Source organism: Roseovarius sp. AK1035 (assembly GCF_003288315.1).
Lineage (GTDB): Bacteria > Pseudomonadota > Alphaproteobacteria > Rhodobacterales > Rhodobacteraceae > Roseovarius > Roseovarius mucosus_A.
Genome location: NZ_CP030099.1, coordinates 2,956,227 through 3,071,569, shown reverse-complemented (window position 1 = coordinate 3,071,569; position 115,343 = coordinate 2,956,227). Strand labels below are relative to the sequence as shown.

At 61.2% G+C, this 115,343-nt stretch carries 105 protein-coding genes, 2 tRNA genes, 1 other RNA gene and 1 pseudogene (2 of these 109 cut by a window edge); 47 read left to right on the top strand and 62 right to left on the bottom strand.

The window, feature by feature from the left end; all coding sequences use genetic code 11:
• Positions 1–2,444 carry the 5' portion of a calcium-binding protein gene (locus RAK1035_RS20660; RefSeq protein ID WP_037297607.1) on the bottom strand. Its footprint begins 469 nt before the window's first position, so 2,444 of the gene's 2,913 nt are visible here — the first part of the coding sequence; it begins with the start codon at positions 2,442–2,444; its stop codon lies beyond the left edge, outside the window.
• A 547-nt stretch (positions 2,445–2,991) separates the two neighbouring features.
• On the opposite strand from RAK1035_RS20660, the gene RAK1035_RS14615 reads away from it, so the two are divergent.
• From RAK1035_RS14615 to RAK1035_RS14585, 7 genes are all read left to right on the top strand, one after another.
• Complete coding sequence (locus RAK1035_RS14615; protein WP_008280883.1) at positions 2,992–3,669, top strand: class I SAM-dependent methyltransferase; 678 nt, start codon at positions 2,992–2,994, stop codon at positions 3,667–3,669.
• Positions 3,670–3,716: 47 nt separating this feature from the next.
• Positions 3,717–5,666 carry an acyltransferase family protein gene (locus tag RAK1035_RS14610; RefSeq protein WP_008280882.1) on the top strand — a complete coding sequence of 650 codons (1,950 nt, stop codon included), beginning with the start codon at positions 3,717–3,719 and terminating at the stop codon, positions 5,664–5,666.
• Positions 5,667–5,768: 102 nt separating this feature from the next.
• The gene (locus RAK1035_RS14605; protein WP_008280881.1) at positions 5,769–6,752 is read left to right on the top strand and encodes a sulfotransferase domain-containing protein; all 984 of its coding nucleotides are present in this window, start codon (positions 5,769–5,771) and stop codon (positions 6,750–6,752) included.
• On the top strand, positions 6,749–7,900 hold the full coding sequence (locus tag RAK1035_RS14600) for a mitochondrial fission ELM1 family protein (protein WP_008280880.1): 1,152 nt from the start codon (positions 6,749–6,751) through the stop codon (positions 7,898–7,900). Before RAK1035_RS14605 ends, RAK1035_RS14600 begins: the two co-directional genes overlap by 4 nt.
• Before the next feature lies 1 nt (position 7,901).
• Entirely contained in the window at positions 7,902–8,888 is a 987-nt protein-coding gene (locus tag RAK1035_RS14595) for a diacylglycerol/lipid kinase family protein (RefSeq protein ID WP_112303099.1), read from the top strand.
• 74 nt (positions 8,889–8,962) lie between these two features.
• A complete protein-coding gene (locus RAK1035_RS14590) occupies positions 8,963–9,910 on the top strand; it encodes a hypothetical protein (RefSeq protein ID WP_008280878.1) in 948 nt (315 codons plus the stop codon).
• A gap of 188 nt (positions 9,911–10,098) precedes the next feature.
• Positions 10,099–11,049, top strand: a complete 951-nt coding sequence (locus tag RAK1035_RS14585; RefSeq protein ID WP_008280877.1) for a hypothetical protein — start codon at positions 10,099–10,101, stop codon at positions 11,047–11,049.
• 12 nt (positions 11,050–11,061) lie between these two features.
• Here RAK1035_RS14585 and RAK1035_RS14580 read toward each other — a convergent pair whose 3' ends face one another.
• Positions 11,062–12,159: a mitochondrial fission ELM1 family protein gene (locus RAK1035_RS14580; RefSeq protein ID WP_112303098.1), complete on the bottom strand. Its 1,098-nt coding sequence runs from the start codon at positions 12,157–12,159 to the stop codon at positions 11,062–11,064.
• Between the two features lie 137 nt (positions 12,160–12,296).
• Here RAK1035_RS14580 and RAK1035_RS14575 point away from each other — a divergent pair, with 137 nt between their 5' ends.
• Complete coding sequence (locus tag RAK1035_RS14575; RefSeq protein WP_112303170.1) at positions 12,297–13,226, top strand: sulfotransferase domain-containing protein; 930 nt, start codon at positions 12,297–12,299, stop codon at positions 13,224–13,226.
• Between the two features lie 228 nt (positions 13,227–13,454).
• On the opposite strand, the gene RAK1035_RS14570 is transcribed toward RAK1035_RS14575, so the two are convergent.
• Together RAK1035_RS14570 and RAK1035_RS14565 are read right to left on the bottom strand one after the other, a co-directional pair.
• Positions 13,455–14,252, bottom strand: coding sequence for a nucleotidyltransferase family protein (locus RAK1035_RS14570; RefSeq protein WP_008280874.1), 798 nt, complete (start codon positions 14,250–14,252; stop codon positions 13,455–13,457).
• Positions 14,253–14,293: 41 nt separating this feature from the next.
• On the bottom strand, positions 14,294–15,445 hold the full coding sequence (locus RAK1035_RS14565; RefSeq protein WP_008280873.1) for a GNAT family N-acetyltransferase: 1,152 nt from the start codon (positions 15,443–15,445) through the stop codon (positions 14,294–14,296).
• A gap of 163 nt (positions 15,446–15,608) precedes the next feature.
• On the opposite strand from RAK1035_RS14565, the gene RAK1035_RS14560 reads away from it, so the two are divergent.
• The 4 genes from RAK1035_RS14560 to RAK1035_RS14545 are packed head-to-tail and all read left to right on the top strand — an operon-like array spanning position 15,609 to position 19,370.
• Positions 15,609–16,577 carry a lysophospholipid acyltransferase family protein gene (locus RAK1035_RS14560; protein ID WP_008280872.1) on the top strand — a complete coding sequence of 323 codons (969 nt, stop codon included), beginning with the start codon at positions 15,609–15,611 and terminating at the stop codon, positions 16,575–16,577.
• 26 nt (positions 16,578–16,603) lie between these two features.
• Complete coding sequence (locus RAK1035_RS14555; protein ID WP_008280871.1) at positions 16,604–17,251, top strand: sterol desaturase family protein; 648 nt, start codon at positions 16,604–16,606, stop codon at positions 17,249–17,251.
• Positions 17,252–17,296: 45 nt separating this feature from the next.
• Positions 17,297–18,250 carry a lysophospholipid acyltransferase family protein gene (locus RAK1035_RS14550; protein ID WP_008280870.1) on the top strand — a complete coding sequence of 318 codons (954 nt, stop codon included), beginning with the start codon at positions 17,297–17,299 and terminating at the stop codon, positions 18,248–18,250.
• Positions 18,243–19,370 (top strand): mitochondrial fission ELM1 family protein, encoded by a 1,128-nt coding sequence (locus tag RAK1035_RS14545; protein ID WP_112303097.1) that lies wholly within the window; start codon positions 18,243–18,245, stop codon positions 19,368–19,370. The genes RAK1035_RS14550 and RAK1035_RS14545 overlap by 8 nt, the downstream gene beginning before the upstream one ends.
• On the opposite strand, the gene RAK1035_RS14540 is transcribed toward RAK1035_RS14545, so the two are convergent.
• The 6 genes from RAK1035_RS14540 to RAK1035_RS14515 all read right to left on the bottom strand — a co-directional run bounded on the left by RAK1035_RS14540 (position 19,367) and on the right by RAK1035_RS14515 (position 26,433).
• On the bottom strand, positions 19,367–21,082 hold the full coding sequence (locus RAK1035_RS14540; RefSeq protein WP_008280867.1) for an ABC transporter ATP-binding protein: 1,716 nt from the start codon (positions 21,080–21,082) through the stop codon (positions 19,367–19,369). The two genes, RAK1035_RS14545 and RAK1035_RS14540, sit on opposite strands and share 4 nt — an antisense overlap.
• Before the next feature lie 108 nt (positions 21,083–21,190).
• Positions 21,191–22,150 carry a metallophosphoesterase family protein gene (locus RAK1035_RS14535; protein ID WP_008280866.1) on the bottom strand — a complete coding sequence of 320 codons (960 nt, stop codon included), beginning with the start codon at positions 22,148–22,150 and terminating at the stop codon, positions 21,191–21,193.
• Between the two features lie 54 nt (positions 22,151–22,204).
• The gene (gene spt, locus RAK1035_RS14530; protein WP_008280865.1) at positions 22,205–23,419 is read right to left on the bottom strand and encodes a serine palmitoyltransferase; all 1,215 of its coding nucleotides are present in this window, start codon (positions 23,417–23,419) and stop codon (positions 22,205–22,207) included.
• Positions 23,416–23,682, bottom strand: coding sequence for an acyl carrier protein (locus RAK1035_RS14525; protein ID WP_008280864.1), 267 nt, complete (start codon positions 23,680–23,682; stop codon positions 23,416–23,418). The genes spt and RAK1035_RS14525 overlap by 4 nt, the downstream gene beginning before the upstream one ends.
• Entirely contained in the window at positions 23,672–24,631 is a 960-nt protein-coding gene (locus tag RAK1035_RS14520; RefSeq protein WP_008280863.1) for an NAD-dependent epimerase/dehydratase family protein, read from the bottom strand. The genes RAK1035_RS14525 and RAK1035_RS14520 overlap by 11 nt, the downstream gene beginning before the upstream one ends.
• A complete protein-coding gene (locus tag RAK1035_RS14515) occupies positions 24,628–26,433 on the bottom strand; it encodes a fatty acyl-AMP ligase (protein ID WP_008280862.1) in 1,806 nt (601 codons plus the stop codon). Before RAK1035_RS14515 ends, RAK1035_RS14520 begins: the two co-directional genes overlap by 4 nt.
• Positions 26,434–27,286: 853 nt before the next feature.
• Here RAK1035_RS14515 and RAK1035_RS14510 point away from each other — a divergent pair.
• The gene (locus tag RAK1035_RS14510; RefSeq protein WP_254683682.1) at positions 27,287–27,982 is read left to right on the top strand and encodes an SGNH/GDSL hydrolase family protein; all 696 of its coding nucleotides are present in this window, start codon (positions 27,287–27,289) and stop codon (positions 27,980–27,982) included.
• A 229-nt stretch (positions 27,983–28,211) separates the two neighbouring features.
• On the opposite strand, the gene RAK1035_RS14505 is transcribed toward RAK1035_RS14510, so the two are convergent.
• On the bottom strand, positions 28,212–28,544 hold the full coding sequence (locus tag RAK1035_RS14505; RefSeq protein WP_008280860.1) for an arsenate reductase family protein: 333 nt from the start codon (positions 28,542–28,544) through the stop codon (positions 28,212–28,214).
• Positions 28,545–28,690: 146 nt separating this feature from the next.
• Between RAK1035_RS14505 and rsgA the strand changes: the two genes are divergently transcribed.
• Positions 28,691–29,761: a ribosome small subunit-dependent GTPase A gene (gene rsgA / locus RAK1035_RS14500; RefSeq protein ID WP_008280859.1), complete on the top strand. Its 1,071-nt coding sequence runs from the start codon at positions 28,691–28,693 to the stop codon at positions 29,759–29,761.
• Positions 29,762–29,918: 157 nt separating this feature from the next.
• Positions 29,919–31,103, top strand: coding sequence for a benzoate/H(+) symporter BenE family transporter (locus tag RAK1035_RS14495; RefSeq protein ID WP_037297602.1), 1,185 nt, complete (start codon positions 29,919–29,921; stop codon positions 31,101–31,103).
• A gap of 72 nt (positions 31,104–31,175) precedes the next feature.
• Here the strand turns inward: RAK1035_RS14495 and RAK1035_RS20735 are convergent.
• Positions 31,176–31,265, bottom strand: a pseudogene (locus tag RAK1035_RS20735) (ArsR family transcriptional regulator); the annotation flags it as partial.
• A gap of 170 nt (positions 31,266–31,435) precedes the next feature.
• Here RAK1035_RS20735 and RAK1035_RS14485 point away from each other — a divergent pair.
• Positions 31,436–31,885 (top strand): RrF2 family transcriptional regulator, encoded by a 450-nt coding sequence (locus RAK1035_RS14485; protein ID WP_008280857.1) that lies wholly within the window; start codon positions 31,436–31,438, stop codon positions 31,883–31,885.
• Between the two features lie 323 nt (positions 31,886–32,208).
• Positions 32,209–32,385 (top strand): hypothetical protein, encoded by a 177-nt coding sequence (locus RAK1035_RS20730; RefSeq protein WP_198133585.1) that lies wholly within the window; start codon positions 32,209–32,211, stop codon positions 32,383–32,385.
• A 31-nt stretch (positions 32,386–32,416) separates the two neighbouring features.
• Here the strand turns inward: RAK1035_RS20730 and RAK1035_RS14475 are convergent, their stop codons facing one another.
• Positions 32,417–34,192 carry an SLC13 family permease gene (locus tag RAK1035_RS14475; protein WP_008280856.1) on the bottom strand — a complete coding sequence of 592 codons (1,776 nt, stop codon included), beginning with the start codon at positions 34,190–34,192 and terminating at the stop codon, positions 32,417–32,419.
• Between the two features lie 133 nt (positions 34,193–34,325).
• Between RAK1035_RS14475 and murJ the strand changes: the two genes are divergently transcribed.
• The 3 genes from murJ (at position 34,326) to RAK1035_RS14460 (ending at position 38,349) form a co-directional block, all read left to right on the top strand.
• On the top strand, positions 34,326–35,834 hold the full coding sequence (murJ, locus tag RAK1035_RS14470) for a murein biosynthesis integral membrane protein MurJ (protein WP_008280855.1): 1,509 nt from the start codon (positions 34,326–34,328) through the stop codon (positions 35,832–35,834).
• Between the two features lie 259 nt (positions 35,835–36,093).
• Positions 36,094–36,417, top strand: coding sequence for a DMT family transporter (locus tag RAK1035_RS14465; RefSeq protein WP_008280854.1), 324 nt, complete (start codon positions 36,094–36,096; stop codon positions 36,415–36,417).
• A 276-nt stretch (positions 36,418–36,693) separates the two neighbouring features.
• Entirely contained in the window at positions 36,694–38,349 is a 1,656-nt protein-coding gene (locus tag RAK1035_RS14460; RefSeq protein WP_008280852.1) for a calcium-binding protein, read from the top strand.
• 328 nt (positions 38,350–38,677) lie between these two features.
• On the opposite strand, the gene RAK1035_RS14455 is transcribed toward RAK1035_RS14460, so the two are convergent.
• Positions 38,678–39,037 (bottom strand): MGMT family protein, encoded by a 360-nt coding sequence (locus RAK1035_RS14455; protein WP_008280851.1) that lies wholly within the window; start codon positions 39,035–39,037, stop codon positions 38,678–38,680.
• A gap of 22 nt (positions 39,038–39,059) precedes the next feature.
• Positions 39,060–39,488 (bottom strand): SRPBCC family protein, encoded by a 429-nt coding sequence (locus RAK1035_RS14450; protein ID WP_008280850.1) that lies wholly within the window; start codon positions 39,486–39,488, stop codon positions 39,060–39,062.
• Between the two features lie 342 nt (positions 39,489–39,830).
• Here RAK1035_RS14450 and RAK1035_RS20265 point away from each other — a divergent pair, with 342 nt between their 5' ends.
• Together RAK1035_RS20265 and RAK1035_RS14445 are read left to right on the top strand one after the other, a co-directional pair.
• Positions 39,831–40,046, top strand: coding sequence for a hypothetical protein (locus RAK1035_RS20265; protein ID WP_151979277.1), 216 nt, complete (start codon positions 39,831–39,833; stop codon positions 40,044–40,046).
• Positions 40,047–40,097: 51 nt separating this feature from the next.
• Positions 40,098–40,550, top strand: coding sequence for a MarR family winged helix-turn-helix transcriptional regulator (locus tag RAK1035_RS14445; protein WP_050775749.1), 453 nt, complete (start codon positions 40,098–40,100; stop codon positions 40,548–40,550).
• Positions 40,551–40,619: 69 nt separating this feature from the next.
• Here the strand turns inward: RAK1035_RS14445 and RAK1035_RS14440 are convergent.
• A tRNA-Ser gene (locus RAK1035_RS14440) sits at positions 40,620–40,709 on the bottom strand.
• Positions 40,710–40,910: 201 nt separating this feature from the next.
• Between RAK1035_RS14440 and RAK1035_RS14435 the strand changes: the two genes are divergently transcribed.
• The 4 genes from RAK1035_RS14435 (at position 40,911) to RAK1035_RS14420 (ending at position 45,891) form a co-directional block, all read left to right on the top strand.
• Positions 40,911–42,521: a GMC family oxidoreductase gene (locus RAK1035_RS14435; RefSeq protein WP_037297701.1), complete on the top strand. Its 1,611-nt coding sequence runs from the start codon at positions 40,911–40,913 to the stop codon at positions 42,519–42,521.
• Positions 42,522–42,719: 198 nt separating this feature from the next.
• Complete coding sequence (locus tag RAK1035_RS14430) at positions 42,720–43,775, top strand: AI-2E family transporter (protein WP_008280846.1); 1,056 nt, start codon at positions 42,720–42,722, stop codon at positions 43,773–43,775.
• Between the two features lie 130 nt (positions 43,776–43,905).
• The gene (gene hisD, locus RAK1035_RS14425) at positions 43,906–45,201 is read left to right on the top strand and encodes a histidinol dehydrogenase (protein ID WP_008280845.1); all 1,296 of its coding nucleotides are present in this window, start codon (positions 43,906–43,908) and stop codon (positions 45,199–45,201) included.
• A gap of 9 nt (positions 45,202–45,210) precedes the next feature.
• A complete protein-coding gene (locus tag RAK1035_RS14420) occupies positions 45,211–45,891 on the top strand; it encodes an aspartate/glutamate racemase family protein (RefSeq protein WP_008280844.1) in 681 nt (226 codons plus the stop codon).
• A gap of 6 nt (positions 45,892–45,897) precedes the next feature.
• Here the strand turns inward: RAK1035_RS14420 and RAK1035_RS14415 are convergent, their stop codons facing one another.
• The 9 genes from RAK1035_RS14415 to RAK1035_RS14375 form a co-directional block, all read right to left on the bottom strand.
• Complete coding sequence (locus tag RAK1035_RS14415; RefSeq protein ID WP_008280843.1) at positions 45,898–46,617, bottom strand: alanyl-tRNA editing protein; 720 nt, start codon at positions 46,615–46,617, stop codon at positions 45,898–45,900.
• The gene (locus RAK1035_RS14410; protein WP_008280842.1) at positions 46,614–49,025 is read right to left on the bottom strand and encodes a DUF3772 domain-containing protein; all 2,412 of its coding nucleotides are present in this window, start codon (positions 49,023–49,025) and stop codon (positions 46,614–46,616) included. Before RAK1035_RS14410 ends, RAK1035_RS14415 begins: the two co-directional genes overlap by 4 nt.
• A 5-nt stretch (positions 49,026–49,030) precedes the next feature.
• Positions 49,031–50,062 (bottom strand): cysteine synthase A, encoded by a 1,032-nt coding sequence (locus RAK1035_RS14405; protein WP_008280841.1) that lies wholly within the window; start codon positions 50,060–50,062, stop codon positions 49,031–49,033.
• A gap of 58 nt (positions 50,063–50,120) precedes the next feature.
• A complete protein-coding gene (locus RAK1035_RS14400; RefSeq protein WP_008280840.1) occupies positions 50,121–51,242 on the bottom strand; it encodes an NUDIX domain-containing protein in 1,122 nt (373 codons plus the stop codon).
• Positions 51,218–51,676: a TrgA family protein gene (locus RAK1035_RS14395; protein WP_008280839.1), complete on the bottom strand. Its 459-nt coding sequence runs from the start codon at positions 51,674–51,676 to the stop codon at positions 51,218–51,220. Before RAK1035_RS14395 ends, RAK1035_RS14400 begins: the two co-directional genes overlap by 25 nt.
• A complete protein-coding gene (locus RAK1035_RS14390) occupies positions 51,677–52,885 on the bottom strand; it encodes an SAM-dependent methyltransferase (protein WP_037297598.1) in 1,209 nt (402 codons plus the stop codon). It abuts the gene before it with no gap.
• A gap of 66 nt (positions 52,886–52,951) precedes the next feature.
• A complete protein-coding gene (locus RAK1035_RS14385; protein ID WP_008280836.1) occupies positions 52,952–54,373 on the bottom strand; it encodes a cryptochrome/photolyase family protein in 1,422 nt (473 codons plus the stop codon).
• Between the two features lie 48 nt (positions 54,374–54,421).
• Entirely contained in the window at positions 54,422–55,642 is a 1,221-nt protein-coding gene (locus RAK1035_RS14380) for an aminotransferase class V-fold PLP-dependent enzyme (protein WP_008280835.1), read from the bottom strand.
• Positions 55,643–55,737: 95 nt separating this feature from the next.
• Entirely contained in the window at positions 55,738–57,447 is a 1,710-nt protein-coding gene (locus RAK1035_RS14375) for a BCCT family transporter (RefSeq protein ID WP_008280834.1), read from the bottom strand.
• 505 nt (positions 57,448–57,952) lie between these two features.
• On the opposite strand from RAK1035_RS14375, the gene RAK1035_RS14370 reads away from it, so the two are divergent.
• Positions 57,953–59,788: a BCCT family transporter gene (locus RAK1035_RS14370; RefSeq protein WP_008280833.1), complete on the top strand. Its 1,836-nt coding sequence runs from the start codon at positions 57,953–57,955 to the stop codon at positions 59,786–59,788.
• Between the two features lie 48 nt (positions 59,789–59,836).
• Here the strand turns inward: RAK1035_RS14370 and RAK1035_RS14365 are convergent, their stop codons facing one another.
• The 9 genes from RAK1035_RS14365 to RAK1035_RS14325 form a co-directional block, all read right to left on the bottom strand.
• Complete coding sequence (locus RAK1035_RS14365; protein ID WP_037297698.1) at positions 59,837–60,070, bottom strand: ribbon-helix-helix domain-containing protein; 234 nt, start codon at positions 60,068–60,070, stop codon at positions 59,837–59,839.
• Positions 60,071–60,155: 85 nt separating this feature from the next.
• On the bottom strand, positions 60,156–60,338 hold the full coding sequence (locus tag RAK1035_RS14360) for a DUF4169 family protein (protein ID WP_008280831.1): 183 nt from the start codon (positions 60,336–60,338) through the stop codon (positions 60,156–60,158).
• Positions 60,335–61,726, bottom strand: coding sequence for a class II fumarate hydratase (fumC, locus tag RAK1035_RS14355; RefSeq protein WP_008280830.1), 1,392 nt, complete (start codon positions 61,724–61,726; stop codon positions 60,335–60,337). The genes RAK1035_RS14360 and fumC overlap by 4 nt, the downstream gene beginning before the upstream one ends.
• Before the next feature lie 107 nt (positions 61,727–61,833).
• Positions 61,834–62,289, bottom strand: a complete 456-nt coding sequence (locus RAK1035_RS14350) for an SspB family protein (protein WP_037297595.1) — start codon at positions 62,287–62,289, stop codon at positions 61,834–61,836.
• A 74-nt stretch (positions 62,290–62,363) separates the two neighbouring features.
• Positions 62,364–63,617, bottom strand: a complete 1,254-nt coding sequence (gene chrA, locus RAK1035_RS14345) for a chromate efflux transporter (protein WP_008280828.1) — start codon at positions 63,615–63,617, stop codon at positions 62,364–62,366.
• A gap of 87 nt (positions 63,618–63,704) precedes the next feature.
• Positions 63,705–64,057, bottom strand: a transfer-messenger RNA (tmRNA) gene (gene ssrA / locus RAK1035_RS14340).
• A gap of 6 nt (positions 64,058–64,063) precedes the next feature.
• Positions 64,064–65,425, bottom strand: a complete 1,362-nt coding sequence (locus RAK1035_RS14335; protein ID WP_008280827.1) for a cytochrome P450 — start codon at positions 65,423–65,425, stop codon at positions 64,064–64,066.
• Positions 65,422–66,624 (bottom strand): hypothetical protein, encoded by a 1,203-nt coding sequence (locus tag RAK1035_RS14330; RefSeq protein WP_008280826.1) that lies wholly within the window; start codon positions 66,622–66,624, stop codon positions 65,422–65,424. The genes RAK1035_RS14335 and RAK1035_RS14330 overlap by 4 nt, the downstream gene beginning before the upstream one ends.
• A 54-nt stretch (positions 66,625–66,678) precedes the next feature.
• On the bottom strand, positions 66,679–67,431 hold the full coding sequence (locus RAK1035_RS14325) for a cytochrome c biogenesis CcdA family protein (protein WP_037297695.1): 753 nt from the start codon (positions 67,429–67,431) through the stop codon (positions 66,679–66,681).
• Positions 67,432–67,524: 93 nt separating this feature from the next.
• Here RAK1035_RS14325 and RAK1035_RS14320 point away from each other — a divergent pair, with 93 nt between their 5' ends.
• Positions 67,525–67,755 (top strand): sulfurtransferase TusA family protein, encoded by a 231-nt coding sequence (locus RAK1035_RS14320; protein WP_008280824.1) that lies wholly within the window; start codon positions 67,525–67,527, stop codon positions 67,753–67,755.
• A 184-nt stretch (positions 67,756–67,939) separates the two neighbouring features.
• Here RAK1035_RS14320 and RAK1035_RS14315 read toward each other — a convergent pair whose 3' ends face one another.
• From RAK1035_RS14315 to purC, 6 genes are all read right to left on the bottom strand, one after another.
• The gene (locus RAK1035_RS14315) at positions 67,940–70,675 is read right to left on the bottom strand and encodes an Rne/Rng family ribonuclease (RefSeq protein WP_112303168.1); all 2,736 of its coding nucleotides are present in this window, start codon (positions 70,673–70,675) and stop codon (positions 67,940–67,942) included.
• Between the two features lie 403 nt (positions 70,676–71,078).
• A complete protein-coding gene (locus tag RAK1035_RS14310; RefSeq protein ID WP_037297593.1) occupies positions 71,079–72,413 on the bottom strand; it encodes a sigma-54-dependent transcriptional regulator in 1,335 nt (444 codons plus the stop codon).
• A gap of 6 nt (positions 72,414–72,419) precedes the next feature.
• Positions 72,420–74,180 (bottom strand): sensor histidine kinase, encoded by a 1,761-nt coding sequence (locus RAK1035_RS14305; RefSeq protein ID WP_008280820.1) that lies wholly within the window; start codon positions 74,178–74,180, stop codon positions 72,420–72,422.
• Positions 74,181–74,225: 45 nt separating this feature from the next.
• The gene (purQ, locus tag RAK1035_RS14300; RefSeq protein ID WP_008280819.1) at positions 74,226–74,894 is read right to left on the bottom strand and encodes a phosphoribosylformylglycinamidine synthase subunit PurQ; all 669 of its coding nucleotides are present in this window, start codon (positions 74,892–74,894) and stop codon (positions 74,226–74,228) included.
• On the bottom strand, positions 74,894–75,133 hold the full coding sequence (gene purS / locus RAK1035_RS14295; RefSeq protein ID WP_008280818.1) for a phosphoribosylformylglycinamidine synthase subunit PurS: 240 nt from the start codon (positions 75,131–75,133) through the stop codon (positions 74,894–74,896). Before purS ends, purQ begins: the two co-directional genes overlap by 1 nt.
• Before the next feature lie 11 nt (positions 75,134–75,144).
• Positions 75,145–75,906 (bottom strand): phosphoribosylaminoimidazolesuccinocarboxamide synthase, encoded by a 762-nt coding sequence (purC, locus tag RAK1035_RS14290; RefSeq protein WP_008280817.1) that lies wholly within the window; start codon positions 75,904–75,906, stop codon positions 75,145–75,147.
• 162 nt (positions 75,907–76,068) lie between these two features.
• Between purC and RAK1035_RS14285 the strand changes: the two genes are divergently transcribed.
• The 3 genes from RAK1035_RS14285 to RAK1035_RS14275 all read left to right on the top strand — a co-directional run bounded on the left by RAK1035_RS14285 (position 76,069) and on the right by RAK1035_RS14275 (position 77,823).
• On the top strand, positions 76,069–76,383 hold the full coding sequence (locus tag RAK1035_RS14285) for a DUF1476 domain-containing protein (RefSeq protein ID WP_008280815.1): 315 nt from the start codon (positions 76,069–76,071) through the stop codon (positions 76,381–76,383).
• Between the two features lie 166 nt (positions 76,384–76,549).
• Positions 76,550–77,560, top strand: a complete 1,011-nt coding sequence (gene bmt, locus RAK1035_RS14280; RefSeq protein WP_008280813.1) for a betaine--homocysteine S-methyltransferase — start codon at positions 76,550–76,552, stop codon at positions 77,558–77,560.
• Between the two features lie 17 nt (positions 77,561–77,577).
• On the top strand, positions 77,578–77,823 hold the full coding sequence (locus RAK1035_RS14275) for a hypothetical protein (RefSeq protein ID WP_008280812.1): 246 nt from the start codon (positions 77,578–77,580) through the stop codon (positions 77,821–77,823).
• Here the strand turns inward: RAK1035_RS14275 and RAK1035_RS14270 are convergent.
• Entirely contained in the window at positions 77,805–78,902 is a 1,098-nt protein-coding gene (locus tag RAK1035_RS14270; protein WP_008280811.1) for a PA0069 family radical SAM protein, read from the bottom strand. The genes RAK1035_RS14275 and RAK1035_RS14270 overlap by 19 nt on opposite strands.
• A 191-nt stretch (positions 78,903–79,093) precedes the next feature.
• On the opposite strand from RAK1035_RS14270, the gene RAK1035_RS14265 reads away from it, so the two are divergent.
• Both RAK1035_RS14265 and RAK1035_RS14260 read left to right on the top strand, forming a co-directional pair.
• Positions 79,094–79,798: a corrinoid protein gene (locus tag RAK1035_RS14265; RefSeq protein WP_008280810.1), complete on the top strand. Its 705-nt coding sequence runs from the start codon at positions 79,094–79,096 to the stop codon at positions 79,796–79,798.
• Positions 79,799–79,862: 64 nt separating this feature from the next.
• On the top strand, positions 79,863–80,504 hold the full coding sequence (locus RAK1035_RS14260) for a DUF1638 domain-containing protein (protein ID WP_008280809.1): 642 nt from the start codon (positions 79,863–79,865) through the stop codon (positions 80,502–80,504).
• 64 nt (positions 80,505–80,568) lie between these two features.
• Here the strand turns inward: RAK1035_RS14260 and RAK1035_RS14255 are convergent, their stop codons facing one another.
• A complete protein-coding gene (locus RAK1035_RS14255; protein WP_008280808.1) occupies positions 80,569–80,979 on the bottom strand; it encodes a SufE family protein in 411 nt (136 codons plus the stop codon).
• A gap of 126 nt (positions 80,980–81,105) precedes the next feature.
• Here RAK1035_RS14255 and RAK1035_RS14250 point away from each other — a divergent pair, with 126 nt between their 5' ends.
• Positions 81,106–81,624 (top strand): hypothetical protein, encoded by a 519-nt coding sequence (locus tag RAK1035_RS14250; protein WP_037297690.1) that lies wholly within the window; start codon positions 81,106–81,108, stop codon positions 81,622–81,624.
• A 41-nt stretch (positions 81,625–81,665) separates the two neighbouring features.
• Here the strand turns inward: RAK1035_RS14250 and rnd are convergent, their stop codons facing one another.
• The 3 genes from rnd to purM form a co-directional block, all read right to left on the bottom strand.
• Positions 81,666–82,826: a ribonuclease D gene (rnd, locus tag RAK1035_RS14245; protein ID WP_008280806.1), complete on the bottom strand. Its 1,161-nt coding sequence runs from the start codon at positions 82,824–82,826 to the stop codon at positions 81,666–81,668.
• A gap of 91 nt (positions 82,827–82,917) precedes the next feature.
• The gene (purN, locus tag RAK1035_RS14240) at positions 82,918–83,511 is read right to left on the bottom strand and encodes a phosphoribosylglycinamide formyltransferase (protein ID WP_008280805.1); all 594 of its coding nucleotides are present in this window, start codon (positions 83,509–83,511) and stop codon (positions 82,918–82,920) included.
• Positions 83,508–84,554, bottom strand: coding sequence for a phosphoribosylformylglycinamidine cyclo-ligase (gene purM / locus RAK1035_RS14235; protein WP_008280804.1), 1,047 nt, complete (start codon positions 84,552–84,554; stop codon positions 83,508–83,510). The genes purN and purM overlap by 4 nt, the downstream gene beginning before the upstream one ends.
• 112 nt (positions 84,555–84,666) lie before the next feature.
• Here purM and RAK1035_RS14230 point away from each other — a divergent pair.
• Both RAK1035_RS14230 and RAK1035_RS14225 read left to right on the top strand, forming a co-directional pair.
• Positions 84,667–84,743, top strand: a tRNA-Ile gene (locus tag RAK1035_RS14230).
• 19 nt (positions 84,744–84,762) lie between these two features.
• Positions 84,763–85,101: a TfoX/Sxy family DNA transformation protein gene (locus RAK1035_RS14225; protein WP_008280803.1), complete on the top strand. Its 339-nt coding sequence runs from the start codon at positions 84,763–84,765 to the stop codon at positions 85,099–85,101.
• Between the two features lie 117 nt (positions 85,102–85,218).
• On the opposite strand, the gene RAK1035_RS14220 is transcribed toward RAK1035_RS14225, so the two are convergent.
• Positions 85,219–86,217 (bottom strand): GlxA family transcriptional regulator, encoded by a 999-nt coding sequence (locus tag RAK1035_RS14220; RefSeq protein ID WP_008280802.1) that lies wholly within the window; start codon positions 86,215–86,217, stop codon positions 85,219–85,221.
• Between the two features lie 146 nt (positions 86,218–86,363).
• Here RAK1035_RS14220 and RAK1035_RS14215 point away from each other — a divergent pair, with 146 nt between their 5' ends.
• Entirely contained in the window at positions 86,364–87,011 is a 648-nt protein-coding gene (locus RAK1035_RS14215) for a helix-turn-helix domain-containing protein (RefSeq protein ID WP_008280801.1), read from the top strand.
• Between the two features lie 125 nt (positions 87,012–87,136).
• Here RAK1035_RS14215 and RAK1035_RS14210 read toward each other — a convergent pair whose 3' ends face one another.
• Genes RAK1035_RS14210 through RAK1035_RS14195 form a run of 4 tightly spaced genes read right to left on the bottom strand, consistent with a single transcriptional unit; the run spans position 87,137 to position 91,010 of the window.
• Positions 87,137–88,204: a heme-dependent oxidative N-demethylase family protein gene (locus RAK1035_RS14210; protein ID WP_008280800.1), complete on the bottom strand. Its 1,068-nt coding sequence runs from the start codon at positions 88,202–88,204 to the stop codon at positions 87,137–87,139.
• A 13-nt stretch (positions 88,205–88,217) separates the two neighbouring features.
• Entirely contained in the window at positions 88,218–89,204 is a 987-nt protein-coding gene (locus tag RAK1035_RS14205) for a PDR/VanB family oxidoreductase (RefSeq protein ID WP_008280799.1), read from the bottom strand.
• Positions 89,201–89,836: a dimethylamine monooxygenase subunit DmmA gene (dmmA, locus tag RAK1035_RS14200; RefSeq protein WP_439525652.1), complete on the bottom strand. Its 636-nt coding sequence runs from the start codon at positions 89,834–89,836 to the stop codon at positions 89,201–89,203. The genes RAK1035_RS14205 and dmmA overlap by 4 nt, the downstream gene beginning before the upstream one ends.
• A gap of 28 nt (positions 89,837–89,864) precedes the next feature.
• Complete coding sequence (locus RAK1035_RS14195; RefSeq protein WP_008280797.1) at positions 89,865–91,010, bottom strand: aminomethyltransferase family protein; 1,146 nt, start codon at positions 91,008–91,010, stop codon at positions 89,865–89,867.
• Between the two features lie 248 nt (positions 91,011–91,258).
• On the opposite strand from RAK1035_RS14195, the gene RAK1035_RS14190 reads away from it, so the two are divergent.
• From RAK1035_RS14190 to glnT, 6 genes are all read left to right on the top strand, one after another.
• A complete protein-coding gene (locus RAK1035_RS14190; protein ID WP_008280796.1) occupies positions 91,259–92,632 on the top strand; it encodes an ammonium transporter in 1,374 nt (457 codons plus the stop codon).
• 11 nt (positions 92,633–92,643) lie between these two features.
• Positions 92,644–92,859 (top strand): hypothetical protein, encoded by a 216-nt coding sequence (locus RAK1035_RS14185; RefSeq protein ID WP_008280795.1) that lies wholly within the window; start codon positions 92,644–92,646, stop codon positions 92,857–92,859.
• Between the two features lie 148 nt (positions 92,860–93,007).
• Positions 93,008–93,904 carry a class II glutamine amidotransferase gene (locus RAK1035_RS14180; protein WP_008280794.1) on the top strand — a complete coding sequence of 299 codons (897 nt, stop codon included), beginning with the start codon at positions 93,008–93,010 and terminating at the stop codon, positions 93,902–93,904.
• A gap of 1 nt (position 93,905) precedes the next feature.
• On the top strand, positions 93,906–94,583 hold the full coding sequence (locus tag RAK1035_RS14175; protein WP_008280793.1) for a GXGXG domain-containing protein: 678 nt from the start codon (positions 93,906–93,908) through the stop codon (positions 94,581–94,583).
• Between the two features lie 11 nt (positions 94,584–94,594).
• Positions 94,595–95,938 (top strand): FMN-binding glutamate synthase family protein, encoded by a 1,344-nt coding sequence (locus RAK1035_RS14170; RefSeq protein ID WP_008280792.1) that lies wholly within the window; start codon positions 94,595–94,597, stop codon positions 95,936–95,938.
• A gap of 73 nt (positions 95,939–96,011) precedes the next feature.
• Positions 96,012–97,340, top strand: coding sequence for a type III glutamate--ammonia ligase (gene glnT, locus RAK1035_RS14165; protein WP_008280791.1), 1,329 nt, complete (start codon positions 96,012–96,014; stop codon positions 97,338–97,340).
• Positions 97,341–97,639: 299 nt separating this feature from the next.
• Here glnT and RAK1035_RS14160 read toward each other — a convergent pair whose 3' ends face one another.
• Both RAK1035_RS14160 and tdm read right to left on the bottom strand, forming a co-directional pair.
• Positions 97,640–98,080, bottom strand: coding sequence for a globin domain-containing protein (locus RAK1035_RS14160; RefSeq protein ID WP_008280790.1), 441 nt, complete (start codon positions 98,078–98,080; stop codon positions 97,640–97,642).
• A gap of 45 nt (positions 98,081–98,125) precedes the next feature.
• Positions 98,126–100,495 (bottom strand): trimethylamine-oxide aldolase Tdm, encoded by a 2,370-nt coding sequence (gene tdm, locus RAK1035_RS14155; protein WP_008280789.1) that lies wholly within the window; start codon positions 100,493–100,495, stop codon positions 98,126–98,128.
• Between the two features lie 145 nt (positions 100,496–100,640).
• On the opposite strand from tdm, the gene RAK1035_RS14150 reads away from it, so the two are divergent.
• Positions 100,641–101,492 carry a DMT family transporter gene (locus RAK1035_RS14150; RefSeq protein WP_008280788.1) on the top strand — a complete coding sequence of 284 codons (852 nt, stop codon included), beginning with the start codon at positions 100,641–100,643 and terminating at the stop codon, positions 101,490–101,492.
• A gap of 37 nt (positions 101,493–101,529) precedes the next feature.
• Here RAK1035_RS14150 and RAK1035_RS14145 read toward each other — a convergent pair whose 3' ends face one another.
• From RAK1035_RS14145 to RAK1035_RS14120, 6 genes are all read right to left on the bottom strand, one after another.
• Complete coding sequence (locus tag RAK1035_RS14145) at positions 101,530–102,141, bottom strand: tetratricopeptide repeat protein (RefSeq protein WP_232279188.1); 612 nt, start codon at positions 102,139–102,141, stop codon at positions 101,530–101,532.
• On the bottom strand, positions 102,092–102,799 hold the full coding sequence (locus RAK1035_RS14140) for an ABC transporter ATP-binding protein (protein ID WP_008280786.1): 708 nt from the start codon (positions 102,797–102,799) through the stop codon (positions 102,092–102,094). Before RAK1035_RS14140 ends, RAK1035_RS14145 begins: the two co-directional genes overlap by 50 nt.
• Positions 102,789–103,556, bottom strand: coding sequence for an ABC transporter ATP-binding protein (locus RAK1035_RS14135; protein ID WP_008280785.1), 768 nt, complete (start codon positions 103,554–103,556; stop codon positions 102,789–102,791). Before RAK1035_RS14135 ends, RAK1035_RS14140 begins: the two co-directional genes overlap by 11 nt.
• On the bottom strand, positions 103,553–104,530 hold the full coding sequence (locus RAK1035_RS14130; protein WP_232279187.1) for a branched-chain amino acid ABC transporter permease: 978 nt from the start codon (positions 104,528–104,530) through the stop codon (positions 103,553–103,555). The genes RAK1035_RS14135 and RAK1035_RS14130 overlap by 4 nt, the downstream gene beginning before the upstream one ends.
• A complete protein-coding gene (locus tag RAK1035_RS14125) occupies positions 104,523–105,392 on the bottom strand; it encodes a branched-chain amino acid ABC transporter permease (protein WP_008280783.1) in 870 nt (289 codons plus the stop codon). Before RAK1035_RS14125 ends, RAK1035_RS14130 begins: the two co-directional genes overlap by 8 nt.
• Positions 105,393–105,460: 68 nt before the next feature.
• A complete protein-coding gene (locus tag RAK1035_RS14120) occupies positions 105,461–106,750 on the bottom strand; it encodes an ABC transporter substrate-binding protein (RefSeq protein WP_008280782.1) in 1,290 nt (429 codons plus the stop codon).
• Between the two features lie 399 nt (positions 106,751–107,149).
• On the opposite strand from RAK1035_RS14120, the gene RAK1035_RS14115 reads away from it, so the two are divergent.
• Positions 107,150–107,872, top strand: a complete 723-nt coding sequence (locus RAK1035_RS14115; protein WP_008280781.1) for a FadR/GntR family transcriptional regulator — start codon at positions 107,150–107,152, stop codon at positions 107,870–107,872.
• Between the two features lie 21 nt (positions 107,873–107,893).
• On the opposite strand, the gene RAK1035_RS14110 is transcribed toward RAK1035_RS14115, so the two are convergent.
• Positions 107,894–109,195, bottom strand: a complete 1,302-nt coding sequence (locus RAK1035_RS14110; RefSeq protein WP_008280780.1) for an ABC transporter substrate-binding protein — start codon at positions 109,193–109,195, stop codon at positions 107,894–107,896.
• A 162-nt stretch (positions 109,196–109,357) separates the two neighbouring features.
• Between RAK1035_RS14110 and RAK1035_RS14105 the strand changes: the two genes are divergently transcribed.
• On the top strand, positions 109,358–110,695 hold the full coding sequence (locus RAK1035_RS14105) for a flavin-containing monooxygenase (RefSeq protein WP_008280779.1): 1,338 nt from the start codon (positions 109,358–109,360) through the stop codon (positions 110,693–110,695).
• Between the two features lie 134 nt (positions 110,696–110,829).
• A complete protein-coding gene (gene mnmH / locus RAK1035_RS14100; RefSeq protein WP_008280778.1) occupies positions 110,830–111,864 on the top strand; it encodes a tRNA 2-selenouridine(34) synthase MnmH in 1,035 nt (344 codons plus the stop codon).
• A gap of 253 nt (positions 111,865–112,117) precedes the next feature.
• On the opposite strand, the gene selD is transcribed toward mnmH, so the two are convergent.
• The 3 genes from selD to RAK1035_RS14085 form a co-directional block, all read right to left on the bottom strand.
• A complete protein-coding gene (selD, locus tag RAK1035_RS14095) occupies positions 112,118–114,289 on the bottom strand; it encodes a selenide, water dikinase SelD (protein ID WP_008280777.1) in 2,172 nt (723 codons plus the stop codon).
• 73 nt (positions 114,290–114,362) lie between these two features.
• Positions 114,363–114,608: a MoaD/ThiS family protein gene (locus RAK1035_RS14090; RefSeq protein ID WP_008280776.1), complete on the bottom strand. Its 246-nt coding sequence runs from the start codon at positions 114,606–114,608 to the stop codon at positions 114,363–114,365.
• Positions 114,608–115,343 carry the final stretch of a xanthine dehydrogenase family protein molybdopterin-binding subunit gene (locus RAK1035_RS14085; protein WP_008280775.1) on the bottom strand. Its footprint extends 1,511 nt past the window's final position, so 736 of the gene's 2,247 nt are visible here — the last part of the coding sequence; the start codon falls outside the window, past its right edge; its stop codon occupies positions 114,608–114,610. The genes RAK1035_RS14090 and RAK1035_RS14085 overlap by 1 nt, the downstream gene beginning before the upstream one ends.

Below are 115,343 nucleotides of genomic sequence, written 5' to 3'. Positions count from 1 at the left end.
GTGCCGCCGCCGATGTCATCCGCGCCATCATTGCCAAAGATCAGATCACTGCCAAAGCTGCCCGATATGCTGTCATTGCCTGCGCCGCCCGAGAGCGTGTCATTGTCGGCACCTCCTGCGACCACGTCATTGCCGTCGCCGCCCAAGATGCTATCCGCCCCAAAGCCGCCGCCAATAATGTCATCGCCCTCGCCGCCGTTGATGGTGTCATTGCCCGGACCACCGCCGATATCATCGTTTCCGGGGCCACCTAGTATGAAATCATTGCCATCAGAGGCGGAAATCCTGTCATTGCCTGCGCCGCCATCGAGACTGTCATTGCCCAAGCCCCCCGAAATTATATCATCGCCGTCGCCGCCGATCAGAGTATCGTCCGAGTCTGTGCCGAACAGCATTTCGCCCGCGTCACCCGCCATAACGAAATCGCCCGGAAACCCGAGCATCGCGACGCGCACCTCAGCCACAGACACTGTCTGATCCGCGAATTCCATCCATTCGACATCTGTCAGGTCGTCAATCCCAAGCGCAGAGACGACGCGCAGCCCACCGGGCGTCAGGCTGAATGCCACCGTATCAAAGGTGACACCTTCAAAAACGGCCACGTCATCCCCGATACCGCCAAGCATCAGGTCATCGCCCAAGCCGCCGATGAGGCGGTCATCGCCAGCCCCGCCATTGAGCGTGTCGTCACCCGCGCCGCCGTTGAGAATGAACCGTGGCCCTTTGACATTGGTATGATGATCCTCTTCGCCCGGCACATCGCCAAGGCTGAGCGGGTCATCACCCACGGTGACAGTCACGGTCCGGCTCGCCTGTCCGGGTTTGGCCGCGACACCATCGGTGACCGCCTCAAGATGCAGATAGACCAGGGACCAAGCCTGCATGGTCACAAGAAAGGATTCCAGATCCTCGGCGGAAATCAGATCGACAAACTCAGTTTCCAGCACGACCTGTGCGGCTTCTTCGTCCTGTCCCCCGGCCCCGCCATCCCATAGCTCGCTATAGGACACGCGATAGAGCGTCGCGGAGGGATCGAGCACGGCACTGAAATCAAGCGTCTTGTCTGTGGCTGTGCCGCTTAGATCAGCCAGGATGAAGAACGACTCTGGGCCGTTCTCGAACCCGTGGATCGTGATGTTATCCGCTTCGAGAAAATCCAGAACCGGGGTCATACCAACGGCTTTGTGCAAGAGGGAATACGATTCTCCTGCGATGGTGAGATGCCCGCGACAAGTGCAGACCAGCGTGACGGAGCGGCTGTTGTTGAAGAGCGAGGGCCAGTAATGCGCGGTGGTCACGTCACGCGTTACCATCTCGTAGAACATGGCGACATCAAGGATTGCGTGTTGCAGGCCGCGATTGTTTGCCTCGTTCACGTCGCCTGTGCGGCTTACGTTCCATTCGGTGATGTAGTAATCGAGTTCCGGCAAGGCCGCGCTGCGGTTGCCCAGATTCACCCGCCAGAATTCAAGCTGGGTAAAGCCGAATTGTTCCTGCGTATCGACGGCCCCCAAACCACCATCGAGGTAATAGTGCTCGCTGATGGCATCGATTGCGTTGGCTGCATCAGACACGTCGATCGAGAAAATTCCGCCATTTGCGGCCTGCACCAACATCGACTCTTGCGCGAAAGCCGAAAGGATCACGGTGTTCTGGGTTTTGGCGTTCCCTTGCGAGGGCACGGCAACCTGCGTGAGCTGTGTGAGCGGCGGCACGCCCGCATCACCAATCTGGGTTGGCTGATACACAAACCGTGTGAGGGGATCGACATACAGCACGCCGCCGCCATTTGGCGAATAGACGCCCGCAGCACTGAGGGTTTGCACCACGATGTCAGGTTGCTTTGCGCGAACAAGGTCCAGATCGAACAACGTTGTCTCAACCGTTTGGGCCACGGCAGCGGCCAAACTGCCGTATTCATGCGCGGTCATACGCCCCGAGCCCCAGAATTCATTGCCAATCTCAAAGGCGTCGATCCGCACACCTGCCGCCGCCGCACTTTGCACCGCCATCGTGACGAAATCGGCCACATCCTGAAGATAGCTCGCGGACACAAGCCGGCCGCCATAGGTGCCCGCCAACAGCGCCTCGCCTGCGGTTTGTGTGAAACCCACCGAGGTGGGAATAACAAAGGTTGTGCTGGTGCCAAGCGTGGCGGTGAAATCGAGAAAATCGGAAAAGGCGATCAGGTCAAGCGCGCCGCTATTCTCGAACGATCCCACCGTGCGCTCGTGGCTGCCGCCTGCAATGTCGGAAATGTCAAAATGGCTTTCGGTGATCGAGCCACCGGGGAACCGCAAATTGGTGATATTCGCCTCTGTGAACCGGTCGATCACCTTGTCCCGCAAGGAAATATTGGTGGTGATTGTGAGGTTGGTGCCGAACATTTCGGGCGTGACCGTGGTGCCCGAATTCCGGTCCGTTTGATCTACAACTCGTATCATTCAATCATCCTCAACGGTCTAAAACACCGGATTACCAATGACACACAACAATGAATACAACCGGTAGTTTATATTTCTCTTTTCGGGAACCTATCCTTATGGGGTGGATCCTCAACAATTGCTGCAAAAATCGTTCCAAATGTGCGGGCTGGATCAGCCAATAAGAGACATTTATTATGTATCTTTTACTTCCGATGAGAGCTCTCGGCGGCGCAATTCAGCGCATAAAGACGCAGCATTTCCGGAACGGGGAAGGCGTGGAGGGTTCTAACAAGTGTCAAGCAGCATGCAAGCCTTTGGTTTTCCTCAGATTTAATCAAAGCCCCTCGCGCAGCTGAAATTTTGCTTAAGGTATATTCCTGATAGATGAATTATGGCGAATGATTGAGAAGCGTAGAAAAACCAGACGAAACTTTGCAAAAAAACACGCGGCCCCACTACTTTTGACGCCCCCGCGACAATTTTAATGTCGAAACGTCGCGCCGTAGCGATTAAGAGAGCGTCAAAATCTCGACGAACCCTCCTTTTGCAAGAACGGACAGACAGCATGACCTCTTACGGACGCGGCAATCCCAGCCCCGAGTATCTCGACATGGTCGCCATGTATGAGAGGCTGCACGAAGAGGGCGAAGCGGCGGCTGGAAAATCCGGCACCCAGACCTTTCCCGGTAAAATGTTGATCCGCCACGCGCCCGGCATCAAAGAGATGATCGACCGAACCGGCGCGGCGGATATTCTGGATTACGGCGCGGGCAAGGCTGTTGGATATGACCTGCGCGATGTGGCGCTGACCAAAGAGCTGACGGTGCCCAGCATTCAGGACTATTGGGGCGTGACCGATATCCGCTGCTATGACCCGGGTCATGAACCGTTCAAGGAATTGCCCGACCGGCAGTATGATGGGGTGATCTGCACCGATGTGCTGGAACATATCACCACGCCCGATGTGCCGTGGATCGTCGAAGAAATGTTTGGCTATGCGCGCAAGTTTCTTTACGCCAATGTCGCCTGCTATCCGGCGGTCAAGGTGCTACCCAATGGGCAGAATGTGCATTGCACGGTCAAATCCCCCGAATGGTGGGCCGGTCTGTTTCACGGGATCGCCATGCGGCATACGGATGTCTCTTACCGGCTGATCACCTCGACCGCGACGGGGCGCAAGAAGAAATTCGGCTTCGCCAAGAACCGCAAGAAAGAATACCAGACCGTCGAGCGGATGGCCTGATCCGCGCCAGTGACTGAAAAGCCCGACGTGTGCCGAGTGCGTTCATCATGAAGTATCGCCCCGAAATCGACGGTTTGCGTGCGATAGCGATCTTGCCGGTCGTATTTTATCACGCGGGCGTTACGTGGTTTCCCGGCGGGTTTGTCGGCGTCGATGTGTTCTTTGTGATCTCCGGCTATCTGATCACATCGATTATCCTGAGCGAGCGTGCCGCGGGCAACTTTACGCTCACCGGATTTTATGGCCGCCGTATCAGGCGCATTTTTCCGGCGCTTTTTGTGATGATGGCGGTTAGCTATCCCATCGCCTGGGCGCTGCTGGACCCTTCGGCGATGGCCGAATTTTCCGGCAGTATCGCCGCCTCAACCGTGTTTTTCGCCAATGTCTATTTCCTTGAGGTCAGCGGCTATTTTGCGACGGCGGCAGAGTTCAAACCGCTTTTACATAATTGGAGCCTGTCGGTCGAGGAACAGTTCTACCTGATCTTCCCCATGGCGGTGCTGCTCACATGGCGGGCGGGGGCAAAATGGCAGGTCCGCATTTTCATGGCCGTGGCACTCCTCAGTCTTGCGCTGGCGCAATGGCAGATTGCACGGGGCAATGAGGCGCGCGCCTTTTTCCTGCTTTATGCGCGGCTGTGGGAATTGTTGGTAGGCGTTCTCATTGCCTATTGGCTGACCACGCCGCAGGGGGCCGCCCTGCGCGATGGCGGGCGGTTTCGGCATGGCGCGCTGTTGGGTCTGGCGCTCATTCTCTGGGCTGTGTTCACCTATGACACCGAAACCGCGTTTCCGGGGCTTGCCGCGCTCTTGCCCTGTGTGGGCGCGGCATTGGTCATCGCCTTTGCCAAAGGGCAGAGCCTGATCGGGCAGGTTTTGGGCTGGCGTCCGGTCGTCTTTGTCGGGCTGGTCAGCTACTCGCTCTATCTTTGGCATGTGCCCGCGCTGGTGTTCACGCGCATCGGCACCGGGCGAGAAGACCTGTGGCTCATGCTGGCCGCCTGCGCGCTGGCCTTTGCGCTGGCCTGCCTGAGTTGGCGCTATGTCGAGCGACCGTTCCGGCGCATGCACGCGCTGCCGCCCCTGCGCCTTTTTGGCACTGCGGCTGCCTGTATGGTGGTTCTGGGCGGTCTGGGCCTTTTGGGGCAGGAAACCGACGGGTTCCGCGCGCATTACCTTGAGCATCGGCTCGATCCCGTCACCCGCGCCAATTACGAGAGGTATAGCCCGACCGCGACCCGCTCGCGCGTGGCCGATGACGGCTGCCGGTTCCGCGATGAAGAGCTGACAGAGGAGTTTGGCGCGCGGTTGCAAGACTGCGCCGCGCGGCATGGGCCGGGGATCTTTATCCTTGGGGATTCTCATGCCGAGAATGTTTACAACGCCCTGCGCAGCACTGAGCGGTTTCCGTTTTTGGTTGGTCTGACGCGTGGCGGCTGTCGCCCCTATCAATACAAGGCCAAATGCTCTTACGAGGCGGCGATCCCCTTTTTGACCACCTATCGCGACTCGGTGGCGCAGGTGGTCTTTCACGTCTCAGGCTCGCATTACATCCTTGATCACCGCAACGAGGGCGACAGTGATGCAGCCTTTGAGCCGGGCACCGAGGGACGGATTGCCGAAGAGAATGTGACCCTGACCTCGGCCTATCTGGCAAAGCTGCCCGAGGGGCTGGATGTGGTCTGGCTTGGCCCCTTTGCCGAGGCACGGGTGGACCTGAGCAATCCCGGAAATTACAGCACCGAGCGGCTACAGTTCAATCCCGTGGCCTTGGCGCATTTCGACCGGCTTGAAGCGCGGCTCAAATCCGAGGCCGAGGGGCAGACTGCGTATCGTTACCTGTCGTTGCTTGACGCGCTCGATTTCGGGCCTGACGCGCTGTTACAGGGCGATTGCCTGACCTTTTGGGATGTGGATCACTTTAGTCCCTGTGGCGAGCGCCTGTTTGGCCCCACCATCGCGGATCTGGTTCTGAGCAAGGCTCCGCTGACGCAGTGATGCTTTTGATATGGCAAATCGGACGTAGAATGGGTATGCGACCCCCAAAACCGGTCATGGTGGCACATCCCCCCGCGACACCGGCAGAAAAGGCCCAAGACCATGCGTGACACCCTCCGCCTTCTCCGCGCCTCCTTTCCCGAGGCCAGCAAGGTTGTCTGGCGCAAGGCCAGCCGCCGCCTGCTCAAGCTCAAGATGGACATGACAGGCGCAGATCAAGACGAGCGTATCCGCGCCGAACGCCACATGCGCGGGCGCGAGCAATTCGCCAGCCTGCAACGCGCCGATGCGGTGGTTGTATCCTTTGGCAAAAGTGGGCGCACATGGCTGAGGGTGATGATTTCCCGGCTCTATCAACAGGTTTATGACCTGCCCGAGGATATTTTGATCGGGTTCGACAATTTTCACAACATGGACCGGCGCGCGCCGCGTCTGTTCTTTACCCATGACAATTACATCGGCGATTTCACCGGAAACACCGACAACAAGGCGGATTTCTACGACAAGAAGGTTCTGTTGATGATGCGCGACCCGCGCGATGTGGCAGTGTCGCAATTCTTTCAATGGCGCTTTCGGATGCCATCGGAGAAAAAGGCGCTGAATGAATACCCGGCCCATGACGATGAAACGCCGATCTATGATTTTGTCCTGCATGAGGGCGGCGGTCTGCCCAAGATCATCGACTTTATGAACCTTTGGGCGCGGGAAATGGACAAGATGCGCGCGCTCTGCCTTATTCGGTATGAGGATATGCGCGCCAATCCCCACTCGGTTCTGACCGAGGTGGCGCAGTTTCTGGACATTCCCACCGATGCCGCCGCCATCCAAGAGGCGGTGGATTATGCCTCGTTCGAGAATATGAAAAAGAAAGAGGCTGACAGCAGTTTCCGCCTGAGTGGCGCGCGCGTGGCCCCCGGCGATAAAAGCAACCCCGACAGCTACAAGACGCGGCGCGCCAAGGTGGGCGGGTATCGCGACTATTTCGACGATGCTCAAGTGGCAGTGATCGACGCGCTGGTCGAGGCACGGCTTGATCCGGTTTATCGCTATGCAGCCACGGCAAACGCGGACAAACCGGCGGAATGAGCCAGCCTGACGCGATGCCCCGCATCTGGCGGGTTCTGGGGGACAAGCGCGGCGACAATGCGCAAGTCGAGATTGTCGCCGAAGCGCTGGCGCGGGAACGCGGCTGGGTGTCGGAACTGCGGCACCTCGAAATGCTGCCGAAATTCGTGGTGGGCAAACCGCGCGTCGGCCCCACGCTTTATCACATTGACCAGAGCCTGAGCGATCCGATCGAGCCGCCTTGGCCAGATGTGATCCTGACGCGCGGGCGGCGCCCAGCCAATGTGGCGCTCTGGATCAAGAAGCAATCAGGCGGGCGCACGCGGATTGTGCTGGTGGGCAAGCCTGCGGGCTGGTTCTCGCATCAGATGGCGCAGTTTGACCTTATCGTGACCAGTGCCGAAACCCTGCCCGCGCCCTTTGAAAACGTGATGCAGATCGACCTACCCTTGATGAAGATCAGCCCCGAACGGTTGGAGGCGGGGCGCAAGGCGTGGCAAGAGCGCTTGGGCGCTTTACCCCGGCCACTGGTGGTGTTTCTCATCGGTGGGCCGACCAGCCCCTTTATCTACAACACCGAGATGGAGGCGCGGCTGCGCGCACGGATGGCACAGGTGCTGTCCGAGGGCGGCACGCCCTATATCGTCGGCTCGCGCCGCACACCCGCAGGGTTTCTGGACCGCGTAACCGCTGGGCTACCCGAGGGCGTGCAACGCTTTGACTGGACCCAACCCGACAGTGAAAACCCGTATACCGGCCTTTTGGCACTGGCAGACCGCTTTGTTGTGACCGGCGACAGTATTTCGATGCTGGTTGAGGTGGCGCGGCTTGGAAAGGCGCTGGAAATCGTGCCCCTACCCTTTGGTCCCTTGGGCAAGCTTGACGATGCCCGCAGGCGCGCAGCGGCGTGGATGTTTCAGGCGCGCCGCAATGCAGGGCCGGCAGAGCGGCTGCGCCTCGCACTGGCGCGTGGGCTTTATCATTTGCGGATGCTGCAACAGACCCGGCACTTCCCCCGGTTTCACCAGATCCTGATTGATCGCGGGCTGGCCACATGGATGGGCGAGGGTCAGGATGCCAGAATGGGCGACCGCCCTGCCCTGTCGGCCACCGATGCCGATGTGGCGCGTATCCTTGCGCGGATTGATCCGCTCTTGTCGGGGCGCTGACATGAGCACGACCCGCATATGCATGATCAGCAACCCCACCAGCGGCAATAACCGGAAATGGCAGGCGCATATCGAGGCGCGGCTCGCGGCCTATCCGCAGGTTGCCCATCACGTGACCCGCTCGCCCCAAGAGGCCGAAGCGCTGGTGCCGCAACTGGCCGCCTTACGGCCCGATGTGGTGGTGATCAATGGCGGCGACGGCACCATTGCCGCCGCTCTGGGCATGATCCTAAGCCATTGGCCGCGGGAGAGCCTGCCGCTGATCGTGCTTTTGCCCGGCGGCACCGCCAATATGACGGCGGGGGATATTGGCACCGCCTCTTCGCATAGGCGGGCGTTGAAGCGGTTTTTTCGCTGGCTTGATCGCGGCGCGCCCCTTTCGGGGGATATTCGCGCGCGCCATATCATGCGGGTAACAGGCGCTGCGGATGGCCATATCCGGCACGGTATGTTTCTGGGCACCGGGGCGATCATGCAGGCCACGCGCTTTGCCCATAAGACCGTGCATTCGCGCGGGCTGGGCGGCGAGATCAGCCTTGGCATCATCTTGATCCGCTCGGTCTGGGGTCTTATTCGCCAAGACCCGAGATTCTATCAGCCGACCCATGTGGCGTTGCGGGTTGAAGATAGCACGCCCACGCCTGTGACCCGCGACGCAGCCCCGATGCTGATCCTTGTGGCCAGCACGCTGGGGCGGCTGTTTCTGGGTATCCGGCCCTTCTGGGCCAAGCAAAAGGCCCCTATTGGCCTGACCGCAATTCGGGGTGGTGCGGCGCGGTTTGCCCGCGCCTTTCCCTCGGTGCTGCGCGGGCATCCCAACCGGCATGTCACCGCAGAGAATGGCTATGAAAGCTTTCGTGGTGCGCGGATCGAATTGCGCTTTGACGGCGAATTGAACCTTGATGGCGAACTGTTTGCCACAGCCGGGGGCGATGTGCCGCTGGTGATCGGCGCAGAAGGGCCGATCCGGTTCCTGCGCCCCAAATAGGCGCGGGCAGTTGGCGCGCGCCTCAAGCGCGTATAGAACGGCGGGCACCACCCGATGCAAGGCAGCACAGATCCATGACCGGCGCGCAGTATCCCACCCCGGACGGCCCGACCTTAGACAGCTCTGCGGAATTGCGCGCGCTGATGACGGCGTTGACCGCACGCTTTGGCGATGGGTTGCAGGCGGTGATCCTGTATGGATCGTGCCTGCGCAGCGCCAATCTGCTGGATGGGCTGGTGGATTTCTACGTGCTGGTCGAGAGCACGCCCAAGGCCGAACCCCGCCTCTGGCTGCGGCTGGGCGGTCGGCTCTTGCCGCCCAATGTCTATTACTTGGAGGCGCCTCTGGGCTCCGACACGGTGCGCTGCAAATATGCGGTCCTCAGTCTGCGGCAGTTTGAACGCGGCACCGGCCCCGGCTGGTTTCAATCCTATCTCTGGGGGCGGTTTGCACAGCCGGTCAAACCAATCTGGTGTCAATCACAGGATGTGGAAACGCGCCTTCACGCCGCATTTTTGCGCGCGGGCGAAACGCTCTTGCGCCGCGCCCTGCCCGCCTTGCCACCCGAGGGATCGGTCGAGGCGCTCTGGCAAGGCGCGCTGGCGCTGAGCTATGCCACGGAATTGCGTGCCGAAAAGCAGGGCCGCGCGGCAGAGTTGGCGGGGCATGGGCGGAGCTTCTTAACGGCGATGACGCAGGCGCTCTTGCCGCGTATGGCGGATGTCTTGCAGCTTGAGCAAGGGGCGGAGGGCGCGCCGAGGTATCGCAGCAACGTATCGCCCCGCGCACGCCGCCTTGCACCCATCCTCTGGGCGCTGCGCCGGGTGCAGGGCAAGGCGCTGTCGGTGGCGCGGCTCATCAAGGGGCTGTTCACCTTTGAAGGCGGCCTTGATTACCTTGCGTGGAAACTCTCGCGCCATTCCGGCCAAGTGGTCGAAATCCCCGACAAAGTGCGCCGCCGCCCCCTGATCCATATCTGGGGCTTTATGCGGCAGCTTTATCGACGGGGTGTGTTCCGCTAACGCTGGCGCGATGGGCGAGAACCCGCGTATCGCGATCAGGTTCAGTTACAAACGTGTAAGATTGGGGCTATTCTCTGATCCAGATCAATACATGACAGTTTTAATTGTGTTTCTGGACATGGCGTCTCTGCAAATTCTGCTGTATAGAGCCGCTCAGAACAAAAAACCGAGGTTGCGGATCACTCATCATGAAACACGCTGTATTCATCCAGACGAACCACAAGCAGATTGTCGGCGCCATCGTCGCGGAACACGCGCTGCGTCGCTACTCCACCAACAATGACAAATTCGAGGTGCATATCGTCAACAGCCGCGATTACCCCTTCTTCCTTGCCCGTGAAGGTCAGGAATATATGCGCGACGGCGTGAAGCGGGTTTGGTTGAACGAGGATCTGCAATCCTTTACCCCCACCCGCTTTATGCCGCCCGAGTTGATGGGCTATGAGGGCCGCGCCGTGGTCATCGACCCCGACGTATTCGCCTGCGCCGATATCTGGGAACTGCTGAACCGCGACATGAAGGGCAAAGCCGTGATGGCGCGTATGCGTTCTGGCACCAAGGGCCTGATCGACAAGGCCTATGCCAGCTCTGTGATGCTGCTCGATTGCGCAAAGCTCAAGCATTGGAAGGTTGAGGAACAGTTCAACGCCATGTTCGATGGCGACCACGACTATTCCCGCTGGATCGGTCTGCGCAACGAGGACCCCACCACGCTGGAGTTCATCGAAAACGAGTGGAACGATTTCGACAAGTTCACCACCGACACCAAAATGCTGCACACCACCCGCCGCAAAACCCAGCCATGGAAAACCGGCCTGCCGGTGGATTGGCGCCCCGCAGAGCGGTTCCGCCTGTTCCCGCCAGCCGCATGGGTGCTGCGCCTGCGCCGCAAGATTTTTGGCGAATACGGCCTGATGGGCAACTACAAAGAGCATCCCGACAAGAACCAAGAGAATTTCTTTTGGGGTCTGGTCAAGGAATGCGTCGAGCAAGGCAAGCTGACGGAAGAGTTCCTGCGTCAGGAAATGAAAGACAACCACGTGCGCCACGATGCGTTGGACGTGATCGCGCGCGTGCCCAGCCTGCCGCCCGCACCGGCGCATCCGCTGAGCACCGGCAATCTGGCCAAGGCCGCCTAAGCGCTTAGGCGTTCAAAACAGCGCGCGGATACGTTCCGCCGCAACATGCGCTCCGACCGATGGGTCGGGGCGCATTTTCTTTGCCCAAGTCTCGCCTGTGGCAATCAACTCTGGCGCGTCCTCTAACCAGCGGGCCTGCCCCGCCTCCACCAGTGCCTGTTGGATGCGCGACACATCGCGGCGCATCCGGCGCGGGGCAAATCGCATGGCAAGCGCGTGGCTCAGCGGTTTTGGACGCAAGTTATGCGCATGCGACCACCATGACCCCGGCGCATCACCCGGATCAAAGATATAGAGCGGGCGACCAAGGCTTGCGGCCTCAGCCAGCATCGACATGCTTTCGCCGGTCACCACAAAGCGATCCGCAAGGCCGAGATAGGCCGAATAGGGATTGGGCGCGGCCTTGTCGCGATTGTGCCACCAATAGCACTGGGCCGGCACATCAAGGGCGGCGCTGATCGCCTCGGCCACAGCGGGCGGGGTGCGGGGGCTGCCGCTGACCAATGCCGTGCCGCCGGTCTGGCGGATCAGGCGATTCACCCCTTGTGCCAAAAGCCGGCCCTTGTCCGGGGTAAAGACAAACGGCCCACTGTCGCCGCCAATCAGAATAGTCGTATAGGGGCGTGGCAGATGGGCCAGTGCCGTGGTCGCCGCCGTCGCGGCTTGATCCACCCCAGCACGGGTGAATTGGTGCAAGGGCAGAGGATTGATCAGGACCGTGGGTCCGGGCGTCAGGAAATACTGCGGCGTGCTGACGATCAGATCATAGCTCTCAACCGGTGCCCAAGGGCGGCCCAGATGCACCAGCTTTGTGCGCCCCCCCGATTGCCGCTTGATCCAACGCGCCACCGGCTCGTTGCGGCGGCCAGCGCTGATCACCAGATCGGGCCAAGGCGCGGTCAGTGGGCTGGATGCATGTTGGTCGATCCCCAAGAGCGTGACCCGCAACAGGAGATGTGGCACAAGTTCCCAACCACGCGCGAGGATCGACTTTTCCTCCATCGGCCAGCCAAGCGCATGGGCCAAGGCCAAGACCTGCGTGTTATCGCCCGCTTTGCGCCCCAAGAGACACCAGACCTTTGGCTCTTGCGATGTGGTGCTGGGCTGCACAGGCCTCTCCCTTGTTGTTGCGCGATGGCGCGGAATCACGCCGGATGCGACACGGGTCAAAATTACCCATACAAAGACCGAGCGATACCCTCTATGAGGACCGCAAGAAACCCCGATCCCTGACCAGAATGCCCAACATGACCAATTTATCCTATCGCGAGATCCGGGACGTGGCCGCGCGTCACCTCATTCTCTCTGCCCTGTTCTTTCTGCCCAAGGGCCAGAAAATCGCGCTGGAACGCCGCCTGCGCGGGCGTCAGGAGAATGCCAAGCTGCGAGAGGCCGATTGGGCGCTGGTGTCTTGGGGCAAAAGTGGGCGCACTTGGTTTCGCGTGATGCTGTCACGGTTCTATCAGCTGCATTACGGGCTTGAGACCGAGTATATGCTGGAATTCGACAATTTCCACGCTCTGAACCCAGCCGCGCCCAAGGTGCTGTTTAGCCACAACAATTATATCCGCGACCATTTCAACCATGGTGACGATCTGGCCCAGTATCGCGGCAAGAAGCTGGTGCTCTTGGTGCGCGATCCGCGCGATGTGGCGGTCTCGCAATATTTCCAGTGGAGCTATCGCATGCGCCCGCGCAAGAAGGCCCTGAACGCCTATCCCGCCCATGGCAGCAAGGTGGCGATCTATGACTTTGTGCGCAATCCCGATTGCGGCATCCCGCGCATTGTCGCGGCGTTCAATGCCTGGGCGCGGTCCTTGCCCAGCTTGGGCGAGGATGTGTTGGTGGTGCGCTACGAGGATTTACGTAGGGATCCGGCCGAGGTGCTGCGACAGGTCGTCAGCTTTACCGGCATTGATCCTGACCCGGCGCATATAGAGGCGGCCAAAGACTATGCTGCCTATGAAAACATGAAAAAGCGTGAGGCGTCGAATGAGGGCATGCGCGGCAGCGGTCAGCGCGTCAAGCCGGGGGATGAGAGCAACCCCGACTCGTTCAAGGTGCGGCGCGGCAAGGTCGGCGGCTATCGCGATTATTTCACGCCCGAAGAGGTGGCGGTGGTCGATGGACTGGTCGAGGGCAAGCTCGATCCTGTGTTTGGGTATAACGAGGTGTGAGAGGGTAGACCCCTCGCGATGAGTCGCGCGGTCGCTGGGCCGGGGACTAGCGAAGCAACGGAAGTGACTGCCACTTTATGCCAGCCTAGTCAGTGCACCCCGTCAGCGATACGCTCGCTATCAAAATCGCTAGGCCGCGGGACGGCCCAGCGATCCGCGCGGCGGCGCGTGCCGCGCCTTGTTCCGCGCGGGACGGTTGGGGCCAACGCCTGAGCTATGAAATCACCCCTACGCCCCGCCGCGCCCCTCGGCGCTATATTGCTGCACCAGCACGTAATCCGACAAGGAATCCACATCGACCGAGGCATGGGCATAGGGCAGGATGACCACACCGATGCGCACGCCCACCCGGCGTGACAGGCGTGCAAGTGCGCGATCCAGCGTGAGCCAGCCCATGCGATAGCTCAAGAGCGACCAGAGCCCCAAGAGCCGGATCACCACCAGCGGCTTTTTGCGGTCTTTCTCGACCTGCCGCCAGAAATCCGCCACCCGGCGCCCGTCCTCGGTCAGAAAGCCAAAGAGATTGCACCCGCAATAGCCACCGTCGCGGAACCGCAGCACCGTCTTTTTCAGCTCTGGGTAGGTCGCGCGCACCAAATCATAGGGGGCCAGACCAATCACCACGTCGCAGCCACTCTTTGCTGCGCCCCGGCAGAAATGATCAACGATTTCACCGGTCAAAAGCGGATGATCGGCAGTCGTGATCATGACCGGCTGAGTGGCGGGAAAGCGGCTGAGCATCTGATGCGCGCTGGTGCTGGGGGATGGGCCAGAGGCAACCCAAGCGACCTCTTTGCGTGCCACCAATCCCGCCAGCCCGGCATCGCTTTGAACACAGGCCTCGGTCGGGCCACTAAGATGGATCGTGCCAATCGACTGCGCAGAGCGCAGCGCGTCAATCACGCGGCGGATCATCGGCGTGCCGCCGATATCGAGCAACGCCTTGCACGCCACACCGGTTTCGTCGCGCAGGGCGTCGCGGTCATCCCGTTCGCCCGCAAGGATTACGGAAGCAAAATCTGTCACGGTCTCACTTTCTCAGTGCCTTGGTCTGGCCTTCGGTCGCGCTACAGGGGTTTCTGATAGACGCGATAGCGCTTGTAGATCGTGCTGCCGATGGCCTCGATGATATGCCGCATGCCATGATTATCCTCGAGTATCCAGCCCATCTCGACCGAAGTGACGTTTCGTTGCTGCATCGCCTTGCGCACCGCGTCGATCACCAAAAACGCCAACGTCGGCCCAAGGCGGGAGTTCTGGTATTCCTTGCGCACCCCCATAAGAGCCACGCGCGCGCTTTTCGGTCCGCGCACCTTGAGCCGCCACAAGAGCTTGGCCCAACCAAAGGGCAAAAGCCGCCCGCGCAGATCGCCGATCAGCTCGTTGAGATTGGGAAAGGCGGTGATAAAGGCCACGAGGCGTCCGTCAATCTCGGCGAACTGGATGTAATCGTCCGAGAGCAGAAACGATAGAACCTTGGCGGTTTCGGCGAATTCTTCGCGCGTAAAGGGCACAAAGCCCCAATTGTCCGACCAGGCATCGTTGAAGATATCGCGCATCGCCTCGTAATCCGCCGCCTTGCCCTTGCTGTTGAGGGGGCGGATGGTGACGGTGCGGCTGGCACGTTGGGCCAGTTTTGTCATCACCTCGGGGGCGACGAAATCGGGGCGCACCTTGTAGGTCAGCAGATCCTTAATCGTCGCAAAACCGCGATCCTCGATCTGTCTTTGGTAATAGGGCCGCGCGTGGCCCATCATCACGAAGGGCGGATCGTCGAAATTCTCAACCAAAAGGCCAAGGTCTTCGTTGATCGAGAGATTATAGGGCCCGCGCAGATGGGCCGCGCCCCTATCGCGCAGCCACGCCTCGGCCGCGCCAAAAAGCGCATCGAACACGGCGCTGTCATCCACCGCTTCAAGCATCCCGAAATAGCCGATCTTGCCCCCCTCTTCGGCCTCGGGTTGAAGCGTATCAAGCTGCGCGGTGATGCGGCCCACGGGCACGCCGTCGCGGTAGGCCACCCAACGGGCAACCTCGCAATGGGCAAAGAGCGGCGCATTCTCGAACACGCGCTGCTTTTGCTCAAAGATCAGTGGGGCCACCCAAGCCGGATCATCGGCATAGATCCGCTCTGGCAGATGCAGGAAATCCCGGACCGCCGCGCCATTTACGGCCTCGACCAGCCGAATGTGAGCGCCCTCAGGCTGTGTTGGCGACATCTTGGGCCTTTCTTGCGATGATACGGGTAAGGCGGCGCGCAGCCCTGCGTGGCGCGCATGCCAGAGCGGCGGAACCAACCATGGAAACTGCTTGCAATTCCGGCACCTTGCCTCAATTAACAGGACAAGTATCCACACTGCATCAGAAGAAGTCGAGTCCTCCTTGGCCAAATTCATTCTCGCCAATGCCCATCGCGACAAGCTGTTCAATAACCGCGTTGCGCGCAATGTGCTGTGGTTCATCGACTATGTGGTCTTGGCCTCGGTCATGTCGCTTTTCCGTTTGATGCCCGTGACATGGGCCTCTGCGCTTGGGGCGCGTCTGGGGCAGATGTTTGGCAGGATCTTTGGCCGGCGCAACCAGCATGTGCGCGCCAATCTTACAATGTCCCTGCCTGACAGGTCGCCGGCTGAGATCGACAATCTGGCCAATCAGGTCTGGGCCAATGCTGGCGCGGTGCTGGGCGAATATCCAAATCTGGCCAAGCTCTGCAATCCAAAGCGCGACACTCTGGAAATCGAAGTGCTTGAGCAGATTCCCGCCTATTCTGATCCGACCAAACCGGCGGTTTTCGTGTCGGCGCATCTGGCAAACTGGGAAATGATGGCCACCGCCATCGCGCGTTTGGGTGTGCGCCCCTGTGCCATGTACGCCCCGCTGACAAACCCGTGGCTTGACCGCACGATGCTGCAATATCGGGGCATGCTGGGCTGCGAATTGGTGTCGCGCAACGAGGGTTTGCGCGCCTTTGTTGATGCGCTGAAGTCCGGGAGGTCGCCAATCATGCTGACGGATCGGCGCGTTGAGGGCGGCAAACCGATTCCGTTTTTCGATGAAGACAAGGAATCCTCGCTCTTGCCCGCGCGGCTGGCGTTGCGGTTTGGCGTGCCTTTGGTTCCCGTGCAGGCCGAACGGCTGCCCGGTGCGCGCTTTCGCGTGCGGTTCTATCCGCCCTTGGTGCCCAGTGACCCCACGATGGACCGCGACAATCAGACCGTTGACCTTGCCCGTCAGATCAACGAGAAGTTCGAACAATGGATAACGGCAAAGCCCGGAGATTGGCTTTGCACGAGCAAAATCTGGCCGTCTTCTATTCTTCGGGCTAAAACCGACATATATGAAGACGCATAAGTCGGCGCAGATCAGGAGTGCCCAAAATGACAAGTCATCAACCCAGTCGCACGCATCGCGTCGACGAGTCGGTTCGCCTGTTCGAGAACCCGCTTCTTGAAAAGTTGAGCCATGTGCATCCCATCGTGCCCTTGCTGGTCTGGGGTCCGGTGGCCATCTGGTTGATTGCCCGCGCTGTGATGGTGCATGGCATCGGCTGGGGCGGCATGGCGATGATCGGGGTTGCGGGCCTTGTGACATGGACGCTGGCGGAATACCTGCTGCATCGCTACCTCTTTCACTTTGAGCCCAAGACCGACATGGGCCGCCGTTTCATCTATCTTTTTCATGGCGTGCATCACGATACGCCACAGGACAAAACGCGCCTGCTGATGCCGCCCGCGGGCGCGCTTCCCATCATCGCCGTGCTCTATCTCATGTTCTACACGGTCCTGCCCTACCCCTGGGCCGAGCCGTTCACTGGGTTCTTCATCATCGGCTATCTGGTCTATGACTATATCCACTATGCCACGCACCATTTCCCGATGCGGCACCCGGCGCTGAAATTCCTTAAGCATTACCATATGCGGCACCACTTTTCGGATGATGCCGGGCGCTACGGTGTCAGCTCTCCGCTGTGGGATCTGATCTTTCGCACCTACCCGACCAAGCCGGAACGGTCCGACCGCACCTAGGCGCGGGTCTTATCCGCGCCACAAGTCCGGGAACGGATATCCGCCATGGCAAAATTTTTCCTCACGCCCAAGGGGCTGATCGCACGGTTTCCGTGGGTTCAGACCCCGGCTTGGATGGTTGAGGCGGGCGTGTTCTATCTGATGCTCGGGTTTGCGCGGCTGCTGCCATTTTCTGTGGCCTCAGGGCTTTTTGCACGCGCTCTGGGGTGGCTGGGCTATCGCAACGCGCAAAAGCGCCGCACGGTCGGGCGCAATCTTTCGCATGTGCTGCCCGAGGCGAGTGACACCACACGCGACGCGGTGATGCGCGATATTTTCCGGTCTACCGGACGTGCGGCTGCGGAACTTTTCCTGCTCGAACGGCTTTGGCAGAACCGCACGCAGCACTTGGAGTTTTTCGTTCATCCCGAGGCAGAGGAAATCATCGCGCGCAAAGAGGCGATTGTCTTTGCCACCGCCCATGTCAGCGCGTGGCAGCTCTGCAACCTGATTGGGCGCGAGCGAGAGTTGACGATTTCGGTGATCTATACGCCCGAGCCAAACCCGTGGCTGCACGGTTTTTTTCTTTCGCTGCGTCGGGCGTTCGGTGGTCCCTTGGTGCCAAGTGCGGGGGGCGCGCGGGAACTCTTGCATGAGTTGGCAGCCGGTCGGTCGGTTGGTGCCGCCTTTGACACCCGCGTTGATCAAGGCGAGATGGTGCCCTTTTTTGGCACGCCCACGCCCACCAGCACCCTGCCTGCCTTGTTGGCACAGCGCGGCTATCCGCTGGTGCCGATACGCGCCGTGCGCCTGCCCAACGCCCGCTTTCGGATCGAGGTTCTGGCCCCCCTTGCCCCAGCCGATCCCGATCTGCCGCGCAAAGAGCGTATCTTTGACATGACACATCGTCTGAACCTGATTTTTGAAGATTGGATCAGGGACTATCCCGGCGAATGGATCTGCATGAAACGTCGTTGGTTCAAGACCCGCGACAGCGCCCCAAAGGCCCCGGATGCCTGAGGCCAACGTGACCCCACGCGTCTGGGTGCTGGATGCCTACCGCTCTGGCGAGAAAACCCAAGTGCGCGCGCTGGCACAGGGGTTGGGCTGGCCTTATGAGATCAAAACCCTGCGCTATCGCAAAAAGGAAATCCGCACCACGCTGTTTCGTGGGCGTGATTTGCGGGGGGTAGACCTGCCCGCCTCTGATCCGCTGAGCGCCCCTTGGCCCGATCTGGTGATTTCCATGGGCATGCGCAACGAGCCTGTCGCGCGCTGGATCAAGGATCAATCGGGCGGGCGCACGCGGCTGGTGTTTTTGGGGCGGCTTTGGGCCGATCCTGCACATTTTGATCTGGTCATCACCACGCCACAATACCGCGTGCCCGACCGACCCAATGTGTTGCGCAACGCCTTGCCCCTTCATCCGCTGACGCCCGAACGGCTGGAGGTGGCGCGCGCGCACTGGGCCCCCAAATTGGCGCATCTGCCCCGGCCTTATCTTACGCTGAATATCGGCGGCCCGAGCGGCCCCTATGCGTTTGGCGCGCGCGCCTCTGCGCGGCTCTTGCGCGATACGATGGCGCTGGCACAGGCGCGGGGCGCATCGCTTCTTATCAGTTCCAGCGCCCGCACGCCGCCTGAGGCCATCGCTGCCTTTGCCGCGCAAACCGATGTGCCGATGCAGCTTTATCGTTTTCGGCCCAATGACCCGGAAAACCCCTATCTTGGGTTTCTGGCCATCGCGGATGAGATCATTGTCACTGCTGACAGTATCTCGATGTTGTCTGAGGCCTATGCGACGGGCAAGCCCGTGCATATGTTCGATCTGGGCGCGGGCACGCTGAGCATGCGGCACGATGCGCTGGTGGCGATCGGAGAGCGTGCGCAGGCACGCGCGCTCGCGCGCCACGATCCTGACCGCCCTGATCTTAGCCTTGGTGCACTGGCCTACCGCGCCTTGATGCGTTGGGGCTGGAAGCATCTGTCGCGCGACATCAGCCAGATGCACCTGCGGCTTGCGCGCTCGGGCCGCATGACATGGCTTGGAGAGCCTGTGCGCCCCGCCTCAGACACGCCCGCGCCCAGTGACATGGCGCGTGCACTGGACCGGATCAACGCCTTGATGGGTCGCAGCTAAGCCTCGTCTGTTGTGCCCTTTGACGCCGCCGCAGGCTCTAGCCGGTGGACGACATCGGCGGCATCCGACAGGCTGCTGTTATGTGTGATGGCAAGAATTGTAAGCTGCTCACGCAGGCCGCGCAGCGTTTCGATGATGGCGGCCTCGCTTTCGGGGTCAAGAGCGCTGGTCGCCTCGTCGAGGATCAGAAGCTGCGGCGCGTTGATCAGCGCGCGGGCAATGGCGACCCGCTGACGCTGACCCCCTGAAAGCCGCCCGCCGCGCTCGCCCACGAGGGTATGGATACCTTCGGGTAGATCCTGCACGAAATCCCAGGCTCCAGCCTGTTTCAACGCCGCCTCTACCCGAGCCTCGGAAATCTGCGGATCCCCCAAGGATACGTTGTGCAAGACGCTGTCATGCAGCAGCACCGTTTCCTGCGGCACATAGCCCACCATGCGACGCCACGCCTTGAGGTCGATTTCCTCGAACGGACGGTCATCAATCGTGATCTGGCCCGTGTCCGGCCGCAACAGACCGATCACCAGATCAATGATCGTCGTTTTGCCCGACCCCGAGGGGCCGACCAGTGTCGTCATCTGATGCGCGGGAATATCAAGATCAAAGCCGGAGAGCACCGTGTTGCCGTCATAGGAAAACGCGATATCGCGCAGGGCGATCCCCTTGGTCAGCGCCGGGGTGGCATGGCCGCCCAGATGCTCTTGTTCTTCTTCGGCGCGGCGATTGGTGTCGATCAGCGACCAATAGGCGCTCTCGCTCTGCATCATTTTCTGATATTGCTTCTGCACCTTGCCCAGAAAGTTATATCCGCGCCCCAGCGTCACTGCCAGCATCAGCACAATGGCGAAATCCATCGAAAGAATGCCGAGCGCCAGATAGACACCAAAGGCGATGACCATGATGAACATCAGATCCTGGCCAGAGTTGAGCGCAGCACTGGCCAGAACCTGACGGCGCAGCGCCTTGTTGAGACGGTTGGTCTCGTGCTTGAGCAGCTCATCCGCCAGATGTTCGCGGGCCATCGCCTTGAGCGGTTTCACCGATTGCAGCGTATCGGTCAGATGCGACATCAGCGAGACCATAAGATCGGTTTGTTTCTGGCCGGCCTTGCGGGTGATCCGCACCAGAAAATGCGAGAGGCCGATGATGACGATCCCGCCGATCAGGCTGAGCAAGGTTGCTTTCCACGAAATCACCACCGCAACCGAGGTATAGACCAGCGCCTGAATGAAAAAGGTCAGCGCCGTTGCGCCATTCATATAGGCATCCGCCGCGCGCTGCGCCTCGGTGGCCAGCGTATTGGCCAGCTTGCCCGCCGGTTGATGCAGGAAGAAATGCCAGCGGCTACGCATCATGTTGCGCAAGATCTGCAGGCGGAGATCGGTCGCAACACGGGCAGCGGTATAGCCCACCTGCCGTTGCGCGATCAAAAGCAGCACCGCCTTGAACGTGGCCGCCACCACGATCAGGGTCAGCAGCGCCCCGAGTGTCACGGGAATTCCGGCCCATGCGAGCACATCAAGCACCATCTGTTCCATCTGCCCCGGCGGCTCTGCCATCGTGCCGGATGGATCGGTGTTGAGCACGATCTTGAGCATTGGCAACATGGCGGACAGGCCCAAGCCTTCGGCCAGACCCGAAAAGAACAGCGCCAGCACCATGAGGAAACTGGCCATCGGATAGGCGCGGAACAGGTTCAGCATCAGGCGCATGGAAGGTCTTTCATGGTCTTGCAGGACAGTTTGCGCCTCTGGTGCGCCGGTCTCTTGTCTTGGCGGCTGCGCCCTTGGCGCGTGCCGCATTTGGTTTCAGCGGTGTCATCACGGCGCGCATGCTGCATGGGCGCGCGCCAGTGTCAACCGGGTGCAGCGCCCGGTCGCCATCTCTTGCTCACGTGTCGCGTGCCGTGCCGTAACGTCAATCTCCCAGCCCGCGGCGGTGGGCCGGATTTGATAGAGGTGATAGGCGGCCGCCTCGGGATAAAGCGATGAGGCCGACGGCACGCCAATAACCGGGGTTGGCCCATCGCGGGTTTCAAGTGTCTGGTGATGGTGGCGGTGGCTATGGCCATGCAGCACCAATTCCACGCCTTCCGCCTGCAGCACGGCACGAAACGCTGCCGCGTCGCGCAGGGCCTTGCGCGCCGATACCGTGCCATCGAGCGGCGGGTGATGGATCATCAGCACCCGGCAGAGGCCCGCACCACGCGCCTTGCGCAACATAGGTGCCAGCCGCGCCAATTGCGCCGGACCGACCGCGCCGCTGGCAAAGGCCGGCGGGGTGGCCACAGCACTTGAAACGCCGATCAGGGCCAGCATCCCCCGCCGCCGCATATATGGAAAGGCGTCGGACACATCCACCGTTACGGGTGCGGCATCGCCCTGCCAATAGGGCAGCCACTGCGCCGCCCCCGCATCCCATGCGCCCCGAATGAGGGCCTCGTGGTTGCCAGGGATGACCATGACGCGCTCCGGCCTTCCTAGGTTTTCAAGCCAGCGACGCGCGGCACGATACTCGCTTTCCAGACCAAGATTGGTCAGATCCCCCGTGACCGCAATTTGGTCAGGGGCATGGGCGCGCATATCGGCGATCAGCATCGCGAGGATTTCTGGCCGGTGATGATGGCGGCGCTTGCGATGCCATGACAAAAGGCTCAGCGCCCGCTTGTTCAGCACGCTATGCCATGGCACCGGCCCCGTCAGCGGCAGATGCGGGTCCGACAGATGCGCCAGCGTGATGCCAGCGCCTGTCTCTGGGTCGGATCGCCCCTGCCCTGTCATGTCTCAGATGTCCGCCCACGGTTGGGCGTGCCGGGAATGACCCGGCCCGCCGATTTACTGCGCTGCCGTGCTCTGGGCGGTGCGGGTGGCCGCCTCGGGTGCCACGGTCTTGAATGCGGCGATGATGGTGTCAATCTGGTCAAAGCTATGGGCCGCACTCAGGCTGCACCGCAAAAGCGCTGCCCCTTCGGGCGCGGCGGGCGGCAGCACGAGGTTGACATAGACACCATGCTCCATCAGCGCATTCCAGATCCGCGCGCCCTCTTCACGTGAGGGCACCCGCACCGCGATGACCGGGGAAACGGGCGCGGCCAATTCATAGCCTGCCGCACTCAGCCCGTCGTGCAGACGGGTGGCATTGGCCCAAAGATTGGCCTTAAGCTCGAGCCGCGTGCGCACTGCCTCTAGGGCTGCGGCGGCGGCACCGATGCTGGCCGGGCTGGGCGAGGCGGTAAAGATATAGGGCCGGCTGCCATAGCGCAGCAATTGCAATTCAGGATGACGGCTTACGCAGAAGCCGCCCAGCGAGGCGAGGCTTTTGGAGAAGGTGCCGGTGATGAAATCCACCTGATCGAGAATGCCCGCCTCTTCGCAGAGGCCCAAACCGCGTTCGCCGTAGACGCCAAAGGAATGCGCCTCATCAACCATGAACCACGCGCCATATTCCTTGGCGATGGCGCAGAGTTCAGCCAACGGGGCGGTATCGCCCAACATGCTGTAGAGCCCTTCGGCGATCACCAGCGCGCCTTTGGCCTCGTCCCCCAGACGCCGCAAACGCTTGCGCAGATCCTCTGGGTCATTGTGGCGGAAGGCAAGGAAATCGGCCCCGCTGATGCGGCACCCGTCATAGATGCAGGCGTGGCTATGGCTATCCAGCACGACCTTGTCACCGGGGCGCAGGATGCCCATCAAGAGGCCCAGATTGGTCTGATAGCCGGTCGAGAACACCATCGCCGAGGGCACGCCGTAAAAATCTGCAAAGGCACGCTCTAATGCGGCATGGCAGGCAAAGCTGCCATTGGCCATGCGCGAGCCGGTGGTGCCGCTGCCCTGCTCATGCAGCGCGGCGCTTGCGGCCTCTAGCACTGCTGGATCAAAGGTCAGCCCGAGATAGTTATTCGTTCCGACAAGGATTGTCGGACGGTTGCCAATCATCGCCTCGGTAGAGGACAGGATGCGCTCCATCACAATGCGTGTCGGGTCGGCCTCTTCGGCATCCAAAGCGTCACGCAGATGCGCCAGTTCGGCAAAACGGTCTGAAATGCTCATGATTTTTTCTCCACAAGCAGTTTGATCTGATCGGCAAGGTTCTGCACCGTATCGACATTGGCCATCATGTTGAGCGGAAAGCTGACGTCAAAGGTGTCCTCAACCTCCATCAGCAATTCCATCATATTGACGGAATCAAGGTTCATATCGGCGACAAGGCTGGTGTCCGCAGACAATGCGCCGGATTTCACCGGGAATTTCGACAGGCGCTCGAACAGCACGTCGAGGATTTCCTGTTCAAGGTCTTGGGTGTCATGTGACATTGGTGATGCCCCTATCAGATTTCAACGGCGTCCCGCGCAAGATCGAGGATAGCCCGTTCTCCAGAGAAATCAGCGGCAGCCATCCGGTGTCGCGGCTGATTTCGGTGTTGTCGCACACCCAGTCAGGGTGGCGCAGTTCGTTGACCTTGCCGGGTGTCAGCATCGGACTGTACCCCAAAAGCCGCGAGGCCAACAGATTGCCCGTGGCCACCGCTCGCAACAGGCCGCCCGGAAGTTTCACGCGCCAGCCGCGCCCGCGCCCCGCAACCTCTTCGACAATGGTCGCGATCTCGTCCCAGCTGTAGCCCGCCCCGTGCCCGTCGTCGAGTTCATAGGTAGCCTCTGCCGCGCTGTCCAGAAGTTTGACAATTGCGCGCGCAAGGTCATCGACATGCAAGAGCGAGGCCCGCGCACCGGCCACACCCGGCAGTGGCACGATGCCCCGCGCCATCGTCTGAAAGAGCGGCACAAGTTCGCGGTCCTCGGGGCCGTAGATCGCGGGCGGGCGCAATATGGCCGATGTGAACCCCGCACCAATGGCCACCTTGGCCAGCCGCTCTTCGCCCGCGCGCTTGCTTGCGGCATAGGGCGAGAGATGCGGCGCACGCGCCGCGAGCGAGGAAATCAGGATCACGCGGCGTACGCCAGATGCCTGCGCGGCCTCTGCAACATGGGTCACACCATCGGCGTTGACCCCCAGAAAATCCGCCAGATCGCGTCCGCGCACCTGCCCCGCCACATGAACGACGGCCTGTGCACCCGCCATCAGCTTGGCAAGTGCGGCCTTGTCCGACAGGCCACCCGTCACGGTTTCGAGCAAGGGATGGGTGATCCCAAGCCCCTGACGGTGCACAAGCGCCCGAACAGGGCGTTCGGCGTCCAGCAATTGTCCGATCAGGGCGCGCCCGACAAAGCCGGAGGCGCCCGTGACGGCCACCGGGCCGGTCATGCGATGTAACGGACCTGCGGCATCGCCTCGTCCATGGGCAGGCTATTGGCCGGTTCCGGCTGATGCTGCATCTTGGCCGCCTGACGCCGCCCGAGATAATCAAGCCGCGCCCGCGCCCGTGCCAGCTTGCCCGAAGACGTGCGGGGCAAGGTGCGGGTCGGCACCAGTTCGACCACAACATCAATCCCGAATTCCGAGCGCACCAGCGACGCGATGGTCTTGACCAGACGCGCACGCTTGATCTCGTCGCGCTCGCGGCATTGCACCACCAGAACGGCGGTTTCCTGTTGATCCACATCCGAAGGCACCGAGAAAGCGGCAGCATCGGTATAGTTGACGCCCGGTTGCGTCTTGGCCAGATATTCCAGATCCTCGGGCCAGATGTTGCGCCCGTGGATGATGATCATATCCTTGCGCCGTCCGGTGACAAAGAGCCGCCCATTGGCCAAGTAGCCGATGTCGCCGGTATCAAGCCAGCCATCTTCGCTCAGGCATTCGCGGGTGATCGCCTCTTCCTGAAAATAGTGGCTCATCACGCTGGGGCCACGCAGGTGGATCACACCAGCCTGACGCTCGGGCAGATCGTTGCCATGCTCATCGCGGATCGCAATCTCGAACGTGGGCAGCAACGCGCCACAATCCACATAGCGCGCGACGCGGCGTTTGGATTTCTGCGCCTCTTCCGGGTCGAGCGGCGTGGCGATGCTGTCTTCTTGCATCTGTTCGGCATCGACATAGTCGATCTGCAACTCTTCATCGAGCCCGGCAAAGCTGATGCCCAGCGAACATTCGGCCATGCCATAGCATGGCAAGAATGCGGTGGATTTGAACCCCGAGGGGGCCAGCGCCTCGGCAAAGCGCTTGAGCGGTTCAGGATTGATCATCTCTGCCCCCACGCAAGCGACGCGCAGCGCGCTCAGATCCCATTGCTCGGCATCGCTTGGGCGCACCCGCATCGCGGCAAGGTCATAGCCAAAGGGCGGGCCAGAAGTGATCGTGGTGCGGTTGCCGGACATCATTTCCAGCCATTTGCGCGGCCGCATCGCAAAATCCTGCGTGCCAAGGAAATCGACCGAGCGTTGGGTCGCCATCGGCATCATGATAAAGGCAACCAGGCCCATATCATGATAGAACGGCAGCCAAGATCCAAAGCGGTCCTGCTCGGTCATCTTGAGGCCATGGGTCGCCATATCGTTGATATTGGCCAGCACCGTGGTGTGGTCGATAACTACGCCGCGCGGAAACCGCGTGCTTCCAGAGGTATACTGGAGATAGGCGATGCTGTCCGGGGCCACTGTTGGCAATGTCGCGGTCGAGGGCGTCAGACGATCAAAATCCTCGGGCGTGCCGACAAAGCTCAGTGTCAGGCCCGTTGTCGCCTCTTCCAGAAAGCTCATCCATTCAACAGGGGCCATGGCCACCGCTGCGCCGCAATTCTCGATCAAGCCGCGCAGTTGCGCGACATATCCTGCATGGCCCCCGATATGCATCGTGGCCGGCAGTGGCACGGGCACCAGCCCGGCATATTGACAGGCCCAGAAGAAGCGCACGAAATGCGGCGAGGTTTCGGCCACAAGGCCCACCCGCGCGCCCGGCTCAAGGCCCAGTCCCAAAAGACGCCGCGCGAGATCGACAACCTCGACCTGCAAATCGGCATAGGTGGAGGTTGCATAAAGCTCGCCGCGCGCGTTGTAGAAATTGACACCCGTGTCGCCCTTGGCGGCATAGTCGAGCGCCTCGATCAACGTCGTGAAGTCGCCGCGCCGCAACGCGAGACTGTGCGAACTGCCTGTCGCCTGCATCCCAATTTTCCTTGTTTCGCTTCCGACTCTGGTCGGTTTGCCCTCTGTCATACCAAGTATATGGCATTTGAGGGTCTGATGGCACAAGCTGGCGTTTCAGGTCAAGGACTTGGCCCGCGGCCAAGGCACCCCCCGAGACACCACTTGGCACAGTCTGCAATGCCAGAGCGTAGCCCGTTCCCGCCCCCTTTACCCAAATCAAACGCCCGGGTTGCGGCATAGTGCAGAGCGGCGTTAGAACAGAGCCCCTATTGTTACGCCTCCACCCGGCAAGCCGATGCAGATCATCAGCTTTTGATAGGTCGCCCTCTACCCTCGCGCGCGTGAGCGATTGATGAATTTTGGGCAGGCAACCTTGAATGGCATTCATCTTTTATCTTTTAATTACTTACACATATCATCCTTTCTTAAACTCGGGGAATTCAGCAGCGCGCCACACGAAGATGCGCCAGAATAGTTCGGTCAAACCGCAGCGGCCCGTTAGATTTGGATCGCCAACCTGGGGCGACTTGATTGATCAGGTGCCGCGCATCGCCCCTCAGCGACTTCGCGGGTTGCGTTATGGAAATCCTATGCGCTACATGAGGACGGCTGAGCCAAGAACCCGGCCAAAAATGCCGACAGAGACAATCGGCAACATGTTGCCCCGATTGTCACATTTGGTTTCCAAGTCGTAACATCTTCACAAGATGCAGGAAAAGGCAGCCCCAAACGCGCCTTTGTGGCCCTTGCCACCAAGGGGCGCATCAGACACCTCAGGCCCCAGACCGCAACGTTGCGCGATGGGAATTAATGTGGGCTGTGACCCTAAAGCGGCGGGACAAGCCGTGCTGATCACCCTAGAATTCACCGGATGCGGTCGACCTGCCTTGAGCATGGGCCTGCGTGGCTTACTTCACCTGTCATGAAATACGTGATCGTTGTGGCCTTAAGCCTTCTTGCCGCCTGTGGACGCGGCATTCCAGAGACTGCGCGCATCGTGGTGGCGGGGGATTCTGTTATGGCGTGGAATCAATCCGCCGGGGCCTCGGTTGCAGATGGTCTGCAAGCACGTCTCGGAGAGCCGGTCGGCGATGTGTCACTTTCACTGGCACAGGTCGCGGGTGGGTGGAGTGCCTGGAATATTCCAACCCAGCTTGAAGGATTGAGGGCCGAATGGGTGGTGCTGAACGGCGGTGCCAACGATCTGAGCACGGGCTGCACCTGCTCAAGCTGCGGGGCTGTGCTGGATCGGCTGATCTCCGACGATGGCAAACGGGGTGCAATCCCAGACCTCGTGGCCAACTTGCGGGCGCGGGGATCAAAGGTGATCTGGGCAGATTACTATACTGCGCCACGCTATGCAGGCACCGCATGTGAAGCGCCCTATCAGGTTCTAGAGCAAAGATTGGGCCGAATGGCGCATGCTGACGCGGGCGTGACGCTGGTAGACTTGGATGACGTGTTTCTTCCTGACGACCTTTCACTTTTTGCCGCGGATCGGCTTCATCCGTCACAGAAAGGATCGGCGCGTATTGCAGGGCAAATCGCTCCGCTATTGGCGAGGTAAGCGTTGCGCAGGGCAAAAGATGCTGGATTTCATTTGCCAAGGTGACATGCGCGAGCGGCTATCATCTCTGCGCGGTGGTCGGCGACATATGATAGTCAGAGCGTTCCGCTGACCCCTCTTGGCCTGTGTGCCAGTCAATCGGTCTTGACCCGATGCTAGGCACGAACGGGCTTAACCTCAGCGTGGCTCATAGGTCTGGTCAGTCGCGGTAATAGCTCAGCTTGAGAAATCAGCGGCCTTCAAGCACCGCGTTCTGCACGGTCTCGTCCCAACCCAAGTAAAACGTGTCCCCGTCCTGAATCACCGGGCGCGCCATGACCTTGGGCTGCGCTGCGATCTGCGCCTCGGCCTCTGAATTCTTCAACCAATCACTAAGCGCGCGGTAATCATTCGATTTGCGATCCACGAGCCGATCCCCGAACTCTACGATCAGCGCCGCTAATTCCGCCTCGCTCAATGGTTCGGCTCGGATATCACGAAAAGAAACATCCAGCCCTTCCGCCTCCAATGCTTTGCGGACCTTCTGACAGAGTGCGCAAGTCTGCAAGCCGTAGATCATCATGTCGCAAACTCCCTTTGCGTCGATCGTGCACCCTTGTCCAACGCCGCGCCAAAGGCAACCATCTGAACGGTTGCCTGTGCTGGCCGACAGCTGCGTTCGACCGGATGTTTCGCAGTGTCATATCTGCGCTTAACCGAAGGATATGCTTGCAACAACGCCATTCCGCCGCCATTCATGCGGATGTGAGCATTTCATCAGATCAGCCCTCAATTTCATTGGCCGCGCTCGGCTGGTTTACGTTCTTTTCCGAGCAGGTAGAGGATGGCGAGGCAGAGCTTGCCCCCATGCGTATTGCGACTGTTCACCGGGACCGTGTCACAGCAATCTCCGAACGTGGCCCAGTGCGGCTGGAGCTTTCCGCGCAGTCCCTTACGACGGATTTTGCCGTGGGCGACTGGGTTTTGGTGAACCCCGAGACCCGCTTGCTGATGCGGCGGCTGGATAGGCGGATGCTGTTACAGCGAAAAACCGAAGGCGGCCGGCCCACACAACTGATTGCCGCGAATGTCGACACGTTGCTGATCGTCACATCCTGCAACGATGATTTCAATCTGGCGCGCCTGGAGCGCTATCTCGCGCTTGCGAATGAGGCTGGGGCGACCCCGGTGATTGTCTTGACGAAGATCGATCAGACGGCAGATGCCGCCCCTTACCTGCAGCAGGCAAAAACGCTTCAACAAGGGTTGGAGGTGGTCCTGTTGAACGCAACCGGGCCAGAGGCCGCCCTGACCTTGGCACCATGGTGCGGCCCCGGACAGACCGTTGCGCTTGTCGGATCGTCTGGGGTGGGCAAATCGACTTTGCTCAATACATTGTCAAACAAATCATCAGAGGACGCACAGCCGACAGGCCCCATTCGCGAGGCCGACGCCAAAGGGCGTCACACAACCACGTCGCGGTCACTTCATGCAATTGCCGGTGGCGGCTGGGTGATTGATACGCCCGGAATGCGAACGCTGCATGTTCGCGATGCTGCGGCCGGTCTCAACACGCTGTTCGCGGAAATTGTCGAGCTTGCCGCTCGGTGTCGTTTTCGGGATTGCACCCATGATCACGAACCCGGTTGCGCCGTTCAAAGCGCGGCAGCCGACGGCACACTCGATCCGGCGCGCCTTGCCCGATGGCGCAAGCTGACGCAGGAAAACCTGACCAATACCCCCGTCCAGTCCGGCCCCCGTGGCAACAAGATCACGAAACCCCAAGGCAAACGACGCTGACGCGGCCCGCCCTATTAGCGCCGCGCAGCATGCCCGAAGGATAGAACGCCCAGCAAACAAAGCTGCCCACGCGCCTGCGTTTTTGCATGACCGCACTGGTAGAAACTGCCGCGTTCGATAATGGTGTTGAAAACCCGAACTAAGGTGGTTCCAGTCCATGTTTCGCGATCTTTCAGTATCAGCCTTTTCAATGGGGGTCCTTGCAGCTTTCGTCGGATACTCGGCCTCATTCGCCATTGTGTTGGCCGGATTGACGGCAATGGGGGCCACGGCGGCGCAGGCGACCACAGGGCTATTTTTTGCGACCGTTGGGATGGGCATTTGCAGCATCTGGCTGCCTGTCGTGACGCGAATTCCCGCTGCGGTGGCCTGGTCCACGCCCGGAGCTGCGTTTCTTGCAGCAACGGTTACCCTGCCCGGCGGTTTTGGTGAGGCTGTCGGCGCGATGATTTTTGCAGCCGGGTTGATTGTGTTGACCGGGTTCATTCCAACCCTTGGCCGGGTCGTTGCCGCCATCCCGAAACCCATCGCCAACGGATTGCTGGCGGGCGTCCTGCTCAAGCTCTGTTTTGCCCCCGCGATTGCGCTTGGGAGCATTCCTCTTTTGGTTCTGCCTGTTCTCGTGGCGTGGCTGGTGGGTTTGACATGGAACAGGCTGGCCGCAATGCCGTTTGCTGTGCTTGCGTTTCTTGCCGTTCTTTACTTCAGCGTCGAGACTTCAACAGACGCTCTGCAGGCCGACACAACATGGCTTCCTGCCTTTACACCGACCATCCCCATTTTCACGGTGCAATCGTTCTTTTCCATCGCTCTGCCCCTTTATCTGGTAACGATGGCAGGGCAAAACATCCCCGGCTTTGCGGTCTTGGAACTGAACGGCTATCGGGTGGAACGCCAACCCCTGATCCGGAAAACCGGCATCGTCAGTCTCGCGTTTGCCCCGTTCGGGTCAATTCCCGTCAATATGTCGGCGATCACCGCTGCGATGATGGCTGGTGAGGATGCTGGCCGAGATCCGGCAAAGCGCTATTGGGCCGCGATCACATCGGGCGTCGTCTATGTCGGGCTGGCATTTGCGGCAGCGCTTGTAACGTCATTGGCCAGCCTTGCGCCGCTCGCCCTTATCACGGCGGTGGCTGGGCTTGCGCTTGTTCCCGCTTTGGTTGGGTCGATGTCAGCGGCATTCAGTGACCGCACCCAATTGGAAGCCCCCGCGCTGACGTTTTTGATAGCAGCGAGCGGCATGACGCTTTTTGGCATCAGCGGGGCGTTCTGGGGCGTTGTCGTTGGGGCGCTTATCTGGTTGGCAAAGGCGTTCGCGCATCGATCCATCGACCCGTAACCCTTCTGCGTCACGGATCACGCCAGCCCCCTCGTGCTTCTCTATGCGTTTCCAACAAGGCGTTTGTGACAGCCCGACCTGCTCGGCGATACGGGCGACCGGCACGGTCGCATCCCGATGCAAATTGTCGTGGATTTTCAGGTCTATCCGGTCGAATGTCATCGCGCCTGCTTTTGTTCCAAGATGGCCGCAGCAAATGAGTCGGTGCGAGCAGGCCACAATTTTTCTCAATGTCGATCCTCCTTATCGTGTTTTGTATTCACGCTCGCTTGTGCTTTAAACTTGATAATCTTGACCTTGTTAGTCGCCGTTTTGAGAGCCATATTCAGCCTATGATCACTCATAAGACCAAATATGCGCTCAAGGCACTCATGGTGCTTGCTGACGAGAAGGCTGGTGAAGGCGTGGCCCTGCGCATCGAAGATATCGCGGCTCGCTCGGGTGCGCCCAAGCGCTTTCTCGAGCATATCTTGCTGGATCTCAAGCGCGCCGGTCTGATCGGCAGTCGCCGAGGTCGCAATGGCGGATACGAGATGATCAAAGAGCCGAGGCGGGTATCGCTTGCCGAGGTTCTGCGTCTGATTGATGGGCCAATGGCCCCCCTGCCCTGCCTGTCGCGCAAAGCTTACCAGCGCTGCGAAGATTGCACGGATGAACAGACCTGCCGGGTGCGCGCCGTCTTCGGTGGGTTTTACGCCACCTACATCCTGATGATCGAATCGCTCACTGTCGCTGATCTTCAGAGGGATGCACGGCCCTTGGAAAGCTTTGGGCTTTCCTAACTCGGCACAGGAGAATGATCTTCTATAATCACGACAAAAAGAGCGTGAGTCTTCCTGTGCAACTCACGATTAACTCTGTCGTATTTAGGTGTCAGGCAGCGCTGGTGGCGCAGACGCACAAGCACGCGCCGTGATCGACGGGCTCAAGGCGACAGTGGTCACAGTGGCGCTTTCGGCTGACAGTGATGCAATTTCCGAGCGCAGGGGCCTCTTCCGGGCGGACTGGCACTCGCGCTTGCCGCAAAATTCCTCGCCCTAGACGTCCACCATCCTCTTTCTTGCGCGTGACGGGAACCCTAAGGGCATCTAAGACCGGAACGACCTTGTCGTCGACGGCGTATAGGTCATCCCCCCAACCCCTCAAGACCTCCGGTGGCACGCGCTGGACTGTCCTCGCCGCTTGGGCCTATGCCGAGCAGAGCGGGCTTGATCCAGCAGAGTTCGTCGGCGCGCTCTATCGCAATGTGCCGTATCGAGTAGGTCGGCAAACCCGCCACTGACTTCGCGCGTGATTTCACGGCCGCCTGACGCTTAGAACGGAAAGAAGATCGGGATGATCAGCACCGCGACCACGGCGAAAATGATGTTGAGCGGCAGGCCCACCTTGATGAAGTCGGTGAATTTATAGCCCCCGGCCCCATAAACAAAGGTGTTGGTCTGGTAGCCGATAGGTGTCGCGAAGCTGGCCGAGGCGGCGAACATCACCGCCATGATGAAGGGGCGCGGGTCAAATCCCAACTCGATGGCCAAGGCAATGACGATCGGGCCAATCAGCACAGCGACCGCGTTGTTCGAGACCATCTCGGTCAGCGCGCTGGTCAAGACATAGACGGCGGCGAGGATGGCGAGAGGGCCAATCCCGCCCACGGCACCCACCACCGCCTCGACGATCACGCGGGCGGTGCCGGTTTCCTCCATCCCCATCGACAGGCCAAGCATCCCGAAGATCAGAAACAGGATACGCCAGTCGATGGCGTCAAAGGCTTCCTCGGGATCGACGCAGCGGGTCATCATCACCACCACCGCCCCGATCACTGCGAGACCGGCGATGGGCATGACGTCGAAGGCCGCAAGCCCCATCACGGCAAGGATCGTCGCAATGGCAATGGGCGCCTTGGAGCGTCGCTGCGGGCGTTCGGTCGGGGTTGACAGGTTGACGATGCCGCCATCCTCCATCATCCGTTGAAGCCCCTCGGGGGGACCTTCCAGCAGCAGCGTGTCAGCGAATTGCAGGCGCAGATCCTGCAATTCCTCGCTAATGTTCTGTTCCTGCCGATGCACGGCCATCAGGTAGACGCCGTATTTGCGGCGCAGCTTCAAATCTTTGATCGGCCGCCCGCGCAGATGCGAGTTCGGGCCGACGCTGGCCTCCATGGTGATCGTCTGGTCGGCGGTCACGGGCTCCACATCGTGGTCGTCCCTGTCCCGGAACGCGATCTGTCCGTCTTCCTTAAGCCCGAGAATCTCACCCGTTCCGGTTTTCAGAACCAGCCGATCACCAACCTCGAGCACGAGGTCGTGCATCGTGCGGCGCATCGAAACTTCTCCGCGAACGACATCGAGGATGCGCGTCTCGGCGGTGTTGAAGGGCAAATCAGACAGCCGCCGCCCCACGTATTTCGATCCGTTGGGGATCAACAGTCGGGCCAGAAAGCGGCGCTTGCCCTCTTGCCCCAGCAACCCAGAAAGCGACGCACGGTCGGGCAGCAGAAAGCGGCCGGCAAAGATCATATAGGCCATGCCCACCCCGGCGAATATCAGACCGGGCAGCGTCATCTCGAACATCGTGATCGAGGGCTGGCCCGCCTCCTGCGCGACGCCGCTCATAAGTATGTTGGTCGAGGTGCCCACCAGCGTCAGCGTGCCACCAAAGATCGCCGCAAAGGACAAGGGGATCAGCATACGCGAGGGGGCCACGCCCACCGAGGCCGCGACCGAGATCATGATTGGCGTCAGCAGGATCACGACAGGCGTGTTGTTCATAAAGGCCGAGGCCCCCATGGTGCCGACCATCATCAAGAGCATCGCCCGCAGGAACGATCCCCGCGCCTGTTGTTTCAGCAGGTCACCCACGATGGTCAGCACGCCAGTGCGTTCAAGCGCTGCGGAAATGATGAACATCATCGCAATGGTGATCGGCGCTGACGAGCTGAACACCGTCAGAAAGTCTCGTGTTTCGATGATTCCCGTGGCCAGCAATGCCGCCGACGCCGCCAAAGCGGTGACCTCGGGCGGGTATACCTCCTTGACAAAGCTCAGGAAAACCACGGCGACAAGCGCAAGAACAAAGATCTGGTCGAGACTCATGGGCGATACTCTCGAAGGCGATGGCATTTTCCAACAATAAACGATAAAGTAACTCGTGTTTTCAATTGTAATCTGCCGAAACTCCCCGAAATCACCGGGAAAAAGCGATGGCTCCAGAGGATCGCCCTACCCCATGCTGCGCAAGCTTGGCACCGTCTCGGGTCTGACATTGGTCAGCCGTCTTCTTGGCTTCCTGCGCGACGTGGTTTTGGCCGCAACGCTGGGTGCAGGGCCGGTGGCAGATGCCTTCATGCTGGCCTTTCGTCTGCCAAACCATTTTCGCGCCCTTCTGGCCGAAGGTGCGTTCAACGCCGCCTTCCTGCCGACATGGGCCGCCGCCGATGCAAGCGGTCGCGACAGCGCGCGCCTTGGCGCAGAGGTTTTGGGTTGGCTCATGCTCGCCAATCTTGTGCTGTTGTCTTTGGCGCTTGGGGCGACCGGCTGGATGCTGGCGGTGCTGGCGCCCGGCCTGTCACCTGCCGACGAGACTTGGCAGCTGGTCGTCACGCTCACGCGGATCACTTTTCCTTACCTGCTCTGCATGTCACTGGTCGCCTTCCTCGCGGCCCTCTTGAATGGGCGCGATCACTTTGCCGCGCCAGCGGCAGCGCCGATCCTTCTCAACCTGTGCATGATCGGCGCATTGCTTATGGCCCAACACTTTCCAAGCACCGCCCATGCCGCCGCCTGGGGCGTCATGGTGTCGGGCGTGGCGCAGGTGATCCTATTGGCCGGTGCCGCAGGGCGCGCGGGCCTGCCCCTGCCGCGCCCCCGGCTGGGCCTGTCGCCCGATACCCGGCTGGTGTTTCGCCGCCTTGGGCCCGCGATCCTCACCTCGGGCGCGCTGCAGGTGGCGATTTTTGCCGACACGATCATCGCCACCTTCCTGCCTAGCGGATCGCTCTCGCATCTTTACTATGCCGACCGGCTCTACCAGCTGCCCATCGGCCTGATCGGTGTTGCACTCGGCACCGTCATCCTGCCCGATATCGGGCGTCGCGCGGGCCTAGGAGACGAGATGGGCATGCGCGCCGTGCTCGACCGGGCGCTGCTAATCTGCTTGGCCGTGGGCGTGCCCGTCGCGGTGATGATGGCGACACTGGGCGATTGGGCTTTGCGCATTCTGTTCGTCCGGGGCGCGTTTGATCTGGCCGCAGCCGAGGCGTCAGCGGCCATCCTTGCGGCTTATGCTCTTGGTCTGGTGCCCGCGCTCGCGCTGCGCTCGCTCGTCGCTGGGTTCCATGGGCGCGGGGATACAAGAACACCACTGCGGCTGCTTGTTGCAGCAACTGTGGTCAATATCGCACTCAAGATCGCGCTCACCCCGTGGCTGGGCGCTGCCGGGCTTGCCGTCGCAACATCGGCTGGGATCGCGCTCTACGCGGCGCTCTTGTTCCAGACAGGCCGCACCCGAGGTTTCCTCACAGGCCCATCTGCACGGTCGAGCGCGATCCTGATCGCATCCGGTGCGGTATCGGCGCTGGCAATCTGGTGGTGGCGGGATGCCATCCTCGACGCTTTGGTCGCAGTGGGACCGGCAGGCGGGTTGCTCACAGCGTTCCTTGTCGTGGTGTCCCTCTCCGGCGCATTTCACGGGGCTGCGACCTTCGTCGCACTGAAGGTTGGCCACACCCGACCATAGCATCAAGCGCGATGCGCTAGCCTACGCCTCACGCTCCTTTTCTACTCGATGACCGGGGGGGGCGTCGCCCTCACGAGGACGGCAAGCTGCCTTTTGACAGTGGCAGGCATAAGGCCCGCTCTGTCGGTCACTAAAATGTCGTCTCAATCCGCACATTGACCACCGCTTGCTTCACTAGTACCTTTGATCGCGCGCGGGACGACCCGTGCCTGACGCATCCATTTCGGGACGACCCGACCTTAACATGAAGGGGTCTCCTTTGGCTTGGATCTATCTTGTTCTCGCTGGCCTGCTTGAAATCATTTGGGCTTTTTCCATGAAGAAATCCATGGGGTTCACGTTGCTGATACCCAGTGCGATCACCATTGGAACCATGATCGCAAGCTTCGCCTTGCTCGCCGTCGCGATGCGGTCGCTCCCGCTCAGCACCGCCTATACTGTTTGGACTGGGATTGGCGCTATTGGCGCTTTCACGGTGGGTGTCTTGGTCCTGGGAGAGTCCGCGTCACCGACGCGACTGATTGCGGCGGCTTTGATCGTTTCAGGCATTGTGCTGATGAAGATCTCGAGCTCGACTGCCTAGCAAACGTCGCTTTAGAACCCGCACTCCGCCGGTCAGCCTCAGGTCTCATTGGCTAGTCCAGTGGCAATCCGATCAGGGATCTGCCGCTGAACGTGATGTTGGTCATCCGACATCGCTTTCAACGCCCGCGGCGGACCTCCTACCTAGACTCGATGTGCCCAAGGGTCTTGACCCGTGCGCAAAGTGACGCCAGCATTACACATACACCCTTATGATTTTAGAATTTTGGTTCAATATTCTGTAGTTAACCCACAAAGCATTCTTGGGAGCGCCTATATGACAACCTATTTTATCGTCCTCCGTGAGCTTGGAATAAACGAAAGCGACAATCTCAGCGGTGCGAATATCGCTCTACCGGACAGCTTTGATGCAACTGTTGACGCGCTGATTGACGGCTTTGGTGCCGTGCCGTTCCGGGTCGCTGCGGAAACTTTGCCCACAGTTTTGGCTGCACGAAACGGCATTGACGGCGTTCTTGTCCCAGAGGAGCTGCTACTGGGCGTCGATCCCATTGATTTTTCCCAACTCAGCGTGGCGACATTCCGAGTTGACGACGGATTCTTCTCAGGCGATGGCGCCTTTGTCTTGATCCCCAGCGAGCTGCCGGTCCCTCCAAACACCGAGACGGGCGAGCCAAACACGAATGAAGAAACCCCAATAGACTCCGAGGGGGGCACGAGCACACGGATCTATCTGCTTTCCCGCGACGGAGCCCTAAGCGACACGAGCGCTATTGCAGGCTTGAAGATTGCCGTAGAGGCGGACGTCGATGACAGTGTCATGACACGCCTCTCCAACCTCGGCGCGATCCCCATCCGCATCGCGGTTGCGGAACATTACCAAGCCCTACAGACCGGCGTGGTTGATGCTGTCGTGCTGACGGAAAGCCGTCTACTTGGTGACATCGGCACGAGCTTGCTCGCAGACTTCGATTTGGACGTGTATTTGGTTGACGACAGTTTCTTTACTGGAATTTTGGCAGGGTCCGTCGCCACAACCGAACTTCCCGGCAACGGAGGCCCGGATACGGGCGGACCCGATGAGCCCAATCCACCTCCACCGGACAGGTTCTTAGAGGGATCAGGTGGCAACGATACGCTCCGTGGGGGTGAGGGAAACGACACGATTGCCGGGGGCGATGGCGATGACAGCATCGAGGCGGGTGGCGGCAACGATAATATTTCCGCTTCGGATGGAAATGACTTTGTAGATGCCGGCGCGGGCAATGACAGTGTCGGCGGTGGTCTGGGCAATGACACGATCTTTGGCACTACTGGGGATGATGTCATGGGTGCCGGTTTTGGCGACGATGTCGTATCGGGAGGCCTTGGCAATGACGTGGTGGCTGGCGGTGCTGGAAACGATACGCTGGAGGGGGGCGACGGCAATGACAGCATGTCTGGCAGCTTTGGCAATGATCTTATCAGCGGTGGGGACGGGGCTGACGACATAGGGGGCGGCACCGGACGTGACACGATTGACGCCGGAGCAGGGAATGACCGCGTCGGAGGCGGCGAGGGAGATGACAGCATTCAGGGCGGTGCTGGCAACGACTTTCTTGCCGGCGGCGGCCGCAACGACACCATCGACGGGGGCAGCGGCGCTGACACGATCAACGGGGGCGCTGGCAATGACCGCATGACAGGGGGTGCGGGCGCCGATCAATTCGTATTCAGCGCCTTCAACGAGGGCGAGACCGATGTCATCACTGATTTCCAAGATGGGATCGATCGTCTTTTCATTCGGATCATCAATCCCGACACTGGTGAGACGAACATCACCAACGGCAACGCGGGGCTTTCTGGCTTTGTGGCGGCCTTGGGCATTCTCGACACAGCAGCCGGTGCGCAACTCAACGTGAACGGCCATCGCGTGCTGATTGAAGGGATGGCAGCAGCGGATCTTACTGTGGATGATTTCCAGTTTCTGTGAAGCGCGAAACGCAGGCCGTTCAATCCCTTAATTTTGGATAGGGGTTTGGATCGGGGGCAAAAATCGCTCTGTTTGAACAAGGCATCGGGCACGTAGAGCTGCGGATCGCGTCTTTACCGGTGATGAGACGTAGTTGGATTTCAGAGGTATCTGCGTCCAAGCCCCCTCGCGTAAGGGCCAGTGCTCGGCTCCAGCCGCATAACCCTAGAATACAACGCAAATCCAGCCGCAGCCGGATCGGGAGAAGAGTTTTTCAGGGTCATGTGGCGGAGCGCGAGGGGCGCGAATCCCACCTTCTTCGCCCTCATCGGGAAGTCGCCCTGTCGGCCTAGGCGGGCTCATCGTCTTCAAGATCGGCCCAGAACGTCGATAGGTGGGTATCCGGCGGCTGCCAGCACGTGACGGACGCCATGTTGAGCCGGTCGCCGTCGACAAACGGTACCCCCTCTGCCTGAAGAAGGCCGATCTGGCGTATCGTGCGCGGGCGTCCCATCTGCGCCTTCGTGAACGCGCCACCTCTCGGGATTACCCTGTGCCACGGCAACAACTCGGCTTCATCATCGCCAAGCCGCGACAGGATATGCGCCACGTGGCGAGCAGGCAGTTTCAGCGCCTCGGCCAGCGTCGCGACCTCCACCACCGAACCGACGGGGATTTCGCCCAAATATCTCAGAAGTGCACGCCTCATGTTGGCGTAGGCGACGGACCTCTCAGGCAAGGTTGAGCCGCGCCCGAGCGCCCTCGATAAACCGCGCTGTCTGGGCCGGAAGTCCGGCCGCGTGCCTGCGACCGACGACACGGCCCCAGACCGGCGCAAGAGGCCCCGTGATCTCGATATCGACGCGGATCCTGGTCCCGAGCCCGTCCGGGATCAGCGTGTGGCGGGTGCGCATGACCGCAAGCGGCATTCGGCAGACATCGGCGTAACGCGACGGCGCTTCGAATTCGCCGATGACGAAGTTCAGTCTCGGGCCGCCTTTCGGTTTGAGGACGAAGGTCACTCCGAGGCCCGGCTCTTCATCGATCTTCAGACACTCGATATTCCGGTCCACCTCGGGCCAGCGGGCGACATCCGCGAGAACGGGCCAGAGGTCTTCGCACGTCAGGGGCGTGTCTTCCTCGTAACGGTAGTGCCACATTGCGTCCTCGCAAAACCTGATTTATCTTGATGATCAAGATTTATGGCTACTATCGAGCCTGTCAAGAGTGGGAGAGAGCTTTCACTCACAAGCTGGCGCAGAACGGGAGCATGACATGAAAATTGAGAACTTACCCCGCTCTTTACGCGTGTCCTATCCACAATCCTTCTGGTTTTATGGCTGATCGCCGCGGCCGTCTTATGGGTGCGCAGCAGCCCGGACGATCCTCTCTAACCTTGGACATGGTGGCCTCTAACCGTCTATGTCATCGGCGTGCTGGCCGCTCTCGTTCACGCCAATCGTCGACCGTCGATCACCCTCGACATCGGGCGACCTGGGCACATGACACTCACCGTGGCGACGCTGTTCCGGCGGCGGACGCGGCGGATCAGACCGGATGATGTCATGGGCATTGCCGTTTCCGAGAGGGAAGATCAGGATGGTGATCCCTACTTCCGCGCAATTGTGTCATTCATGGATGACAGGCAGTGTGTCGTCGCAGACGGGCATCACCGGAACGTGATCGACAGAACCGCCGCGATGGTGAGCGACGCCTAGCGAGCGACCCGAGACGTTAGCTTGGGGTGAGCAACAAGAGAAAGGCCAGCCTTGACAGAACATTCACACCGCGGACGGTCAGACGAACTCCTCGCTGCAACGCGGCGCCTCTACGAAGCCGTGTATCGCTTTGACTCTTGGGCGGCGTCCGAGCTGGGACTGCATGTCACCGACCTTCGCTGCGTGAACGCGCTGGAAAACGGGCCGCTCACGGCAGGTGAGATCGGCGGGCGCCTTGCGCTGACCAGCGGATCGGTGACAGCGTTGATAAACCGCCTTGTGCGTGCGGGGTTCGTGGAACGTATCGAAGATGCCCACGATCGCCGCCGCGCCAAGATCGCACTGACATCAAAGTTCCGTGCCAATGCGGACCGCGTCTATTCCTGCCTCGGCCGCGCGATCAGCGCCGAATTCGCGCAATGCAGCCCTGCCGAGAGCCTCGCTGCAATCAATACGATCGAAAAGCTGGAAGCGGGTTTTTCGGTAACGTTGCACCGAGATTGAACGCAGCAAAGCGAGGGATTCCACACGCCCCCAAGACACGCCCCTGTTTCGATTTGGGTCGAGATTGTGTGGCGGAGCGGGAGGGATTCGAACCCTCGAGACGGTTCCCCGCCTACACACTTTCCAGGCGTGCGCCTTCGACCACTCGGCCACCGCTCCATCGGGCGAGTTCTAGCCGCAGGGGGACGGGGTTTGCAAGGGGGAGAATGCATGCAAGGGCGGGAAAAGAGCAAAGCGCTTGACATCGACCTGCCACAAGGTTCTGTCGGAAAACTGTCAGGCTTGGCGTTTTCCGGCATTCCGGGGCGGGGGCGGATTTGTAACGCTGGCGCGCGAGCAAAAGGCAAAGGCAGGCGAAACGTGACAGACCACGACTATATCATCGTCGGCGCAGGCTCGGCGGGGTCGGTACTGGCCGACCGGCTGAGTGCCAATGGGCGGCACCGTGTGTTGATTCTTGAGGCCGGGGGACGTGGGCGCAGCCCTTGGATCGCCCTGCCCCTGGGCTATGGCAAAACCTTTTTTGACGAGCGTCTGAACTGGAAATACGAGGCCGAACCGGAAGAGGCACTCGATGGGCGGCGCGGTTACTGGCCACGCGGCAAGACGGTGGGCGGATCGGGGGCGATCAACGCGATGGTCTATGCTCGCGGCCTGCCCCACGATTTCGACGATTGGGAGGCGGCGGGTGCCACCGGCTGGGGCTGGAGCACCGTTCGTGCCACCTATGACGCCCTAGAGACGCAGGTCTCGGCCGATGGCACGCGGCGCGGCAGCGGACCGATCACGGTGCAGGATGTCTCGGACCAGATCCACCCGGTCAACCGGCATTACTTTGCCGCGCTCGATGAATTGGGTTTGCCGCGCACTGACGATCTCAACGACCCGAGTGGCGAAGGCGGCACCGTTTACCGCATCAACACTGCGGGCGGATTGCGCAACTCTTCGGCGCGCGCCTGTCTCAAACCCGCGCTGAAACGCCCGAATGTGACGCTGGTCACAGGGGCCTTGGTGGACCGCCTCGAATTTGACGGCAGCCGGGCGGTCGCCGTTCATTACCGTCGCGGCGGGCAAAGCCACGTTGCGCGCGCGGGGCGCGAGATCATCCTGAGTGCGGGTGCCGTTACCTCGCCGCGCCTTTTGCAGCTCTCGGGCATCGGCCCGGCGGAGATGTTGCGCCAGCATGGCATCACGCCATTGCGCGATTGCGCCCATGTGGGCGGCAATCTTCAGGATCATCTTGGAATCAACTATTATTTCCGCGCCACCGAACCGACGCTCAACAACGATCTTGCCCCCTTCATGGGCAAGGTGCGCGCGGCGCTGCGTTTTGCCCTGACGCGACGCGGGCCCCTGTCGCTCTCGGTCAATCAATGTGGTGGTTATTTTCGCTCAAAACCGGGGCAGAACCATCCCGATCAACAGCTCTATTTCAACCCTGTCACCTATACGACCACGCCTGCGGGCACCCGCTCGGTCGTGCGCCCCGATCCGTTTCCGGGGTTCATCATCTCGTTCCAGCCCTCGCGCCCAACCAGCCGAGGCCGCATCGACATCAGCGGCCCCAACCCCGAGGCGCCGCCCCTCATTCAACCCAATTCGCTCGCGACCGAAGAAGACCGCGCGCAGGTGATTGCGGGGGGCCGGCTGTGTCAGCGCATCATGTCCACGGCAGCACTGACCGCCTTGGTCGAAAGTGCCATGTATCAGGACCTGCGGACCATGGACGATGCCACCATTCTGGACGATTTCCGCAAACGCTGCGGCACCGTGTTTCACCCGGTCGGAACCTGCCGTATGGGACGCGATCCGGCGCAGTCCGTGGTCGACCCACAGCTGCGGGTGCATGGGGTCACGGGGCTGCGGGTGGTTGATGCCTCGGTGTTTCCCAATGTCACCTCGGGCAACACCAACGCGCCCACCATGATGCTGGCTTGGCGCGCCGCGGATCTGATCCTTGGGGATGCCTGAGACCCGCTACAAATCAAGGCAGGCGGCGGAAACACCTGATTTTATAGGCGAAAGGCCACGTTCTGCGATTGTCAGCCGACGCGATATTCCCGATACTGCATCCTATCCAAATCAGAAGCAGGCCAGACGGTGACACCAAGAGACCAAGACACGCGCCCTACCGGCCAGAGCACGCCAGAGTTGCAGCGCATCCGCACCGTGGCGCAGATCATCATCGCCTTTGCGGTGGTGCTGTTTCTCTTGGTGCAGGCGCGGTTCTTGCTGATTTCTTTGGCCACGGCGATCATTTTGTTCAGCCTTACCTCGGATGCCATCACCTCGATCGCGCGGGTGCGCCTTGGGCCGGTGCGCGTGCCCAACTGGCTGGCCAGCATCGTAGCGCTCTTGCTGATTTCGGCGGCGTTGCTCAGCCTCTCGGCGGTTATCCTGTCGCAGATCAACACGGTGCTGTCGACCACGCTGGCCTATACCGACCGCGCGCCACAGGCGATATCCGCGATGGTGGCCTGGCTCGGGCCTGATGCCGAAGAGGCGGTATTCAATGCGGTCTCGACCCTTGATGTGGCGGGCTATCTGCGCGCCTTGGCCGGTCAGGCCGGGGGGATCATGCAGGGCACAGTGCTGGTGATCCTTTTTGTTGGCTTTCTTTTTGCCGAGCGGATTTGGTTCACAACCAAACTCGAAAGCCTCTTTGGCGATGCCAAAAAGGCCGAACGGGTGGGCCGCATCATCAGCTCGATCATCCACCGGGTAAATTACTACCTGCTGGTCAAAACGCTGGTCAGTGTCGTGACAGGCCTCATGGTCTATGGCGTGGCGCAGTTTTTCGCGCTCGATCTTGCCGGGGCATTGGGCATCCTGACGTTCGTGCTCAATTATATCCCTTCCATCGGTTCGATTGTGGCCACGGTGCTGGTGGCGCTGGTGGCCTATGTGCAACTGGCGGATGGCACCACGGCGCTGGTGATTTTCCTGATCGTGGGGATCATTCAGTTTATCAATGGCAATATCATTGACCCGATGCTGATGGGCCGCGCGCTGCGCGTCTCCTCGTTTGGCATCATCATCAGCCTTGCGTTCTGGGCGGCGGTCTGGGGAATACCGGGGATGTTTCTGGCCGTGCCGATCATGGTGGCGCTGATGATCGTCTGCAGCCATGTGCCGGGTTTCCGCGCCATCGCCGTCTTGCTGTCGCGGGAAGGGCTGCCAGAAACCGATCAGGATCTTGACGCGCCCAAGCGCAGGCGGGGCTGATCGGCACAGGCCTTTTTCGGAAATCCCGAAACCGGCTTTCAGCCGCTGGAAAAAGCCGATCCTTACATCGGCAAATCCCTTGCCGTTGGCCGCAACGCCCCCCATTCCTTGGGTCAAAGGAGTTGCCACCATGCCGATCACCCCGCTCAAGACCGCCCCCGGAGAGCCGCCGCACACCGCCCATGACGTGGCCGATACCGTCCAGATCATGCTGGCCCGGTTGCGCACAGGCGGCGCACAGGTGGCGCTGGAATATGCACGGCAGCTTGATGGCTGGCAGGGTGGCATCACCGTGACCCACGCCGAGGTTGCCGCCGCCGTATCCCGTGTGCCCGCATCGCTCAAGGCGGATATCCAATGGGCGCATGACAATATCTCGCGCTTTGCCGCCGCACAGCGCGCCACGGCGCAGGACATGGAGATTGAACTGCGCCCCGGCCTGCGCGCCGGGCAACGTCAGATACCCCTTGGGGCGGCGGGCTGTTACGTGCCCGGCGGGCGCTATAGCCATATCGCTTCGGCACTGATGACCATCGCCACCGCGCGCGAGGCGGGCGTGGCTGACATCACCGCCGTCTCGCCCCCCTGCGGCGATCAGGGCATTCCCGATGCCATGCTCTATGCGATGGATCTGGCAGGGGCCACGCGCATCCTGACCATTGGCGGGGTGCAGGGGGTTGCGGCCATGGCCTTTGGCCTCTTTGGCGCACCGCCTGCCGATATTCTGGTCGGACCCGGCAATGCCTATGTCGCCGAGGCCAAGCGCCAACTCTTTGGTCCCATCGGCATTGATATGTTCGCAGGCCCGACCGACAGCCTCATTCTTGCCGATGACACGGCCGATCCCGAAACCGTCGCCGCCGATCTGGTTGGACAGGCGGAGCATGGGGCGAATTCGCCGGTCTGGCTCGCAACCACGCATCGGCCATTGGCCGAGGCCGTGATGGTCCGTGCCCCGGCCCTTATCGCCAGCCTGCCAGAGCCGAACCGCGCCGCCGCCACCGCCGCTTGGCGCGATCTGGCTGAGGTGGTGCTGTGCGATACGCCCGAGGACATGGCGCAATATGCCGATGCCAAAGCGCCCGAACATCTGCATGTGCAGGCGCGCGATCTGCCATGGTGGCGCACACGCTTGCAGGCCTATGGCTCGCTCTTTCTTGGGGAAAACACGACCGTTGCCTTTGGCGACAAGGCGGCAGGCCCCAACCATGTCTTGCCCACCTCTGGGGCTGCGCGCTATACCGGGGGCCTATCGGTGCACAAGTTCCTGAAAACCGTCACCTGGCAAGAGGTAGACGACCGCGCGCTGCCTGATCTTGCGCGCGTGACCGCCAGCCTCAGCCGCGCCGAACGGATGGAGGGGCATGCCCGCAGCGCAGACATCCGCACAGGTCCGATTGACCGCGCGGCAACATCGACAGGATAAGACCGCCAGATGAGAACCGTGGGCATTCTGGGGGGCATGGGCCCCGAAGCGACCGTGCTTTTGATGCAAAAACTGCTGGCCGCCGTGCCCGCGCGTGACGATAGCGATCATATTCCGCTCATCGTGCATCAGAATTCGCAGGTACCCAGCCGGATCAAGGCGCTGATCGAGGGCACCGGCGAAGACCCCGGCCCGGTTCTGGCCCGCATGGCCTGCGATCTACAGGCAGCGGGGGCAGAGGCGCTGGCGATGCCCTGCAACACCGCGCATCACTACGCGCCCGCCGTTGTGGCTGCCACACCCCTGCCCTTTCTCAACATGCTGGATCTGACGGCCCAGTCGCTCGCCCGCCAAGGCGCGCGACGGGTCGGGATGCTGGCCTCACCCGCAACCCGGCTGGCGAATGTTTTTGCCGCGCCCTTCGCCGCCCATGGGCTGACCCCGGTGTTCCTGCCCGATGACAGTGGAATTCTCGCGATCATCCGCGCGGTCAAGGCGGGGGAACCACTGGCAACCCTCAAGCCACAGCTCGCCCAAGAGGCCGAGGCGCTCTTGGCCCATGGGGCCGATCACCTGTTGGTGGCGTGTACGGAACTGTCCTTGATGACAGATGCCCTGCCCGCAACGGCCCCGCATACCGACAGCCTCGATTGCCTCACCCAAGCCATAGCAGACTTTGCAAAGGGCTGAACGCGCTCAATCTTCCAAGTGAAGATAAACCCGGCGGTTGTGGCGGCCTTTCTTTTCGATCTTGCCAAGGCGAAGCCGCCCGATCTCGCCCGTGCGTGCCACATGGGTGCCGCCGCAGGGCTGCAGATCAACCTGATCCGTCCCCTGCCCGATCCGCACCAAACGCACCCGGCCAGACCCCATGGGTGGCGCCACCGACATGGTCTTGACCAGCCCCGGATTGGCGCGCAGCGCGTCATCGGTGATCCACTCTTCGGTCACGGGCAAATCCTGATCCACCAGCTGATTAAGGTAGTCTTCCAGCGTCTCGCGGTCTTCTGGCGCTTCGGGCATGTCGAAATCAAGGCGGCTGCGCGTCTCGGCAACGGCCCCGCCCGAGACCGGCAGCGGGATCACCACCGACAAAAGATGCAGCGCCGTATGCATCCGCATCAGGCGATGCCGCCGGGGCCAGTCAATCGCTTGCCGCAGGGCCGTGCCAATGGGCGGCAAGGCCATAGGTTCTGCCATCACCAGCGCGATCTGTTCCCCCTCGGCCTTGACGGCCGTGGCAATGGGCAGGCTGCGCCCTTGGCACATAAGCCGCCCGCTATCGCCCGGTTGTCCGCCCCCCATGGGATAAAATAGCGTCTGGTCCAGCACGATCCCACCCTCTGGAGTATGCGCCACAACGACGCCGGCCGCCTCGGTTTGATAGGCGTCCAGCCGAAAAAGGGGTGTCGTCATCGCCCGTCACCGTCTCCCTCGCCCTCAACATCGCCCTCTGTCAGGGCGGCGGGGCTTTGGCTCGTCTTGGGTTTGACCGGGGCCTTGGGCTCTTTTGCCTCTGCAGTGGCGTTGCGGAACCACACATCCTGTTGCGGAAAGGGAATTTCGATGCCTTCTTCGGCAAAGCGGCGGGCAATCTCGTGGTTCATGTCTGATTTCACACTGGCCACCCAGTTGACATCGCGCAGGATCGCCCGGATCTCGAAATCAAGCGAACTTGCGCCGAAATTCTGGAACAGCACCGTCGGCGGTGGCTGCATCAGCACCATTGGATGTGCCTCGGCCACGTCGCGCAGGATCTTTTCCACCCGGCGCGTGTCTGTGCCATAGGCCACCCCCACCGGCACAATCACCCGGCCCACGGTATTGCCGCGCGTATAATTCGTGACCGTGCCACTGACAAAATCGGCATTCGGCACGATCACATCCGTGCGGTCAAAGGTCTCGATCCGGGTTGAACGCACCGAGATCGACCGCACATAGCCATGCTGCCCGCCGACCTCGATCCAGTCGCCTTCGGAAATCGGCCGCTCGATCAAAAGGATGATGCCCGACACAAAGTTGGACACGATGTTTTGCAAACCAAACCCGATGCCCACCGACAGCGCACCCGCAACGATGGCCAGTGAACTCAGGTCAATCCCCGCCGCCGTGATCGACACCAACGCCGCAAGGAAAATCCCGACATAGCCCACGCCTGACACGATGGCATTACGCCCGCCCATATCGAGCTTGGTTTTTGGCAGGATCGCATTCTTGAGCGTGCCCTGAATGAGCCGGGTCAGCAGATAGCCAAGGGTAAAGACCACAGCAAGGATCAGAAAGCCGGTGGGCGATAGCGTGATGCCGCCAAAACTGACCCCTTGGGTGAAACTTAGCCACGCCTCTTGCAATTGTGCAGGCCGCGCGCCCCAGATCAGGGCAAAAACCGGCACCGACCCGAGCACGAGGAAAAAGCCCAAAAGCACCGGAAAGAGCGAGTCATCAATGCTCTGCGCGTTGCCACGCAGCATGATATAGACCTCGGACAGCACCCGTTGGACCAGCAGCAGCGCCGCGATCATCATCAACGACAAGAGAGCAGGCAACATCATCGCCTCGGCGGCGGACATATAGCCGATCGCGGACAAAAGCGGCGCAAGCAGCGCCAGCGCCCAGAGGGCACGCGCGAGAATACGCACCAGCTTGCTGCGGAACGTAAGCTCTGTCTCGGGCTCGTTCGCCGCCGCTTTGCTGTGCCGCATCAAGAGCCGCGCAAGCCGCAGCAACAGCAGCGACGCCAGCACCATCAACGGAAAGATCATGACATTGCGGGCCGCTTCGGACCAATCAAACCCATCGGCGAGGTCCTGCACATAGGCAAACCCCGCAACCACCAATCCAAGAGAGCCGCCACTAAGCCGCCCGGTGGCGCGCTCGGACGGGCCAAGCGTGAGCAAGGGCAACTGCCGATCATCGCGGGGAAAGACCCGAAGCGACAACCAACGCGCCAGCAGAAGGATAAAGGCCGCCGCGGGCAGCGACTCGAGCACAAGGTTTCCCTTGGATCCCAAAATCCCGGTCAGAACGCCCGCCACGACAATGGAAATCACCCCAAGATAGGGCAACAACCATTCGCCAAACGAAATTGCAAAAGCCGCAAGACGGCGTCCGGCGGTCGGGGTGTCGCCCAAAACGCGCGCCGCCAGACGCATTGTCCAAACCCGGCCCCGCGTCATCAGCAAAAGGCCGATAAGACCCAGAGCAATCACCCCCGGCAGGTTGCCCTGAAAGCGCGTGCGCCGAAAGCTGCTTTGCCAATTGGTCGCCGTCTCGGCCCGGACGGTATCCACCGCGCGGTACAGTTCCTTGACCGCTGTCGGCCAATGCAGCGGATTGACCGGCGATGGCCCAAGCCGCAACAGCGCTTGGGTCTGCCGGTCACGGATCGCCCCATCTATATTCGTGACCAGCCCATCGGCGCGACTGCGCGCCAGATCGGCCAGCTTCACCGGTGCTTCTAACCGGGCCAGACGCCGGTTAAGTTCCGCACGCTGCGCTGCGATGTCCTCGGCTTCTTCGCCGGTCTCGGGCACAGGCCCCAAAGCGGCGATTTGATCGCGCACAGTTCGGATCGCAGTGGAATTCAAGCCCTGCATCTCAACAAACTGTTGCCGCCAACCGTTGATCTGGGCGCGCATGTTTTCCAGTTGCCCGGTGGAGGCCTCGCCGTTGGCAAGCATCTCGTCGGCATCGGCCGCAAGTTCCTCCCACGTCACATAATCGACCGCGTCAGGCGTATGCTGCCCCTGCGCAAGCGCGGTATCGGGCACAGCAACTGCCGCGCCCAACGCCAGACAGAGGACTAGGCAAAGCAGCCGCAGCATTCTTGTCACCCCGCGAAAACCCCCGGAATCGAGCGCGGAGCCTGATCCAGCCAATCTGGCGTCGGCAGGTTGTTGGCGCGCAGGAATTCGGGATTGAAAAGTTTGGACTGATAGCGTGTTCCGTAATCGCACAGGATCGTCACGATGGTATGGCCCGGCCCCATGTCGCGGGCCATCTGCATAGCGCCAGCGATATTCACACCGGTCGAGGCCCCCATGCACAGCCCCTCATGCTGAAGCAGGTCAAAGACAATCGGCAACGCTTCGGCATCGGGCACCTGACAGGCGAAATCTGGCATGAAGCCTTCAAGATTGGCCGTGATGCGCACCTGCCCGATCCCCTCGGCAATCGACGAGCCTTCGCTCTCCAACTCGCCTTTGGTATACCAAGAAAAAAGCTTTGCGCCCATCGGATCGGCAATACCCACCTTGACGCCCTTGGGTTGCAGCGCCATGCCGACCCCGGCCAAGGTGCCACCCGACCCCACCGCGCAGATGAAGCCATCAACCTTGCCGCCGGTTTGCTCCCAAATCTCGGGGCCGGTTGTTTCGATATGGGCCTGACGGTTGGCGACATTGTCGAACTGATTGGCCCAGATCACACCGTTAGGTTCGGTTTTCGCAAGCTCAGCGGCCAATCTCTCCGAGTATCGGACAAAATTGTTCGGATTTGAATAGGGCGCTGCGGGAACTTGAACCAAATCGGCACCGGCCAGACGCAGCATATCCTTCTTTTCTTGGCTTTGGGTTTCGGGGATGACGATCACCGTCTTGAACCCGAGAGAGGCCCCGACCAGCGCAAGGCCGATGCCGGTATTGCCTGCCGTCCCCTCGACAATCGTACCGCCGGGTTTCAAATCACCGCGCGCGATGGCGTCGCGGATGATAAAAAGCGCGGCACGATCCTTGACCGATTGACCGGGGTTGAGAAACTCGCATTTACCCAAGATGTCACAGCCAGTTTCCTCACTGGCGCGGCGCAAACGAATGAGCGGGGTATTCCCGACAGCGGCAGCCAAATCCTGTGCAATGCGCATCTTTCATGCTCCTGTAGGCAAAGTGTTCCCTTGGGTTTAGGCGCTTGGAGAACGGAACTCAAGCGGATGCACGCAGCCGTGCGCGTTCACGCTCAAGCCATAGAAGGCAGAGGATGAGCGGCCCATTATTGGCCTCTCCACTTTGCACAAGCGCCATTGCCTGCGCGAAATCAATCACATGCGTGCGAATATCCTCATGCTCTGTGGCCAGACCGCCGCGCCCCTGTTCCAGATCAGGCAGGTCGCAAATCCCCAGAAAGAGGTGAAAGAATTCGGTCGAATATCCCGGCGTGCAATAGTGCTGGGAAATCTTCTCGAGCGCGCGCAGCGTCAGCCCCGCCTCTTCCAGACATTCGCGGTGCGCGGCGTGTTCGGGGCTCTCGCCGCCGTCAATCCGCCCGGCGACCGGCTCTAGCATCCACGGGCGCGGATCGCCGCGCCCATAGGGCCCCATGCGGAACTGCTCTACCAAAAGCACCCGGTCGCGCACCGGATCATAGGGCAGCACAAGGGCGGCATCCGTGGCGACAAACACTTCACGCCGCAAGGTATCGCTTGGCGTGCCATCAAAACGGGGATGCCGCAACGTATAGGCGCGGCCAAGGAAGAACCCCGCATGGGTGATCTCGCAGGCGATCTCTTGCACGGTCGCAGCCTCGGTCGCACTGCGCACATCGGCGGGCGCAGGCGTCTGCGCCGCCACCCGGCCCGATGCGCGCGACAAGATCATGGGCAGGCCCGCGCACAGGTCTTGCGCGGCAATACGGCCCCTCAAGCTGAGTATCTCTTGAACTGCATAGCGCAGGATCGGCGCGGCGCGGCGCGACCAGTCTTGGCCATCCCAGTCCATGGGCCCCGGCCGACCAGGAAAGACACGCGCAGCGACGGGGCGGCCGTCTTGACTGACGGTAATGACATCCGAACGCCCCAAGCCAAGCGCCTCGGCGATGAAGGTCACCAACTCCACTGTGTGGGGCTCTGACACCAACCACCCGTCTACGGCCCCTAGCCCCCGGCGCAGTCCCGCCAAAGGCAGGGGCGCGTCATCACAGCAAATCTGCACGCCCTCGGCGCGCGCCTCAGCCGCAACAAGGCCCGGCAAGGCTGCCTGCAAAACGGTGATGTCAGCCAAGGGACCGTACAGAAAGACCGGTGTCACGACCACCGATGCGAGACCCATTCCGAAACGAGGCCCACCACGATCCCGCCGGTGACCAGTGCGCCGATCAATGGCCCGTTGATCATAGTCATGCCATAGTCAACCATCAAGTCGAACATCGCGGTCAGGCCCTTGATCACCCCGTCATAGCGGTTATCAAGCGCACGTTTGAGCATCTCATTCAGGCTCTGAAGAAAGAGCGCCCAAAACACCAGTGCGGCGACGCCGGTCAATCCGGCGCTGAACCCTTCGGCATAGCCATAACCCAGCCGCCTGCCCGTCACGCGCCAGCCGCAAATCGCGCCAAGAACAACATTGACCACGTTGAACCAGCCGAAATTGGTGTCTTCTGGCATAAGCGGGCGAAAGAGCTCTGATCCAAACCATCCCACAATGCTAAGTCCGATCGCCGCGACCAGCCGCGCGGCGGTGGGCATTTGATCTGTAACGGGCATCTATCCAGGCCTTGCGATGGTGATCTGCGTCACATCGCAACTACCCCCTTTGAAGGCCCCCGCGCAAGAGGTCAGATAGAAATTCCACATCCGGCGGAACCGGTCATCAAAGCCCATATCGGCGATTTCGTCCCACTTGTCGTTGAACGCCTGATGCCAGCGGCGCAGGGTTTGGCTATAGCTTTCGCCAAATTCGATAGACCGCGCAACACTCAGCCCCGCGCGCTCGATCTCGGCGCGCAACGCGGTGGGGCTGGGGAGCATACCGCCCGGAAAGATGTATTTCTGGATGAAATCCACATCGGTACGATAGCTTTCCCACCGCCGGTCCTCGACTGTGATGATCTGCAGCGTGGCCAGCGCACCGGGATTAAGCCGCTCGCGCAGACTGTTGAAAAACACCGGCCAATAGCGCTCGCCTACGGCCTCGAACATCTCGATGCTGGCGATGCCATCATAAGTGCCGCGCTCGTCGCGGTAATCCTGCAACTTGAGCGTGACCCGATCAGACAGCCCGGCGCGCGCGATCCGGTCCTGCGCATATTTCAACTGTTCCGCGCTGATCGTGAGGCCCGTCACGCGCAACCCCCGCTCTTTGGCGGCGTATTCGGCAAAGCCTCCCCAACCACAGCCGATTTCCAGCACGTGATCGCCGGGCTTCACCCCCATCTGATCCACCATGCTGGCATATTTGGCGATCTGCGCCTGTTCCAGACTGTTCTGACCGGGCTGAAAAATCGCACTGGAATAGGTCATCGTTTCGTCCAGCCAGAGGCTGTAAAACGCATTGCCCAGATCATAGTGGTAGCTGATGTTGCGCTTGGCTTGGGTCTTGGAATTCCGTTTGAACCAAAAGCGGATGCGCTCGTAAATCTGCGCCAGCCTTTGACCGGGATAGCCGTTGTAAATACCGTCATTGTCGTCGTTGAGAAGGTCCATAAAGGATTGAAGGTCCGGCGTGGACCAGTCCCCATCCAGATACGCCTCGCAAAAGCCCAGATAGCCCTCGCGCACCAGCCGCGCAAACACCTCGGTGTCGTGGATTTCCAGCACCGCGACCGGGCCGGGGCGCGGCCCTTCGGCGCGGAACACACGGCCATCGGGCAGGCGAATATCAAGCCGTCCGGCGTCGATATTGCGCGCCACGCCAAAGCAACGGCTGAAATAGCGCGGCAGGCCCGTCTGGCCGGTGGTGTCGGTCAGGATCATACGTTCGGTCCCTTTTTCCTTTTGCGGCGCGTCAATCGCCGATCTTGCGGTCAGTATGGTCATGTTTCAAAACTCCCGCGCTTCATAGGCGTTGAGCGCTCTTTGCCGCCCCTGTGACAAATCAACAATCCGCCCCGGATAAAGCATCGACGGATCAAGCTGCCAGGCGCGCGGCACCGCCTTGAAATAATCCAAGGCCGTGGCGGGTGGGGTGCGCTGCCCCTCGGCGATCCAGCGCCGGGTATAGGCCCCGCCACGGTCGAACTTGTCCAACTGTGTCTCGGGATTGAACACCCGGAAATACGGCGCTGCGTCGGGCCCACAGCCCGCCGCCCATTGCCAGCCCATCGCATTCGAGGCCGGATCCCAATCGGTCAGACATTCGGCGAACCAGTCCAAGCCAATCTTCCAATGGGTCATCAGATGCTTGGTGAGGTATGAGGCCACGATCATCCGCGCGCGGTTGTGCATCTTGCCGGTCACATACATCTCGCGCATGGCGGCATCGACAAAGGGTTCGCCGGTGCGGCCCTGTTTCCACGCGATGACCTCGGGATGATCCGCATCGGTGGACCATGGAAAGGCATCCCAATCGGTCCGCCAATTGCCGCTCAGAATATGGGGCGTGTGATACATGAGGTGATAGGCAAACTCGCGCCAGACCAGTTCCTTGAGCCATGTCTCTGCGCCTTTGGCCCCGCCATGCAAGGCCCGCTGCCCCGCATGCCAGCACTGGCGCGGCGAGATTTCCCCATAGGTCAGGTTTTCCGACAGCGCAGAAGTTGCATCGACCGCCGGAAAATTCCGGGCGTCCTGATACTCTGCAATCGCCCCATCGGCAAAGGCATGCAACCGCTCCATCGCCGCGGCCTCGCCCACCCGCTGATAGGGCAAGCACACGTCGGCCCCCCGATACATGGCGGCCCCCATCTGCCAATCATCCAGACTGTCAGAGGCGGGCCAAACCTTGGGGGCCGGGATTTGCCCGGGCGCTGTCAGCGGCACCGCCACATCGCGATCCTTCACCGCGCGCCACATTGGGCTGTAAACGCGGTAAAAGCCGCCGGTCTTGGTCTCAACCGTCCAAGGCTCGAACATCACATGGCCCGGGTGGCTTTGTGCGTCCACCCCTGCCTCACGCAGCGCGGATTTAACCGCCTTGTCGCGCGCGATGGACTGCGGATCATAAAGCCGCGACCAGTGCACCGCCCCTGCCCCGGTTTCAGCCACCAGCGCACGCAGCACATCCAGCGCCGCGCCCCGGCGCAGGATCAAGCGGCTGCCGCACGCCGCCAGATCACGCGCAAGCGACGCCAGCGACAGGCCCAGACGCCATTTTGGTGCAGCGCCCAGAGCTTCGACGCTCTCATCATGGATGAAAACAGGAATAACCGCGCCGCCGCCTGCAAGCGCTGCGCAGAGTGCCGGGTGATCGGCCAGACGCAAATCGCGCCGTAGCCATACAATTGATGGTGCTATATCCGTCATCCCCTGCCCCGGTCTTTGATTGCAATACGGGCCGGGGACGCGGGCGGATCAAAGAATATCATCAAGGGCGGTTAAGAGTTTGTCGACCTCGGTGCGGGTCGTGTAATGCACAAAACTCAGACGCAGCACGCCGCGCTCTGGGTCAACGCCCATCGCCGTCAGGGGCCGCACCGCGTAGAAATCGCCGCCTCCCGCCATGATCCCATGCTGCGCCAGTTGCGCCGCCGCCTCGGCCCCCGGCCGATTTAGCGCAACAGCCACGGTCGGCGCTTTTTGTTCAGCCTCGACCGGGCCGATCAGCCGCGCAGAATTGCGATCCTTGAGGAAATCCAAGAGCGGCTGCAAAAGTGCTGTTTCATGCCCGCGCATCAGGTCATGCACCCCGACCGCCCGCGTCACGGCATCGCCCGTGATCCCGTGATGCGCCGCCAGATCGTCGATATAATCCGCCATACCGGCGCTTGCCGCGACCTGTGCATGATCCGGGCCCGCTGGCGTGAACCGTTTATAGAGTGTGCCCGCGTTGAAATAATGCGCCTGATTGGGCAAGAGATTGCCCAATTCCCGCCGGATCACCATGATCCCCTGATGCGGCCCATAGGTTTTATAGGCCGAAAAAAGGTAAATATCCGGCCCCATCCCCCCCACATCCGGCAGGCCATGCGGCGCATAGCTAACCCCATCGACACAGACAAAGGCCCCGGCGGCATGCGCCAGCGCCGTAATCTCGACCACCGGGTTGATCGCCCCCACAACGTTGGAGCAATGCGGAAAACACACCAGCCGTACCCGGTCATCCAGCAGATTTTCAAGATCGGCCGGATCAAGCAAACCGCTCTCGGGGTTGATTTTCCACTCACGCACTTCGAATCCTGCGTCCGCCAACCGCCGCCACGGCCCGGAATTGGCCTCGTGATCCTGATTGGTGACGATGATCGCATCGCCCGGTTCCATCCACTGCCGGAATGCTTGCGCCAGAACATAGGTGTTCTGCGTGGTCGAGGGGCCAAAGCTTAGCTCATCCGTGGCCACCCCCATCATCGCCGCCAGTCGCGCCCGCGCCTCGTCCATCTCGGCCCCGGCCAATTGGCTCGCCTCATAGGGCGCGTAGGGCTGCACCTTGCGTTGCCGATAATACCGCTCCAGCCGCGCAATCACCGGGCCGCAGGTATAAGAGCCACCGGCATTCTCAAAAAACGCTTGTCCCTCAAGGCTTGGCTCGGCAAAGGCCGGAAATTGCGCACGCACGAAATCTGTATCGAGTGTCATCACTGTCCCCATTGTCCCTTTTTGCGGCCACAAAACAGCAAAGCCCCCCGGCGCGCAAGCGCCGGAGGGCCTTGGACCGCATGACCATGGGTCGCTCAGAGGATCTTTCGCTCGCTCTGCAAGCCGCGAAAGATCGCCCAGCACATCACCAACAGCACCAATGTAAACGGCAGGCCGGTTGAAATCACCGCCGATTGCAGCGCTGTCAGGCCCCCGCCGATCAAGAGAACAATCGCGACGGCCCCCTCAAAGATGCACCAGAACACCCGCTGTGGCACGGGCGCGTCAACCTTGCCGCCCGCCGTGATCGTGTCGATCACAAGACTTCCAGAATCCGATGAGGTGACAAAGAACACCACCACAAGAACAATCCCGATGGTCGAGGTGATCGTCGCCAAGGGCAAAGGATCAAGCATCTGGAAGAGTTTAAGCTCCAGAGGGGCATTTTGTGCCGCCTCGTAGCCCCCGGCAATCACCTGATTAAGCGCGGTGCCGCCAAAAACACTCATCCACAGGACACAGACCAGCGACGGAATGAGCAATACGCAGATCACGAATTCCCGCACCGTGCGGCCCCGGCTGACACGCGCAATGAACATGCCCACAAAGGGCGACCAGCTGATCCACCACGCCCAATAGAACGCCGTCCAGCCCTGCATGAAATTGGTGTCTTCGCGCCCAAAGGGATTGGACAGCGCGACAAGGTTTTGCAGATAGGCCCAAAGGCTGTCGAAAAAGAACGTCAGCAGGAAAATCGGGCCACCCACAAAGAACACGAACAGCAGCAACAGCGCCGCCAAGCCCATGTTGATCTCGGACAGCACCTTGACCCCGCCATCAAGGCCACGCACCACCGAGACTAGGGCAATCGCCGTGATGCCTGAAATCAGCAAGACCAAAAGAAGGCTCGAATTTTCAACGCTACTTTCTTCGGTATTGCCATAGGAAATTCCCAGGAATGCGCGCGTGCCCTCTGCTGCGTCGCCCGACCCATAGAGAAAGGTCAGCCCCGACGCCGCCTGCTCTGCCCCAAAGCCCAGCGAGGTGGCCAGACCAAAGAGCGTGGCAAAGACTGCCAGCGTGTCGATCACATGGCCCCACCAGCCCCAGACCCGCTCGCCCAGGATCGGATAAAAGGCCGAGCGCAGTGTGAGCGGCAGACCCTTGTTATAGCTGAAAAGCGCCAGTGCCAGTGCCACCACCGCGTAAATCGCCCAAGGATGCAGACCCCAGTGAAAAATGGTGGCCGCCATGCCAAGGCGTGATGCCGCCTCGGGATCACCGCCAGCCGCCCCAAGCGGGGCCCAATCGCTGCGCGCACCGTCCTCCATCGCCGTGCCACCCAAGGCGCTGGAAAAATGGCTCATCGGCTCTGACACGCCAAAGAACATCAGGCCAATGCCCATTCCGGCCGCAAAAAGCATCGCGAACCAGCCCAGATAGCTGTAATCCGGCGTCGCCTCATCCCCGCCCAGCCGCACGCGACCATAGGGGCTGACGATCAGGAAAAGGCAGAAGATCACGAAGACATTGGCGGCACTCAAAAAGAACCAGTCAAACCCTTGGGTAACTGACGCAAACAGCCAGTCAAACACCGATGCCGCATGACCGGGCAGCGCCAGCGCGTAGAACACAAAGATCACAATGCTAAGGCCCGAGATAAAAAACACCGGGTTGTGAATATCGAGACCAAAAGGCCCCACCTGTGGTTGCACATTGTCCTGCCCGATCTCGTACACTGTCTCGATCAGGTCCGACTGCCCTTCGGGCGCGGGTATGCCTTGATTGGTTGTTTCGTCGGCCATCTGGCCCCCTTTTCTTGTTTTTCTGCTGCCCGTTGCGCCCGTCGCAGGGGACAAAGGCGACGCACCAGTGCGGCACGTGGCAGCGCTTCGAGGTCTCGCGCACGAAAGAAGCAGACACGTTGTCCGCAGGCGCACCGGGCCTTGCATGCCCGGATCGTCACAACCTTTTAGCAAGAAACCGCCCAAAACTGCAACCCGGCGGTACGGAAACGTCACGTTTGCGACCTGCACCATGTCGCCAAACGACAATCACAAAGGGATTCGCGCGCCCTGTTTTCATGGAAAGCCGATTTCAGTTTCGTTGCGCAGCGGATCAATCCGGTTGAACCCCGCGCACAGATGGCCGCAATTCCACACCCCAATGGTCGTAATTTGCGCACGGAGCGCCGGATTACCCGCTCGTTACACGGGCCTCGGCGTGGGAAAATGACGGGATGGGGCAACAGGCCGATTTCAGAGCCACACAAGGACCCCGTTCAATCGCAATGGATCAGGGACGTCACAGATGAGTATAAAACCCCCTTTCACAGATCTCGAGATAAAAACCGCCCCACAGGGGTTCTACGAGGGCTATAGCTTGCCCATCGCGCTGATTTCCAAAACCTCGATGGCGCTCTTGGTGATCTGGGCGCTGGTCTGGCCGCTCAATGCCAATGCCACACTGTCGAGCCTCAACTGGTCGCTCCTCGAAGGGTTCAACACCTTCTATATTCTCGCCACCGGCATGTTTGCCTTTTTCCTCTTCATCGTGGCGCTCTTGCCCGCGACAGGCAGGCGCATGATGGGGCGCGTGGGCGAAAAACCCGAGTTTTCAAACTTCTCTTGGTTCTCGATGATGTTCGGCGCGGGTCTTGGTGTGGGTCTCATGGTATTCGCCACGGCGGAACCGCTGGGCCTCTGGGGCTCGAACCCCGAGACTGTGACCGGGGCCGTCATCGGCAACACGGCAGAGGGCGTAACCCCGGCCTATCGCTACACCTTTGCGCATTACGGCTTTCACGCCTGGGCCATCTATGTGGTGACAGGGCTCAGCCTTGCCTATTACGCCTATACGCGGGACATGCCGCTGACCATCCGCTCGGCGCTGACCCCGTTGCTGGGGCGTGCCGCCAACGGCATTTTGGGTGATCTTGTCGACATTCTGGGCGTCGTGGCCACCATTCTCGGCGTGTCCGTCACCATCGGCTTTGGCGTGTCGCAATTTGTCGATGGCGTCTATGCGGTCAGTGGCATGGAATGGCTGATGAACACCACGGGCGAGGCCCCAAAACCCACCACCGCAGGCCTCATCGCCGCCCTGCTTGCGATCATGGGCCTGTCGATCCTATCAGCGGTCTCGGGCGTGGGACGCGGCATCAAATATCTCTCGAACCTCAACCTCGTGTTGTCGGTGGTTCTGTTGCTGGTCTTTATCGTCTTTGGCTCTTTCGCCTTTGCCATGACCAAATACGCAACGGCCCTTGCCGATTACATCCTGCACTTCACCTCGCTGTCGTTCAACGCCTATGGGCCGCTCTCGTCCGAGGCTTTTGCCGCCGCGCTTCCCACCGAAGCGGCCCCGCTTGCCGCCGACCTTTACGGCGGCGCAACGAACGCATGGGGCAGTTTTGATGGCTTTGTCGGCGGTCTGAGCGGTGCCGCCGCTGAGCTACCCGAAGCAACCAAGATCGCCGCCTACGAGGCCGGTGCCCAAGGTCGCCTGTTTGGCTGGCAGGCGGGCTGGACAACCTTCTACTGGGCGTGGTGGATCGCGTTTTCGCCCTTCGTTGGCCTGTTCCTTGCGCGCATCTCGAAGGGGCGCACCGTGCGGGAATTCATTCTTGGCTGTGTGATTGCCCCGGCGCTTGTGTGCTTTGCCTGGATGACCATCCTCGGCGCGACGGCGATTGATCTTGAGCTTAGCGGTGTGGCGCAAGGGGCCATCATCGGTGCCTCCAACACCAACAAACTCTTTGTCACATTGGGTTTCATGATTGATGGCGGGCTGCTGACGGCTGTGACGATCATGTGCGTGGTGCTGGTGCTGACCTTCCTCGTCACCTCGGCAGACTCGGGCATCCTCGTGATGAACACGATCATGTCAGGGGGTCAGGCGGAAACCGGCATCAAACACCGGATCATCTGGGGCGTCATCCTTACGCTGGTGATCGGCGCGCTGATCATCGCGGGCAATTCGGGGGCCTCTGCCGACCCGTTCGAGGCGCTGAAGAACGCCATGATCATCGGCGCGCTGCCCTTTGCCATGGTGATGGTGTTGATGGTGGTGGCGTTGACCAAGGCGCTCTACCGCGACCATCTGCGCGACAAGCACGGGCTTTTGGCCGAACAACCGGCGGAATAATCCCACAGCAGAACCTGAGCGACATGACGCCGCGCCCCTCGCGCGGCGTCAGCCGTTCAACAAGGCCCGATCCCGGTAATACGCCAGAACAAAGAGCCGGATCGCCGTTGCCAACCCGGTCTCGATCCCGCGACCCGCATCAATTTCGGCAGCCAAAACGTTGAGAGCCATGGATTTTTCCTCGGCAATCTCGCGAAAGGCCTGCCAGAACTCATCCTCAAGAGACACGCTGGTGCGATGCCCACGCAGGGTAAGCGAGCGTTTGACCGGGCGCGCGCCCATCATAGGTCAGACAGGGGGGCGCTGCCCCCGTCCTGGATGATATCCAGGACTCCCCCGAGGTATTTTGGGCCAGATGAAGCCAAACTCAGTCCTCGTCCCGGCGATGCTGGTCAAGCGTGGCGCGCGCCTTTTCGGTCTGCGCCTGCTCCAGCGCCTTTTGCGCCTTGGTCCGGCCAAAGCGCGCGGCATTCTCATCTGCGCGGGCCTTGTCCTTGGCCCGCGCCTTTTGCTTGCGCACCCGGTTCAGATTGACCGGGGCATCGCTCATTTCGGGCCGATCATGTCTTCGGGGCGCACCACGCGATCAAAGGTCTCGCCATCGACAAAGCCAAGCGCGATCGCTTCTTCGCGCAACGTCGTGCCGTTCTTATGCGCGGTCTTGGCAACCTTGGTGGCATTGTCATAGCCGATGGTGGGGGCCAAAGCCGTCACCAGCATCAGGCTTTCCTGCATCAGCTTTTCGATGCGCGGGCCATTGGCCTCGATCCCGTTGAGCATCCGCTCTGTGAAGCTGTCGGCGGCATCGCCCAAAAGCTGCATGGATTGCAACAGGTTATAGGCCATCATCGGATTATAGACGTTCAACTCGAAATGCCCCTGAGAGCCTGCGAACTTGATCGCGGCATCATTGCCCATGACATGGGCGGCCACCTGCGTCAGCGCCTCGGCCTGTGTCGGGTTGACCTTGCCCGGCATGATCGAGCTGCCCGGCTCGTTCTCGGGCAGGATCAATTCGCCCAGGCCCGACCGCGGACCCGACCCCAGAAACCGGATGTCATTGGCAATCTTGTAGCAAGACCCGGCCACAGTAGCGAGCGCGCCCGACATGAACACCATCGCATCATGCGCCGCCAGCGCCTCGAATTTGTTGGGTGCTGTGACAAACGGCAGGCCGGTGATCTCGGCCATTTGCGCCGCAACGGTCGTATCCCAGCCCTTCGCGGTGTTCAGACCGGTGCCCACAGCGGTGCCGCCCTGTGCCAGCTCATAGATACCGGGCAAACACAGATTGACCCGCGCGATGCCCTGCCGCACCTGATGCGCATAGCCCGAGAACTCCTGCCCCAGTGTCAGCGGCGTGGCGTCCTGTGTATGGGTGCGGCCGATCTTGATGATGTCCTTGAACTCTTCCGACTTGGCCTCAAGCCCGGCCAAAAGCTTGGCCAACCCCGGCAAAAGCACATCGCGCGCCGTCATGGCAGCGGCAATATGCATGGCGGTGGGAAAGGTGTCGTTGGATGATTGCCCCATGTTCACATGGTCATTGGGATGCACCGGATCTTTGGAGCCAATGACACCGCCCAAGATTTCAATCGCGCGGTTGGCGATGACCTCATTGGCATTCATGTTGGATTGCGTGCCTGATCCGGTCTGCCAGACCACCAGCGGGAAATTGTCGTCGAATTTGCCTGCGATGACTTCTCCCGCCGCTTGGATGATGGCATCGGCGCGACGCGCATCCAGCGCACCGCTGGCCTTGTTCGCTTGCGCACAGGCCTGTTTGATCACGCCAAGTGCGCGCACGATGGCCACGGGCTGTTTTTCCCAGCCAATCGGGAAATTCATGATCGAGCGCTGCGTCTGCGCGCCCCAGTATTTGTCATTCGGCACCTCAAGGGGGCCAAAGCTATCGGTTTCGGTGCGGGTGGCGGTCATGGCAAAGCCTTTCGTGACGGGTTTGCCCCGTTCATACCGCAGTTCTGCAAAAGATCAATGCTGTATACGACGGGATACAAAGACCGCAGGCCGCGACAAAGCGCCCGTTACTTGCGGAAACTGTCGAGCCGCACCACCTCGGCCTTGCCGGGGCTGGGATCGTCATCGGGAGGGTCGGTATCATCCAACTCGTCGATATCGTCATCCACTTCCTGCGTCTCAAAGCGCAGGCCGAATTCAACCGAAGGATCCACAAAGGTCTGGATCGAATCATAGGGCACATACAGCCGCTCGGGCGCGTCGCCAAAATTCAGCGTCACGCCAAACCCATCATTCGTAACCTTGAGGTCATCATACCAATGCTGCATGACCACCGTCATTTCTGAGGGGTAGCGCTGTTTCAACCAATCGGCGAGCTTGGCCTCGGGGTGTTTGGTGTCAAACGTGATGAAGAAATGATGCGCCCCGGGCAAACCTTCGGCCTGCACCTTGCTCAGCACCTCTTGGATGAGGCCGCGCATGGCACGATGCATAAGATTTCCGTAGTCGATTGAACGAGACATGTTTGACCCTTGGGGAATTGCTGCATGCCAGCATAGGGGATTCGAAACAAAACAAAAGACCCGCAATGCGCGCCTCAGATCAAAACATGAGCCAGCCCCGCCAGCGCCGCCATAAGCACCAGAACCGGCACCATTGGCAGGCGAAGACCCAGCAATAAACCGCCCGCAACCGCCACATAGACCGCATCGCGCAGCGAAAAACTGCTGATTTCGGGCTGGGGCCCAAAGGCACCCATCGTCACCTGCCCGAACAGCACATGCAGCGCGAACCACACCGAAAGGTTGAGGATGACCCCCACCACAGCCGCCGATATCCCGGCCAAAGCCCCCTTGAGACGGGGCCGCGCAAGGATCTGTTCGATATAGGGGGCCCCGGTGAAGATCCACAAAAAGCAGGGAATGAACGTCACCCAAAGCGTAAGGCAGGCCGCCAGCACCGCCATGCCCACTCCGCCCTGCGCATAGCCCGCCAAAAGGCCCACAAACTCGGTCACAAGGATCAATGGCCCCGGCGTGGTCTCGGCAAGCCCGAGCGCATCAATCATCTCGGCCGTGGTCAACCAGCCCTTGGTCGCCACCACGGTTTCGGTCATATAGGCCAGCACCGCATAGGCCCCGCCAAAGGTCACCACCGCCAATTTACTGAAGAAAAGCGCCAGATCAGTCAGAAACGTGGCCCCCGTGCCCCAAACCAGCAGCACCGGCGCGGCCCAGAGCGCACCCCATATGAGCGCGGTCGCCACGGTCTGAGAGAGCGCCACAGGCACAGGGGCGACCATGCTCGCATCCACCGCCACACCGCGATGCGACCACGCGCCCCAGAGCGCTGCCGCCGCGATGATCAACGGAAAGGGCACCGACAAAAAGAACATCGCGACAAAGCCCAGGCCCGCCAGAACCCAGCTGTCCCAGCCTTTGAGAGCGCGCCGCGCCAACTTGAGCAAGGCTTGCAGCACGATCACCACCACCGCCGCCTTGATGCCCAAAAACACCGCCTGCACCAGCGGCAGATCGCCATAGGTGGCATAGCCCAGACCAAGCACCAGGATCACCGCCGCGCCCGGCAGCACAAAGAGAAGCCCGGCAATCAATCCGCCCAGCACCCCGCGCAACCGCCAACCGGCATAGGTGCAAAGCTGCATCGCCTCTGGCCCCGGCAAGAGCATGCAAAACGACAGTGCGCCCAGAAATTGCTGTTCGGTCAGCCAGCCGCGCCGCTCTACCAATTCGTCATGCATCATCGAGATTTGCGCCGCCGGCCCACCAAAGCTCAAAAGACCAATGCGGGCAAAGCTGCGAAAGATCAGGGCAAGGGGCGGCGCGCTCATATGTCTTTGTCGCGCGCCACGCGACGACACGCAAGACATAGTTTTATGACGCCAGTTCCGCGCCTTATGGATCATTATTAAAGTGAAAGTGCAGGCTTCTGTTGCCAGGTGCCTGCGAACCCCGCCTTACGCGGCTAAGCGCAAGGGCTTAAGTTTCGGTTTGGTTACTGCTTACGCAGCAACGGCCACCGGAGCACGGTTGTCATTTGCAACTGTACGTTTCGGACCGATAACGGTGGTACCTCACCGGGACAAAGCATAACCCCTTTAGACGTTCGTCGATCCTATTTCGACCCCATGATCCCCAAATGAAGGATGTTTGGTGGAGTCGCCGGGTACCGCCCCCGGGTCCGATCCGCTTATTACGAGCGCGTTTATGTCCATAGTCCGCTTGCGCGAACACCCCATACATAGGCGCTCTGAGGCGGCTTGCAAAGGGGTGCCGGTCACCTTGGCGAAAGTTTAAGCCAGATCCCGTCACGCCCCCGCACCGTCAGATGCGCCACCGGCACCGGTGGGCGCTCGGCCACCGGGCTCAGGCGATAGGCCCGAACCAGCATGGCCAACAGCAAAGGCCCCTCAATCATCGCAAACCCCGCCCCGGTGCAAACCCGCTGCCCGGCGGAAAACGGGATGAACGCCTCGCGCAGACAGGTCTTACCATTCTCGGTGCCATAGCGCGCCGGATCGAACCCATCGGGATTATCCCAAAGCCGTTCGTGCCGATGCAGATGCCAGGGGCTGATCACCACCTGCGCGCCACGTGGAATATCGCGGTCGCGGAAGCGTTCGGGACAAGCCGTCTCGCGAACCATCATCGGCACCGGCGGATAGAGGCGCAGCGTCTCGCGAAACACATCGCGGGTAACACGCAACCGCGCCATATCGGAAAACTCTGGCACACGGGGGCCAAAAACCGCCTCTGCCTCTTCGGCCACCCGCTCTTGCCACTCGGGGTATAGCGCCAGAAGATACAGCGCCCAAGCCAGCGCCGACGCGCTCGTCTCATGCCCCGCGAGGAAAAAGATCGCTACCTGATCGACCATCTCTTCGGTGTCAAACCGCGCGCCGGTTTCCGGATCGGCAGTGGTCATGATCTTGGTCGCCAGATCGTCGGGCGCGGTGCCCGCCGCAATCTCGGCCTGCCGCCGGGCGGTCAATTCTGTGATCAGCCCCCGGATAGCCCGCGCCGTTACCCGCGTCTGACGGCGATGAAATCGTGGAAACCAACCGGGCAAGGGCACAAAGGCGGCAAGGTTCAGCACGGGTTGCATGCGCTGATGCGCCTTGAAGGCGTCAAACACCTGCGCGGCGGTGCGATCCTCGATGGGCAGCGAAAACAGCGTGCGAAAGATGACATCGGCGGCAGCATGGCTGGTGTGGCCCTCAATATCAAACCCGCTTCCATCGGCCAGCGGGGCCAACCGTGCAACCGCCCCCTGCCCGGCTGTGACCATCGCGGCAAAGGTATCGCGCAACCGCCCGCCTTCGAATGCGGGATCAATGATGCGCCTCTGCCGCTTCCATGTCTCGCCATTAGTGACAAAGACCGATTGCCCCAGTAGGGGCCGCAACCCTTCGGACACGCGGGCGGATTTCGGGAAATCATCGGGGCGTTGTTTCAGCACCAGATCAACCAAGCCCGTGTCATTACACAGGTAAGAGCGAAAGAACGGCGTGCGGAATTCAGCCATCCACGCGCGATAGAGCCGCGCAGGCTGTGCCGACAGAATATCGGCCCGAAAGAGCCGCAGATACCGCCAGAGCGACACATGGTCCGGGCGCGCGGGCGGCTTGGGCGGGATCATGGGGCGAGGCTCGTGTACCGCGAGGTGGCACGCTCGATCCGGCTTTTTGAGGGCGGTCTGTCACGAAACCGCGCGGCCAGTGTCAATGGCCCTGCCGTGACGCGGAAATAGTCAAAGTCACCGGGCCGATCAAAGGCGCAAAGATATTGAAAATGCAGCCGGAAAAACCGCCACCGCAAGGCGCGCCACCGCTCGGCGCTCAGCGTTTGGGTGAACGCCGCCGAAATCACCAGCGGCCAGCGTTTGTCCTTTGGGGCCACGCCCGACACCGCCACCGGATCGCAAAGCGCAAAGGCGCAGCCATCGCCGGGTGCCGTGACATCCACCCAAGTCACCTCGTCCCGCGCGCTCAGATAGGCCAAATCGGCCCGTAGCCGGTACGCGCGCGGCAGAAAGGACACCATCGGCACCACCTGCCCAAGGCTCAGGAACGACAGCGCCGGGCCGTGCTTGGGCACCTGCCCACCCCGGATCAGATCGGCCAGAATCGACACCCCCAGATGCGCGCCCGAGGAATGGCCAACCACCAGCACCTCATCACAATCTCCCTGCAAGGCCTGCGCGATCTCGGCGGTGAATTCCGCCATCCGCGCCTCCAATTCAGGCGGATTGGCCCCCAGATACCGCGCCGAATAGGCGTAATCATGCATCAGGTAATAGGCAAAGAACCGGCCATCCAGACGCCGGAACCATTCAAGAATGAACGGCACCACACCAAGCCCGCCCCACGCCGCCCAAGGATGCCAAAGCGCCAGCACGCGGCCCAATCCCCACGCCACCATGAACGCTATGCCAAGCTGCACCAACAGAAATCCAACCGGATAAAGCGCCGCAATCACCGGACCCTTGCGCAACCGCATAAGCCGAAACAGCGCGCCCGTGCCGATATAGATCGCCGCCGTGCGGATCAGCTGCACATAGGTGGCCAAAATCCCCTGATCCATGCTGCCTTTGACAATATCGGACCAGACCAGCACTTCAACCGCGCTCTCAACCTCGGCCCCCTCAATCTGCGCAGAGACATTCCAGCCAAATCGCGCCTGAGCTTTGGCTTGCAAGACATTGATTTCATATCCGGAAATAACAGCCTGCTCAGCGCTTTCCTTGCGGTAAAGCTCGCGGTATCGGCGCGGTGGAATCGGGTCATAGCCCGGAATATAAAACACGCGCCTGCGGCGCACTTGGGGCTCGCTGCTCATGTCCAACCTCATGTTGCAGCAAACCTAGCGCGGAAATCGGGCAAGCGTAAGGCGTTATCCAAGCACCGCTAGGGCGGGGAATGTTTCGAGCAACCAAAAGGAAAACGCCGAAAACCCGCCGGTGAGCATCAAAAGACCAATGGTCCAAAGCAAAAGCCCCATCACCCGCTCGATCTGCTCCATATGGCGTTTCATCCAGCCCATCAGCCCCTGCAGACGCGGCAAGAAGGCAGCAACCAGCAGAAACGGCACACCAAGGCCAATGGCATAAATCGCCAAGAGCATCGTGCCCCGCGCAACCGACCCTTCCGACGCCGCCAAAGACAGGATCGCACCCAGTTGCGGACCGATGCAAGGCGTCCAGCCAAAGGCAAAGGCCAGCCCCAGAATATAGGCTCCAAAGGACGATCCGCCTCGGTCGCCCGCATCCAGCCGCGCCTCGCGGTCAAGGAATTTGATCCGATAGACGCCCACGAAATGCGCGCCGAAAATCATCACAAGAATGCCAGCTACCGTATTGAAATAGCTCTGATATTGCAGAAACACCGTGCCAATGGCAGAGGCCGTGAACCCCAAAAAGATAAAGACCGTCGAGAGGCCCAATACAAAGAAGAGCGCCGGCACAACGGCCCGCGCGCGGCTCTGCCCGCTCTCAGAGAGATCATTCAGGCTGACCCCGCTCATATAGGCCAGATAGGGCGGGACGATTGGCAGAACGCAGGGGCTGAGAAACGAGATGATTCCAGCGGCCAAGGCCACGAACATTGCGGGCAAAAGCGCTGCGTCTATGATTTCGATTCCGAACATGCGCCAGACATAGCCCGCACTGCGACCCGCGTCACCCGACATTCTGTCACAACCTTGTGGACAGGCTGTAACAAGCCCGCTATCTCACGCCTCATGACACCCGATGATACGCTCGACGCCTGCGGCCTATTGTGCCCCCTGCCCGTCCTCAAGCTGCGCAAGCGCTTGAAATCCCTGGGTATTGGCGCGGTGATCGCGATGCAGGCGGATGATCCCGCAGCCGTGATCGACGTGCCGCATTTCTGCGCCGAATCCGGGCATGATCTGATTTCCGCGACCGATGCGAATGGCGTGCAGACCTACGTGATCCGCAAGACGCGCTAAGGCGTTCCGCGACCGCTGGAACACACACATCCCGGGCTTGACCCGTGACCTCGCTGCAACTGCGTCAAGGCCCTGGCTCTGGGCCGGGGCGATGGGAAACCGATCAGACGCGACGCGCTCGTGCCATACAACGAAAAATGCCGCGCCCGAGGGCGCGGCATCCTTGATTTTCGTTTTCTTCCGCTCAGCCCAAAGACCACCAACCGCGGCGCTTTGGCTTGGGCTCTTCCTGCGGTGCCGGGGTTTCGGCCACAGGTTCAGGCGCTTGCGCGGGCTCAGGCGCTTCTGCCTCAGCAACCGGCTCTGGCGTCACCTCTGCAACCGGCTCCGGTGCCACCTCTGCAACCGGCTCTGGTGGTGCCTCTGTTGGCACCACTGCCGCCTCTGGCGCTGCAGTCACGCTGCTCTCATCTGCAACCGCCGCCGTGGCCTCGGGCTCTTTTTTCTTGCGCGGCGTTGGGGTGCGTTTGGGCTTCGCTGCCGCCTTGGCCTTGGGGGCCTCCTCGTCAGAGACTGCCTCCGCGGCGCTTGCGGGCTCTTTCTTCTTGCGCGGTGCGCGGGTGCGCTTGGGCTTCGGCTGCTCCTCAGCGACCACAGGCGCCTCGGCCTCTGCCGTCACCTCAGCCGGGGCCTCAACCGGGGCCTCAACCGGGGCCTCTGGCTCAGCAGCAACCGCAGGTACTGCGCTGTCTTGCTCCTCGCTCCCCTCGGACGCCTCAGCGTCATCGTCCTCCCGATCCTCATCGGTGCCTTCGCCATTGCGCTCCGCACCGTTGCCATTCTTGGGCTTGCGGCGGCGGCTACGGCGGCGACGGCTCTTTTTGGGCTTGTCGCCCCCATCGCCCCCGGTGGTGGGCGCGCTCTTGGCGTCGTCGCCGGCTTCGGCTTCGACCTCCTCGTCGATTTCGTCCTCGACCTCGTCGTCGATGTCATCCATCAGCGCCGATGTGCCGGACACGAATTGCGCCATCGGCACTTCGGGCACGTTCCGGGTCGCTGTTTTGAACTTTTCCATCGTGAAATCGGGGCTGACCAAACGCGGATCACCCTCGATCCGCACCGACAGGCCATAGCGCCCTTCGATTTGCGCCACGTGATCGCGTTTCTGGTTCATCAGATAGTTGGCGATGCCCACCGGGCATTTCACCAGCACCTCACGCGAGCGGCGGCGCACGCCCTCTTCCTCGATCTGACGCAGGATCGACAGCGCAAGGCTGTCATCCGACCGGATAAGCCCGGTGCCATGGCAGGCCGGGCATGGCTGCGTCGTGGCCTCGATCATGCCGGGGCGCAGACGCTGGCGCGACATTTCCAAGAGGCCAAAGCCCGAGATGCGGCCCACCTGAATACGCGCCCGGTCGGTCTTGAGCTTGTCCTTGAGCCGCTTTTCCACCGAAGCGTTGTTGCGGCGCTCGTCCATGTCGATAAAGTCGATCACGATCAAGCCAGCCAGATCGCGCAGGCGCAATTGACGCGCCACCTCTTCGGCGGCCTCAAGGTTGGTTTTGAGCGCGGTTTCCTCGATCGACCCTTCCTTGGTGGCACGGCCAGAGTTGACGTCGATAGCAACCAACGCCTCGGTTACACCGATCACGATATAGCCGCCGGATTTGAGCTGCACCGTGGGGTTGAACATGCCCGAGAGGTAGCTTTCGACCTGGAATCGTGCAAAGAGCGGCTGCTGATCGACGTAATGCTTCACGTTCTTGGCATGGGACGGCATGATCATCTTCATGAAGTCCTTGGCGATGCGATAGCCGCGCTCGCCCTCGACCAGCACTTCGTCAATCTCGCGATTATAAAGATCGCGGATCGAACGCTTGATCAGATCGCCCTCTTCATAGATTTTCGCCGGCGCCATAGAGCGCAGGGTCAACTCGCGGATCTGTTCCCACAAACGCTGCAGATATTCGTAATCGCGCTTGATTTCGGCCTTGGTGCGCTTCGCCCCGGCAGTGCGCACGATCAGACCCGCGCCGCGCGGCACGTCGATCTCGGTGGCGATTTCCTTGAGCTTCTTGCGGTCTACAGCATTGGTGATCTTGCGGCTGATGCCACCGCCACGCGCGGTGTTCGGCATAAGCACGCAGTAGCGACCCGCAAGGCTGAGATAGGTGGTCAGCGCCGCCCCCTTGTTGCCGCGCTCTTCCTTGACGACCTGCACCAGCATGATCTGGCGGACCTTGACGACCTCTTGGATCTTGTAGCGCCGCGCACGGGGCTTGCGCACCGGGCGGATATCTTCGCTGTCATCCTCTTCGGCGACGGATTCGATCTCGTCATCCTGAGCGGCGTGATCGCGGGTGTCGGTCTCGGGCTCATCCTCGCCCGCCTCGTCGGCACCGTTATCCTCGGGCTCTTCCACCGGGGTCTCGGCCACGCGCTCCATCGGCGATGTGGCCTCGGGCACTTCGGCGGTTGCGGCGGTCTCGTCCTCAAGGTCGATGGTTTCCATCCCCGAGATTTCAGAGGTGGCCACCGCATCGTCAGTTTGCGTCTTTTCGGCGCGTGTGCGCGAGCGGGACCGTGACCGCGAGCGGCTATTGCGCCCCTCACTGCGTCCGTCACTGCGCCCCTCGCCACCGCTGCTGCGACGCGGACGATCTTCGTCCTCGTCGTTTTGCGCATTGGCCAGCGCCTCTTCCTCGGCCATCAGGGCCTCGCGGTCGGCGACCGGAATCTGATAGTAATCGGGATGTATCTCCGAGAACGCCAGAAACCCATGCCGGTTTCCGCCGTAATCTACAAAGGCCGCCTGAAGCGAGGGTTCAACCCGCGTCACCTTGGCCAGATAGATATTGCCAGCTATCTGGCGTTTATTTTCAGACTCAAAGTCGAATTCCTCGACCTTGTTTCCGTCGACCACCACAACCCGAGTTTCCTCGGCGTGGGTGGCATCAATGAGCATTTTCGTAGCCATGTTTTCCGTTTGCATCGCGGCGCGGCCGCCTGCCCCGGTAGGGCGGCGCGTTGCGGCAGATGTCTGATAAGGGCGATGGCGGACGCGCAGCCAAGGGTGCCGGTATCGGCCCCTGCACTGACAAAGTGATGTCTCGCGCGCTTCATCGCGGTTCTTCTTCTCCGGCCCCTCGCGGAGCCAATTCAGGGCCTGTCCACCGTTTTCAAGGGTCAGGCTTGTATGTGGCCCCCGTGAACGGGACCCAATCGGTCTGCTCAATCATGTCGGACTGATCCGGACGGAGGACTGAAACAGCGAATCTCTCGAGGTTTCGGGGCGGATTACGCCCGTCACCATAGTATCACAGTAAAGCGACCCCTATGCCAATGACAATGGACAAAATGAAAAGCAGCGCGTGCCGCCCTCAAAGATAGTCGGACCGTTGCAAATTATACTTGGCCATTTTCTCGTTCAATGTCCGACGCGGAAGGCAAAGTTCGTCCATCACCGCCGCGATGCTGCCTTTGTGGCGGCGCATCGTGTTGTCGATCAGCATCCGCTCGAACGCCTCGACATATTCCTTGAGCGGCTTGCCCTCGGTGGTCATCACCGGCTGCATGTCCTGATGGTCCGACATCAGCAGCGATGTGATCGTGCCCGACCCCCGCCGTGCCTGCAACACCGCGCGCTCGGCCACGTTGAACAGCTGGCGCACATTGCCGGGCCAAGGCGCCTGCAAAAGCTGTGTGGCCTCCTGCGCGCTGACCTGCGGCGCGTCACAGCCGTAATCTTCTGAAAACTGCTCGGCAAAGCGGGTGAAGAGCGTCAGAATATCCTCGCCCCGCTGACGCAGCGGCGGCACGGTGATCCGCAGGCTGGCCAGACGGTAAAACAGGTCAGAGCGCAGCGCATCCTCACAGGTATGCCCCTCGTCCTGCATGTTCGAAATGGCCACCACACGGGTCTCGGGCGGCGTGCCCTCGGCGTTGATATGGGTCAGCAATTTGGCCTGCGCCGCTTCGCTCAGCGCCTCGATATCCTCTAGCACCAGGGTGCCGCCGCGTGCCTCTTCAAAGGCGGGCAGGCGCGCATCCTCGGGCTGCACCGGGCCAAACAGGCGCTTGATCAGCCCCTCGTCATCAAAGGCAGCACAGGCCACCGACACAAACTTGCGCCCCGCGCGCGCCCCCACCGCATGCAGCGCATGCGCCACCAGCGTCTTGCCGGTGCCGGTCTCGCCCTCGATCAGAACATGGCCATCGGCCTGCCCCAGATCTAGAATATCCTCGCGCAACCGCTCCATGGCATTGCTGGTGCCGATCAGCTTTTTCATCAGCTGGCCACCATCCGACAGGTCCTTGCGCAGCGCACGCGCGTCCAGCGTCATGCGCCGGGCGTTGGTGGCCTTCTTCGCCAATTCGGTCATGCGGTCCGGGTTGAAGGGCTTTTCCAGAAAATCGAACGCCCCGATGCGCATCGCCTCGACCGCCATGGGCACATCGCCATGCCCCGTGATCATGATCACCGGAAGCGAACTATCGGCCCCCATCAGCTTTTTGAGAAACTGCATCCCGTCCATACCGGGCATCCGCACGTCGGTCACGACGATACCGGGATAATCCGGCCCCAGCGATTTCAGCGCATCCTCCGCCGAGGCAAAGGCCTCGGTGTCATAGCCCGACAGGGCCAACCACTGACTGATCGACTGGCGCATGTCTTTTTCATCATCGACGATGGCGATTTTCATGGCTGCTGGCATTTTACATCACTCCGCTGCACGGGTCTCTTCGGCCAATATGGGGAGCTGCATCTCGAATACAGCCCCCCCGTCGGGCGCATTGCGCGCCACCAGACGTCCGCCAAGGTCGTTGACGATCCCCGAGGAAATGGCAAGCCCCAGCCCCACCCCGTCGCCTGGCTGTTTGGTGGTGTAAAAGGGCTCAAAGAGGTTCTTGAAATCCCCGATCCCTTCACCGTTGTCACGCACTGTCAGCACCGCCGTTTCCCCCGCCGCCAAGAGAATGTCGATGATGGCATCGGGCACGGTATTGGTGGCATCAATGGCATTGCGCAACAGGTTGACGATCACCTGTTCCACACGCACCCGGTCCCCCATGATCATCACCGGCTGATCGGGCAAAGTGCGGGTGATGGTGATCTTGCGCTGACGCAATTGCGGCTCCATCATCGACAGCGCCGAGGCCACCGCATCCGCCATGTTTACAGGGGAAAACTGCGTGCCTGACTGGCGGGCATAGGACTTGAGCTGCTTGGTGATCGCCCCCATCCGCTCGATCAGATCGTCGATCCTCTGAAACGCCGAGATCGCCTCGTCGGGCCGGTTGCGCGACAGCAAAAGCCGCGCCCCCGCAAGGTAGGTTTTCATCGCCGCAAGCGGTTGGTTCAACTCGTGACTGACCGCCGCCGACATCTCGCCCAGAACCGCCAATTTCGAGCTTTGCTGAATGGTCTGTTCGGCCTGTGCGAGGTTCTCTTGCGCGCGTCTACGCTCGGCGATTTCCCGCTGGAGGCGGGCATTCAATGCGCGAAGCTCTGCCGATTCCCGCTGAAACAGCGCCATCCGAAGCGCCGCCTTGCGGTTGAGAAAGTAAAACGCGAGCGCCAGAAGAATCGCGAATCCCATGATCTCGAGCGCGAGATAGCCGTTCACCTTGTCACGCACCGCCGTGTAAGTGGTGAACCCGGCGATCCGCCAGCCGCGAAAGGCCACGCGCCCCTCGACCCGCATCACCGCCTCGCCACGCACATAGGCATCCGCCGGCAGCGCCGTCCAATCCGAGGTCGCCTGAATGGCGCGCTGGATGGCGCTGTTGACCGGCTCGCGGCGCAGCGCCTCGGCCTCTGTCAAGCCACGCCAACGCGGTTCGGTGGCCAGAATGATCCGCCCCTCGGTATCCGTGACCATGACCGCATCGGAAATCCCGGCCCAGGCGCGCTCGTATTTGCGCAAATCCACTTCGACAACGATCACCCCCAAGGTGCCGTTCTGCGTCTCGATCCGGCGCGAGTAGTAAAAGTTGAATTGCCCCGTTTCCTGCCGCAAAACATGGAAAATCGTATCGCGCGAGCGCATCGCATCCACGAAATAGGCGGCGGCCTTGTGACTCTCGCCCAGGCGCGCCCGCTCTGTCGTCGCAACCGCCCGCCCGTCCCTGTCGAGCAGCGTCAAGTTCGCCGCACCGATTTCTTCCAGAAATGAAATCAGCCGCTGTGTGGATTGCGCATAGTCTTGCGTGTTGAGCGCCGCAATCAGCGCCGGGTCCCGCGCCAAGAGCTGCGGCACAATCGCATTCTGGCGCAATTCCGACAGCAGGTTGCCCGAATACAGCACCAGCCGCAGCTCTGCGCGGTTGCGCGTGTTCTCGGTAAAGCGATCCGTCAAAAGGCGGTTGGTGGTCAGAACCACCGCCACCGCCACCACAAAAAGGCAAAACAGCACCGCACGCGCGCGCCATGAAATGGTGCGCATCCGGTGCCGTGCGGTCGAAGTGGCAGCTTTGCTCATGCGATCAGACTATGCCGCGCCGCGCCGCTTCTCAAGCGCAAGCGCTCAGGCGCGTTCCAGCGCCCCCATCAGCCCGCTAAAGAGCGCGGCCCCATCGGTGCCGCCCTGCAACGGCTCGGCCATCCGCTCGGGATGCGGCATCATCCCCAGAACTCGGCGATTCTCGGACAGGATGCCCGCAATATCGCGCGCGGAACCATTGGGATTGTCCGTATAGGTAAAGGCCACACGGTCTTCGCCCTCAAGCCGGTCGAGTGTTGCGGTATCAGCGAAATAATTGCCGTCGTGATGCGCAATCGGCACGGTGATGGTGCGGCCCGCCTCATAGCCATGGCTAAAGACGCTATCGGCCGTCGCCACCCGCAGGCCCACCGGCTTGCAGACATATTTCAGACCCGCATTGCGCAGCAAGGCACCCGGCAGAATCCCCGTCTCGGTCAGGATCTGAAAGCCGTTGCAGACACCCAGCACATAGCCACCCTTGTCCGCATGCGCGATAACTGACCGGCAGATCGGAGAATTCGCGGCAATCGCACCGCAGCGCAGGTAATCGCCATAGGAAAACCCGCCCGGCACGCCCACCACATCGACACCCTGCGGCAGGTCCGTATCCTTGTGCCAGACCATCGACACCCGCGCGCCCGCGCGCTCGAATGCAACGGCCAGATCGCGGTCGCAGTTAGAGCCGGGAAAGACGATGACGGCGGCATGCATCAGGCCAACTCCACCGAATAGCTTTCGATCACGGTATTCGCGAGCAGCTTTTCGCACATCTCGGTGACGGTGGCCTTGGCCTTGGCCGCGTCGGTCTCTGCCAGATCCAGCTCGATCACCTTGCCTTGCCGCACCGCTTCGACACCGTCAAAGCCCATCGACCCCAAGGCATGGCGCACCGCCTCGCCCTGCGGATCAAGAACGCCGGATTTCAGCATGACATGCACGCGCGCTTTCATGGGATACCTCTTTAGTTGATCAGTTTTGGCCGCGCCATCGGCGTGCTGCCTTTGGGCATGACACCCAGACGGGTCGCCACCTCGGTATAGGCATCCGTCAGACTGCCCAGATCGCGGCGGAAGACATCCTTGTCAAGCTTGCGGCCTGATGCGATATCCCACAACCGGCAACTGTCGGGGCTGATTTCATCGGCCACGATCAGCCGCTGGAAATCGCCATCATAGACGCGGCCGATCTCGATCTTGAAATCAATCAGCTTGATGCCAACGCCATACATCACGCCCGCCATGAAATCGTTGACGCGCAGCGCGAGGCTGAGGATATCGTCCATATCCTGCTGGCTGGCCCAACCAAAGGCGGCAATATGTTCCTCGGTGACCAGCGGATCGCCCAGCTTGTCATCCTTGAGGCAATATTCCACGATGGGGCGCGGCAATTGCGTGCCTTCCTCGATCCCCAGACGCTTGGCCATGGTGCCCGCCGCATAGTTGCGCACAATCACTTCCAGCGGAATGATCTCGACCGCACGAACCAGTTGCTCGCGCATATTCAGCCGCTTGATGAAATGCGTCGGCACGCCGATGGTGTTGAGCCCGGTCATGAAATATTCGGACAGCATGTTGTTCAGCACGCCCTTGCCCTCGATCACGGCCTTCTTTTCGGCGTTAAAGGCGGTGGCGTCATCCTTGAAATACTGGATGATCGTGCCCGGCTCTGGGCCCTCATAGAGGGTCTTGGCCTTGCCTTCATAAATCTTCTTGCGCCGCGCCATGGGAACTCCATCGTTGAGGGTGGGGGGCGTGAGTCCCCTCATGCCGATGCGCTCTCATAGTGCATGGGCCAACACGTCGCAAGATGGCGTTGGCCCCTTGCCCTTTTGCGTGCCAGATTGCATATCGGAAGCAACGGCAACGCATGCAAGGGGACCGGCCCAATGACCACCTTTGACGATCGCGAAAGCGCATTCGAAAACAAATTCGCCCATGACGAGGAAATGGCCTTTCGCGCCGTGGCCCGCCGCAACAAGCTTCTCGGTCTCTGGGCTGCGGAACTGATGGGCAAAACCGGCGATGACGCCAACACCTACGCCCTCGAAGTGGTCAAGGCCGACTTTGAAGAGGCCGGCCATGAAGATGTGGTGCGCAAGGTCGCATCGGATCTTGGTGACATCGCCGATGCCGACACCATCCGCGCCAAGATGGATGAGCTGCTCAAGATCGCCAAAGGCCAACTGGCCAAAGAGGCCTGAGCCTGCTCATTCGGCGAAATCAGGGGCGCGTCACATCATGGCGCGTCTTTTACGTCTTGGTCAGGCAATACAAACGCGCCTCACCATTTACATGAAATTTATGCATTTGCGCGCTTGCCTGATTTAATGGCACATCTGCGTGCTCACGGATTACGGGACAGCCCAAATGACAAACGCCCTCACCAAGATGCTCGCCACTCGCGATTGGATTCTCGCTGACGGGGCCACTGGCACCAATCTTTTCAACATGGGTCTGCAATCGGGCGATGCGCCCGAAATGTGGAATGACCAGCATCCCGACCGGATCAAGCGCCTTTATACCGAGGCCGTGGATGCAGGCAGCGACCTGTTTCTCACCAATTCCTTTGGCGGCAACGCGGCGCGTCTGAAACTGCATGGCGCGCAGGGCCGTGCCCGCGAGCTGTCGCGCATCTCTGCCGAGATTGGCCGCGACGTGGCCGACCGATACGACCGCACGGTGATTGTCGCGGGCTCTGTTGGCCCCACCGGCGAAATCATGGCCCCGATGGGGGCGCTCACCCATGAACTGGCAGTCGAGATTTTCCACGAACAGGCCGAAGGCCTTAAGGAAGGCGGGGCCGATGTGCTCTGGCTCGAAACCATTTCCGCCCCCGAAGAATACAAGGCCGCCGCCGAGGCGTTCAAACTCGCCGATATGCCGTGGTGCGGCACCATGAGCTTTGACACCGCCGGGCGCACGATGATGGGCGTCACCTCGTCCGACATGGCCACCATGGTGGAAAAACTGGGCAACCCCCCGATGGCCTATGGGGCCAATTGCGGTGTTGGTGCCTCGGATTTGTTGCGCACCATTCTGGGCTTTGTCGCTCAAGGATCTGAGCGGCCCATTATTGCCAAAGGCAATGCCGGCATCCCAAAATATCATGACGGTCACATCCATTACGATGGCACGCCCGAACTGATGGCCGAATACGCCGTGCTGGCCCGCGACTCCGGCGCCACGATCATTGGCGGCTGCTGCGGCACCATGCCCGAACATCTCTCGAAAATGCGCGCCGCGCTAGAGAACCGCCCACGCGGTGCCCGCCCCACACTGGAAGAGATCACCGAGGCGCTTGGCGGCTTCTCATCGGGCGGGGATGGCACCGGGGACGATACCGCAGCACCCCGCCGTCCGCGCCGCAGGCGCGGCTGATCGGCATGTCAGGGAAGATGATGCGCCGCATCTTCCTTGCCGCCGCCCTGCTGGCCCTTGTGGCATGGATCGTGGGCTATATCTGGATCTCCGGCCTTGCCTGCGCATTTGGCAGCCCAAATGGTCGATGTGCGTTCCCAATGCCCTGGGATATGCGCGGCGAGGATCTGATGATCCTCGTGCTTTTCCCCGCAGCCTTGGTCGCAACACTGCTCGTGCTTGCCCGGATCAGTGGACGCCGCTCTCAAAACAGCGATAACTGATCCCCCCGCGCCAGCGGCACCTCGAACAGGTCCGTGCGCAACACCGCCTGCGCCTGATCCAGCCCCAGCCGACGCGCCGCCAAATCAAACCGGCGCGCAATCATGCGGGCATGCACCCCCTCGCCCCGCATCCGCCGGTGCCACTCGGCGCTATACTCCTGCCCGCCATGCATCTCGCGCAGCCGGTTCATCACCTTGCGCGCCCGGTCGGGATACTGCGCCGCCAGCCACTCCTGAAACAGAGGCGACACCTCGCGCGGCAGCCGCAGCATGATCCAGCTTGCGGCCCCTGCCCCGGCCTCGCGCCCGGCCGCCAAAATCGCCTCGATCTCCGGATCGGTCAGCCCCGGAACAACCGGCGACACCATCAACCGCACCGGAACCCCCACCTCGGACAACCGCCGGATGATCTCCAATCGCCGCGCCGGAGTGGGCGCGCGCGGCTCCAACCGCCGCGCCAGCACCTCATCAAGGGTGGTGATAGAAATGCCCACCCGCGCCAGCCCACGCGCCGCCATATCCCCCAGAATATCGAGATCCCGCTCTATCAGCGCCCCTTTGGTGATAACCGCCACCGGATGATTAAAGCGCTGCAACACTTCCAGACAGGCGCGGGTGATGCCAAACTCTGCCTCAATCGCCTGATAGGGATCGGTATTGGTGCCAATCGCCATCGGTGCGATCTTATAGCTGCGCGCCCGCAACTCTGCCTCTAGCCGTGCGGGGGCCTCGGGCCGCGCGATCAACCGTGTCTCGAAATCAAGCCCCGGCGACAGGCCCAGATAGGCATGGCTCGGGCGCGCAAAACAATAAATGCAGCCATGTTCACAGCCACGATACGGATTGATCGACCGATCAAACGGCAGATCGGGCGAGCGATTATAGGTGATCACCCGGCGCGGTCGCTCTGTCGTCACCTGCGTGCGCAACACACGCGCCGCCTCCCCGGGGTCCTCGGCCTCATAGGCAACGCCATAGGCCTCGAACCGGCCCGCGGCGTTGCTCAACGCGCCCCGCGCCCGCACGCGCAGATCATTGGGAAGGGTTTGCTCTGGTTTCATGCCCCCAAATTGGAACATAACGCGAACACTTGCAAGAAACCGATAATCATCATGCTGATAATTCAGTCACATCCCGCGCGATTCCAAGCTATACGTCGGTTGCGGCGCGGGCAGCGTCGCAATTCGGAAAGTGGCCGCGCCGCAAATTGACGAAAGCTGCGTCCAGTCAACCCAGATGCGCGCGCGCAGAGAACTCAAGGATTCCCCCAATGTCCGACCAAGACGACGACATCATCCTCGCCGACCTCGACGATGACGAGCTTGTCCAACAGATGTTCGACGACCTCTACGACGGCCTCAAGGAAGAGATCGAAGAGAGCGTGCACATCCTCTTGGATCGCGGCTGGGCCCCCTACCGCGTGCTGACCGAGGCACTCGTCGGTGGCATGACCATCGTCGGCAAGGATTTCCGCGATGGTATCCTCTTTGTCCCCGAAGTGCTGCTCGCGGCCAATGCGATGAAGGGCGGCATGGCCATCCTCAAGCCACTTCTGGCCGAAACCGGCGCACCGCGCGTGGGCAAAATGGTGATCGGCACCGTCAAGGGCGACATCCACGACATCGGCAAGAACCTTGTCGGCATGATGATGGAAGGGGCCGGTTTCGAAGTGGTCGATCTCGGCATCAACAACGCGGTCGAAAAATACCTCGACGCGCTGGAAACCGAACAGCCGGACATCCTCGGCATGTCGGCCCTGCTGACCACCACCATGCCCTATATGAAGGTCGTGATCGACACGCTGGTCGAACAGGGCAAACGCGATGACTATATCGTGCTGGTCGGTGGCGCACCGCTCAACGAAGAATTTGGCAAGGCCATCGGTGCCGATGCCTACTGCCGCGATGCCGCTGTGGCCGTGGAAACCGCCAAGGATTTCATGGCGCGCAAACACAACCGGCTGGCCGCGAGCTGAGCATCCAAAACGCTCCAACACGGCCCGCCCCCGCGCGGGCCGTTTGCATTTGAGGGAACCGGCCATGGATCTGACCGACGATCATCTCACCACCCAAGGGCTAGAGGCCGAAGGTCGCGGTCGCCTTCTCCTGATCGCTTGCGGGGCCCTCGCGCATGAAATTCTCGCCCTCAAACGTCACAACGGGTGGGATCACATGGATTTACAATGCCTTCCCGCCAAACTGCATCTCTACCCGGAAAAGATCACCGAAGAGGTGGAAAAGGCCGTGATCGCCCAACGCGCCAACTATGACCGTATTTTCGTGGTCTATGCCGATTGCGGCACGGGCGGGCTCTTGCAGGCGAAATGCGCCGACCTTGGCGTTGAAATGGTGGCAGGCCCACATTGCTATGCGTTCTACGAAGGGTTGGACCGCTTTGCCGCGCATGAGGATGAAATCAGCGCCTTTTACCTCACCGATTTTCTGGTGCGGCAGTTCGATGCATTCGTCTGGAAACCGATGGGCCTCGACCGTCACCCGCAGCTGCGCGACATGATTTTTGGCAATTACACCACGCTGGTTTATCAGGCGCAAACCGATGATCCGGCCCTGCGCGCCAAGGCCGAAGCCTGCGCCGCCCGCCTCGGCCTCACCTATGAATACCGCTTCACCGGCTATGGCGATCTTAAAGCATCACTTGAGAAACAGGCCGCAACGCATTGATTTTAAATTCATCTGGCTGAAAATACCTCGGGGGCTTGGGGGCAGCGCCCCCAAACCTTGCCTCTCACGCGGCCTCTGACGCCACGAGCCTGATCCGCTCGATCATCGCGCGCACCCCGTTTGAGCGTTGGGCGGACAGATGTGCATCTAGCCCCAGCCGGGCCAATTCGGCCGGGGCATCGACACGCTCGACCTCCGCCACCGGCACGCCGTTATAAAGCGCGCGCAGCACCGCAATCAGGCCGCGCACGATCATCGCATCGCTATCGCCATCAAAGCTGAAAACACCCGCTTCGATTCTGGGATGCAACCAAACCTGACTGGCACAGCCCTCGACCTTGGTCGAAGGCACCTTGAGCGCCGCCTCCAGCGGTTCCATCGCCCGGCCACGGTCGATCACATAGCGATAGCGATCCTCCCAATCGTCGAGAAACTCGAAATCCTCAACAATCTCTTCAAAGGCGGCAGTGGCCATGACACTCTCCTAGCAGTCTATCTCAGACCTAGGGCCGGGCCGGAAAAAGGTCCAGACCCCGCTTGCACCTTTTCAAGCCAGAGAGGATAGGATAGTCGGAAGGAAAAGATGACAGGGGCGCATGGCATGCAACGGCGGGTCTTTCTATCATTGGTGGCAATGTCGGCTTTGGCGGGCTGTGGCGGATATCGCCGCTCTCGCGCAAATCCGCGCAATTGGTTCGGGCGCAGCACGCCGCGCCGCCGCACCGCCGAACCCGCGCCCGCCAATACCAATCCCCTCATCCCCGAGCGCGAAGACACGATCTTTCGTCGCCGCCGGGACAAAGTCTATGAAGGCACGCCGGTGGATCAAGTCACACGTATGGTGATCGAGCGCACCAGCGACGGTGGTATCGTCCGGGTCGAAGGCGTGGCCCTGCGCCAAGGTGCGTTTGACGTGCGCCTCGTGTCCGACACCGAAAACGAGCCCGTGAACGGTGTGCTGGAATTGCGCCTCATGGCCATTCAACCCGAGGATCAGCCGCAAGGCTCTGAACGTGCCCGCACGGTGCTGGCCGGGGTGTTCCTGTCAAATCAGGCGCTCGAGCGCGCCAATGAGATTCGCGTCATCGGCGCGCGCAACGAGCAGGTCAGCCGCCGCTGAGGGCAGAGGGCACCACCCCTGCCGCGCGCGCCCCGCAGTGCTCAGAGATCCACAGTCTCTACGCCACTGCCCTTGACCGCCAAGGCCACCTCGCCCTTGCACAGGCGCAGCGCGTCGGCACCAAACACATCCAGCCGCCAGCCACGCAGCGCGGGCAGATCGCGCATCCCCGCCGCAATGGCGTCAAGGTCACTGGCACTGGCAATCAGCTTGGCCGCCACGCCATAACTCTCGCTCTTGGCCTTGAGCAGCACCCGCAACAGATCCGCCAGCGCCGGGTTGACCTGCGCGCGATCTTCCAAGGCCTCGGCGCGCGGCATCCGTTCTGCCGGGCATTCCAGCCCCGCCTTGACCGCTGCAAGAATTCCATCGGCAATGTCGCCCTTGCGCGCCTCGCGCAGCAAAAGCCGCGAACGCCCCAAATCCTGATGCGTCACAGGCTTGGTTGACGCCAGTTCGACCAACGCATCATCCTTGTAGACCCGGCTGCGCGGCACGTCATGCGATTGCGCATATTCCTCACGAAACCGCGCCAATTCGCGCAGAATGGCCAGAAACTTGGGCGAGGTGTTGCGCGTCTTGACCCGCTGCCAGGCATCGGCAGGGTCGGTGCGATAGGTGGCGGGATCCGTCAGCACGCTCAGCTCTTCGGCCACCCATTTGTCGCGCCCGGAACTTGCCAGCTTCTTCGCAAGATATTCGTAAATGACCCGCAGATGCGTTACATCCGCCAGCGCATAGACCTTTTGCGCCTCGGTCAGCGGTCGGCGCGACCAGTCGGTGAACCGAGAGCTTTTGTCGACCGTCTGCTTGGCAATCCGCTTGACCAGCGTTTCATAGCCCACTTGCTCGCCAAACCCGCACACCATGGCCGCCACCTGCGTGTCAAACAACGGATCGGGAATCACCCCGGCATCAACATGGAAAATTTCCAGATCCTGCCGCGCGGCATGGAACACCTTGACCACCGATGTGTCGCGGAACAACTCGTAAAGCGGCTCCATCGACATCTCGGCACCGTCAATCGGATCAACCAGAACGGCAGTGTCGTCATCCGCACCCGGCACAGCCATTTGCAAGAGGCAGAGCTTGGAATAATACGTGCGCTCACGCAGAAACTCGGTATCGAGCGTCACATAGGGGTGTTTGCGCGCCATGGCGCAAAAGGCCGCCAGATCGTCAGTCGTGGTAATGGTTTTCATATGGGGTGATCTTTGCTCTTGTCTTGAATGCCCGGTTCTGTCCCCCGGTCCCAAGCTATAGAGAAGAACGCCAGAAATGCAACCGCTGCGCTCAGGGCAGATAGAGAGGCGCGCGATTGCCTTGGGCAAAGCGCCGCAGCACCGCAGGGTAAAGGATATGTTCCTGCACCAGCACCCGTTCCGCCAACGTGTCGGGCGTATCCGTTGCCAGCACCGGCACCCGTGCCTGCCCCAGAATAGGCCCCTCGTCCAATTCCGCTGTCACCTCATGCACGGTGCAACCCGCCTCCTGCTCGCCCGCCTCCAGCGCGCGGGCATGGGTGTGCAGCCCGCGGTACTTTGGCAAAAGCGAGGGGTGAATGTTGATCATCCGCCCCTGCCAAGGTGTCACGAACCCCGCCGTAAGCACGCGCATGAACCCTGCCAGACAAATGATGTCGATGGCATAGGGCCGCAGCCGCGCGTCAATCTCCGCCTCAAACGCGGCGCGGTCACCGCCATGGGGCCGGTGATCCACAACCTCGGTCGCGATGCCCTGCGCCTTAGCCCAGGCAATACCGCCTGCATCGGCCCGGTTCGACAGCACCAGCGCAGGCCGCGCCGGATGCTCGCCCGTCATGCTCGTGACCAGGGCGCGCATGTTCGACCCACCGCCCGAAAGCAAGATCGCGACGCGTTTGCTCACAAAAGACGGCCCCGATACGCCACACCCTTGCCGGGCACAACCTGCCCCAAACGGTGAACCGTCTCGCCTGCCTCGCGCAGCGCCCCCTCAATCGCCTCGGCCTCGTCCGCCGCAACCACGACAATCATGCCAATGCCGGAATTGAACGTCTTGAGCAGTTCTGCCTCGGCCATATTGCCGGTCTCGGCCAACCAGCGAAACACCCCCGGCAGCTGCCATGCGCCAAGGTCAATTTCGGCCCCCAGCCCCTCTGGCAACACCCGCGGCAGATTCTCGGTCAGCCCGCCGCCAGTGATATGCGCAAGGCCGTGGATCCCGCCCGCCTGCAGCGCCGCCAGAACGGGGCGCACATAAAGCCGCGTGGGCGTCAGCAGAACCTCTCCCAGACTGCCCTCGGCCCAAGGGCAGGCATCCGTCCAGCCCAGCCCCGACATCTCGACAATCCGGCGCACCAACGAATAGCCGTTGGAATGCACCCCGTCCGAGGCAAGACCCAAAAGAACATCACCCTCCGCCACATGCGCCGGAAGTTCCGTGCCCCGCTCCATCGCACCCACGGCAAAGCCCGCCAGATCGAAATCGCCCTTGGGATACATGCCCGGCATCTCTGCGGTCTCGCCGCCGATCAAGGCACAGCCAGAGCCTTCGCAGCCCCGCGCAATGCCCTCGATGATGCGCGTCGCCTGCTCCAGCTCCAGCTTGCCCGTTGCGAAATAATCAAGGAAAAACAGCGGCTCGGCACCCTGACAAATCAGGTCATTGACGCACATCGCCACCAGATCGACCCCCACGCCATCGACATGGCCCGTGTCAATCGCAATCCGAAGCTTGGTGCCCACCCCATCGGTCGCGGCCACCAGCACCGGATCAGAGAACCCGGCAGCCTTGAGATCAAAAAGCCCGCCAAAGCCACCAAGCCCCGACATGACGCCCGCCCTGTTGGTCCGCTTGGCCGCAGGCTTGATCCGTTCCACAAGCGCATTGCCCGCGTCGATATCGACGCCCGCATCGGCATAGGTGATCCCGTTCTGTCGCTCGGTCATGGCCTCAAGTCCCCATCGCTAGAATGCGCCACCCGTTAGCCGATTGGCCGCCGCTGCGCAATCTCAAAGCCTTGACCCTGCCGCGCCTCCAGCTTACCAGTTGCCTCAGGTCGGGCCTGTAGCTCAATTGGTTAGAGCAGAGCGCTCATAACGCTTTGGTTGGGGGTTCGAGTCCCTCCGGGCCTACCAGTTCAACGGATTGCCACCGATGCCCGCTCCTGTCTCGTCCATCCGCAATCTCGGCCCCGCCTCGGACGCAGGCTATGCCCGCGCGGGTATCCACGACGCCGACAGCCTGCGCGCCATGGGGGCCGATGCCGCCTATGAGGCGCTTTTGCGCAACGGCACAGCCCCGCACTTCATCGGCTACTATGCCCTTGTGATGGGCCTGCAGGGCAGACCGTGGAACGATTGCCAAGGGTCCGAAAAAATCGCGCTCCGCGCACGGTTTGACGCCATCAAGGCGCGGGTTTCCGGTGCCGGTGACGCGCCCGACAGCGCCATCGAGGCGATTCTGAACCAGATCGGCACGGGATTGCGCCGCTAGGCCACATTGCACCTGATCGCTATCACATCGCCCCGGCGCCTCTTCCCCATCTCGGCGAGGTCCCGGGCCAAGCCCGGGACGGGTGTGGTTGAGATAGGGCGCACCGCGCCTTGGCCATCAGACCGAGGGCACCGGCAGATTGCCTTTGACCCGCGTCAGGTTGATCCGCTGCCGATCCTCGCGCGGTGAAATGCCAAAGGCATCACGGTAATGCCGCACCAACACCTTGGAACTGGCATAGCCCACGGCCTCGGCGATCTGCGCCATTGTGTCGTTGGAATACATCACGATCTGCCGCGCCGCCTTCATCCGCATGGCGCGGAAATAATTGGTCGGGTTCTGGCCTGTCGCGCGCTTGAAACTGCGCTCCAGATGCCGAGGGGTGATGCCCAGATCTTCGGCCACCTCGGCCATCGACAGCGGGGCCGCCATATGCTGCGCCATCAGATCAATCGCCCGCGCCACCATCGGCGGCAGATCGGTGGCCCGCGCCCCCTCGCCCAGCACCGGCACCATTTGCTGCACGCCCGCCTTGCGCATCATCGGATGCTGGAACCAACAGGCCACTTCGGTGGCAATGCCCGCCCCTAGCGCTGTGTCGACCATATGCAGCGCCAGATCAAACGCCGCCGCCGCGCCTGAGGCGGTGACACAGCGTGGCGTGATCTCGATCACCTGATCCGAGGCCGGAACGCCGGGAAACTCCGCCAGAAAGGCCGCCTCATAGCACCAATGCACCGATAGCGCGACATCCGCCACCGCCCCGCTGCGCAAGAGCGGGAAGACACCCCCACTGATCGCCCCCAGCACCGTGCCATGCCGCGCCATGCGTCGCAGATGCGCCGCAGAGCGTGCATCGGCAAACCGGCTGGTGGGGGCCGACAGCAGCAGCAGGTAATCGCAATCGTCGGTCTCGGACAGCCGCCGACCGGGCTCAAACCCGATGCCCGCGCTCGACATGACGCGCTCCGCGCCTTCAGCCACCAAATCCCAGGCAAATGTGCGATGCCCCGAGATTTCATTGGCCGCGCGCAACGGCTCGATCACCGAGGTCAGGCATGACATCGGAAACCCCGGAAAGATCAGGAACCCTATTCGGATCACGCGCTGTGTCATCTCGGTCGGCCTTTTGCCCTTAGCGCTTTTGCCTCTACGTAACATTTTCCACTTGGGAAAAAATTATGCAATATGGTGAAGAGCATAAGGTAAAATAGACATTCTGGCATTTTCGATCCGCCCGGCCTAAATCTGAGAGGAAAACAATGAGCATCATGGAACCCGCGAAATTGGTCAAACTGACTCAGGACCCTCATAAGCTGCGCGACGAGCGTGAAAAAGTGCTTGAGGTTGCCATCGGCCGCGAGGTGCGCGCCTATCGCAAGAAACAGAACATCACCGTGGCCGAGCTTTCGAACATGACCGAACTTTCCATCGGCATGCTCTCCAAGATCGAGAACGGCAACACCTCGCCCTCGCTGACCACGCTGCAAACACTGGCCCATGCGCTTTCGGTGCCGCTGACCGCGTTTTTCAAGGAATACGAAGAACGCCGCGAGGCGGTGCATACCAAGGCGGGCCAAGGCGTCGAGATCGAGCGCGCCGGCACCCGCGCGGGACATCAATACAATCTCTTGGGTCACATCGGATCGAACAGCAGCGGCGTTATGGTCGAGCCCTATCTGATTGAACTCAACTCCGAATCCGACACGTTCAAGACCTTTCAGCATGAGGGGATCGAGATGATCTACATGCTCGACGGCGAAGTCGGCTATCGCCATGGCAACGAGACCTATCACCTTACCCCCGGCGATACCCTGTTTTTTGATGCCGACGCCCCGCACGGGCCGGACCAGTTGATCCGTTTCCCGATCCGGTATCTGTCAATCATCAGCTATCCACAGAAAAGCTAAGGCTTGGGGGAACGATTGCTTGCCTTAACCGCAAACGATGAGGTCCGCGGTTCGCTAGGCCGCAGGACGGCCCGGCGATCCGCGCAGGGAATTGGGGCACCCTTGGCAACAGCCACCACACCCCCTCATTTCTGCAATGGCGGCTCTGTCTCCAGATCTGGCCAGATACCGGGGCTGGTGGGCAGGCCATCGTCATACTGGCTCAGATACTCGATCATCATCGGGCGATTGGCGATGAACCCCTTATAGGTCGCCAGTTCCTCGGGCAGATCGCGCACCACACGGTGCAACCGGCGGCCCCATTTCGGCACGCTGACAACATCCTGAAACGCAATCAGATAGCACCGGATCGGAAACAGCAGCGCATTGGACCGCGGCAGCCGGAAAAACGTCTGCAACTCCACCCGCAAATGCTGTTTAGCGCCGATGTTTTCAGGCGTCAGCGTGGTCTTTTGCACGCCCCATTTGTGGTAATTCTCGGGGCTGGTATCCAAGAGCGGATTAACCGTCATCGTCCAGTTCAGCCGCCGCGCGGGCGCGCCTTGCTGCACATTAAGCAGGAATTTCAGCGCGCGCTGGAAAATTCCCATCTCATGCGCCAAGGGCACCGGCGCGTGCCATTCAAAGAAATTCATGCCGATATCGAAATCAAGCGACCAATCCGCCTGTGTCGTGACCATCCCGGCATCCATCCACAGCATCTCGTCGCGCTGATCGAGTACCGCGAAATCGCCCTGCGTCTGGCGGGTGATATATTCCAATGGGCCGCAGGGCAGCGTGGTTGGGTCAAGAAAGGTGAAACTGTGGTCGATCCCCATCGGCTTGTTGATCCAGCGCCAGCGGTTGCCATCGCGGTGCAGTTCAAAGAGGTCGGGGTAATCCTCGGCCTTGCAGGTCATGATAAGCTCGAGCACGTCCCACCCGGCCAGCGTCATATGCGGCAAAGATTGACAGCGCAGCGGATCATCGGCCAGCACCAGTGCCCGGTCGCGCATCTCTGACAGGTAATGCTCGTCGACATCGAACCGCTTTTCATAGACCGAGCCCGCAGGCCCGCCGCGATGCTGCTCCATATTGACCGAATACATATAGCTGTCTTCGTGGAACGGGAACGGGAACCGCTTGATCGCCCAAGCCGAATTGCGGAACGAATAATCGTCGCGGAAGGTCTCGTTATTGAACTGAATGGTCATCTCGCGTGGCTCCTTATCGGTCCAGAACCAGCGTCTTGCCGATGAAACGGCTGACGCAAGGCATGATTTTCTTGCCGCTGGCATGATCGGCCTCGTCCAGCCAGTGATCGCGGTGCACGATTTCGCCGTCCACCTCGACCACATCGGTCTCGCATTGGCCGCAGGCCCCGCCGCGACAGAGGAACGGCGCATCAACCCCGGCCCGCTCGATCGCCTCGAGCAGGCTTTCGTGTTCGCCCACCTGAATGACCAGATCGGATTTGCACAGCCGCACTTCAAACGGCGCACCGGGTTGCGGCGCAAGGAATTCCTCGGAATGCACCGCCTCTTCGGGCCAGCCAAGGGCAGCGGCACGGGTCTTGACCCAAGTGATCATCCCCTTGGGACCACAGACATAGATATGCGTGCCCAAAGGTTGCCCGCTCAAGAGATCATCGAGCGGAATCGCCTGCTCCTGATCGTCGTAATAGACATGCGCCTTGTTGGGATACTTTCCCCGCAACTCATCGGCATAAGTGCCAAGTGCGGCGCTGCGGCAGGCATAATGCAATTCCCAATTGCCATTCGATTGCTCCAACTGCGCGATCATCGCCATGAATGGCGTGATGCCGATGCCACCGGCAAAGAACACATGCTTGCGCGCCCGCAAATCCAGCGGGAAAAGGTTGACCGGATAGGTAATGGTCATCGCATCACCCGGTTTGACATGGCGATGCATATAGAGCGAGCCACCCCGCCCCTCGTCATCGCGCCGCACCGAAATGGCATAAAGGGAACGATCACCGGGATCAGACATCAGCGAATAGGGGTTAAGCCGCGTGCGCCCCTCGTCGTGCATTTCCACGACCGTATGGGCGCCCGCCGAAAACGGCGGAAACTCCGCCCCGTCCGGGCGGCGAAATTCAAACCGCGTCACCAGCTCATTCACCGGCACCACGGCGGCGACAACCACCTCGATCTTTTCAGCCCCGGCGCGGGCCTTTTGGGGGGCGGCGCTCATGAATAAATCTCCTTTGCAGGGGGGATATTGCCGGGGTCTTCGGCATCGATGCACACGCCCTGAAAGGCTGCCAACCGGCGCGAATAGTGATCGCGCACAAAGAGGTTGAGGCCGCAATGCGAACACACAAAGGGATCGGTGGTCACATCCTCTGTGATCCCCTTGCAATGCACACATTGCATGCGCCGTGCGGTGGAGCCGCGATGCTCGGTCTGAATGGCGCTATGCGGAATACCCGCCGTCACCGCCTCATTCATTGCCTGCCCCATCAGCCCCTCTGTCCCCGCAAGATAGACCTGCAAGCCCATATGCGCATCCGACAACACCCGCCGCAGCCGCGGCACCGAAGCGGCATAGCTTGGCCCGACATAAAGCTGCGCCGGACCCGCCGCGCGCAGCTTGTCCACATAGGTCTCGCCCGTGCCCTTGGGGATATAAAGGACATGCGTCTTGGCCATCAGCCCCGCATCTTGCGCGGCCAGATCCAACAGCGCCTCAGCCCCCTCGGCATCGGCGATCATCAGATGCGCCTTGCCCGGTCGCGGGGCCAATGTGCCATAGACCGGGCGGCTGGCGATACTCTCCGGAAACTGGAATTTCGACATCTTCGCGTCTGCTCCCTTTCGCGTCATTAGAGCCAAAGGCCCGTGGGCCAAGGGGTTACCCCTTGGCCGCGCGGATCAGCTTGTCCTTGTCATAGAACGGCATCTCCTCGGCCACGCAACCGACCTCGGTGCCATCCGCATAGCGCACGCTCATCTTGGTGCCCGGCACAGCGCAGTCAACCGGCATCCGCGCGATCCCCACGTTATACCCGTTGAGGTTTGAATTCAGACCAAAGGTCACCACACCGACAACCTCGCCATCCTTGAGCAGCGGCGCGCCCATATCCGCCGCGCGCTTGCCCTCAAGCCGCACGCCGTAGATTTTGAAACGCTCTTTTCCCTTCAGCGCATAGTGGTTTTCCGAGCCGCGGAACCCGGTCTTGCCCGGCGAGACGGTGAAATCAAGCCCCAGCTCCCACAGCGTATCGCCGCACAGATCGTCCTTGAACGGGAAGGTCTCGGAATTGTCACCCGGATAGAACAGCAGGTAGCTTTCCGTGCGCAAGAGATCGAGGGTCGAGAATTGCACCGGCACGATGCCCATGTCCTTGCCCTCTTCCAGAATCCGATCCCAAATCTGGATCGCATGCCGGCCCTGACAGAAAATCTCATAGCCGCGCTCGCCGGTATATCCGGTGCGCGAGATCATCACCGGCAGATCAAACAGCTTGGTTTGCAGAATGCCGAAATAGGCCAGATTGCGAATGCCCGGCACGTGTTTTTCAAGGAAATCCACCGCGACCGGCCCTTGCAGCGACATATCGTGCAGGTCGTCGTCAAACAGCATGGCGACATTCTTGCCATAGGCGGCCATCGCCAGCGTTTCGTGGCCGGTGCCGGTGCCATGCACCACCATCCAATGATTGACCGACAGGCGGTAAATCACGCAATCGTCGATGAACTTGCCCGCATCATTCAGCATGCACGCATAAACCGCACGCCCCGGCATGATCTTGTCGACATTGCGCGTGGTGGCACGGTCGATCACGGCGGCGGCATGCGGCCCGACGATGTGCACTTTCTTGAGGCCCGACACATCCATCAGCCCCGCCTTGGTGCGGACTGCCAGATAATCCGCCTCGGCGCGCTCATCCGTGTGGTCATAGAACCATGCGGTGCCCATGCCATTCCAGTCGGTCAGCTCGCCACCGATCTCAGTATGACGCGGTGCGAGCGCAGATGTTCTGTAGATAATGGCCATGTCAGCCTCCCTGTCGGTGTTGTGTTTGGCGATATTCAGACGCAGATCGCAGCAAAAATCAATACTTCTATGCAGATTATTTTCCTGACGGGAATATATTTTTGCTGTATGCGCAAATACCGGTGGTCACGCCAAGTGAGCGACACTTCGATTCAAACTGGTTGACAGAGCGAGAAATCTTTGTCTCCCTTAGAAGAAAAAGTTTTCACCACCAATAAAACAACAAACTGCACAACAGGGAGAGTGCGATGAACGGCAACCTTGATGCGTTGACGACCATCTTCACCGAATTTTACTATTGGGTGACGGTCGTTTTCATGTTTCTGATCCACGTTGGGTTTTGCATGTATGAGGTGGGCGCCAGCCGCCGCCGCAACCACATGCATACGCTGATGAAAAACGTGATGGTGATTCCCCTCGTTACCGTGACCTTCTTCTTTTTCGGCTGGTGGATTTATTGGGCCTTCCCGATGTTCCCCTTCTTTGGCGGCCTGAATCATGAAATGGCGAGTGCCAATTTGCCATGGTCACCGAACATGGCCACCAACCTTGACGACCGGATCACCGGTGTGTTCTGGGCGGCCTTCCTGCTGTTTTCCTGGACCGCCGCTTCGATCGTGTCCGGCTCGGTGATCGAGCGGATTCGCTCCTCGGCGCTCTGGGTGCATGCGGTTCTGATCGGCTCGGTCTGGTGGATCATCGACGCGGCCTGGGGCTGGCACTATGACGGCTGGATGGTCAAGTATCTGGGCTACCATGACGCCTACGCGTCTGGCGTGATCCATGCCATCGCGGGCGGCTATGCTCTGGGTGTGATCATGGTGCTGGGTCCACGGATCGGCAAATTCGCAGCCGACGGCACCCCGCGGGATATCCCGCCGCATAACCCTTGGATGCTGACCATCGGGATTTTCCTGATCTATACCGGCTTCTGGGGCTTTTATGCCGCCTGCAACGTGCCGCTCATCTCGCCCGAAGTCATTGGCGGCCAGATCACCGGCACCACCTGGACAGCCACAAATATCTACCTCGCGCCCACCTCGCTGTCGGCCATCACCTTCAACTTCCTGATGTCGCTCTCGGGCGGTCTGATGGCGGCCTATGTGGTGTCCAAGGGCGATGCCTTCTGGACGTTTTCGGGCGGTCTTGCCGGGATCATTACGGCCTCGGCAGGTAATGACCTCTATCATCCGGTTCAGGCCATGCTGGTCGGTGCGGTCGGTGTTGTGATCGTCTACAAACTGCACTTCTGGGTCGAGCGTCGCTTCAAGCTTGACGATGCTGTGGGCGCTGTTGCCGTGCACGGGTATTCCGGCGTGGTCGGCCTGATCATCGCGGGCTTCCTGCTCTGGGGCGCACCCTCCTCTCCGTTTGAGGGCTACGCGACAATCAACCCGCTGGGTCAGACCCTTGGTGCGGTGATCATGTTCTTCTGTCTGGGCTTCCTGCCCGCCTTCATCGTGGCCAAGATGCAGGCCGCCGCTGGCGTGCTGCGCATCCCGGTCGAAGTCGAATTGCAGGGTCTCGATTACGCAGAACACCACGCCTATGAGGATGCCATTGTTCAGGTCATCGAGGCCGACAAGGCCTATCTCAACACCAAACCAACCCCCGCAGAATAAGGATAAGGCACATGTCTACAATCGGATACGAATCCTGGGCAGTTGATCTTGCCGAAGTTGGGCCCATCTACCCCTTCCAAGGGTATGAAATCCCGATGGTCGTGGCGGGTGTGATCTTCTGGCTCGCATGGCACCGCATTCAATTTGTCCGCGAGGGCGAACATCTGGAAGAAGCGCGCAAGATGGGCGATCCTGAAAAGATCCGCAAACATCTCGAACGCTACTGATCCTGCTCTGATTTGCGCGGGCGACAGCTGCCCGCGCAAATACTTACAGGAAACTTTTATTCATTTGAGTTGCAGTCACCGGAGCCCGATGTTAGCCTCGGACTGAAGGGCCCCACGGGGCAGAATCACTAAAGTGGAGCAAACGCGAATGTGCGGGATTGTCGGACTTTTCCTGAAAGACAAAGCACTTGAACCCCAGCTTGGCAGCATGCTGACGGATATGTTGATCACCATGACGGACCGTGGCCCCGACAGTGCCGGGATCGCCATCTATGGTGCGCCTCAGGCGGGCCATGCCAAACTGACCATCCAGTCGGATACCGCTGCCCGCGATTTCGACGGTCTGGCAGAACGCCTGTCGTCCGAATTGGGCGCACCGGTCACCCTGACCCGCAAGGATACCCATGCGGTGCTGGATTTCCCCGCCGACAAGGCCGCCGACACCCGTGCAGCGCTCGAGCGCCTCGTGCCCGGTGTGCGCGTCATGTCCGCAGGCGAAAGCATCGAGATTTACAAAGAGGTGGGCCTGCCCAAAGACGTGGCCGCCCGCTTTGAGATTTCCGCAATGAGCGGCACCCATGGCATCGGCCATACCCGCATGGCCACCGAGTCGGCTGTGACCACGATGGGCGCGCACCCCTTCAACACCGGGGCTGATCAATGCCTTGTGCACAACGGGTCGCTCTCCAACCACAACTCCCTGCGCCGCAAACTGCTGCGTGAAGGCGTGCGGATCGAGACCCAGAACGACACCGAGGTTGCCGCCGCCTATCTCACATGGAAAATGCGCGAAGGCGCAACGCTGGGCGAAGCGCTGGAAAGCTCGCTGGTCGATCTCGATGGCTTTTTCACCTTCGTGGTCGGCACCGAAGATGGGTTTGGCGTGGTCCGCGATCCCATCGCCTGCAAGCCCGCCGTCATGGCCGAGACCGATCAATACGTGGCCTTCGGCAGCGAATATCGCGCCCTCGTCAACCTGCCGGGCATCGAACAGGCCCGCGTCTGGGAACCCGAGCCCGCAACCGTCTATTTCTGGAAGCACTGACATGCAGACATTCGACCTAGCAGCCGATGGGCTGCGCAGCCTCAATGCCACCCTTCAGGCCCAGGCCAATGAAACCAACCAAACCGGTTGGGATATCATCAATCCGCGCGGCAGCCATGCCATCGCCGTCGGGCTCGACGCCCCTATCGAGGTGCATGTCATGGGCTCGACCGGCTACTATTGTGCCGGCATGAACAAACAGGCGACCGTGCATGTGCATGGCTCTGCCGGTCCGGGTGTTGCCGAAAACATGATGAGCGGCACCGTGATCGTCGAGGGCGACGCCAGCCAATATGCCGGGGCCACCGGCAATGGCGGCACGCTTGTCATCAAGGGCAATGCCTCGTCGCGCTGCGGTATCTCGATGAAGGGTATCGACATCATCGTGCATGGCAACATCGGCCATATGTCCGCCTTCATGGCGCAATCCGGCAATCTCGTGGTCTGCGGCGATGCGGGCGACGCGCTTGGCGACAGCCTCTATGAGGCGCGCTTGTTCGTGCGCGGTTCCGTGAAATCGCTTGGTGCGGACTGTATCGAGAAAGAGATGCGCCCCGAACATCTCGACCTTCTTGCCGAGTTGCTGGAACGTGGCGGCTGTGACGCCAAACCAGAAGAGTTCAAGCGCTACGGCTCGGCTCGCCAGCTTTATAACTTCAAACCTGACAACGCATACTGAGGGCTCAGACCATGAAAGACGAGACCCACGGCGCTCCGCGCACCCAGCCGATCCAATCGGCAACCTTCACGCAGTCGATCAACGCCGAAATCCGGCGTGCGGCGGCCACCGGCATCTATGACATTCGCGGCGGCGGTGCCAAGCGCAAGGTGCCGCATTTCGATGACCTGCTCTTCTTGGGCGCGTCCATCTCGCGCTACCCGCTCGAGGGATACCGCGAGCGCTGCGATACCTCGGTGACCCTGGGCACCCGCTTTGCCAAAAACCCCATTCATCTCGACATCCCGGTCACCATCGCGGGCATGAGCTTTGGCGCGCTCTCTGGCCCCGCCAAAGAGGCGCTTGGGCGTGGGGCGACGCTGGCAGGCACCTCGACCACCACCGGCGACGGCGGCATGACACCCGAAGAGCGCGGCCATTCCAAGAAACTGGTCTATCAATATCTGCCCTCGCGCTATGGCATGAACCCCGACGACCTGCGCCGCGCCGATGCAATCGAAGTGGTGGTGGGCCAAGGGGCCAAACCCGGCGGCGGCGGCATGCTCTTGGGTCAGAAAATCTCGGACCGCGTCGCGCAGATGCGCAACCTGCCCAAGGGGATCGACCAGCGCTCGGCTTGCCGTCACCCCGACTGGACCGGCCCCGACGATCTGGAAATCAAACTGCTGGAACTGCGTGAAATCACCGGCTGGCGGGTGCCGATCTATATCAAGGTCGGCGGTGCACGCCCTTATTTCGACACCACGCTCGCGGTCAAGGCGGGGGCCGATGTGGTCGTCCTCGATGGGATGCAAGGCGGCACAGCGGCCACGCAGGACGTGTTCATCGAACATGTGGGCCAGCCCATCCTCGCCTGTATCCGCGAGGCGGTGCGCGCGCTCCAAGATCTCGGCATGCACCGCGAAGTGCAGTTGATCGTCTCTGGCGGCATCCGCACCGGGGCCGATGTGGCCAAATGCATGGCGCTTGGCGCGGATGCGGTGGCCATCGGCACGGCGGCCCTGATCGCGCTTGGCGACAATGACCCCAAGTGGGAGTCCGAGTATAACAAGCTGGGCACCACCGCAGGTGCCTATGACGACTGGCACGAAGGCAAAGACCCCGCAGGCATCACCACCCAAGACCCCGAGTTGATGAAGCGTTTCGACCCCATCGAAGGGGGCCGCCGCCTCAACAACTATCTCAAGGTGATGACGCTCGAGGCGCAGACCATCGCGCGCGCCTGCGGCAAAAGCCACCTGCACAATCTCGAACCAGAGGATCTGTGCGCCGTGACGATGGAGGCCGCCGCCATGGCAAAGGTGCCGCTCGCCGGCACCGATTGGTGGCCCGGCAAACCCGGCACCAGCTTCTGATCCTCCGCCAGGCGTGGCCCCACGGGCCACGCCCGCCAACATCCGATAACACATGACAACAGGGACCGAAAAAATGACCAGTGATCTGGCGAAATTTGCCAAGGACAAGGGCGTAAAATACTTCATGATTTCCTACACCGATCTGTTCGGTGGACAGCGCGCCAAGCTGGTGCCGGCAGAGGCGATTGCCGACATGCAAGAGGACGGTGCCGGTTTTGCAGGCTTTGCCACCTGGCTTGATCTGACGCCCGCGCATCCCGACATGCTGGCCGTGCCAGACCCCGCGTCGGTCATCCAACTGCCGTGGCAACGCGATGTGGCATGGGTCGCCGCCAACTGCGTCATGGACGGCAAAGACCTGCCCCAAGCGCCGCGCAACGTACTGCGCCGCCTCATTGCCGAGGCCGCAGCCGAAGGCATGCATGTCAAAACCGGCATCGAGGCCGAATTCTTCCTGCTGACCCCCGAGGGCGATCAGATCAGCGATCCCTTCGATACCAGCGGCAAGCCCTGCTATGACCAGCAGGCCGTGATGCGGCGCTATGACGTGGTGCGCGAAATCTGCGATTATATGCTGGAACTTGGCTGGGAACCCTACCAGAACGACCACGAAGACGCGAATGGCCAGTTCGAGATGAACTGGAAATATGACGACGCGCTGGACACAGCCGACAAACATTCCTTCTTCAAATTCATGACCAAATCCGTTGCGGAAAAGCACGGCTTCCGCGCCACCTTCATGCCCAAACCGATCGAAGGCATGACCGGCAATGGCTGTCACGCGCATATCTCGGTTTGGGATGGCCCCGGCAAACAGGCCAAGACCAACGTCTTTGCAGGCAAAGGCGAAGGCCAGACCGGCGAAGTCGGCCTGTCAGAGCGCGGCAAGCATTTCTTGGGCGGCATCATGAAACATGCCAGCGCGCTTGCGGCGATCACCAACCCGACCGTCAACAGCTACAAACGTATCAACGCGCCCCGCACCATTTCAGGTGCCACATGGGCGCCCAACTCGGTCACATGGACCGGCAACAACCGCACCCATATGGTGCGCGTCCCCGGCCCCGGCCGGTTCGAGCTGCGCCTGCCCGATGGCGCGGTCAATCCCTATCTCTTGCAGGCCGTGATCATCGCGGCGGGCCTCTCGGGCATCCGCTCCAAGGCTGATCCCGGCAAGCGTCACGATATTGATATGTATGCCGACGGTCACAAGGTGCGCGGCGCGCCCAAACTGCCGCTCAACATGCTCGACGCGCTGCGCGAATATGACAAAGACAAAGAGCTCAAAGCGACCATGGGCGAAGATTTCTCCGCCGCCTATCTCAAGCTGAAGCGCCAGGAATGGAATTCCTTTGTCAGCCATTTCACCAAATGGGAACGCGACAACACGCTTGATATCTGAGGGCGTGACACGTCGGACAATTGGCCCGCGCAAGAGATTGCGCGGGCCATTTTTGTTTGAGTTGCGCGCGCGAACTACGCAATTGGGTTTTACACGTGCTGTGTGTTCCCGCGCGGAACAAGGCGCGGAACGCGCCGCCGCGCGGATCGCTGGGCCGTCCCGCGGCCTAGCGATTTTGAGACGAAACACCATACTGTCACGTTAGACAGACGTTGCTGGGATTAAGTGCCAGTTTACGCCGTTGCTTCGCTAGTCCCCGGCCCAGCGACCGCGCGGCTCACAACTTAGCCACGCGCCCCTCACGCCCCCGACACCGGGCACTCCTGCCCCAGGTGACCAGCCTCTTCCCGCCAATCCGGCACTGTGTTGATCAGCATATGCGCCGCACGGTGCAAGACCGCGCGAAATCGCTCGACCACCGGCCCTTCCATACCCTCAGCGCGCAACGCCGCGTCGAATGTCTCCAGCCACATGGTCACATCCGCCTGCCGGATCGGCACATGCGCGTGAATCTCGCGCAGGTCCATATGCCCGAACCGCTCGCGATAATACGCACGTCCCCCCAGAAACCCCGACAGGAATTCAAACTGCGTCTGGCGCGTATGCTCCAGACCATGACCGCGAAAATGCAGCCGGTGCAGCGCGTAGACCGCAGGGTCCTGCTCCATCCGGTCGTAGAACGTCCGAACCAGATCCCGCAGTCGCGCTTCGCCGCCAATATCGTCAAGGGCTGTGCTCATGGTCCCCACTCTTGCAACCCTGCACGCCGCCTGCCTTGACCGAAATCAAGAGCGCGGTTTGGTCTTTTGCGGATCGTAATGGGCAAAGGGCACCACCTGCGCGGGCAAACGTTTCTGCTGCCCGTCAAGCTTGCCGATCTCAACGGCTGTGCCCACCGCATGATGCGCCACATCAAGCCGCGCCAAGGCGATATTCTTGCCCAAAAGCGGCGACCGCATCGAGGATGTCACCTCACCAATCTGCGCCCGACCGATATGAACACAATCGCCATGGCCCACAGCCACATTGCTGTCGATATCCAAGCCCACCAACACCCGCGCCGGATGTTCCTTGCGCCGAATAAGCGCCTTGCGCCCGATGAAATCATCCGGTTTTGATTTCAACGGCACGGTAAACCCGATCCCCGCCTCGAACGGATCGGTCTGATCGCTGAAATCATAGCCGGCAAAGATCAGCCCCGCCTCGATCCGCACCATATCCAACGCTTGCAGGCCCATGGGCGTCAGCCCGTGATCCTTGCCCGCCGCCCAGACCGCATCAAAGACCTCGACCGCATGTTTGGGGTGACAGAAAATCTCATAGCCCAACTCGCCCGTATAGCCGGTGCGCGACACCACCACAGGCACGCCGTCGTGATCGCCAATGCGCGCGGGCGCGAAGCGGAACCAGCCCAGCTCTTCAAACTTGGGCTGATGCGGCGCGGTCCAGATCACCTTTTTCAAAAGATCGCGGCTCTCCGGCCCCTGCACGGCGATATTGTGCTGCATATCGGTGGACGAGCGCACCAGCACCTTCAGCCCCAGTTCCTGCGCCTTTTCGCGCAGCCATTCGCCACCATAATCACTGCCGCCAATCCAGCGGAAATTGTCCTGCCCAAGGCGGAACACCGTGCCGTCGTCGATCATGCCCCCATGCGGATAGCACATCGCGGTATAGACCACGCCGCCCACCGGCAGTTTCTTGATATCGCGGGTAAAGACATACTGACACAGCGCCTCGCTATCCGGCCCGGTGATCTCGAACTTGCGCAGCGCGCTCAGGTCCAGCACCACGGATTTCTGGCGGCAGGCGTGATATTCCTCGATCGGCCCGGCGCTCGACATGGCACTAGCCAGCCAGAAACCGTTATACTCGATGAAATTCTCGGTAAACCGCGCGAAACACGGGTGAAATCCTGTCTGTTTGGTCATTTTTGGCTCCGCGTCGGGGGTGGGCCGATAGGCCACCGATCTTTGAAAGGTTTCCTTGCCGCTATAGGTGCGCACATGGATATCCGTGGGATTCCAGCCATTTGCGGCGGTGGTGTCATCCGGACAGGCCGAACTCACGCACACAAGATCCGTCAAGGCGCGAAGCAGCACATAGTCCCCCGGCCGCGTCCAAGGCTCGTCTGTATACAGCACCCCATGCGCGTCAATGCCGGTGTTGAAGAAGAAATTGATCGCCATCCAGCCCGCGCGCCCCGTCACCCCATGCGGGGCCAAAGCGCCGTTGAAATTATCCGAACAGTTCACATGCCCCGGATAGCCGATATCGTCGTAATATTTCGCCGCACAGGCCAGAGCAAAGGCATCATGCCGCCCGACCGTGTCCTGCACCACCTCGACCAGCGGCAACATATCCTGATCATAGTATTTCGCATGCAGCCCCGGCATCGGATAGGCATGGCCCATCAGCGTGCGGGTCGTGGTCACATCCAGCGCATGCTCGATGCCCTTGTCCAGCTTGCGCGCGGCAAAACACTGGAAATCGGTGCATTGCCGCCCGTCCACATCAAGGATCTGGATATAATCCCCGGCTTTTACGAAATAGGCCTCAGCCGTGGCCGAATGCACCCGCAAATCCGTCACCGGATCGGCCAGCGGATCGGGCAATTCAAAGCGCGCAGCGGATTTCAGCTTGGCACGCGTTACCCAAACGGTAAGCGGCGTCGCGGTATCCTGCGCTGCGAAATCCATGATCCCGCCGGGGGCCGCGATCACCGCCACCCCGTCGCGCAGCACGGTGAATTCCGCCGCATCCCCGGCCGGGCTCATGCTGTCAAACACATCCACCGACCGCACCCGCGCCAGATCCATGCCGCGCGCCTCAAGGCCCATGCGCAAACCGCGCAATGATGTCTCGGACCCGGCAAGCAAGGCCTTCAGCCCAGCCGCATCGCCCGTGCCCGCCTCGCCCAGAATACCGGGATCAACCGTCCCATCCGGCCCCGCCGCCACGATCTCACAGCGTTGCCCGCCTTCGGTATTCACCACCCGCAGGCGATCTCCCGCTTCGATCCGGATTAGGATTGCACCCGCGCCGTCGACCACATAGCGTTCCGTCCCAGGAGGCAACGCAAACACCCACGGCTCGACAATCACACTTGGCCGGGGCGGCCCCGCCTGAACCTCGGGATAGCGCGTTTCCAACACCTCGGACCTCCTTTTTCCCTGCAAGCTATTTGCATAAGCGGAATATTTATTTAACAATAAGAATATCGCAAGCCAGCCTTGCCAGCAACATGAAACCCGAACCAGAGCCAGAATTGTCAGCCCTCGACAAAGGACCAGACCTAAAATGACTGCGTTGATCTTGGGGCTTGTCGCAGCCCTCGCTTGGGGCACCCATGATGTTTGCGTGCGTTATGTCAGCCAAAACAATGGCATTTTCGCGCCGCTCGTCTGGGTTCTGGCCTTCGGCCTTATCATCGTGACACCGATCAGCGCCTATGCGGGGCTGCACGCGCCCGAGGGGGGCGACATCGGCTTGGCGGTTTTGGCTGGTCTTTGCTTTGGCGTGGGCGGCACCGCGCTCTACCGCGCCTTTTCTATCGGCCCGGTGCGGCTGGTGGCGCCGGTGATCGGGGCCTATCCGATTCTCTCGGTGGGCTGGGCCAGCCTCAATGGCGCGCCCACGACAGCGCTCGAATGGATCATGGTCGGCCTCATCATCTGCGGCGTGGCCTATATTGCCCAGAGCGATGCCGGTCACGACCATGCCGAGGCCCCAAGCCCCCTGCCCGCCATCGCCTGGTCGCTGCTGGCCGCCGTGGGCTTTGCCCTGACCTTCGCCATCGGGCACAAGGCCACGGCGACGGGCGGCGAATTGCTGCTCTTGGCCCCGACCCGCGCCGCCGCCCTTGTGGTGGTGTTGGGCTTTGCGCTCGCGCTGCGTGCGCCTCTCGCCCTCACCCGCCGCCACACGCCGCTGCTTATCTTGATGGGCACACTCGACGCGCTGGCCATCGGCTGCGTGATTGGCGCAGGTCAGACCGCGCGGCCCGAATTCGCCGCCATCGGCGCCTCGACCTTTGGCGTGATCACCGTGCTCTTTGCGGCCATCTTCCTGCGCGAACGCCTGCGCGGCTCGCAATGGCTGGCGGTGCTGGGCGTCTTTACCGCCATTGGCGTGCTTGGCGGCGGGCACTGACCCGCCGCTTTCCTCGGCCTTCACAGATGCAAAAACCTCAGCCCTCGGAGATCAACAACGCGGCGGCCAGAAATTTGCGCCCGTCATCGAACACCGGCGGCTTTTCCCCCCGCCACCGCGCAGAGATGGGCCGTTCGGGCCGCGCGCCCGCCAGCAACTGCCGCAACGCCTGATCACTGTCCGCGGCAATCGCGCGATAGCGCTTGCGCATATTGTCGTGGAACGTATCGCGGTGCAGCGCCTCCATCCGCAGATGAAACAAGGACGAGCGGCTGCGCGGCTTGAACACCAGTCCACCCGCCACCTCAGGCGCAGTCCGCCACAGGGTCAGCGCCCGCTTTTGCAACTGCTCCGCCCGCGCGCCCTGCCCGGCATCCCGCGCCAGTACCGCAAGATTGGCAAGGCTTGTCGCCCGCCGCAAATCCCGCGCACTGAAAAACAGCCGCGCCACCCATCCGGCCCGCCGCAGCATCCGGTCTGCCCCCAAACGGTCGCCCGCCTGATAACAGGCACAGCCCGCCTCGGTCAGACGTTCCCAGACCAGATCAGCCCGCGACCAACCCGCCGCCCGCGCCACCTGCATTTCGGCGTCGCCGCGCTCAAAGCCCCAGGTACGCGGCGCGAACATGTTCATTTCCACGAAGCTCATGGGCAGGCCCCTCCATTGCGGTGTTTCCGGTTTCCAACACATAGGCATGATGCGCCAGTTCCAACGCCAGTTCGGCATTCTGCTCCACCAGCACCACCGACAGCCCCTGCGCGTTGATCTCTTCGATGATCCGCGCGATTTCTTCGACAATCACCGGGGCCAGCCCCATCGACGGCTCATCCATCAGCAACAAACGCGGCTTTGACATCAGCGCCCGGCCAATCGCCAGCATCTGCTGCTCGCCCCCCGACATGGTCTGCGCCCGCTGCACCCGCCGTTCCCGCAGGCGCGGGAAACGGTCATAGACCTGCTCCAAATCGCGCTCGATCTCGGGCTTGTCGCGCCGCAGAAACGCGCCGGTACGCAGATTTTCCTCAACCGTCATATCCTTGAAGATACGCCGCCCTTCGGGCACATGCGCGATGCCATGCGCCACCACCTTATGCGCGGGCAGGTGATCAATCCGCGTCCCCTCAAACAGGATTTCCCCCGCCACAATCGGGATCATCCCCGACATGGCGCGCAGCGTCGTGGTCTTGCCCGCGCCATTGCCGCCGATGATCGTCACGATCTTGCCCTCGGGCACGGCAATGGAAATATCGCGGATCGCATTGATCTTGCCATAGTTGACGGCGATCTTGCGCATCTCAAGCAACATGGCGCGCGCCTCCCAGATAGGCCTCGATCACCGCCGGATGATGCCGGATATCCGCCGGCCCCCCTTCGGCCAGAAACTTGCCGAAACTCATGCAGGTGATGGTATCACACAGCCCCATGATCGCCTGCATGTCATGCTCCACCAAAAGGATCGTGATCCCATCCGCCTTGAGGCGGCGCATCAGCTCCATCATCTGTCGCGTCTCCTCGGGGTTCATGCCGGTGAATGGCTCATCCAGCAGCATCACATCGGGATGGCTGGCATAGGCCACCGCCAGCCCCAAAGCGCGCTGATGCCCATGCGACAGATCCCCGGCCCGCTCGTCGGCTAGATCGCCCAAACCAAAAAACTCAAGCGCCTCGCGCGCCCGCGCCTCTGCCCCACGCCGATCCTCGCGGTCCCAGCCGATGATCGCGGCAAAGATATTGGGCCGGAACGGCATATGCGTGCCCACCAGCGCGTTTTCCAACACCGTCAACTCGGCAAAAAGCGTCGAGTGCTGGAATGTCCGCACCACACCGCGCCGCGCCACCTCATGCATCGCAAGGCCGGAAATATCCTCGCCCCTGAGCAGGATTTGACCAGACGTCGGCGTATAGAACCCCGAGATCATGTTGAACGTGGTGGTTTTGCCCGCGCCATTCGGCCCGATCAGCCCATGGATACTGCCATGCGCCACTTTGAACGACAGCCCATCCACCGCCATCAACCCGCCAAAGCGCATGGTCAGGCCGCGCATTTCTAGAAAATCGGTCATGCTGCGGCCTTTCTATCGGGTTTCGCCGTGGCTTTGCGCGGCAGGATTTTCTGAACAATGCTCTCCAACCCATTGGGAAGAAACAGGATCGACAGGATCATGATGGCCCCGTAAAATAGCGGCCGCGCCTGTTCGAACCCCATCCCCCGCAGCACGACCTCATTGATCACCGTCAGCAGGACACAGCCCAGAATGGGGCCGTAAAACGTTGTCGTCCCCCCCACGATGGCCCATGTCAGCACAAACACCATCACCTCGATGTCAAAGGAATTGGGGTTCACCGTGCCCACGTAATGCGCCTGAAGCGCCCCCGCGATCCCGGCAAAGCCCGAGGCGATGGCAAAGGCCAGCGTGCGATAGGCCCGAAGATTCACCCCCGACGCCTGCGCCAGCTTGTCTTGCCAATGCACCGCGTGAAAGGTCAGGCCCACGGGTGATTTCTCGATCCGCCACAGCACCCAGAGGCAGACAGCAACAATCGTCCCGGCAAAGTAGTAATAAGACACCGGCTCGAAGAAATCGAAACTGTAAAACCCAAGCGAGAAATCCGGCATCGGATCAATCCCCGAAATGCCACGGGCACCGCCGAAGGGTTCGCGAAACCGCTTCCAGATCAGGCGGATGATCTCGCCCGCCGCGAAGGACCCGATCAGGAAATAAAACCCCTTCATCCGGAACAGCGGAAAGGACAAGAGCACCGCCAAAAGCGCCGCCGTAACCCCGCCCAGGATCATGCCAACCGGCACCGGCACGCCAAGGTTCTTGGTCATGAGAGCCGAGGCATAGGCCCCCACCCCCATGATCACCACATGCCCCAGCGACCATTCGCCAGTCAGCGTGAGCAACCGGTAGGACATGACCAAGAGGATATTGATCACCAGAAAGACAAGAATTTCCTGTTGCGAGAAACTCAGGCCATGCGGCAGCGCGATCAGCGCGGCAGCACCCAAAAGGAACATCACCGGCTTAAGCACGATCCGCACTCCCGAATAGGCCCGTAGGCTTGACGATCAGCACCACCAGCATAAGCGACAGACCCACGATATCGGCCACCACCCCATCCGAGAATGTGGTGACGAACGTATGGACAAAGGCATAGACCACCGAGGCGATGATTGCCCCCTCCAGGGATCCGACCCCGCCCACGATGATGACGATAAAGGCCGTGACAATCACCGAATGGCCCATATGCGGGTTGACCGAAACCAGCGGCGCGGTCAGCGCGCCCGCCACCCCCGCCAGCGCCGCGCCGATGAACATGGCGATGCGCGCGGTTTGCGTGATCGAAATCCCCTGCAACGCCGCCGCCTCCGGGTCTTGTGCCGAGGCGCGCAGCGCCCAGCCAAACCGCGTCCGCTTGAGGAAATACCACAGCGCGCTCAACAAAACGACCGCCGCCACGATCACATAGATGCGCGCCACCGGCAGCCCCACCTTGTCAGATATGCGCCAGACCTCTTGCGTCACGGGCGGAATATGCTCCATCCGCACGCCAAACCCCATCACCGCCAGCGATTGCAGGATCATCAGAAACCCGATCGAGGCCACCAGACCGCCCAGCGGATTGCCCTTGAGCGGTCGAAACAGCCCGCGCTCCATCACAAGCCCCAGCATGCCCACAAAAATCATGCCAATGGGCACAGCCACAAAGAACGGCAGATGCATGTCAGCATAAAGCGCCACCACCGCATAGGCCCCGGCCATGAACAACTCGCCATGGGCGAAATTGATCACGCCCATCACGCCAAAGATCAGCACAAGGCCAACGGCCACCAAAGAAATATAGCTTGCTGCATAGACGGCGTTCAGGCCGGTCTGCGCCAGGAGTTCCATCATCGGAATGCTCGAATTTTAGAGAGGAAGGATAACAGCGCCCGCGTGCCGGGCGCTGTCCTGAACGTGCATCAGCCGCGCTGATCCCACATCTGGCCATAGGCCTGCATATGCTTGATCAAAAGATCGCCATGGCGGCTATACCAGTCGGGGATCGAGCGGAATTCCTTGATCACGGCCTTGCCGTTTTCAATCGCCACCACCGGCCAATCGCCGACCAGCGCATTGTCGATACCAAAAAGCTCGGTGCCCCACCATTCCGCCTCGCCAAAGGCGTGGTTGCCGGGGCCGTCTTTCATTGCCGCCAGCACCGCCTCGGGATCGGCAGAGCCTGCCTTTTCCGCCGCGACCTTCCACAGATCCATGATCGAGGCATATTCCCAGCTTACCGCGCCCCACTGACCGGGATGCCGCTTGTTGTATTCGGCATAAAATCCGTTGGGGTCCTGGAAATTCACGCTCTCGGCATTCAGCGCCGGATCGTCGAAATCGGGGAACTGGAAAATGAACCCTTCCATGAATTCCTTGGAGGTCTTGGCGATCATCTGGTCATAGAAATCCGCCGTACAGCTGATGATCTGACCCTTGAAATTCTGCTGGAACAGTTGCTCTGCGATGGGGTGCACATAATCCGAATAGCACGTGTCGAGACAGATGATATCGGGGTTCTTGGCCATCAACCGCGTCACCACCGGCGCGAAATCCGTGGTGGCCGGATCAAACAGCAGCGGTTCATCGAGCATCTCGATCCCTGCCGCCTCAAAGGCCGCAAGATAGGTGGCCACCGACGGCAGGCCAAGCGCGTCATCCTGCGCGCACATCACCGCCGTCTTCAATTCCGGCTTGTTCTGCGCCAGCCACTCGACACCCGTCACGTTATAGATGGGATGCACCTCGGCCGGGGCCAACAGCGTCTTGGTATCGGGCGACAGATCCGACGGCAGCAACGTGGAAAAGAGCATCCCCGTGCGCTCTGCCACCGGCTGCACACCGGGCCAAGGATCGCCACCCAGCATCATGATAAAGCTCACGCCATCCTCACGGATCAGCTTGGTTGCCCCGGTGCGCGCCTTGGCGGGATCGTATTCCTCGTCATAGGCCACGAATTCAACCGGATGCGCCCCATCCGCCAGCGTGATCCCGCCCGCGGCATTGACCCGCTCGGCCCAGATCATACAGCCATCAAGGCCCGGCTTGCCCCAGGCCGCCACAGCCCCCGTCAAAGGGGCCAGAAACCCGATCTTGATCGGTTCACCCGCCGCCAGCGCCACTTTCGGCAGGCCAAGCGCGGCAGTCGCCGCTGCGGAGGTTTTCAGAAAGGTCCGACGTGTGAACCCCTTAGAGATATATTTGGAAAGCATGCGTTCCTCCAACTGTTGGCACCGCGCGATATCGCGCAGCAGAGCGGAGCCAAGGACGACCTGTTTTGGTTCATTACCAATCCCAGAGACTATACCAGTTTCCGAAATTGGTTTCGGCTCACCAGCAAAGGCTAGCAAAGCGATTTGAAACTCACAAGAAAATTTGTTTCTTAGAGTTATAATTTACCCCGCCTATCCCGCCAAATCTCTCATATTGCTCAGAATTTTAACTGGGTCGTTTTAGAGGCATCCGACCAATCTGCGCCCGCAGCCCGCAAAACTGGTCCGGAAGGGGATCGAAATTGGTTCCATGCCGCTGACCTGCGGCTTGTGCAGGGAACCGGTTCCGCCTAGATTTGCTGCAAACGGCCCCCGCGCCACACGAAGGACCCCGCTACGATGGCCAACCAGAGCACCACAGCCCAGCTTGTCACCAGCCATTCGGTCGGGGCCACCGTGCAGGTGGTGATCGACAGCCTCTTTGCCCGCATCAAATCCGAGGAATATCCCGAGGGCGCGCGCCTGCCGTCAGAACGCACGCTTTCGTCGGAATTGGGCGTGGCCCGCAACACCGTGCGCGATGCGCTCGATGTGCTTGAGGCGCGCAACATCATCCGCCGCCGTGCCGGATCGGGCAGCTTTGTCACGTACAAAAGCGAACTCACCCGCACCCCCAGCCGCAGCGCGCTTGCCGAAAATACCAGCCCGCTTGATCACCTTGTCGTGCGCGGCATTCTAGAGCCGGAAATGATCCGCCTCGCGGTCATCAACATGACGCCGCGCGACATCATGGAGCTCGACGACATCCTCACCCGAATGGAGGCGATCAGCACCGACGCCGCCGAATTCGTCGCCTGCGAAGAGGATTTCTATCGCAAAATCGCGGCGGGCACCGGCAATCCCCTGCTTGCCTCCTGCTATGATCTGGCGATCGAGGCCTGTTTGCAAACGCATCGCTCCACCATGATGCGGCGGCATCTCACGCCCAAACGCATCGAGGATTACCAGAAACGTTATAACGCGCTTTTCAACGCGATTTCTTCGCGCGATGTGGAAACCGCCGTAGAATACATCAAGCTGCACCTGATCGAGGAACAAAAGACCCTGCTGCAAGAGGATTGAGCGCAGGACGGCGCAGCCGCCTCAGCTCACCACCAGCCGCGCCTCAAGACAGGCCTTGCCCGCCCCCTGCCCGTGCCGCTGATGCCAAAGCTGGCCAAGGGCCGCCATTTCCGCCCGCAACAGCGGCTCATGCCGCGCCAGCCAATCGGGGATTGACCCGAAACCAACGATCCGCGCCTTGCCGCCTTGGATTTGCACCACCGGCCAATCGCCAATCAGCGTGTGATCAAGGCCAAACATATCCTGCCCCCACCATTGCGCCGGGCCAAAGGCGTGGTTGACCTCGCCCAATTGCCGCATCGCCGCCAGAACCGAGACTGAATTGACCGTTCCCGCCCGCTCGACCGCCGATTGCCAGATATCAAGGATCGCGGCATATTCCCAACTCACCGCCGTCCAGCTGCCCGGAAACCGCGCGTTGTATTCGTCATAAAACGCCTGCGGCTGGTTAAAGAAAAACGCCTTTTCCGCCAGCGCCGGATCGTCGAAATCGGGAAACTGGAACAAGAAGCCTTCCATGAACTCGGGCGAGGTAAGCGCGATCAACTGCTCATAGCAATCCGCCGTACAGCTCAGGATTTGGCCCGCATAGCCCTGATGATAGGCATATTCCGTCATCGCATGCACCATCGGCGTATAGCTTGTACACCAGCACAGCATATCGGGTGCGGCCGCCAGCATCGGGGCCACCACCGCAGGGGCCGATGCCGTGCCCGGATCATACCGAATTTCCTCGATGATCTCGATGCCCACCGCCTTGAACGCCGCGCGATAGGCGGCCAGCGCCGGCAGGCCCAACGCATCGGTCTGCGCACAGAGCGCCACGGTCTTGATCTCGGGTCTGTTCTTGGCGATCCATTCCACCGCCGTCACCGTGTAAATCGGCAGCGATTCGCCCGGCGCAATCAGATAGGGCGTGTCCGGCGACAGATCACTGGTCAGCAAGGACGAGGTCAGCACCTTCTGCCCCATCAAGTAATCGCGCACCTCCGTGAACGAATCGCCCCCCAGCATCATCACCAGCGCCGCATCATGTTCCTGCACCAGATGCCGCGCCCCGGTCAGTGCATCCGCCCCGTCATATCCGCAATCATAGGATTCGAGCCGCACCGGGAATCGCCGCCCCCCCATCAGCACGCCCCCCGCCCGGTTGAGCCAATCCACCCACAAGCGACAGCCCTGCAATCCCGGTAGGCCCCACGATTCGACCGGGCCACTCAAAGGGGCCAGAAAGCCGATGGTCAGCGTCTTGCGCATGCCGACCGAAAACCGGGGCAACGCGCTCTGAATGGCCAGACGTTGTGCAAAACTCGAATTTGACATGAGCAATTTCTAGCAGGTTCCCGGCATTGCGCCAGCGGTTCATGGGAAAATATTATTCTTGGAAAGAAAAATTATTGACAAGCCCGCCCCCACAACTTCAATCTGGCATGAACCAAAGGCACCAATACCTGAATATTGGTCCATACCAGCTTGGAGGGCAACATGACCAAAAAACGAATTGCAATCATCGGCGCAGGACCATCGGGCCTGGCCCAATTGCGGGCCTTCCAATCCGCCGCCGCCAAAGGCGCAGAGATCCCCGAAATCGTCTGCTTTGAAAAGCAGGACAACTGGGGCGGCCTCTGGAACTACACCTGGCGCACCGGCCTTGATCAATATGGCGAGCCGGTTCACGGCTCGATGTATCGCTACCTGTGGTCGAACGGCCCCAAAGAAGGCCTTGAATTCGCTGACTATTCCTTTGAGGAACATTTCGGCAAGCAAATCGCCTCTTACCCGCCCCGCGCCGTGCTCTTCGACTATATCGAAGGCCGCGTGCTCAAGGCCGGTGTGCGCGACCTCATCCGCTTTTCCACCGCCGTCCGCTGGGTCGAGAAGGACGGCGAGAAGTTCAACGTCACCGTTTGCCATCTCCCCGAGGATCGCACCTATACCGAAACCTTCGATCACGTGATCGTCTGTTCGGGCCATTTCAGCACGCCCAACGTGCCCTATTTCCCCGGCTTCGAGAATTTCAAAGGCCGCGTCCTGCACGCCCACGACTTCCGCGATGCGCTGGAATTCAAGGACAAGGACATTCTCATCGTCGGCACCAGCTATTCCGCCGAAGACATCGGCTCGCAATGCTGGAAATACGGCTGCAAATCCGTGACCGTCAGCCACCGCACCGCCCCCATGGGCTTCAAATGGCCGGACAACTGGCAAGAGGTCCCGCTCCTGCAAAAGGTCGAGGGCAACACCGCCTATTTCAAGGATGGCACCACCAAGGATGTGGATGCCGTGATCCTCTGCACCGGCTACAAACACCATTTCCCCTTCCTGCCCGACGATCTGCGCCTCAAGACCGCCAACCGCCTTGCCACCGCCGATCTTTACAAGGGCGTGGCCTTTGTGCGCGAACCCGCGCTCTTTTACCTCGGCATGCAGGACCAGTGGTTCACCTTCAACATGTTCGACGCGCAGGCATGGTGGGTGCGTGACGCCATCATGGGCCGCATCGCCATTCCCGACCAAGCGGCGATGGAGGCGGATGTTGCCGACCGTGTCGCCCGCGAGGACGCCGGACAGGATGACTATGACGCGATCTGGTATCAGGGCGATTACGTCAAGGAACTGATCGACGAAACCGATTATCCCAGCTTTGATGTCGAAGGCGCCTGTCAGGCCTTCAAGGAATGGAAGGGCCACAAGAAGAAAGACATCATGGGCTTCCGCAACAATTCCTATAAATCGGTCATCACCGGCACCATGGCGCCCCTGCACCACACGCCGTGGAAAGACGCGCTCGACGACAGCCTCGAAGTTTACCTCCAGAACTGAGTTTCCCTACCTGAGGTGGGCGGCCCTGCGCTGCCCACCCTTTTTTTGCCTCTGCATGGGGGCTTGATCTTGGCCGCGCGTCGGCGCATGCACAGGGCTATGTTGCATCCCTGCCCTCAGCCCGATTTTCCTTGATGCCGATAACCCTCGACAGTCTTGCGGCGCTCGCCGCCCTGCCCTTTGACGAGGTGATCGATGTCCGGTCCCCCGCCGAATATGCCGAGGATCACATCCCCGGCGCGCTGAACCTGCCGGTGCTCTCGAACGAGGAACGCGCCCGCGTGGGCACCATCTATGTGCAACAGGATCGCTTTCTCGCCCGCAAAATCGGTGCCGCCCTCGTCTCCCGCAATGCCGCCGCCCATCTTGAGGGCCCGCTTGCGGATCGTTCGGGCGGCTGGCGTCCGCTGGTCTATTGCTGGCGCGGCGGGCAGCGCTCTGGGTCCTTCACCGTCATCCTGCAACAGATCGGCTGGCAGGCCGAAACCGTCAAAGGCGGCTATCAATCCTACCGCCGCCTTGTTGCCCGCGCTCTCTATGAAGAGCCGTTTCCCGCCCCCGTCCGCCTGATTGACGGCGGCACCGGCACCGGCAAGACCCATCTCTTGACCCATCTCGCAGCCCTTGGCGCGCAGGTGATCGACCTTGAGGATCTCGCCGCGCATCGTGGCTCGGTCTTTGGCCCCGTCGCGGGCGGGCAACCCTCGCAAAAGTCATTCGAAAGCGCGCTTGCCGCCCGCATGGCCCGGCTTGATCCCACCCGCCCGGTCTATATCGAGGCCGAAAGCAGCCGCATCGGGCGCATCACCCTGCCCCCCATGCTGGCCCGCGCCATGCGCAGCGCCCCCGTGATCCGGATCAATGTGCCGCTTGCCGCCCGCGTGTCCAATATCTGCACCGATTACACAGACCTTATCGCCGATCCCAACCGGCTTGACGCGATCCTGTCGCGCCTTGTGCAATATCACGGCCATGCGCAAGTGGACCAATGGCGCGCCCTTGGCGCATCGGGCGATTTTCCCACCCTCGTGGCGCAACTGATCGAGACCCATTACGACCCGCGTTACATCCGCAAACCCCGCCCCGAAGGCATCACGCCACTCGAACTGCCCGATCTGTCAGAGGCAACGCTACAAGCGGCAGCAAAGGGCTTGATCCAGAGCGGGTAGGCTTGGGTTTACTGTTGACCACTAAGCCGGGCGGGTCGCTGGGCCGGGGACTAGCGAAGCAACATCCGCGGCTGCCACTTTATGCGTGCCAAGTCCGTGTGACCTCTCAGCGAGGCACTCCCTCTCAAAATCGCTAGGCCGCCACGCCAAAGGCGTGCCGGGATAAAGCGGCGCACCTTCGGTGCGACGGACGGCCCAGCGATCCGCGCGGCGGGCTTCGCCCTTGATTCCGCGCGGGGGAAACCCGCGACCCTCACCCCTTCACCACAATCCCCACCGGCCCTGCCACAACCCGCCCGATCACCGCCGCCACATGCCCCGCAGCGCGCAATCGCGCCACTAACTCCTCTGCCTCTCCACCATCGACCGCCGCCAGCATCCCGCCCGCCGTCTGCGGATCATGCAACAACGCCACCCGCGCGCCCGCGCCACCCGTCACCGGTGCCGCCGCCACATTCGCCGCCCAGATGGTAGACCGCACGCCCGCCGCCGCCAACGCCTCGGCCCCATCGTAAACCGGCACCGCCGCCAGATCGACCTCGGCCGCAACGCCCGAGGCCCGGCATATGGCCATCAAATGCCCTGCCAGACCAAAGCCCGTCACATCCGTCATCGCATGTGCCCCCAAGAGTATCTCCGCCGCCGCCCCCTGCGGCACCTGCAACGCCGCGAGCAGCGCCGCAATATCGCGCCCATCCGCCAGCCCGCGCATCTCAGCCGCCAGCAGCACGCCCGACCCGATGGGCCGCGTCAGGATCAGCGCATCGCCCACCCGCGCCCCCGCCACCGTGATCGCGTCGCGCTCGAGCAGCCCTGTGACCGTAAACCCAATGCTGGCCTCCGCCCCTAGGGTGGAATGCCCGCCCACGATCTCGGCCCCAGCCGTACGCAAGGCCTCCCCCGCCTGCGCCATGATCTCGGCCATGGTGCGTGCCTGCAAACCTTCCGACATGCGCGGCACAGTCACCGAGACCAGCGCCGCCTGCGGCTTTGCCCCCATCGCCCAGACATCACCCAAGGCATGCAGCGCCGCAATCCGCGCCATCACCCCCAAATCCTCGGTAAATCCCCGCAGATGATCCGTGGTCAACACCTGCCGCACGCCGCCAACCATGATCATCGCCGCATCATCCCCCGGCCCGGTCACGATATCCGCCCGCGCCGGGGGCCGTTCCTGCGCCAAGACTGCGGACAACACCCCTGGGGCCACCTTGGCCCCGCACCCCCCACACAGCGGCTCTGGCCCAAGATCGCCCAAGGCCCGCACAGCCGGGGCCTCTGCCGCGCCCATCACCGGCAAATCGCCGAATTGCACCATGAATTTGCGGTCAATCCGATCCTTCAACCGCCAGAGCAACCGCCCGCCAAAGGCCATCCCCATCTTTTCCGCCAAGGCCGATTTTTCACCCAAGGAAATCAGCTTGAGGTAATCGCGCTGCGGATGAAACGCCCGCGTTGTCCCCCCGCTCAACACCGCGCGCAGATTGTCGCGCAGCACCGGGGCCGCGCGCACGGCATAGACCCCGGCCTTGGGGCGCGGCGCATGGGTCAGATGCGCGCAATCTCCGGCGGCAAATATCGCCTCTTGCCCCTCAACCCGCAAATCCGCCCCCACGCGCAAAAACCCATCCGCCGTCACCGGCAATCCGGTCTTTGCCAGCCAGCCATGTGCCCGCGCCCCCGCCGCCCCGGCCACAAACCCCGCCGCAATCTCTGTGCCATCGCCCAAGATCACGCCCGCGCCCGTAACCTGCGCCACGTCACCGCCCGTCACAATCCGCACGCCCGCCGCTACGCAGGCGCGCGTCAGACGCGGGCGAATCACCGGTGCCCCCGGCGCAATCTCTGCTGACCGCTCGATCAGCGTCACCTCGGCGCGTCCGGCAACGCCCTTCAACCGATAGGCCATCGCCATCGCCAATTCGATCCCGGCAATCCCGCCACCAATCACCGCCGCTTGCGGCGCGGCACCATCGGCCACCCGGCGCAAAAACTCCTCCCACGCCCCGGCAAAGGGGCCAAGCGGCTTGGCCGCGACACCATAGTCAGCGAACCCCGGCACCTGCGGCATGGCCGAATGAATGCCCACATCGACCGAGGCCACGTCAAAACCGATCTCGCCCCGCCCCGCGACCGTCACCCGGCCCGCAGCAGCATCAATCCCCGTGACCGCACCCACGATCAGCCGCGCACCCGCAAAGCGCGCCAGCCGCACCAGATCAATCTCCAACTCCTCGCGCCGGTAATGCCCCGCCACCAGCCCCGGCAACATGCCCGTGTAGGGTGCCACCGGATTGGGGTCGATCACCGTCAGCCGCGCCCCCGGCAGCGGGTCCATCCCCCACATCCGCAGCACCAACGCATGTGCATGGCCCCCCCCGATCAGAACCAGATCGCGGGTCAGGGGAACATAGGCAGGCATCATGGGACATTCTCCGGTTTTCGGCTACCGGGATAAGCCAAGCCGCAGCACAGGAAAAGCGGCGAATGCGCGCGCCTCAGCCGCCCTTAAGCCGCTTGAGCAACACAACTTCGCTATCGGGCTTAATCGGCGTGAACCAACTGTCGTTATAGACGCGCCCGTCGATCGACACCGACACGCCGCGCTCCAACTCTGCGCGCAGGCCGGGGAATGTCTCGCCCAACCCATCCAGCAATTCCCGCAAGGTGGCGGCCTCTACCGCCACCTCGCGTTGGCCTTCCGCGCTCTCGGCCAAAGACCCCCAGAGCACGACCTTGACCATCAGCCCTTTGCCGCCTGAATCGCGGCCAGAACACGCGGCGGCGACATCGGCAGCTGCGTCATCCGCACCCCCGCCGCCGCCGACACCGCATTGGCCACCGCAGCCAAGGGCGGCACAATCGGCGTTTCGCCCACACCGCGCACGCCGTAGGGATGGCCGGGGTTGGGGATTTCCAAAATGACCGTGTCGATCATCGGCAGGTCAGAGGCCACGGGAATACGGTAATCAAGGAAGCCTGCGTTTTGCAGAATCCCATCCTCGCCATAGATATATTCCTCGTTCAGCGCCCAGCCGATGCCCTGCACGGCACCGCCCTGAAACTGTCCTTCAACATAGGCCGGATGCACTGCGCGGCCGGCATCCTGAAACACCGTGTAGCGCAGAATTTTGGTGGCGCCGGTATCGGGATCAACCTCGACATCTACCATATGCGTGCCAAAACTCACGCCCGCGCCCTCGGCTGTCACCTCATGGTGCCCGGCAATCGGCCCGCCGGTATTGCTGGCCACGGCGGCAATCTCCTTGATGGTCATGGGGGGGAATTTACCGGCATTGGGGCCGGCCGGGCGCGCAGCCCCGTCTTCCCATTCGACCGCCTCTTCGTCGATACCCCAGATCATCGCGGCACGTTTGCACATCTCGCGCTTGGCGGCGCGCGCCGCCTCAATGGTGGCCAGACCCACGGCAAAGGTCACACGGCTGCCGTCCGTCACCTCGTTCTGGCCCAGCGATCCG

Coding starts and splice junctions, on each gene's coding strand:
- RAK1035_RS14150 (WP_008280788.1), top strand. CDS start 100,641: ATGACTGCGTTGATCTTGGGGCTTGTCGCAGCCCTCGCTTGGGGCACC.
- RAK1035_RS14365 (WP_037297698.1), bottom strand. CDS start 60,070: ATGGGCGCGCGCCCGGTCAAACGCTCGCTTACCCTGCGTGGGCATCGC.
- RAK1035_RS14315 (WP_112303168.1), bottom strand. CDS start 70,675: ATGGCTACGAAAATGCTCATTGATGCCACCCACGCCGAGGAAACTCGG.
- RAK1035_RS20265 (WP_151979277.1), top strand. CDS start 39,831: ATGACACTCACCGTGGCGACGCTGTTCCGGCGGCGGACGCGGCGGATC.
- mnmH (WP_008280778.1), top strand. CDS start 110,830: ATGCCGATAACCCTCGACAGTCTTGCGGCGCTCGCCGCCCTGCCCTTT.
- RAK1035_RS14415 (WP_008280843.1), bottom strand. CDS start 46,617: ATGACGACACCCCTTTTTCGGCTGGACGCCTATCAAACCGAGGCGGCC.
- RAK1035_RS14205 (WP_008280799.1), bottom strand. CDS start 89,204: ATGAGCGCCGCCCCCCAAAAGGCCCGCGCCGGGGCTGAAAAGATCGAG.
- selD (WP_008280777.1), bottom strand. CDS start 114,289: ATGATGCCTGCCTATGTTCCCCTGACCCGCGATCTGGTTCTGATCGGG.
- glnT (WP_008280791.1), top strand. CDS start 96,012: ATGACCAGTGATCTGGCGAAATTTGCCAAGGACAAGGGCGTAAAATAC.
- RAK1035_RS14140 (WP_008280786.1), bottom strand. CDS start 102,799: ATGTTGCTTGAGATGCGCAAGATCGCCGTCAACTATGGCAAGATCAAT.
- RAK1035_RS14565 (WP_008280873.1), bottom strand. CDS start 15,445: ATGTCGCCAACACAGCCTGAGGGCGCTCACATTCGGCTGGTCGAGGCC.
- RAK1035_RS14400 (WP_008280840.1), bottom strand. CDS start 51,242: ATGGGTCTCGCATCGGTGGTCGTGACACCGGTCTTTCTGTACGGTCCC.
- RAK1035_RS14375 (WP_008280834.1), bottom strand. CDS start 57,447: ATGGCCGACGAAACAACCAATCAAGGCATACCCGCGCCCGAAGGGCAG.
- RAK1035_RS14575 (WP_112303170.1), top strand. CDS start 12,297: ATGACCAATTTATCCTATCGCGAGATCCGGGACGTGGCCGCGCGTCAC.
- RAK1035_RS14260 (WP_008280809.1), top strand. CDS start 79,863: ATGGATCTGACCGACGATCATCTCACCACCCAAGGGCTAGAGGCCGAA.
- RAK1035_RS14515 (WP_008280862.1), bottom strand. CDS start 26,433: ATGCAGGCGACAGGCAGTTCGCACAGTCTCGCGTTGCGGCGCGGCGAC.
- RAK1035_RS14225 (WP_008280803.1), top strand. CDS start 84,763: ATGCCCGCTCCTGTCTCGTCCATCCGCAATCTCGGCCCCGCCTCGGAC.
- RAK1035_RS14540 (WP_008280867.1), bottom strand. CDS start 21,082: ATGCGCCTGATGCTGAACCTGTTCCGCGCCTATCCGATGGCCAGTTTC.
- RAK1035_RS14370 (WP_008280833.1), top strand. CDS start 57,953: ATGAGTATAAAACCCCCTTTCACAGATCTCGAGATAAAAACCGCCCCA.
- RAK1035_RS14310 (WP_037297593.1), bottom strand. CDS start 72,413: ATGCCAGCAGCCATGAAAATCGCCATCGTCGATGATGAAAAAGACATG.
- RAK1035_RS14610 (WP_008280882.1), top strand. CDS start 3,717: ATGAAGTATCGCCCCGAAATCGACGGTTTGCGTGCGATAGCGATCTTG.
- RAK1035_RS14605 (WP_008280881.1), top strand. CDS start 5,769: ATGCGTGACACCCTCCGCCTTCTCCGCGCCTCCTTTCCCGAGGCCAGC.
- RAK1035_RS14120 (WP_008280782.1), bottom strand. CDS start 106,750: ATGCTTTCCAAATATATCTCTAAGGGGTTCACACGTCGGACCTTTCTG.
- RAK1035_RS14305 (WP_008280820.1), bottom strand. CDS start 74,180: ATGAGCAAAGCTGCCACTTCGACCGCACGGCACCGGATGCGCACCATT.
- RAK1035_RS14550 (WP_008280870.1), top strand. CDS start 17,297: ATGGCAAAATTTTTCCTCACGCCCAAGGGGCTGATCGCACGGTTTCCG.
- rnd (WP_008280806.1), bottom strand. CDS start 82,826: ATGAAAACCATTACCACGACTGACGATCTGGCGGCCTTTTGCGCCATG.
- RAK1035_RS14460 (WP_008280852.1), top strand. CDS start 36,694: ATGACAACCTATTTTATCGTCCTCCGTGAGCTTGGAATAAACGAAAGC.
- RAK1035_RS14210 (WP_008280800.1), bottom strand. CDS start 88,204: ATGACCATTCAGTTCAATAACGAGACCTTCCGCGACGATTATTCGTTC.
- RAK1035_RS14250 (WP_037297690.1), top strand. CDS start 81,106: ATGCAACGGCGGGTCTTTCTATCATTGGTGGCAATGTCGGCTTTGGCG.
- RAK1035_RS14330 (WP_008280826.1), bottom strand. CDS start 66,624: ATGAGCAGCGAGCCCCAAGTGCGCCGCAGGCGCGTGTTTTATATTCCG.
- RAK1035_RS14475 (WP_008280856.1), bottom strand. CDS start 34,192: ATGAGTCTCGACCAGATCTTTGTTCTTGCGCTTGTCGCCGTGGTTTTC.
- RAK1035_RS14105 (WP_008280779.1), top strand. CDS start 109,358: ATGACCAAAAAACGAATTGCAATCATCGGCGCAGGACCATCGGGCCTG.
- RAK1035_RS14535 (WP_008280866.1), bottom strand. CDS start 22,150: ATGACAGGGCAGGGGCGATCCGACCCAGAGACAGGCGCTGGCATCACG.
- RAK1035_RS14285 (WP_008280815.1), top strand. CDS start 76,069: ATGACCACCTTTGACGATCGCGAAAGCGCATTCGAAAACAAATTCGCC.
- RAK1035_RS14125 (WP_008280783.1), bottom strand. CDS start 105,392: ATGATGGAACTCCTGGCGCAGACCGGCCTGAACGCCGTCTATGCAGCA.
- RAK1035_RS14555 (WP_008280871.1), top strand. CDS start 16,604: ATGACAAGTCATCAACCCAGTCGCACGCATCGCGTCGACGAGTCGGTT.
- RAK1035_RS14270 (WP_008280811.1), bottom strand. CDS start 78,902: ATGTTCCAATTTGGGGGCATGAAACCAGAGCAAACCCTTCCCAATGAT.
- RAK1035_RS14325 (WP_037297695.1), bottom strand. CDS start 67,431: ATGTTCGGAATCGAAATCATAGACGCAGCGCTTTTGCCCGCAATGTTC.
- purM (WP_008280804.1), bottom strand. CDS start 84,554: ATGACCGAGCGACAGAACGGGATCACCTATGCCGATGCGGGCGTCGAT.
- RAK1035_RS14595 (WP_112303099.1), top strand. CDS start 7,902: ATGAGCACGACCCGCATATGCATGATCAGCAACCCCACCAGCGGCAAT.
- RAK1035_RS14505 (WP_008280860.1), bottom strand. CDS start 28,544: ATGATGATCTACGGCTTGCAGACTTGCGCACTCTGTCAGAAGGTCCGC.
- hisD (WP_008280845.1), top strand. CDS start 43,906: ATGCCGATCACCCCGCTCAAGACCGCCCCCGGAGAGCCGCCGCACACC.
- RAK1035_RS14090 (WP_008280776.1), bottom strand. CDS start 114,608: ATGGTCAAGGTCGTGCTCTGGGGGTCTTTGGCCGAGAGCGCGGAAGGC.
- RAK1035_RS14335 (WP_008280827.1), bottom strand. CDS start 65,425: ATGATCCCGCCCAAGCCGCCCGCGCGCCCGGACCATGTGTCGCTCTGG.
- RAK1035_RS14495 (WP_037297602.1), top strand. CDS start 29,919: ATGTTTCGCGATCTTTCAGTATCAGCCTTTTCAATGGGGGTCCTTGCA.
- RAK1035_RS14615 (WP_008280883.1), top strand. CDS start 2,992: ATGACCTCTTACGGACGCGGCAATCCCAGCCCCGAGTATCTCGACATG.
- RAK1035_RS14190 (WP_008280796.1), top strand. CDS start 91,259: ATGAACGGCAACCTTGATGCGTTGACGACCATCTTCACCGAATTTTAC.
- RAK1035_RS14545 (WP_112303097.1), top strand. CDS start 18,243: ATGCCTGAGGCCAACGTGACCCCACGCGTCTGGGTGCTGGATGCCTAC.
- dmmA (WP_439525652.1), bottom strand. CDS start 89,836: ATGACGCGAAAGGGAGCAGACGCGAAGATGTCGAAATTCCAGTTTCCG.
- purS (WP_008280818.1), bottom strand. CDS start 75,133: ATGAAAGCGCGCGTGCATGTCATGCTGAAATCCGGCGTTCTTGATCCG.
- RAK1035_RS14215 (WP_008280801.1), top strand. CDS start 86,364: ATGAGCATCATGGAACCCGCGAAATTGGTCAAACTGACTCAGGACCCT.
- RAK1035_RS14385 (WP_008280836.1), bottom strand. CDS start 54,373: ATGACGGATATAGCACCATCAATTGTATGGCTACGGCGCGATTTGCGT.
- RAK1035_RS14485 (WP_008280857.1), top strand. CDS start 31,436: ATGATCACTCATAAGACCAAATATGCGCTCAAGGCACTCATGGTGCTT.
- RAK1035_RS14390 (WP_037297598.1), bottom strand. CDS start 52,885: ATGATCCTGACCGACACCACCGGCCAGACGGGCCTGCCGCGCTATTTC.
- RAK1035_RS14175 (WP_008280793.1), top strand. CDS start 93,906: ATGCAGACATTCGACCTAGCAGCCGATGGGCTGCGCAGCCTCAATGCC.
- RAK1035_RS14195 (WP_008280797.1), bottom strand. CDS start 91,010: ATGGCCATTATCTACAGAACATCTGCGCTCGCACCGCGTCATACTGAG.
- RAK1035_RS14420 (WP_008280844.1), top strand. CDS start 45,211: ATGAGAACCGTGGGCATTCTGGGGGGCATGGGCCCCGAAGCGACCGTG.
- RAK1035_RS14590 (WP_008280878.1), top strand. CDS start 8,963: ATGACCGGCGCGCAGTATCCCACCCCGGACGGCCCGACCTTAGACAGC.
- RAK1035_RS14455 (WP_008280851.1), bottom strand. CDS start 39,037: ATGAGGCGTGCACTTCTGAGATATTTGGGCGAAATCCCCGTCGGTTCG.
- RAK1035_RS14180 (WP_008280794.1), top strand. CDS start 93,008: ATGTGCGGGATTGTCGGACTTTTCCTGAAAGACAAAGCACTTGAACCC.
- RAK1035_RS14360 (WP_008280831.1), bottom strand. CDS start 60,338: ATGAGCGATGCCCCGGTCAATCTGAACCGGGTGCGCAAGCAAAAGGCG.
- RAK1035_RS14275 (WP_008280812.1), top strand. CDS start 77,578: ATGATGCGCCGCATCTTCCTTGCCGCCGCCCTGCTGGCCCTTGTGGCA.
- RAK1035_RS14220 (WP_008280802.1), bottom strand. CDS start 86,217: ATGACACAGCGCGTGATCCGAATAGGGTTCCTGATCTTTCCGGGGTTT.
- purQ (WP_008280819.1), bottom strand. CDS start 74,894: ATGCATGCCGCCGTCATCGTCTTTCCCGGCTCTAACTGCGACCGCGAT.
- fumC (WP_008280830.1), bottom strand. CDS start 61,726: ATGACCGCCACCCGCACCGAAACCGATAGCTTTGGCCCCCTTGAGGTG.
- RAK1035_RS14115 (WP_008280781.1), top strand. CDS start 107,150: ATGGCCAACCAGAGCACCACAGCCCAGCTTGTCACCAGCCATTCGGTC.
- RAK1035_RS14320 (WP_008280824.1), top strand. CDS start 67,525: ATGACACCCGATGATACGCTCGACGCCTGCGGCCTATTGTGCCCCCTG.
- RAK1035_RS14160 (WP_008280790.1), bottom strand. CDS start 98,080: ATGAGCACAGCCCTTGACGATATTGGCGGCGAAGCGCGACTGCGGGAT.
- bmt (WP_008280813.1), top strand. CDS start 76,550: ATGACAAACGCCCTCACCAAGATGCTCGCCACTCGCGATTGGATTCTC.
- RAK1035_RS14110 (WP_008280780.1), bottom strand. CDS start 109,195: ATGTCAAATTCGAGTTTTGCACAACGTCTGGCCATTCAGAGCGCGTTG.
- RAK1035_RS14395 (WP_008280839.1), bottom strand. CDS start 51,676: ATGCCCGTTACAGATCAAATGCCCACCGCCGCGCGGCTGGTCGCGGCG.
- RAK1035_RS14350 (WP_037297595.1), bottom strand. CDS start 62,289: ATGTCTCGTTCAATCGACTACGGAAATCTTATGCATCGTGCCATGCGC.
- chrA (WP_008280828.1), bottom strand. CDS start 63,617: ATGAGCGCGCCGCCCCTTGCCCTGATCTTTCGCAGCTTTGCCCGCATT.
- RAK1035_RS14510 (WP_254683682.1), top strand. CDS start 27,287: ATGCGGTCGACCTGCCTTGAGCATGGGCCTGCGTGGCTTACTTCACCT.
- RAK1035_RS14525 (WP_008280864.1), bottom strand. CDS start 23,682: ATGTCACATGACACCCAAGACCTTGAACAGGAAATCCTCGACGTGCTG.
- RAK1035_RS14520 (WP_008280863.1), bottom strand. CDS start 24,631: ATGACCGGCCCGGTGGCCGTCACGGGCGCCTCCGGCTTTGTCGGGCGC.
- RAK1035_RS14450 (WP_008280850.1), bottom strand. CDS start 39,488: ATGTGGCACTACCGTTACGAGGAAGACACGCCCCTGACGTGCGAAGAC.
- RAK1035_RS14410 (WP_008280842.1), bottom strand. CDS start 49,025: ATGCTGCGGCTGCTTTGCCTAGTCCTCTGTCTGGCGTTGGGCGCGGCA.
- RAK1035_RS14185 (WP_008280795.1), top strand. CDS start 92,644: ATGTCTACAATCGGATACGAATCCTGGGCAGTTGATCTTGCCGAAGTT.
- RAK1035_RS14585 (WP_008280877.1), top strand. CDS start 10,099: ATGAAACACGCTGTATTCATCCAGACGAACCACAAGCAGATTGTCGGC.
- RAK1035_RS14170 (WP_008280792.1), top strand. CDS start 94,595: ATGAAAGACGAGACCCACGGCGCTCCGCGCACCCAGCCGATCCAATCG.
- RAK1035_RS14600 (WP_008280880.1), top strand. CDS start 6,749: ATGAGCCAGCCTGACGCGATGCCCCGCATCTGGCGGGTTCTGGGGGAC.
- RAK1035_RS14265 (WP_008280810.1), top strand. CDS start 79,094: ATGTCCGACCAAGACGACGACATCATCCTCGCCGACCTCGACGATGAC.
- murJ (WP_008280855.1), top strand. CDS start 34,326: ATGCTGCGCAAGCTTGGCACCGTCTCGGGTCTGACATTGGTCAGCCGT.
- RAK1035_RS14380 (WP_008280835.1), bottom strand. CDS start 55,642: ATGACACTCGATACAGATTTCGTGCGTGCGCAATTTCCGGCCTTTGCC.
- RAK1035_RS14405 (WP_008280841.1), bottom strand. CDS start 50,062: ATGCGCATTGCACAGGATTTGGCTGCCGCTGTCGGGAATACCCCGCTC.
- RAK1035_RS14135 (WP_008280785.1), bottom strand. CDS start 103,556: ATGACCGATTTTCTAGAAATGCGCGGCCTGACCATGCGCTTTGGCGGG.
- spt (WP_008280865.1), bottom strand. CDS start 23,419: ATGAGCATTTCAGACCGTTTTGCCGAACTGGCGCATCTGCGTGACGCT.
- RAK1035_RS14145 (WP_232279188.1), bottom strand. CDS start 102,141: ATGAGCTTCGTGGAAATGAACATGTTCGCGCCGCGTACCTGGGGCTTT.
- purC (WP_008280817.1), bottom strand. CDS start 75,906: ATGGCGCGGCGCAAGAAGATTTATGAAGGCAAGGCCAAGACCCTCTAT.
- RAK1035_RS14255 (WP_008280808.1), bottom strand. CDS start 80,979: ATGGCCACTGCCGCCTTTGAAGAGATTGTTGAGGATTTCGAGTTTCTC.